Source organism: Neobacillus novalis NBRC 102450, from assembly GCF_001591805.1.
Taxonomy (GTDB): Bacteria; Bacillota; Bacilli; order Bacillales; family Cytobacillaceae; genus Neobacillus; species Neobacillus novalis.
On the sequence record NZ_BCVP01000021.1, the window covers coordinates 1 to 94,850 of the forward strand.

Annotated in this window: 82 protein-coding genes and 1 tRNA gene; 68 read left to right on the plus strand and 15 right to left on the minus strand. The window is 40.6% G+C overall.

Translation table 11 applies throughout. From position 1 onward, the window contains the following. Position 1: 1 nt before the first annotated feature. The 13 genes from BANVL01_RS15830 (at position 2) to BANVL01_RS15895 (ending at position 17,310) form a co-directional block, all read left to right on the plus strand. A tRNA-Trp gene (locus BANVL01_RS15830) sits at positions 2–75 on the plus strand. Between the two features lie 287 nt (positions 76–362). Next, on the plus strand, positions 363–995 hold the full coding sequence (gene ccpN, locus BANVL01_RS15835; protein WP_172800869.1) for a transcriptional regulator CcpN: 633 nt from the start codon (positions 363–365) through the stop codon (positions 993–995). A 23-nt stretch (positions 996–1,018) separates the two neighbouring features. After that, complete coding sequence (locus BANVL01_RS15840; protein ID WP_066088476.1) at positions 1,019–1,834, plus strand: pyruvate, water dikinase regulatory protein; 816 nt, start codon at positions 1,019–1,021, stop codon at positions 1,832–1,834. A 2-nt stretch (positions 1,835–1,836) separates the two neighbouring features. Then, positions 1,837–4,506 (plus strand): pyruvate, phosphate dikinase, encoded by a 2,670-nt coding sequence (ppdK, locus tag BANVL01_RS15845; RefSeq protein ID WP_066088473.1) that lies wholly within the window; start codon positions 1,837–1,839, stop codon positions 4,504–4,506. Positions 4,507–4,793: 287 nt separating this feature from the next. Next, positions 4,794–4,985 carry a YbxH family protein gene (locus tag BANVL01_RS15855; protein ID WP_066088470.1) on the plus strand — a complete coding sequence of 64 codons (192 nt, stop codon included), beginning with the start codon at positions 4,794–4,796 and terminating at the stop codon, positions 4,983–4,985. Between the two features lie 72 nt (positions 4,986–5,057). After that, a complete protein-coding gene (locus tag BANVL01_RS15860; RefSeq protein ID WP_066088467.1) occupies positions 5,058–7,637 on the plus strand; it encodes a DEAD/DEAH box helicase in 2,580 nt (859 codons plus the stop codon). Positions 7,638–7,733: 96 nt separating this feature from the next. Next, on the plus strand, positions 7,734–9,080 hold the full coding sequence (locus tag BANVL01_RS15865) for a 3' terminal RNA ribose 2'-O-methyltransferase Hen1 (protein WP_235845597.1): 1,347 nt from the start codon (positions 7,734–7,736) through the stop codon (positions 9,078–9,080). Beyond that, the gene (locus BANVL01_RS15870; protein WP_156482333.1) at positions 9,080–11,674 is read left to right on the plus strand and encodes a polynucleotide kinase-phosphatase; all 2,595 of its coding nucleotides are present in this window, start codon (positions 9,080–9,082) and stop codon (positions 11,672–11,674) included. Before BANVL01_RS15865 ends, BANVL01_RS15870 begins: the two co-directional genes overlap by 1 nt. A gap of 112 nt (positions 11,675–11,786) precedes the next feature. Next, complete coding sequence (locus BANVL01_RS15875; protein ID WP_066088463.1) at positions 11,787–13,049, plus strand: LysM peptidoglycan-binding domain-containing protein; 1,263 nt, start codon at positions 11,787–11,789, stop codon at positions 13,047–13,049. 111 nt (positions 13,050–13,160) lie between these two features. Then, positions 13,161–14,582 (plus strand): D-alanyl-D-alanine carboxypeptidase/D-alanyl-D-alanine endopeptidase, encoded by a 1,422-nt coding sequence (gene dacB / locus BANVL01_RS15880; RefSeq protein WP_066096643.1) that lies wholly within the window; start codon positions 13,161–13,163, stop codon positions 14,580–14,582. A 207-nt stretch (positions 14,583–14,789) separates the two neighbouring features. Continuing rightward, positions 14,790–15,821, plus strand: a complete 1,032-nt coding sequence (gene desA, locus BANVL01_RS15885) for a Delta(5) desaturase DesA (protein WP_066088460.1) — start codon at positions 14,790–14,792, stop codon at positions 15,819–15,821. An 80-nt stretch (positions 15,822–15,901) separates the two neighbouring features. Further along, positions 15,902–16,429 carry a response regulator gene (locus BANVL01_RS15890; protein WP_066088457.1) on the plus strand — a complete coding sequence of 176 codons (528 nt, stop codon included), beginning with the start codon at positions 15,902–15,904 and terminating at the stop codon, positions 16,427–16,429. Positions 16,430–16,581: 152 nt separating this feature from the next. After that, positions 16,582–17,310 carry a CBS domain-containing protein gene (locus tag BANVL01_RS15895; RefSeq protein WP_235845604.1) on the plus strand — a complete coding sequence of 243 codons (729 nt, stop codon included), beginning with the start codon at positions 16,582–16,584 and terminating at the stop codon, positions 17,308–17,310. A gap of 39 nt (positions 17,311–17,349) precedes the next feature. On the opposite strand, the gene BANVL01_RS15900 is transcribed toward BANVL01_RS15895, so the two are convergent. Then, a complete protein-coding gene (locus tag BANVL01_RS15900; RefSeq protein WP_066088455.1) occupies positions 17,350–18,075 on the minus strand; it encodes a hypothetical protein in 726 nt (241 codons plus the stop codon). A 157-nt stretch (positions 18,076–18,232) separates the two neighbouring features. On the opposite strand from BANVL01_RS15900, the gene BANVL01_RS15905 reads away from it, so the two are divergent. Together BANVL01_RS15905 and BANVL01_RS15910 are read left to right on the plus strand one after the other, a co-directional pair. After that, positions 18,233–21,199: a PD-(D/E)XK nuclease family protein gene (locus BANVL01_RS15905; RefSeq protein WP_066088452.1), complete on the plus strand. Its 2,967-nt coding sequence runs from the start codon at positions 18,233–18,235 to the stop codon at positions 21,197–21,199. Continuing rightward, the gene (locus BANVL01_RS15910; protein WP_066088448.1) at positions 21,192–24,398 is read left to right on the plus strand and encodes a UvrD-helicase domain-containing protein; all 3,207 of its coding nucleotides are present in this window, start codon (positions 21,192–21,194) and stop codon (positions 24,396–24,398) included. Before BANVL01_RS15905 ends, BANVL01_RS15910 begins: the two co-directional genes overlap by 8 nt. 161 nt (positions 24,399–24,559) lie before the next feature. Here the strand turns inward: BANVL01_RS15910 and BANVL01_RS15915 are convergent, their stop codons facing one another. Further along, a complete protein-coding gene (locus BANVL01_RS15915; protein WP_066147964.1) occupies positions 24,560–26,272 on the minus strand; it encodes a sigma-54 interaction domain-containing protein in 1,713 nt (570 codons plus the stop codon). A 364-nt stretch (positions 26,273–26,636) separates the two neighbouring features. Here BANVL01_RS15915 and BANVL01_RS15920 point away from each other — a divergent pair, with 364 nt between their 5' ends. The 19 genes from BANVL01_RS15920 (at position 26,637) to BANVL01_RS16005 (ending at position 48,603) form a co-directional block, all read left to right on the plus strand. Continuing rightward, complete coding sequence (locus BANVL01_RS15920) at positions 26,637–28,358, plus strand: N-tau-methylurocanate hydratase (protein ID WP_082805017.1); 1,722 nt, start codon at positions 26,637–26,639, stop codon at positions 28,356–28,358. An 83-nt stretch (positions 28,359–28,441) separates the two neighbouring features. After that, complete coding sequence (hisC, locus tag BANVL01_RS15925) at positions 28,442–29,551, plus strand: histidinol-phosphate transaminase (RefSeq protein WP_218010669.1); 1,110 nt, start codon at positions 28,442–28,444, stop codon at positions 29,549–29,551. A gap of 19 nt (positions 29,552–29,570) precedes the next feature. After that, positions 29,571–30,557, plus strand: coding sequence for a C-terminal binding protein (locus tag BANVL01_RS15930; RefSeq protein ID WP_066088439.1), 987 nt, complete (start codon positions 29,571–29,573; stop codon positions 30,555–30,557). A gap of 88 nt (positions 30,558–30,645) precedes the next feature. Then, positions 30,646–32,136, plus strand: a complete 1,491-nt coding sequence (locus BANVL01_RS15935; RefSeq protein WP_066088436.1) for a sodium:solute symporter family protein — start codon at positions 30,646–30,648, stop codon at positions 32,134–32,136. Between the two features lie 37 nt (positions 32,137–32,173). Next, positions 32,174–33,181, plus strand: coding sequence for an Ldh family oxidoreductase (locus BANVL01_RS15940; RefSeq protein WP_066088433.1), 1,008 nt, complete (start codon positions 32,174–32,176; stop codon positions 33,179–33,181). Between the two features lie 127 nt (positions 33,182–33,308). Beyond that, positions 33,309–34,562: an imidazolonepropionase gene (hutI, locus tag BANVL01_RS15945; protein ID WP_235845605.1), complete on the plus strand. Its 1,254-nt coding sequence runs from the start codon at positions 33,309–33,311 to the stop codon at positions 34,560–34,562. 22 nt (positions 34,563–34,584) lie between these two features. Next, positions 34,585–35,766 carry a M20/M25/M40 family metallo-hydrolase gene (locus BANVL01_RS15950; RefSeq protein WP_066088430.1) on the plus strand — a complete coding sequence of 394 codons (1,182 nt, stop codon included), beginning with the start codon at positions 34,585–34,587 and terminating at the stop codon, positions 35,764–35,766. Between the two features lie 108 nt (positions 35,767–35,874). Continuing rightward, positions 35,875–37,398 (plus strand): histidine ammonia-lyase, encoded by a 1,524-nt coding sequence (gene hutH, locus BANVL01_RS15955; RefSeq protein WP_066088427.1) that lies wholly within the window; start codon positions 35,875–35,877, stop codon positions 37,396–37,398. 89 nt (positions 37,399–37,487) lie between these two features. Next, a complete protein-coding gene (locus BANVL01_RS15960; protein ID WP_066088424.1) occupies positions 37,488–38,624 on the plus strand; it encodes an acyl-CoA dehydrogenase family protein in 1,137 nt (378 codons plus the stop codon). A gap of 38 nt (positions 38,625–38,662) precedes the next feature. Further along, a complete protein-coding gene (locus BANVL01_RS15965; RefSeq protein ID WP_066088421.1) occupies positions 38,663–40,234 on the plus strand; it encodes an acyl CoA:acetate/3-ketoacid CoA transferase in 1,572 nt (523 codons plus the stop codon). A 287-nt stretch (positions 40,235–40,521) separates the two neighbouring features. Then, positions 40,522–41,178 carry an ethanolamine utilization microcompartment protein EutL gene (eutL, locus tag BANVL01_RS15970; RefSeq protein ID WP_066088418.1) on the plus strand — a complete coding sequence of 219 codons (657 nt, stop codon included), beginning with the start codon at positions 40,522–40,524 and terminating at the stop codon, positions 41,176–41,178. Between the two features lie 23 nt (positions 41,179–41,201). Then, complete coding sequence (gene eutS / locus BANVL01_RS15975; RefSeq protein ID WP_066088416.1) at positions 41,202–41,543, plus strand: ethanolamine utilization microcompartment protein EutS; 342 nt, start codon at positions 41,202–41,204, stop codon at positions 41,541–41,543. Beyond that, positions 41,540–41,980: a EutP/PduV family microcompartment system protein gene (locus BANVL01_RS15980; protein WP_066088413.1), complete on the plus strand. Its 441-nt coding sequence runs from the start codon at positions 41,540–41,542 to the stop codon at positions 41,978–41,980. Before eutS ends, BANVL01_RS15980 begins: the two co-directional genes overlap by 4 nt. A 98-nt stretch (positions 41,981–42,078) precedes the next feature. Next, positions 42,079–43,503: an ethanolamine ammonia-lyase reactivating factor EutA gene (locus tag BANVL01_RS15985; RefSeq protein ID WP_235845607.1), complete on the plus strand. Its 1,425-nt coding sequence runs from the start codon at positions 42,079–42,081 to the stop codon at positions 43,501–43,503. Between the two features lie 162 nt (positions 43,504–43,665). Beyond that, complete coding sequence (locus BANVL01_RS15990) at positions 43,666–45,027, plus strand: ethanolamine ammonia-lyase subunit EutB (RefSeq protein WP_066088410.1); 1,362 nt, start codon at positions 43,666–43,668, stop codon at positions 45,025–45,027. Positions 45,028–45,177: 150 nt separating this feature from the next. Next, positions 45,178–46,023, plus strand: coding sequence for an ethanolamine ammonia-lyase subunit EutC (gene eutC, locus BANVL01_RS15995; RefSeq protein ID WP_066088407.1), 846 nt, complete (start codon positions 45,178–45,180; stop codon positions 46,021–46,023). Between the two features lie 28 nt (positions 46,024–46,051). Then, positions 46,052–46,192: a hypothetical protein gene (locus BANVL01_RS27325; RefSeq protein WP_156482326.1), complete on the plus strand. Its 141-nt coding sequence runs from the start codon at positions 46,052–46,054 to the stop codon at positions 46,190–46,192. Positions 46,193–46,212: 20 nt separating this feature from the next. Then, positions 46,213–47,748 (plus strand): amino acid permease, encoded by a 1,536-nt coding sequence (locus BANVL01_RS16000; RefSeq protein ID WP_066088403.1) that lies wholly within the window; start codon positions 46,213–46,215, stop codon positions 47,746–47,748. 132 nt (positions 47,749–47,880) lie between these two features. After that, positions 47,881–48,603: a DsbA family oxidoreductase gene (locus BANVL01_RS16005; RefSeq protein ID WP_066088400.1), complete on the plus strand. Its 723-nt coding sequence runs from the start codon at positions 47,881–47,883 to the stop codon at positions 48,601–48,603. 112 nt (positions 48,604–48,715) lie between these two features. On the opposite strand, the gene BANVL01_RS16010 is transcribed toward BANVL01_RS16005, so the two are convergent. Continuing rightward, on the minus strand, positions 48,716–49,093 hold the full coding sequence (locus BANVL01_RS16010; RefSeq protein ID WP_156482328.1) for a CotG/ExsB N-terminal domain-containing protein: 378 nt from the start codon (positions 49,091–49,093) through the stop codon (positions 48,716–48,718). A gap of 200 nt (positions 49,094–49,293) precedes the next feature. Between BANVL01_RS16010 and BANVL01_RS16015 the strand changes: the two genes are divergently transcribed. From BANVL01_RS16015 to BANVL01_RS16030, 4 genes are all read left to right on the plus strand, one after another. Continuing rightward, positions 49,294–50,385, plus strand: coding sequence for a CotH kinase family protein (locus BANVL01_RS16015; RefSeq protein WP_066088397.1), 1,092 nt, complete (start codon positions 49,294–49,296; stop codon positions 50,383–50,385). Between the two features lie 174 nt (positions 50,386–50,559). Further along, positions 50,560–51,402 (plus strand): RDD family protein, encoded by an 843-nt coding sequence (locus tag BANVL01_RS16020; protein ID WP_066088394.1) that lies wholly within the window; start codon positions 50,560–50,562, stop codon positions 51,400–51,402. Positions 51,403–51,504: 102 nt separating this feature from the next. Next, positions 51,505–52,569, plus strand: a complete 1,065-nt coding sequence (locus BANVL01_RS16025; protein ID WP_066088393.1) for a YARHG domain-containing protein — start codon at positions 51,505–51,507, stop codon at positions 52,567–52,569. After that, positions 52,566–53,507, plus strand: coding sequence for an N-acetylmuramoyl-L-alanine amidase family protein (locus tag BANVL01_RS16030; RefSeq protein ID WP_066147967.1), 942 nt, complete (start codon positions 52,566–52,568; stop codon positions 53,505–53,507). The genes BANVL01_RS16025 and BANVL01_RS16030 overlap by 4 nt, the downstream gene beginning before the upstream one ends. A 79-nt stretch (positions 53,508–53,586) precedes the next feature. Here the strand turns inward: BANVL01_RS16030 and BANVL01_RS28880 are convergent, their stop codons facing one another. After that, entirely contained in the window at positions 53,587–54,345 is a 759-nt protein-coding gene (locus BANVL01_RS28880; protein ID WP_425311821.1) for a CotG/ExsB N-terminal domain-containing protein, read from the minus strand. A 346-nt stretch (positions 54,346–54,691) separates the two neighbouring features. Then, positions 54,692–55,771 (minus strand): Gfo/Idh/MocA family protein, encoded by a 1,080-nt coding sequence (locus tag BANVL01_RS16040; RefSeq protein ID WP_066088384.1) that lies wholly within the window; start codon positions 55,769–55,771, stop codon positions 54,692–54,694. Positions 55,772–56,039: 268 nt separating this feature from the next. Here BANVL01_RS16040 and cyoE point away from each other — a divergent pair, with 268 nt between their 5' ends. Beyond that, a complete protein-coding gene (cyoE, locus tag BANVL01_RS16045; RefSeq protein WP_066088381.1) occupies positions 56,040–56,981 on the plus strand; it encodes a heme o synthase in 942 nt (313 codons plus the stop codon). 115 nt (positions 56,982–57,096) lie between these two features. On the opposite strand, the gene BANVL01_RS16050 is transcribed toward cyoE, so the two are convergent. Beyond that, entirely contained in the window at positions 57,097–57,405 is a 309-nt protein-coding gene (locus BANVL01_RS16050) for a hypothetical protein (protein ID WP_066088378.1), read from the minus strand. Positions 57,406–57,642: 237 nt separating this feature from the next. Here BANVL01_RS16050 and BANVL01_RS16055 point away from each other — a divergent pair, with 237 nt between their 5' ends. The 6 genes from BANVL01_RS16055 (at position 57,643) to BANVL01_RS16080 (ending at position 64,693) form a co-directional block, all read left to right on the plus strand. Beyond that, positions 57,643–58,875: a DUF438 domain-containing protein gene (locus BANVL01_RS16055; protein ID WP_066088375.1), complete on the plus strand. Its 1,233-nt coding sequence runs from the start codon at positions 57,643–57,645 to the stop codon at positions 58,873–58,875. Positions 58,876–59,170: 295 nt separating this feature from the next. Continuing rightward, complete coding sequence (locus tag BANVL01_RS16060; RefSeq protein ID WP_066088370.1) at positions 59,171–60,370, plus strand: glucose-1-phosphate adenylyltransferase; 1,200 nt, start codon at positions 59,171–59,173, stop codon at positions 60,368–60,370. A gap of 134 nt (positions 60,371–60,504) precedes the next feature. After that, positions 60,505–61,629: an XdhC family protein gene (locus BANVL01_RS16065; RefSeq protein WP_066088367.1), complete on the plus strand. Its 1,125-nt coding sequence runs from the start codon at positions 60,505–60,507 to the stop codon at positions 61,627–61,629. Beyond that, on the plus strand, positions 61,626–62,261 hold the full coding sequence (locus tag BANVL01_RS16070; protein WP_082805018.1) for a nucleotidyltransferase family protein: 636 nt from the start codon (positions 61,626–61,628) through the stop codon (positions 62,259–62,261). Before BANVL01_RS16065 ends, BANVL01_RS16070 begins: the two co-directional genes overlap by 4 nt. Positions 62,262–62,577: 316 nt before the next feature. Beyond that, positions 62,578–64,230, plus strand: a complete 1,653-nt coding sequence (locus BANVL01_RS16075; RefSeq protein WP_066088363.1) for a M4 family metallopeptidase — start codon at positions 62,578–62,580, stop codon at positions 64,228–64,230. 82 nt (positions 64,231–64,312) lie between these two features. Beyond that, the gene (locus BANVL01_RS16080) at positions 64,313–64,693 is read left to right on the plus strand and encodes a RidA family protein (RefSeq protein ID WP_066088360.1); all 381 of its coding nucleotides are present in this window, start codon (positions 64,313–64,315) and stop codon (positions 64,691–64,693) included. Positions 64,694–64,749: 56 nt separating this feature from the next. Here the strand turns inward: BANVL01_RS16080 and BANVL01_RS16085 are convergent, their stop codons facing one another. Continuing rightward, a complete protein-coding gene (locus BANVL01_RS16085; protein ID WP_066088357.1) occupies positions 64,750–64,902 on the minus strand; it encodes a YjcZ family sporulation protein in 153 nt (50 codons plus the stop codon). 31 nt (positions 64,903–64,933) lie between these two features. Beyond that, complete coding sequence (locus BANVL01_RS26825) at positions 64,934–65,041, minus strand: YjcZ family sporulation protein (RefSeq protein WP_082805019.1); 108 nt, start codon at positions 65,039–65,041, stop codon at positions 64,934–64,936. Between the two features lie 203 nt (positions 65,042–65,244). On the opposite strand from BANVL01_RS26825, the gene BANVL01_RS16090 reads away from it, so the two are divergent. Both BANVL01_RS16090 and BANVL01_RS16095 read left to right on the plus strand, forming a co-directional pair. Continuing rightward, positions 65,245–66,039, plus strand: coding sequence for an HAD family hydrolase (locus BANVL01_RS16090; RefSeq protein ID WP_066088354.1), 795 nt, complete (start codon positions 65,245–65,247; stop codon positions 66,037–66,039). A gap of 118 nt (positions 66,040–66,157) precedes the next feature. Then, positions 66,158–66,847 carry a LytA/YqiH family protein gene (locus tag BANVL01_RS16095; protein WP_066088351.1) on the plus strand — a complete coding sequence of 230 codons (690 nt, stop codon included), beginning with the start codon at positions 66,158–66,160 and terminating at the stop codon, positions 66,845–66,847. 41 nt (positions 66,848–66,888) lie between these two features. Here the strand turns inward: BANVL01_RS16095 and BANVL01_RS16100 are convergent, their stop codons facing one another. Together BANVL01_RS16100 and BANVL01_RS16105 are read right to left on the minus strand one after the other, a co-directional pair. After that, positions 66,889–67,575, minus strand: a complete 687-nt coding sequence (locus BANVL01_RS16100) for a response regulator (RefSeq protein WP_066088348.1) — start codon at positions 67,573–67,575, stop codon at positions 66,889–66,891. After that, positions 67,572–69,167: an ATP-binding protein gene (locus tag BANVL01_RS16105; protein WP_066147971.1), complete on the minus strand. Its 1,596-nt coding sequence runs from the start codon at positions 69,165–69,167 to the stop codon at positions 67,572–67,574. The genes BANVL01_RS16100 and BANVL01_RS16105 overlap by 4 nt, the downstream gene beginning before the upstream one ends. A 209-nt stretch (positions 69,168–69,376) precedes the next feature. Here BANVL01_RS16105 and BANVL01_RS16110 point away from each other — a divergent pair, with 209 nt between their 5' ends. From BANVL01_RS16110 to BANVL01_RS16125, 4 genes are all read left to right on the plus strand, one after another. Next, on the plus strand, positions 69,377–70,168 hold the full coding sequence (locus BANVL01_RS16110; protein WP_066088344.1) for an ABC transporter ATP-binding protein: 792 nt from the start codon (positions 69,377–69,379) through the stop codon (positions 70,166–70,168). Then, positions 70,146–70,997, plus strand: coding sequence for an ABC transporter permease (locus BANVL01_RS16115; RefSeq protein ID WP_218010670.1), 852 nt, complete (start codon positions 70,146–70,148; stop codon positions 70,995–70,997). The genes BANVL01_RS16110 and BANVL01_RS16115 overlap by 23 nt, the downstream gene beginning before the upstream one ends. Before the next feature lie 81 nt (positions 70,998–71,078). Further along, positions 71,079–72,134: an ABC transporter substrate-binding protein gene (locus BANVL01_RS16120; RefSeq protein ID WP_218010671.1), complete on the plus strand. Its 1,056-nt coding sequence runs from the start codon at positions 71,079–71,081 to the stop codon at positions 72,132–72,134. 224 nt (positions 72,135–72,358) lie between these two features. Then, positions 72,359–73,723: an Nramp family divalent metal transporter gene (locus BANVL01_RS16125; RefSeq protein WP_066088340.1), complete on the plus strand. Its 1,365-nt coding sequence runs from the start codon at positions 72,359–72,361 to the stop codon at positions 73,721–73,723. A gap of 84 nt (positions 73,724–73,807) precedes the next feature. Here BANVL01_RS16125 and BANVL01_RS16130 read toward each other — a convergent pair whose 3' ends face one another. Next, positions 73,808–74,257 carry a S1 domain-containing RNA-binding protein gene (locus tag BANVL01_RS16130; RefSeq protein ID WP_066088337.1) on the minus strand — a complete coding sequence of 150 codons (450 nt, stop codon included), beginning with the start codon at positions 74,255–74,257 and terminating at the stop codon, positions 73,808–73,810. A gap of 238 nt (positions 74,258–74,495) precedes the next feature. On the opposite strand from BANVL01_RS16130, the gene BANVL01_RS16135 reads away from it, so the two are divergent. Then, positions 74,496–74,696: a cold-shock protein gene (locus BANVL01_RS16135; protein ID WP_007083691.1), complete on the plus strand. Its 201-nt coding sequence runs from the start codon at positions 74,496–74,498 to the stop codon at positions 74,694–74,696. Positions 74,697–74,814: 118 nt separating this feature from the next. Here BANVL01_RS16135 and guaC read toward each other — a convergent pair whose 3' ends face one another. From guaC to BANVL01_RS16150, 3 genes are all read right to left on the minus strand, one after another. After that, entirely contained in the window at positions 74,815–75,798 is a 984-nt protein-coding gene (gene guaC / locus BANVL01_RS16140; RefSeq protein ID WP_066088334.1) for a GMP reductase, read from the minus strand. Positions 75,799–75,951: 153 nt separating this feature from the next. Next, a complete protein-coding gene (locus BANVL01_RS16145; RefSeq protein WP_066088329.1) occupies positions 75,952–76,935 on the minus strand; it encodes a ring-cleaving dioxygenase in 984 nt (327 codons plus the stop codon). A 220-nt stretch (positions 76,936–77,155) separates the two neighbouring features. Next, on the minus strand, positions 77,156–77,968 hold the full coding sequence (locus tag BANVL01_RS16150; protein WP_066088326.1) for a S1C family serine protease: 813 nt from the start codon (positions 77,966–77,968) through the stop codon (positions 77,156–77,158). Positions 77,969–78,136: 168 nt separating this feature from the next. On the opposite strand from BANVL01_RS16150, the gene BANVL01_RS16155 reads away from it, so the two are divergent. The 5 genes from BANVL01_RS16155 (at position 78,137) to qoxD (ending at position 83,282) form a co-directional block, all read left to right on the plus strand. Continuing rightward, positions 78,137–79,138 (plus strand): LLM class flavin-dependent oxidoreductase, encoded by a 1,002-nt coding sequence (locus BANVL01_RS16155; RefSeq protein ID WP_066088323.1) that lies wholly within the window; start codon positions 78,137–78,139, stop codon positions 79,136–79,138. Between the two features lie 342 nt (positions 79,139–79,480). Continuing rightward, the gene (qoxA, locus tag BANVL01_RS16160; RefSeq protein ID WP_066088320.1) at positions 79,481–80,398 is read left to right on the plus strand and encodes a cytochrome aa3 quinol oxidase subunit II; all 918 of its coding nucleotides are present in this window, start codon (positions 79,481–79,483) and stop codon (positions 80,396–80,398) included. Between the two features lie 53 nt (positions 80,399–80,451). Then, on the plus strand, positions 80,452–82,395 hold the full coding sequence (qoxB, locus tag BANVL01_RS16165) for a cytochrome aa3 quinol oxidase subunit I (RefSeq protein WP_066088317.1): 1,944 nt from the start codon (positions 80,452–80,454) through the stop codon (positions 82,393–82,395). A 3-nt stretch (positions 82,396–82,398) separates the two neighbouring features. After that, positions 82,399–82,995: a cytochrome aa3 quinol oxidase subunit III gene (gene qoxC, locus BANVL01_RS16170; protein ID WP_066088314.1), complete on the plus strand. Its 597-nt coding sequence runs from the start codon at positions 82,399–82,401 to the stop codon at positions 82,993–82,995. A gap of 2 nt (positions 82,996–82,997) precedes the next feature. Next, complete coding sequence (gene qoxD / locus BANVL01_RS16175; RefSeq protein WP_066088311.1) at positions 82,998–83,282, plus strand: cytochrome aa3 quinol oxidase subunit IV; 285 nt, start codon at positions 82,998–83,000, stop codon at positions 83,280–83,282. A 33-nt stretch (positions 83,283–83,315) separates the two neighbouring features. Here the strand turns inward: qoxD and BANVL01_RS16180 are convergent, their stop codons facing one another. Beyond that, positions 83,316–83,561 carry a hypothetical protein gene (locus BANVL01_RS16180; protein WP_066088308.1) on the minus strand — a complete coding sequence of 82 codons (246 nt, stop codon included), beginning with the start codon at positions 83,559–83,561 and terminating at the stop codon, positions 83,316–83,318. A gap of 361 nt (positions 83,562–83,922) precedes the next feature. Here BANVL01_RS16180 and BANVL01_RS16185 point away from each other — a divergent pair, with 361 nt between their 5' ends. The 11 genes from BANVL01_RS16185 to BANVL01_RS16235 all read left to right on the plus strand — a co-directional run bounded on the left by BANVL01_RS16185 (position 83,923) and on the right by BANVL01_RS16235 (position 94,345). Then, positions 83,923–85,275, plus strand: coding sequence for a S8 family peptidase (locus BANVL01_RS16185; protein ID WP_066088303.1), 1,353 nt, complete (start codon positions 83,923–83,925; stop codon positions 85,273–85,275). A 165-nt stretch (positions 85,276–85,440) separates the two neighbouring features. Then, entirely contained in the window at positions 85,441–86,409 is a 969-nt protein-coding gene (locus BANVL01_RS16190; protein ID WP_066088300.1) for an ABC transporter ATP-binding protein, read from the plus strand. Then, complete coding sequence (opuFB, locus tag BANVL01_RS16195) at positions 86,402–87,919, plus strand: osmoprotectant update ABC transporter permease/substrate-binding subunit OpuFB (protein WP_066088297.1); 1,518 nt, start codon at positions 86,402–86,404, stop codon at positions 87,917–87,919. The genes BANVL01_RS16190 and opuFB overlap by 8 nt, the downstream gene beginning before the upstream one ends. A 105-nt stretch (positions 87,920–88,024) precedes the next feature. Further along, entirely contained in the window at positions 88,025–88,339 is a 315-nt protein-coding gene (locus BANVL01_RS16200) for a thioredoxin family protein (RefSeq protein ID WP_066088293.1), read from the plus strand. Between the two features lie 57 nt (positions 88,340–88,396). Then, positions 88,397–88,576, plus strand: coding sequence for a DUF2187 family protein (locus BANVL01_RS16205; protein ID WP_066088291.1), 180 nt, complete (start codon positions 88,397–88,399; stop codon positions 88,574–88,576). 184 nt (positions 88,577–88,760) lie between these two features. Continuing rightward, entirely contained in the window at positions 88,761–89,786 is a 1,026-nt protein-coding gene (locus BANVL01_RS16210; protein WP_066088288.1) for a threonine aldolase family protein, read from the plus strand. 37 nt (positions 89,787–89,823) lie between these two features. Further along, a complete protein-coding gene (locus tag BANVL01_RS16215) occupies positions 89,824–90,555 on the plus strand; it encodes a gamma-glutamyl-gamma-aminobutyrate hydrolase family protein (protein WP_066088286.1) in 732 nt (243 codons plus the stop codon). Positions 90,556–90,636: 81 nt separating this feature from the next. Then, positions 90,637–91,800 (plus strand): iron-containing alcohol dehydrogenase, encoded by a 1,164-nt coding sequence (locus BANVL01_RS16220; protein ID WP_066088282.1) that lies wholly within the window; start codon positions 90,637–90,639, stop codon positions 91,798–91,800. Positions 91,801–91,950: 150 nt separating this feature from the next. Next, positions 91,951–93,198 (plus strand): aminopeptidase P family protein, encoded by a 1,248-nt coding sequence (locus BANVL01_RS16225; RefSeq protein ID WP_066088277.1) that lies wholly within the window; start codon positions 91,951–91,953, stop codon positions 93,196–93,198. A gap of 112 nt (positions 93,199–93,310) precedes the next feature. After that, entirely contained in the window at positions 93,311–93,871 is a 561-nt protein-coding gene (locus tag BANVL01_RS16230) for a class I SAM-dependent methyltransferase (protein ID WP_066088274.1), read from the plus strand. A 162-nt stretch (positions 93,872–94,033) separates the two neighbouring features. Further along, on the plus strand, positions 94,034–94,345 hold the full coding sequence (locus tag BANVL01_RS16235; RefSeq protein WP_235845609.1) for a hypothetical protein: 312 nt from the start codon (positions 94,034–94,036) through the stop codon (positions 94,343–94,345). Positions 94,346–94,850 lie beyond the last annotated feature (505 nt).

Here is a 94,850-nt window from a genome sequence, read left to right on the forward strand (position 1 = left end):
TAGGGGCATAGTTTAAAGGTAGAACTAAGGTCTCCAAAACCTTCAGTGTGGGTTCGATTCCTACTGCCCCTGCCAAATATACGCAACTTTGATTTCATAGTTCACGCTATGGAATTTTTTTGTTTTTAAGGACCATCTGCAGGAAAATTTCATTTACAAATTACTAAGGAAAATCCCGCCAATGCAGGCGGGATTTTTTTTGCATAGGAATTTTTAAAACAGTTTGCTAATTAGTCAAAAAAAAATAAAAGTAATTGTTTCGGATTCTGCTTAAATGTAATATACTATATAATAATAAGTATAGCACATTTATTTTAAACACGAATAAATATAGCACATTAAACCGAAACGAGGGGGTGATAATGATTAAACTTACAGAACGGCAGGATAAAATTCTCCAAATTGTCAAACAAAATGGACCAATAACTGGACAAGAAATTGCAGAAAAGCTTTCTTTAACAAGAGCTGCGCTGAGACCTGACCTCGCGATTTTAACCATGTCTGGCAAATTAGATGCGAGACCGCGAGTTGGTTATTTTTTCAATGAAAATTATGAAGTTAAGCGTCAAGCTGAAAAATTTCTCCATCAAAAAGTTATCGATTATAAGGCACATCCAATTGTCGTCGAAAAATCAACCGCCGTTTATGATGCGATTGTCCAGTTGTTTTTAGAGGATGTTGGCACGCTATATGCAGTTGATTCTAGGGGGCATTTAGCCGGGGTAATCTCACGTAAGGATTTGCTCAGGGCATCACTAGGAAATAAAAATCTCCATGAATTACCTGTTAGTGTCATTATGACGAGGATGCCTAATATTTTCACCATCCGGCCTGATGAAACCTTGCTCGAAGCAGCGAAGAAAATGATTGATAATCATATTGACTCCCTGCCTGTTGTGAAGGAAGTGGAGGAAGAAAAGAATACATATTTGCTGTTAGGACGGATCACGAAAACCACGATCACACGCGCCTATTTAGAAATTATGGAAAGATGAGACGAAGAGGAGTTGCTGCCATTTTGGTACAGAAAGAAGTTGTTTATGTTATATCTGATTCGGTTGGGGAAACTGCTGAGTTTGTCGTAAAAGCAGTGGCCACTCAGTTTAACGGCGGCCAGGTTGACATTCGCCGAAATTCATATGTGGAAGATATTGAAGATATTGAAGATGTCATTCTATTGGCAAAAAAGGAGCACTCCATCATTGCTTATACAATTGTTATTCCCGATTTAAAGGATTACCTAGATAGAAGAGCACTAGAGGAAGGAATATTAGCTGTCGACCTGCTAAGTCCGTTAATGAATGCTTTCGTCACTAGGTTTAACAAACCGCCCCATCATCGTCCGGGGTTAATGAGAAAACTAGATGAAGAATATTTTCGTAAAATTGAAGCAATCGAATTTGCTGTTAAGTATGATGATGGCCGCGATCCAAGAGGAATTACAAAGGCAGATATTGTTTTAGTTGGTGTTTCAAGGACGTCTAAAACACCGTTGTCAATGTACTTAGCACATAAGCGCTTTAAGGTCGCCAATGTCCCGTTGGTTCCAGAGGTGCCGCCGCCGGATGAATTGTTCGAAATACCAAGGAAAAATTGTATTGGCTTAATCATTTCACCTGATAAATTAAACGAAATTCGCAAGGAACGCTTAAAGGCATTAGGTTTAGCATCACAGGCAAATTATGCAAGCTTTGAGCGCATTCTAGAGGAACTTGACCATGCTGAAAAAATTATGAAGCGCGTTGGCTGTCCGGTCATTGATGTCTCAAATAAAGCAATAGAAGAGACGGCTGGTTTAATTTTAGACATATTGAAAAAAGAGAGGAGTTTTTGATAATGGATAAATTGGTCTATTTATTTCACGAAGGTCATGGCGATATGAAAGAACTACTAGGGGGAAAGGGTGCTAACTTAGCAGAAATGACACGAATCGGTCTCCCTGTCCCTTATGGATTTACGATTACTACACAGGCTTGCAATGCTTACTATGAAGCTAGCAAAACAATTCCTGCTCTAGTAGAGAAACAAACCTTAGAAGCGCTTACCAGTTTAGAAGAAAAAATGGGCAAGAAACTAGGCGACCCACAAAATCCATTGCTTGTCTCTGTCCGTTCCGGTTCCGTGTTCTCCATGCCTGGAATGATGGATACGATTTTAAACCTTGGGATGAATGATGAAACCGTAGTCGGCTTGGCTAATTTAACAAATAACCCGCGGTTTGCATATGATTCCTACCGCCGTTTTATTCAAATGTTCAGTAATGTCGTTCTTGAAATTGATACCTATTATTTTGAGCAATTTTTAGAAGAAACACGTGAACAAAAAGGTTATTCTTCTGACCCGGAAATGAGTGCGGCGGATTGGCAAGAGGTGATCATTGGCTACAAAGCAATTGTTAAAAAGCACACAAGAAAAGAGTTTCCACATGATCCAAATAAGCAGCTTTTCCTTGCGATTAATGCTGTCTTTAATTCTTGGAATAATCAGCGTGCGATTGTTTACCGCCGCCTAAATAAAATTCCGGATCACTTAGGTACTGCTGTTAACATTCAAAGCATGGTATTCGGAAACATGGGAAATGATTCTGGCACTGGCGTTGCCTTCACGCGAAATCCTTCGACGGGCGAGCACGTTCTTTACGGTGAATACTTAATCAATGCTCAAGGGGAAGATGTCGTTGCAGGGATTCGCACGCCGCAGCCAATCGCCTCCTTGAAGGATGAAATGCCGGATGTTTACCAGCAATTTGCCGATACGTGCAAACGGCTCGAGCAGCATTACCTAGAAATGCAGGACATTGAGTTTACGGTGGAACGCGGTCAGCTGTTTATCCTGCAAACTCGTAATGGCAAACGCACAGCGCAAGCGGCCATCCGCATTGCCGTTGAAATGGTCGAAGAAGGAATTATTGATAAAAAGACCGCCCTGTTACGTGTTGACCCGGATCAATTAAATCAATTGCTGCACCGCCGCATTGATGACACGTTTGAAAGAAGAATTTTGGCAAAAGGCTTGCCGGCATCCCCGGGGGCAGCGACAGGTGAGGTTGTCTTTGACGCTGATGAAGCGGAGCTTTTAGCCAATGAAGGCAAAAAAGTGATTCTTGTTAGACCGGAAACAACACCGGATGATATTCACGGCATCGTTGCTTCGCAAGCTATTTTGACTAGCCGCGGCGGTATGACCAGCCATGCAGCTGTTGTCGCGCGCGGGATGGGGAAAGCATGTATTTGCGGATGTGAAGCCGTTAAGATTGATTTGAAAGCAAAACAATTTGCTGTTGGTGACACTGTTGTTAACTATGGTGATATCATCACGCTTGATGGTTCTACTGGTGAAATCATGCTAGGGGAAATTCCGATGATTGATCCAGAGCTTTCGGATGAGTTCCAGCTGTTGCTTGCATGGGCAGACCAAGAACGGAAATTAGGTGTCCGTGCTAATGCCGATAATCCGGAAGATGCAAAGAAGGCGTTTGAATTTGGTGCCGGCGGTGTAGGGTTGTGCCGGACTGAACATATGTTTATGGATTTAAAACGGATTCCGATTGTCCAAAAAATGATTCTTGCGGAAAATTATCCGGAAAGAATGGAAGCCCTTGAAGAGCTTTTACCGATGCAGCAGAGTGATTTTGAAGGGATTTTTGAAGCCATGCAAGGGTTCCCGGTAACGATTCGGTTACTAGACCCGCCGCTTCATGAATTTATGCCAGATAAAGAAGAACTGTTAGTGGATGTGACGAAACTGCAAATCTTAGATCCGGGATCAGCCGAATTGAAGAAAAAAGAACAATTGCTGAAAAAGGTCCGCCAATTAGATGAGTATAATCCTATGCTTGGCCACCGCGGCTGCCGTCTGGGCATGATTTACCCTGAAATCTATGAAATGCAAGCGAAAGCGATATTCTATGCCGCTGCAAAATTAGCGGAAAAAGGAATGGAAGTGCAGCCAGAGATTATGATTCCGCTTGTCGGCCATGTGAATGAATTGAAACAAATGCGTCAGTTGGTTATTGATGCGGCTGTTCGTGTTCAGGAAGAAACCGGCAAGAGGATTGAGTACACAGTCGGAACCATGATTGAAATTCCTCGTGCCGCCTTAACTGCGGATCAGATTGCAGAGGAAGCCGATTTCTTCTCCTTTGGAACGAATGACTTAACACAAACAACGTTTGGCTACAGCCGTGATGATGCGGAGGGCAAATTCCTGCAAGCATATATCGAAAATAAAGTGCTTCCTGAAAATCCATTTGCGGTGCTTGATCAAGAGGGCGTTGGTAAGCTAGTAGAAACAGGCGTGAAACTTGGCCGCACGGCAAAGCCTTCCTTAAAAACAGGTATTTGCGGCGAACATGGCGGAGAAAAGAGCTCCATTGATTTTTGTTACAGAACGGGCTTAGATTATGTCAGCTGCTCACCATACCGCGTGCCGCTTGCTCGTTTGGCTGCCGCACAGGCAACAATTCGCCATGAGCAAAAGAAAGAAGAGGTTTATACAACAGCCTAATTTGTTGTGGGGGGCGGTGCCAAAAAGGTGCCGTCTTCTTTTTTTATGGTAAATTTGGATTCGCAAATAAAACAGGTCGATTCGCAAATAAAACTGGTATTTTCGCAAATAAAACTGGTATTTTCGCAAATAAAAAGGGTGAAATCGCAAATAAGACAGGTAAATTCGCAAATAAAACCATTTTTCCGCCGAATTTTTCGTGAAAAGGTTACACTCGTCTCGCTTTTCATCGGATTAGCTTCCAACTTTCTGCCTATACTATAAAAAAATGAAAAAGGGGATTCAAAATGGGGGCTATTGAACGCAGCGGTTATCGGTTTGTACCGGAATATAGTGTCATTCAACAAAACGGGGCTGTCCACGTCTACAACAAAGATCAATTTATCGAGGAAATAAAATTTCAGTTTTCAGGAAAATTTCCGGAACTAGACCAAATCGAAGACCTCGTTGACCAATATTGTAATCAACATGATATTTAAGACCGAATACTTGTTCGGTCTTTTGCTTTGTGATAGAATAAAATCAAGAAAATTTGAAAAGGAGGGACGTTCATGAGTAAATTAATAACCATTTACCCTCAAGCAATCGAACATACTAAAACGAAAATATATGAAGATATTGACCGGTATTTAGAATCGAAAGAATCGCTGCCAACCTTTGAACAATACTTAGCCGACCGGAGCCATTACATTGAACAAATTTGGGTGAATGTTTGGCTGAATAAAGCGACGAACGATGTTCCCAAAAATGAAAAAAAGCAATTTTTAAGCGAAAAAGGGTTTGAAGTGCAAGGGGTGGACCGAAAATTACTGAATAAGCTTTTCCGCGATGAAATGCGGACGTATCTGCCCTTCGATACAATGGGGTGGATAAAGGAAACTTTTGCTGGATATGAAGAAAATTGGGAAAACCGTTATGTGGATGCAAAGGATCATTTATTAAAGCGCGAAGAACAGAGGCAGCTTGAGGAACAGAAGCAAGCAATTAGGGGCGAAATTGAAGATACTGCCGTTAGTATTTTGGAAGAACAATATGACCTTTTCTATTTATATGTTCGTCACTTCGTTGCCCAACAACTAGCTGCAGACTTGCAAAATAATGTAAAGTTTCAAGCGGTCGATCCCATTGCCCTTGAGGAAAAATTAGTGGATCAAGGTGCGTTTAATCCGTCAGCTTATACAACGGTTGCTGCTTTTTTTGAAGAGCTGACAGGTGATATTCATAAAACACTAAACTGGGGCCGAAGCACCTTCGAATATCAAACCTATTTCTTTGTCTATGAAAGCTTAATTTCTGATTACCTGTCAGAACTAATACCAGAGAAAGTATTAGCGGAACTGCCACCAGTGCTTAAAGATGAGTTTGTAAAAACCTTTAATGAAAAATTATCGGCTTCTTTTGTAAAGGGGAGCATTGCCCAGCTTCTTTACGATGTTGAGGGATACATGATAGAGGATATTCAAGCGGAATATCTTTCTGATTTAGTTAGTTTAGCAGAAATTCCATTTGACCTAATGGTGCATAAAGATATTTTCGAAAGGGATTTAGAGGAGCGAGAAAGAAAACAAAGAGAAGAGCATGCTGAAATTAAGCGAAAACAAGAAGCAGAAGAACAGATGATGAAAGACATCTTTGGCACGGAGTACGATCCCTCCTTACAACGCCATGTTCGCTTTTGTCTTCACATTGGTGAGACGAATACAGGGAAAACGCACCATGCCCTCGAAAAAATGAAGGCGGCAGCTAGCGGTTTGTATTTGGCCCCGCTGAGGCTATTAGCCCTTGAGGTTTATGATAAGTTAAATGCAGAAGGCACACCCTGTTCGTTGAAAACGGGTGAAGAGGAAAAAATCGTCCCTAATGCTAGCCATATCTCCTGTACGGTAGAAATGTTCCATGAAAAAGAAGTTTATGATGTGGTCGTCATTGATGAAGCGCAAATGATCACCGATAAGGATCGGGGCTTTTCATGGTATAAGGCAATTACCAAGGCGAGTGCCGAAGAAGTACATATCATTGGCAGCAAAAATTCGAAAACGATGCTGCTCGAGCTTTTAGGAGATGCAACTATTGAAATTCACGAGTACAGCCGTGACACTCCGCTCGAGGTTGAAACCAAGGAATTTCATATTAAGCATGTTAAAAAAGGAGATGCATTGATTTGCTTTTCCAGAAGGCGTGTGCTTGAGACCGCCTCACGGCTGCAAAATGACGGCCATTCTGTCAGCATGATTTACGGCAGCATGCCCCCTGAAACGAGGAAAAAGCAGATCGAGCAATTTAATAAAGGAAAGACAAAGGTCATTGTCGCGACCGATGCGATTGGAATGGGCTTAAACCTGCCGATTCACCGGATTGTTTTTCTTGAAAATGAAAAATTCGATGGAACCCGCAGGCGTCTGTTAACCTCCCAAGAAGTAAAGCAAATTGCCGGCCGTGCCGGTCGTAAAGGGATTTATAATATCGGAAAAGTTGCTTTTACAAGTGATATCAAAAAAATGCGGAATTTGCTTGTGCAGGTGGATGAACCTGTTCATACATTTTCGATAGCTCCGACCAATTCTGTTTTTGAACGGTTTCAACGCTATTACCGCGATTTAGGAACCTTTTTTGAGTTATGGGGAAAATTTGAAAGTCCGAAGGGAACAAAAAAGGCCTCACTTTCAGAGGAGAAGTCTCTATATCAAATAATTGCCGGAACAGAAATTGAAGCACGGCTGCCGTTAATGGATTTATATGGCTTTTTACACCTGCCTTTTTCGAAAAATGAGCCAGTATTAACGAAGCAATGGGAAGAAACGATGTATAGCATCATTCAGGGGAAAGAACTGCCTGAACCAATTGTAAAAGACCGGAGCTTGGAAGAATTAGAACTCAGCTATAAAGCGGTTGGACTCCATCTCTTATTTTTGTATCGATTAGGAGAACGAACGGAAGCGATTTATTGGGAACGGCTCCGGGAGGAAATTAGCGACCAAGTACAGGAACGGTTAAAAACAGACATTAAAAAATTTGTTAAAAAATGCAAGACCTGCGGCAAAAAGCTGCCATGGGATCATTCATTTCCAACTTGTGAATCGTGCTATCGTGAAAAATATAGAAGGTATCGGTATGATGAGTATGATTTTTAAAGGACTTTATGAACTCGGGATTTTCTTGACATCCAAATTCATGTAATTATGGTAAAATAGGTGGTAAAATCTTTTCCCAATGAAAGTGAAGTGAAAATGATGCAGTTATCATTAACCGTTAGGGGACAAGGAGCCGAAGCAGTTTCCTATTTAGCAGCTAAAAACCCAAACAATTTATATGAACGCGGCGAAAAGGGATTAACAGTCCGTCTTGTCTATACCGCTTTTTCAAGTGAAGAAGTCCAGTTTCTACTTTATGTAAAGACTGACGCGATCAACTTAGTAAAAAATTCACCAGATTATTATGATATTACCCATTATATCAATGACCGTGAGTTTGCCGCCAGCAGCATCTTTGTTTCTGCCATACGAAAGGCATTGGGGACCGCATTAAATGGAAAACCGAATGAAGAATATGCAGCTTGGGTCGGGCACCCATTTGAAATGGAACTTATCTTTGGCCCGATTGCCTCTGATTTGCGCGACCCAGATCTGGAAGCATTATTCTCCCCAATGGGATACAGGGTGGAAATTGAGCGCGGGAAGAGCTTCATCAGGGAAAAGAGCACGGCTAGATTCATTACCATAAAGGGAAACCAAACAGTTCAGAACGCCTTAAAGCATGTTTCGATCTTGATTCCGGTTATTGATAACTATAAACATTATTTTATCGATGAAAGAGAAATCGAGAAGTTTGACCGTTACGGGGAAGGCTGGCTCGAGAATCACCCCTTAAAAGCCTTGATAGTAAAACGGTCTTTACGGTTCCAAAACATGATTTCGAAATCAAAATTCTTTGAAAAAGTGCCAAAACCCGATGATAAGGATGTGGCTCCAAGAGTTCGGTTAAATGACCTGCGCTATGAAGCAATCGTAAACTATGTTGAGGCATTACCAAAAAGAGAAACCATTGTCGACCTTGGTGCAGGTGAAGGGAAATTATCGGTTCAACTCGGGTTTATTGAAGGAGTTAAAGAGATTTTTTCAGTAGAGCCTGCCAATAAGTCGCGGTTGCGGGCTATGGAGAGATTCGAGCAAGCAAAGGGAAAACGTGGTTTCATCGAGCCCAAGTCGATTGCAGGTTCGTTATTTTATTATGATGAGCGGCTTAACAACAAGGATGTCATCGTTTTATGTGAAGTGATTGAACACATCGATGAAAACCGTTTAGCGCCAATATTCGAAACTATTTTTAAAGATTATCAGCCTAGGGTGTTGATTGTAACCACTCCGAACCAAGAATACAATGTTGTCTATGAAATGGATGATGCAATGCGCCACAGCGATCATCGTTTTGAGTGGACAAGGGATGAATTTCGTCAAAAGGTACAAGAATGGACAAAGAATTATCCCTATCAAGTGAGCTTTCAAGGTATTGGTGAGGAACATCAACCATACGGTCATCCTACGCAAATGGCCATTTTCAGAAGGGAGCAGGAATGATGGTGACCATAAATTTGCCACATGCGGGTATCGTATTACTCGCGGGCCCTTCCAATTCTGGTAAAACGACATTATTAAATCAATTAATTCAAGAAAAGCAAATTCTTGCATCTGAAGTGGTAAGCTCCGACCAACTTCGGATTCTCGTTAGTGATGTTGAATTTATTAACTGGAATCAGCGTCCAAAGGTGGAAGCAGATGCCCTTTTTGATGAATACCAACAAATATCGAAGGAAGCTTTTGAAGCGATGGATTATTTAATCGCTAAACGCTGTCGCCTCAATAAATTAACCTTCATTGATGCTACTCATTTGCGTGAGGATGAACGGGAGAAATATTTGCAAATGGCAAAAAAGTATCATATTCCGGCGATTGCGATTGTGCTGAATTTAGCAGAAACTGAATTACTTAGACGCGACCTAGCACGGGATTTCCCGCGGGGGAAGAACCGAATCAAGCAGCAATACCAACACTTCAAAAAGACACTGCGCTCCATCAAAAAGGAAGCTTTTCGCCGCTGCTACGTTTTTGGGGAAGAAGAATTACAAGTATTAAATGTGAACCGTCTTGAAAATCCATTAGTAATGGACGTTGGCAACGGCATCGATTTTATCGGAGATATTCACGGCTGCTATGAAGAGTTTATTGAACTATTGAGTAAACTTGGATACGAAGAAAACAAAGCGGGTTATTTTGTCCATCCTGAAGGGCGAAAAATTCTTTCACTAGGTGACGTTATGAGTCGGGGACCGCGGTCTTTGGAGACGCTGAAATTTTTTCAAAAGCATGTAGCAGCAGGAAACGCCTATATGATTGACAGCAATCATGGCTGGAAAATTGCCCGCTGGCTTGATGGCAAGAATGTTAAACTTGCACATGGTGATGAAAATGTCGCGGCTGAGTTTGATGAGTACGAAAGAACATTCGGTAAAGAGGAGTCACAGCGTTTCAAAGACCAGGTAAAAGACCTGTTGTTGGAGGCAAAATCACATTACATTATCCAGCAAAACGGTGTCAACGCAGCTGTTGCCGTTCATGCCGGAATAAAGGACTATTATATTGGCAAGCAATCACCGCGTATTTCCGACTTTTGCCGTTACGGGGATTCGGATGGACTCGACGAAAATGGAAAACCAATTCGAAAAGACTGGACGCTGGCACATAAATCTAATGCACTTATTCTTTGGGGGCATGATCCGAAACCGCAGCCATTATTGGTAAACAACACGCTTAATATTGATCAAGGAGTTGTGTTTGGAGGCAGTTTAACGGCATTTCGTTTCCCGGAAAGGCAATTTATTTCGGTCAAAGCGAAAGTGGATTATGCAAATGTGGAGGACAATCCTCTAAAGGAATGGGAACGGAAAAGGCTCTCGGCGCCTAATATTGCAAAATTCATCGAGGGTTATTCCGTGTTAACGGAACAGTATGGGGAGATTTCCATTTATGCTGATGGCGCTAAATCCGCTTTGGATGATCTTTCCCATTTCACGCTGCCGCTTGAGGAAATTGTTTATCTGCCGCCGACGATGAGTCCGACCCCGAAACCTTCAAGATTGGAGGGGTACCTGGAACATCCGTTAGAAGCGTTTGAATATTATCAGGCAAATGGCGTGGAGAGGATGGTTGTTGAGAAAAAGCATATGGGCAGCCGCGGGATTTTGTTTCTTTTTAAAAACAAGGAAGCAGCAAAACCGTATATTGGCAGGGAATCATTAGGTGCGATTTACACGAGGACTGGCCGCGCCTTTTTTCAAAAAGAATTGGAGGAACGAATATTACAAGTATTATCTGCAGACCTCAGTGGTTATTTTGAAAAATACAACACCGATTTTGTCCTGCTGGATGCAGAAATTCTTCCGTGGAATTTGAAAGCAAAAGAGTTAATCATGAATCAATATGCCCATGTCGGTGAAATGGCGCTGCTTGATCGGAGCAAATTGCGGAGTCAGCTGCAAAAAGCCCGCGAAAATGGAAAAGATGTGGGAAGCTGGATAGAGGAAACGGATGAAAAGATTACCAATGCCACGGTTTTTAATGAAGTGTACCAAAAATATTGTTGGGAAACGGAAGGGCTGGACGGAATACAAATTGCCCCTTTCCATACATTAGCCCACAGTACGGAAACATTTTTTACTCAACCGCATACTTGGCATATGGAGAAAAATAAAGAGTTTAGCGGGTTATCGGATTTGTTTGTCGAAACGGAATACCGGGTTGTTGATGATGAAGAATCGTTGAATGCCGCTATCCAGTGGTGGGAAGAAATGACCGAAGACGGCCATGAAGGCTTTGTTGTCAAACCTGAAATGTATGTTGCACGGCATAAAGGCAAGCTTCTTCAGCCGGCAATTAAAGTGAGAGGCCGGAAGTATTTGCATATTATCTATGGAATGGATTATTTGCAACCTGAGAATTTGACCCGGTTAAAGCAGCGAAATGCCGGCAAGAAACAGCGTAATGCCTTGAAGGAGTTTTCCTTTGGGGTTGAAGCGGTGAATCGCTTTGTTAGACGAGAGTCGTTGGAGCGGTACCATGAATGTGTGCTCGGGGTTTTGGCGTTAGAAGCCGAACCGATTGATCCACGACTATGAAAGTTTTAAAAACGAACTTGTCAGCCGGCAAGTTCGATTTTTTTTACTTCAAAGTCCAAGTATATTAACTTTGTTCGCCCATATGATGGATAGAAAGGAGTGTGAGAGGTTTATGGCAGTTCATGTGGTTAAGAAGGGCGAGACCTTGGGGACGATTTCCTCGATTTATAGAGTTTCAATTCAAACGATTGTAGAGATGAATGGATTATTATCAGCAAATACCCTCGTTCCAGGTCTTGCATTATACCTTCCTGACACCCTGCCGCCAATCCGTCTTTATCAAATAAAAGCCGGCGATCACATTTGGCAGCTGGCACAACAATACAATATTGACATTCCAACCATCTTAGCGGCAAATCCCGGAATTATCCCGAAGAACCTTTTTATCGGCCAATCTATCAATATTCCTTCACCATTAAAATTAGAAATAGCCACACTCGGGTTTTTAGTTCCCTCGTCTGAAAGTGCAAACCTCGCAACGATAGATAGTCTAGCGGGACAGCTGACGTTTTTAGCAGTTGTCGCTTATTCGTTTACTGAGGAAGGATTTGCGTTTAATGTGATAAAGGATGCATCCCTTGTTTCAAGAAGCAATCAACGGAACATCACTCCGTTATTAATGATACGAAATATTGCCGAAAATGATTTTAGTGCGGAATTGGCAGGGCGAGTACTCCAAAATCCAACCTATCGTGGAAATCTGGTCTCGAGTTTGGTGAATTTAACGAGACAAAGGGGTTTTGGAGGCGTCAGCATCGACCTTGAATTTATTCCGCCGGCACAACGGCATGATTTTATTTCCTTTCTAACAGATTTAAAAAATGCGTTAGGCGAGCTAATCCTGCATGTGAATGTTCATGCGAAAATAGCGGATATTCCGACTAATCGAATCATTGGTGCTTACGATTATGCCGCGATTGGCAGTGTGGTCGATCTCGTTGCCTTGATGACTATGGATTACGGTTACCCTGGCGGCCCGCCTGACCCGATTGCCCCGATATCGTGGATGGAACAAGTTATCCGGTACTCAATCACCCAAATCAATCCGAAAAAGCTGCAAATCGCAATGCCGCTTTATGGGTATGATAAGGTTGTTCCTACGAATGCCGCCCATGCCCTATCGGTGCTTGCTGCTCAAAATAAGGCTATTTCCACCGGTTCACCGATTGAATTCGACAACACCGCTAAATCGCCGTGGTATCGGTATTGGCATGGTGTAGAGGAGCACGTTGTCTGGTTTGAAGATATTCGTAGTTTAATAGAAAAATATCGGCTCATCGATCTCTACCAATTGACAGGCACAACCTTTTGGCAAATCAGCCTGCCAGCACCACAGAATTGGGCGTACCTTATGAAAAACATTCAGGTGGTCTAGAATAGAATTTAGAAATTACATTCAATTTATCAAATATGAAGTGGAAAAGTTTTAAGGAAGGCTGGATATAGATTGATTAAAAAGGTTAAATTTTTCGTACTAATTTTATTAATGGTAATTATCCCCTGCGGTCAAGTTACCGCAAAGAATGACCGAGAAAAAATGGTTCAGCAGCTCAATCAATTGATTAAAAATGAACCAGATTTACAAGGAGCGATCGCTGGTGTGAGTATTCGCTCTGATGCAAGCGGGGAAATCATTTATGATCATCAAGGTGATGTCCGTTTGCGGCCAGCTTCAAATCTGAAGCTGCTAACTGCGGCAGCAGCGCTCAATATTTTGGGAGAAGACTACAGCTTTCCGACGGAAATACTTACGGATGGAACGATGAAAAAGAAAATACTTCAGGGAAATCTTTTTATAAAAGGGAAAGGTGACCCCACTCTGTTAAAATCCGATTTTGATAAAATGGCAGCTGAGCTACAGGAGATTGGTATCAAAAAAATAACCGGAGATCTCGTTGGTGATGATTCCTGGTATGATGATGTCCGCTATTCGTTTGACTTACCGTGGAGCGATGAAACCACTCATTATGGGGCGCAAATTTCCGCACTTACAGCTTCACCGACAACAGACTACGATGCGGGCTCAGTCATGGTTATGGTGAAACCTGGAACAAAAATTGGGGACAAACCTGTGGTAGAAATCACCCCGAAAACGAACTATGTAAAAATAGTAAATCATGCAGCAACGGTTCCGGATGACGGTAAAAAGGAAATCAACATAGTACGCATTCATGCCACGAACACGATAACAATAGAAGGAACGATTCCACATAAGTCAATGGGAGAGAAAGACTGGATCAGTGTCTGGGACCCAACCCGATACGCCTTAACCCTAATGAAACAGTCATTATCAGAACAGGGGATTACCGTTACGGGAAAAATTAAATCAGGATTGGTGCCTGACAGCGCAAAAATTTTGGCGACTCACCGCTCGATGCCATTATCAGAGCTGCTGGTGCCATTTATGAAGTTGAGTAATAATGGCCATGCAGAAATGTTGATGAAGGAAATGGGCAAGGTGGTCAAAGGGGAGGGCAGCTGGGAAAAAGGAATCGAAGTGTTGGAAACCGAAATCGCAAAATGGGGCCTCAACCCTAAAACGATGGTTATCCGTGATGGATCAGGTGTTTCTCATGTAGATTTAATTCCAGCCAATCAAGTATCGCAACTGTTATTTGCAGTAAAGAAGGAAAAGTGGTTTTCAAGCTTCATTTATTCCTTACCTGTAGCCGGTGCACGGGAAAAGATGGTCGGCGGCACACTAAGAAATCGCTTGAAAGATCCAGAAGTCCAAGGAAAAGTCCAAGCGAAAACGGGAACCATATCCACTGTCAGTTCGTTATCAGGCTATCTGGAAACAAAAAGTGGGCAAAAATTAATTTTTTCGATTTTATTAAATAATTTGATGGACGACGAAAAAGGAAAAAAAATTGAGGACCGAATTGTTCAGCTGTTAGCAAATTCATGATTTTCCTCGTAGTGAAGGTATTTTTCATTGATAGTTAAGGTTTAAATGCAAAATAAATTGGAAGCGTTTTAATGCGTATGACCATTAAAATCGTCTTGTACATGACGTTTGTCATACCCAGCACATGACACCTGCTACTAACAAGTCCAACTCCCTTCCTTTATAATTCGAATTAACAACACAACTAAGGAAGGGAATTCGAATAAAATGACCTTACAAAACACGAAAACATTGAAAAAACAAATAGCTCCTTTTGAAAAATCAACAACGAAAGAAAGTGTATGGCAGCTCATCAATACGGTGGTGCCGTTTATTACCTTATGGTATCTTGCCTATTTAAGCCTCTCCGTTTCTTATTGGCTAGCATTAGTTCCCGTTGTGATTGCTGCAGGCTTTTTGACAAGAATATTCATTATTTTTCATGATTGCACACACCATTCCTTTTTCAAAAACCGCCGAGCCAATCGAATTGTTGGGACAGCCATGGGCGTTTTAACGATCTTCCCGTTTGATCAATGGGGACATGAGCATTCCGTTCATCATGCGACAAGCGGAAATTTGGATAAGCGGGGTACTGGTGATATCTGGACGCTTACAGTAGATGAATATTTGGCAGCACCACTCAAACTACGTCTAGCTTATCGTTTTTATCGCAATCCATTTGTGATGTTTGGATTAGGTCCAATTTATGTTTTCCTATTAAAAAATAGATTTAATCGCAAAGGTGCTAAAAAGAAAGAACGCAACAACACGTATTTGACAAATGTTCTCATTGTTGCTGCAATTGCCTTGCTTTGCTGGGCGGTCGGCTGGCAGTCGTTTCTTTTAGTCCAAGGCTCGATTTTCTTACTATCAGGTTCAGTCGGTATTTGGCTGTTTTATGTACAGCATACGTTTGAAGATTCTTATTTTGAAGAAGATAAAGAGTGGGAATATGTGAAAGCAGCGGTGGAAGGAAGTTCATTTTATAAGCTGCCAAAATTGATGCAATTCTTAACTGGAAATATTGGTTATCACCATGTGCATCATTTAAGTCCAAGGGTTCCTAACTATAAACTTGAAGAAGCGCACGCTAATACGCCACCATTACAAAATGTGCCGACAATTACTCTTGCTACAAGCTTGAAGTCACTCCGATTCCGCTTATGGGATGAGGAAAAAAAGAATTTTGTCACCTTTAAAGACGTTAAAGCTGTAGCTAAAAGAAGTATTTCTATTCAAGCTAAACCTGAACTATAAGCACACCATTTTGGCTGACTCTCCTTAATATACGGGGAGTCTCTGTTTATTAACAGCTGCCTGATAAGGAGAGAACTGGGATGATTCGAATTGTAATTGCTGAGGATCAGGAAATGCTGTTAGAGGCAATCGGTTCCCTCCTCAATTTGGAAGATGATATGGAAGTGGTGGGTCAGGCGAGAAATGGAGAAGAGGCCCTTGTTCTAGTGGATCGTTTCCAGCCAGATGTTTGTGTTATGGATATAGAGATGCCTGAAATGAGCGGACTTGAGGCAGCAGAAGCCATAAAGCAATTTGAGTGCAAAGTGATCATTTTAACCACCTTTGCTAGGACCGGTTATTTTGAACGGGTATTACAAGCGGATGTAAGAGGTTATTTATTGAAGGACAGCCCAAGTGAGGAGTTAGCCTTTTCGATTCGCAGCATTATGAAGGGTGAGCGAATTTACTCCCCCGAATTAATCGACAAAGAATCCAATCCTACCGAACGGGCACTGGGCGATGGGCAAGGCCAAATAGATTGCACAACTCAGCAAAGTACCATCAATGGAACCGTAAAAAGTTATTTATCAACCATTATCGATAAAATAAAGTTACCAACCGGATGAATTTTCATACCATACAAAGGACTGCCCTATATTAAAAGGGCGGTCCTTTCAATTTATTAGCATACTTTTTAAAATTTTCAAGTATTGATTTTTCTATCGAACTAATGATTAGATAGTATTAAGGAAGAAAAGCACTGTAATAGGAGCGCAAAATGAATATGAATAAAAAACAAGGGCCATTATTGTCAGAACGGTTTGAGGTAGCGTACAACCAGGTACACGATGCTTTGAGGGATATTGTGCAAATTAATGATGATAGATTTGTAGTTTTGGTCAAGCTTGGGGCAAAAAAATATCAAATCATTGAAACCTATAAAAAAGATCTTGAGCAATATGCTAGACTTCGAAATGCGATTGTCCATGAAAAAATGGAGGTAGGCTTTTATATAGCAGAGCCCAACGCAAAAGTGGTTTCCCATATTGAAAAAATCGCCAATGTGTTTAGCCGCCCTAATTACGCACTTTCCATCGCCACGAAACATGTGGTTTATTTTGATTATCATGACAGCATTTTGAAAGTGACGGCAGCGATAAAGGAGCATGGTTATTCCAAATTTCCAATCTATAAAAATAAAAAATGCGTTGGGCTTCTGACTGCAGGATCGATTGTTAAATGGATGGCGCAAAATATGGAGAGCGGTCTAGTAAATCTATCCGATATCCATGTTTGGGATATCATGAATTATCAAAAAGAACTTATGATTGAAATCGTTCCAAAAGAGATTAATATTTTTGAGGTTGAAAATATTTTCGAAAAAGCACATAAAAAGAAACGGAAATTAGAAGGCGTCATTATTACTGAAAACGGCAATACCGACGAGGCACCGCTAGGAATAATCACTGCTTGGGATCTGATAGAAATTGATTATACAGTTGATTAAGGAAAGGGAGCATCCAAATGGCATGCTCCCTTGTTTTCTTTATGGATTATCGGCAAAATCAAACTCGCTTAGTTGGTCCATGTGGCTGGCAATCATCGCAATAATTGTACTAGCTTCTTCTTTGCTAAAAATGAAATGTGATTCATCTCTAATCAACTCGTCTTCGGTTGTCCAGATTCGGTTGATACGTTTAAGGACGCCGTCTCCTGTTGCTTGAACGACCCCAAATTGATAGGTAACTTCTACTTCATCTGCATGCTTAAAGGCAGTAACCTCAGGAGTGGACCAGTCTACGTCAATTTCTTCAAAAATGTCGTTACTGTTGAGTTGTTCAGCCTGATAATAGTCCCCTTCTTCGTCAACGGCTTCAAAAACCTCCACATCGTCGAACCCTTCATTTGACTGGAGGTAGACGCCATCATCTGAATCGTCATCATCGCCGTTCATGTAATCATGTAGACTCCCATGGACTTCCTCGATAATGTCTTCAATGTCTGAAAGGATGATTTTCGCCGTAAGTCCGCTGTCAGCATCGAAGGTATCAATATAAAATTCCTCGTTTTGCGGGTCAAAGAACAGCGAGCAGAAATAATCACGGTCAAGTTCTTCGGTATCAATATCTGCCGTATCGACGAAAAACTCAATCCTCGGATGTTTAGCCGCTCTTTCAATTGTCATTTGGCCAACCTGATCATATTCGTCACAAATTGACTCCAGGTGTTCTTGCAATTCTCCACATACTCTGTCAAACCATTCTAACGACATTAAACATCCCATCCTTTCAATCTTAATCGAGGTTATTATTACCAACATTTAAAAATTTATGTTCATCCTGGGGTTTAAATAATGTAAATACTTGGATACATCTTGGGAAAAAATGATATACTCGAGACAAGATTATCGAGATGATAGGAGTTTTCCCATGACTTTTCTAGTAAATGAATTAAGTCAAATTTGCACTAACTTTCCCCTAAGAGAAAAAGTCGTTATCGTTGATTCCCATGCCATCGGGGAACAAATCAATGAGGCGTTTATCAAGGAAGGCCATCAGGCAATCAATTTGAAGTATAAAACCGTCTATGATCTTGCCAAGAACCTAGTAGAGCTGCATACAGACCAACCACTAAATAGTTTGGATCATACCGTCGGGGTCCATTTTACTTCAACATTGCTTACGGAACTGAAGGAACAAGGCAGGCTTCGTTACTTCCGCGAAATGGAGATTACGCCTTCCTTTAGCCATGCTATTTATACTACTATTCAAACATTGCTTCTTGCTGGATATACAAAAGACACGTTGAAAAAGGATGCTTTCATCACAGGAGATAAGGCGGAAGATCTATATGAAATCCTTTCTGAATATGAAAAGGCCTTAACCACCCATCAATTTACCGACAAAGCAGCTCTTATAGCTAAAGCGCTGGAATTCGCGCAAATCGATGAAAAGGCAGCATATATTTTACAATCCGGCCTAAATCTTTCACACCTAGAAGAACTTCTCCTTGGTGAAATTATACCTGAGTATGGATATAAACTGCCGCTTGCACCCGTTTATGGCATCAATCCACCTGAGGGGACAAGCATTGGTTCGATTCGAACAGGAGAACCGACACCGCTAAGCTTTCTCTACCAACAGGAAGAAGCAAGCGGCGAGCTGGACTTATGTATTATTACCGCAAAAACTGAGGAAATGGAAGTTAAACAAATCTTAGAAAAAATTAAAACAACAAAGGCACCACTTGATGAGTGCGTTGTTTATTATACAAACGCTGATTCCTACATAACGCTTTTTTATCACCTGTCACAAAAGCTGGACATCCCGATTACCTTTGGCGAGGGGCTTCCGGTTTCTTTCAGCCGGCCGGGACGGTTAGTTTCCGGGTTAATAGGCTGGATTCAGTCCAATTATAGTGTCCAAGCCTTTCTTGATTTGTTGAATGAGGGCTTGATTGTACTTGGACAAGACGCTCCTTCTAAATCAAAAATCGCTAGATTACTCCGGGATTTACAGATTGGCTGGGCGCAGGAACGCTACCTAACACATCTCGATATGGAAATCGACCGGCTGGGTGAAAAGCTGATTCAAGTGGAAGCAAATAATTCTTATGAAAACCGCTTGAAAGATATTTCATGGATAAAGGATTGGTTTGCGTCCCTTTTTAAAAAGCTTCCGCCCCTAGAAACAAGAATGAACTATAAAAAATGCTTAACTGGAATAGCCTATCTTCTAAAAAATAATAGTAAAATGAGCTCCGCTCTTGATGAAATTTCGAAAGTTTCCTTGTTGGAAGAAATCGATAAGATTATCTCGTATGCAGATGAATCGTTAGCAAGCTACGACGTGTTTGAAAAGGTAAAGGACTTACTGCTATCCGTCCGGATTAACAAATCGCGTCCAAAACCAGGTCATCTGCATGTTTCTTCCTATAGAGAGGGCATTTACAATAGCCGGACAACTGTCTTTATCGCGGGCTTAGATAATAAAAAGTTCCCTGGTAATTCCAGTGAAGACCCGTTACTGCTGGACATGGAGCGGATTCAGTTAGGAAACAAGCTGCCATTACTGCGGGAAAAAGGCCAGGTGAACTTATATACACTAGTACAGGTTTTGGCGCAATCAACAGGAACGGTAACAGTCAGCTACTGTAATTTTGATATCAATGCTAATCGTGTCGTTAACCCTGCCTTTGTTTTTTTGCAGTGTTACCGATTAATCGCTGGTAATAAAGACGCCGAATTTAAAGAGTTAGCATCCTTGCCTTCCACCATCATTGCGAATGATATTTTTGAAGATAAGGACTATTGGGATGAAAAATTAATCAGCTTCGTGAATGTTCAACTAACGGAAGGGATTTTAAACCATTTTCAAAATGTTAAAGATGGAATGGAAGCAGAAACGGCTCGCCATACTAACAATTTTTCGGAATTCGAGGGACTCGTACAAATTGATGAAACGCAGTATGACCCGCGCCTTAATCCCGAAAAAACCTTGACTGCCGGCAAACTTGAAACACTCGCGAAATGTCCGTATTCCTATTTTTTAAAGGAAGTGTTGAGAGTAAGACCAATTGAGGATGTTTCGTTTGATGCCAACAAATGGCTCGACCCCGCGACACGGGGAAGCCTGCTCCACAGCATCTTTGAAAATTTCTATAAGCAATTAAAGGGGAAAAAAGCCAAGCCTGTCTATGCCTTGCATGTGGACAAAATCTTAGCGATTGCAGCAAATCTAGTCGAACAGCAAAAAGAAAATCTGCCGCCGCCAAATGACAGAGTCTATCTTCGTGAGTTAAACGATATTTTGGCCTGCTGCAAAATTTTTCTGAAAGAAGAAGAGCGTCACTGCGAAAATTACAATCCGCTTCATTTTGAATATTCCTTCGGCATCGGCGAAACGAACCCAGCCATTATCACACTTCCATCAGGGGAAGTGAAAATCTCGGGAATTATTGACCGCGTCGATCAATCAAATGATGGCAGCTACCACATTATCGATTATAAAACGGGAAGCACCTACAGTTATAAGCAAAATGGCGCTTTTAATGGCGGACGTCAACTCCAGCATCTGATATACGCCTTAGCGATTGAACAGCACTTAAATCTTGGTGCCGGGGCAGTGGAAGAAAGCTCGTATTATTTTCCAACTGTGAAAGGGATGGCCGAGCGATTTATCCGAAAACAGAATAGCACCCTTAGAACAAATGGCTTAGATATTCTTGAAAAATTAGTTGATATCATCAAAAACGGTCATTTTGAAATGACCGATGATGAAAATGATTGTAAGTTCTGCGAGCTTAAGCTAGTCTGCCGCCGGCATTTTTATGATAAAGACATGCTGAAATTGAAACAATCCAATCAGAAGCTAAAGGGGGTTAGAGCCTATGACTAAGGTCATTCAAGACCAGGCCGCACGCGACAAGATTACATCCAAGCTCGGCGCCAATTTTTTAGTAGAAGCCGGTGCCGGTTCGGGAAAAACAACAAGTTTAGTCGAGCGAATGGTGAATCTCATCCAAACTGGAACCGCAGAAATTCAAGAAATTGTCGCCATCACCTTTACAAGAAAAGCGGCAGACGAATTAAAAGTTCGCTTCCAAGCAAAATTAGAGGAAGCCTGGAAAAAGGAAAAGAATCTTGACGCCGAATATCGTTTAGACGTGGCACTAAAAAATATTGAACGCTGTTTTATAGGAACGGTTCATGCCTTTTGCGCCAAGCTCCTGCGCGAGCGTCCAATCGAAGCGCATTTAGATTTGACCTTTAAGGAACTTGAAGAAGCCGATGATTTGGATATTTTAGCAGAAGCATGGCAGCTCTACTTGCAGGAATTAATGGATCAGGACTCACATCATTTTGGGGAAATCGCCGAATTAGGGATTAACGTGGATGATATTTTTCCATGGCTGAAGGATTTAAAGGAATATTCCGATGTTGAGTGGGTGACAGAAACAGTTTCGAAACCGGAGCTGCACGAGGACTACAAATATTTCATGATGTTGATCCAGGAAGCGAAAAAGTTCATTCCAGATACGGAGCCGCTAAAAGGCTATGATGCCCTCCAGAAAGCCATCGTAACCGCTTGTCAAAAGAAAAAATTCATCGACTCATTGCAGGATAAGGACATCATCGGCATTTTTAGTTTATTTGCTAAAAATCTCAAGCCTACCTATAACCGCTGGCCTTCAAAAGAAGACGCTCAATATTATCAAGAGAAAATCACCGCTGCCTTTGAGGTAAATATCAATCCGCTCATCCAGGCATGGAAAGAACATTGTCACCCGAAGATTGTCAGTTTCCTAAAAGGGGCGGTACAATCCTATGAGCAGCTGAAAAAGGAACGGTCGCTATTAAATTTTCAAGATTTAATGATGCATACATCAACATTGCTAAAAGAAATTCGTGAGGTCCGCAGGTACTTCCAAGGGAAATATCGCTTCTTACTTGTCGATGAATTTCAGGATACCGACCCGCTTCAAGCCGAAATCATGTTCTATTTAACCAGTGAAGATAGCGCGGAAAAAAACTGGACCAGCTGTAAACCGAAACCGGGTTCGCTATTTGTGGTTGGCGACCCAAAGCAGGCGATTTATCGTTTCCGCCGGGCCGATATTGATACATACAACCGAGTTAAGCAGTTAATGGAGGAGCATGGAGGAGAGGTATTGCAGTTGACAACGAATTTCCGCACCCTCGACACCGTAACGAAACCATTAAATACCGTTTTTGAACAGCATTTACCGATAGTAGAAACCGTTTATCAAGCAGCCTACCGTCCGCTGATTTCCTATCATGAGGATAAAGGAATTGGCTTTTCGGGGGTTAAATTACTGTCAGTGCCGGCAGATGTTAAAAAGAAGGAAGAGATTATGTTAAAGGATGCCGAAAACATTGCTTTGACGATTCACAATCTATTAAAGCAAGGATATCGCGCTAAGGATTTCATGGTGCTGACAAGATACAACGACGGAATTGCCACCTATGCGAAACGGATAGAAGATATTGGGATTCCGGTCAGTATCAGTGGTGAAGTCATTCTTGGGGAGACACGGGAGTTCCAGGATTTGTGGATCCTTTTAAAATCCTTCTTGGACCCAACGGATGAAGTCGGCTTTGTGGCTGTCTTACGGGGAATATTCTTCGGCATAAGTGACGAGGAATTGTATCAGTGGAAGCAAGCCAAGGGGAGATTTTCGGTATATGCAGACATACCGGACGGACTATCCGCAGAAGTAAAAGCTAAATTTGCATTAGCCTTAAGCAAATTACAGCACTGCCAAAAGCAGATTCTTACCTTTTCACCTACCGCTGCCATCGAAAAAATCAGCGAAGAGATAGGATTCTATCCATTACTGTTAACAAATGGCCGCGGTAAACGCATGTATAAAAGCTTGCTGCAAGTGATAGAAGCCCTAAGGAAGCAGGAGGCAGCAGGAAATACAACCTATAAACAGGTTTTAGAAACTCTTACAGAGATGATTTTTGAAAAAACAGTTGTGACAAACCTCGAGGAAGAGGCTGATGCGGTTCGAATCATGAATGTCCATAAAGCCAAGGGCCTTGAAGCCCCCATTGTCTTTTTGGCACACCCGGCAAAAGCGGTTAGCCCTGAATCGTTCTTATCAAAGCATATTAAACGGGAGGACTTGTCCTCGAAAGGATTCTTCACGTTTACTGTCGATACCGGTTACCAATCAAAAGAGATGGCGATACCGCTTAATTGGGCTGCCCATAAGGCGGAGGAATTAATGTACTTAAGCGAAGAAGAGCTGCGGATTATTTACGTAGCCTCCACCCGTGCCGAGAAGGCATTGATTATTAGCGCAAACGGCAGTAATAAGAAAAACCCTTGGAACACTCTTTTTGAAATGGAAACAATCGAAGAACTGGAAATTTCAGAGTTAGATGCTGTTGCAAGAAAGAACCCTCAAGCGGAAATTACCTTAAGAGATTTCCAGTCCAAAACCATCAGCAAACACGTCTGGATTGATTCAAGCAGTGAAAAGAGCTATGATCTTTGGACACCGACAAAGGACAAGGATTATAGTGTAATCACCATTGAACGGGAATCCGGCGGCGGAAAAGACTGGGGGACGCTCATTCATGATGTGCTCGAAAAAGCGGTTCAAGGCTACGACCTGACCCATTATCTGAAAACGGCTTTGAACAAATTTAAGCTTCCGCCAGCGAGAGAAGCGGAGGTTGAAACATATCTGCAAAATCTTAAGAAGTCAGAGCTTTGGGGAAATTTACAAACAGCAGAAGAAGTGCTGACAGAGGTACCATTTACGTTAAAGGTCGAAAAGGGTCACAAACTTTATCCGCTAATCACAAAGAATCCAATAGATAAGCATCCGTTCTTTGTCAAAGGAACAATTGACCTAATCTACAAAAGGCATGGTTCCTGGACCATCGTGGATTACAAAACAGACCGGGCTAAGCATGAGGAAGACTATGATACTCTTCAGTCATTTTATAGCAGCCAGCTAGCGTTCTATAAAGATGCCTGGGAGGCGTTGACGGGGGAGAAAGTTGAAGCTGAATGTCTTTATTTTCTTACACCCAATCGGATAGCCCTATTCAGTAAATAACATAAAAAACAACTATTTTTAAAGGACTGGTAAAAGTAACCAAAAAGGCTGCCTGTGAAGTATTAATTCACTGGGAGTCTTTTTGGTTTTGAAGTGATCTTGTGAAATTTTTACGAACAATTACAGAAGAATCCTTAAAACATGGATAGGTATGGCGTTGTTTAACTGATTGGTTTATTTATTCGATACTTTTTAATATGATATTGAAGACTTTGCCGGGTAATTCCCAGCTTTGCTGCTGCTTTTGAAATATTCCAATCTGTTTGTTCTAGGGTTATTCGGATATAGTGCTCTTGTGAGTTTGAAAAAATTGAATTAAAAGGTTTCTTTTCCATTCTCTTTATTTTGCTTGATTTTTGGCTTTCGTCGGGGGAAATTTTCCTTTTTATATTGGATGGAAGATGGTCTATTTCGAGAGCTTTATCTATTTCACTTACCCGAATGATCATGTTCTCGATTAAATGCTCAAGTTCTCGCGTGTTGCCAGGCCAATGATAGTGAAGAAGAGTGGTAATCAATGATTTGGAAATATTTGGTACAGACTTATTGAATTTCTTTTTGTATATGTTTAAGAAATAATTGATAAAAAAGTGAATATCCTCTGTTCGCTCCCTTAATGGAGGAATGTACAGACTCGTACGAGCTATTCTATAATATAAATCCAGCCTCATTTTTCCTTCTGAAATCAACTTTTCGGGATCTTCATTTGAGGCACTTATGACAATACAATTAACTGGGGTTACATCATTTGAACCAACCCTTCTAACAAAACGTTCCTGTAAAACACGCATGAGTTTTGATTGTAATGTAATTGGCATTGAATTTATTTCATCTAGAAAAAGAGTCCCGTTTTTAGCATATTCAAACAGTCCGACTTGATTTGTTGCACCGGTAAATGCGCCTTTAACGGTTCCAAATAAGGTGCTTTCCAAAAGATTTTCAGGAATCGCGGCGCAATTTATTGCGACAAAAGGACTTTTTGCTCTTGGACTGTGATTATGAATGCTTTGTGCAAACAATTCTTTTCCTGTACCAGTCTCTCCAACAATTAAAACATCTGTATTGTGAACCGCAATGTTTTGGGCCTCTTTTATTAAGTTTTTAAGAACGAGGCTATTTCCCTTAATATTTTCAAAGGTAAACTCAGTTCCATTCTTTGGTTTAAAGTCTATTTTTTCTACTTCAGTTATTTTTCGTTTTTGTTCGATGGTCTCGTGAAGCATGTCCTTCAGTTTGGATTCATTAGTACTTAAAGAAAATACTGCAATCGTTTCATTGTCCTTTTTAATAGGGAAGGTACTGTAATTCACATACTTTGGGATCCCATTAATGGTTGAATGTGCCCTATATCTTGAAAAAATGGGCTTACCGGTTTTAAATGTGTGCCTATGCTCGGAATTTTGTGGGTTATCATAATTATACGCAGACCATAGATGCTTACCGATAATCTCCTGCCTGTTTAATCCTTCCATTTTCTCCTGTGCAAGATTATATAAGATAATTTCCCCTTCTTGATTACTCATCATCACTCCTTCATCAAGAGATTCAATTATTTTCTCAAGACAATATAATCGCATTTTTGGATTGTTTTTTAAATTTGATATATCCTCTATGCAAAGAATTATGTAGTGCTTATCAGCGGAAAAAGTTTTCGCAGTAATTGCAAGCTTTCTCTGATTAATCATTATCGAAAAAGCTTGATTATCTGCAAATTCCTCATGCGCATATGGAAGAGATTTTGAAATGTGCGTGCCTTCTATAATGTTTACACCAACTCTGCTGGTATCATGGCATAGGACCTCGTGGTTAAGATTAAGCACGATAACCCCGTCAGTAAAACTCCTTATTAAAGAACAGATAGCTGCTTCAATCATCCCCTAACCTCCTGATTAACAATAATTTTCCCTTAACTCTAAATATACCATCTATTTTGAATAATCAAAGTATTTTGCGCAAATTGTATCTGCATAAATAATTTCTGTTACTACCATCTATTCCAAGGATATAAATAGATGTAATGCCTCAAAAGACGCCAAAACTATCTGCGGCAACCAAATCTTGTAGGACTCATAAATTAGACCTTAAAAATTCCTATCTAAGGTTTTTTATTAAAAACGATGTTTAAATCAGTCTATTTTTATTAAATAAGATAACATTAGCCCTAAACAAATTTTTGGCACAGTACTTGCAATAAATAATAGTGAAAAGTTCAAATAATAAGTCTAGGAGGAAATGTTCATGTCAAGACCAGAAATTTTATTTTCAGTTAAAGCTCAAAGGGGTCCTGAACTCCGTTGTAAAGGCTGGAGACAGGAAGCAATTTTGCGGATGCTTGAAAATAATATGGAAAATGCCGAGAAGCCGGAAGAGCTTATCATCTATGGTGGTATAGGGAAAGCTGCACGTAACTGGGAGTCCTACCATGCAATCGTAAAATCATTGAAAGAACTGGAGGACGATGAAACGCTTGTTGTCCAATCGGGTATGCCGGTTGCGGTATTTAGGACACACAAATACGCTCCGACAGTTGTTATGGCCAATACAAATATTATGAAAGCAGATTGGCCCACTTTCTATGACCTGCAGGATAAAAACTTAACGATGTATGCTAACTATACGGCAGCTCCCTGGGAATACATTGGAACACAAGGGGTAATTCAAGGCACATTTGAAACGCTATCGGCAATTGCCCGCCTTCATTATGATGATTCATTAGTTGGAAAAATTCTACTAACCGCTGGTGCCGGTGGAATGGGCGGCAACCAGACACGAGCGATGACCATGCATGGAGGTGTTGCCATACTATGTGACTCTAACGTTGAGATTATTAAGAGAAGAATTGAAAAAGGATTTATTGATTGTTTAGTAGAAACATTAGATGAAGCGATTGCCATGGCAAAACAACATGCTGCAGAAGGGAAACCGCTCGGAGTAGCTGTAGTTGGAAACGCGGCTGATATTTTTGAAGAAGTTATTCAAAAAGGGTTTTTACCGGATATTTCCACCTCAATGACGCCGGGGCATGATCCTATTTCCTATTTACCGGCAGGGTACACTGTTGAGGAAGCTGAACAGCTGCGTGAAACAGATCGGCAGCTTTACTTAGAAAAGGCGCGGGAAACCATGGTTCGTGAATTGAAAGCGCTGATTAAATTTATGGACCTAGGTGTTCATTCATTTGAATATGGAACAAGTCATCGTAAGGAGTGTATCGATGCCGGTATGGAGGAGAAAGAAGCGAAACGCCTGCCAGGTTTCGTCGCAGAATATATTCGTCCGCTTTTCTGTGAAGGCCGTGGACCTTTCCGCTGGGTGTGCCTATCAGGTGATTCTGCAGACCTAAGAAAAATTGATGATATGATTTTAGAGAAATTTAGCGATGACCTTCTTGTGACACGATGGATTAAGCTTGCGAAGAAACATATTCCAATTGAAGCCTTGCCAGCACGTATTTGTTACATGGGTTTTGGTCAGCGGAAAGCCTTTGCATTAGAAGTAAATGACATGATTCGCCGCGGTGAACTCTCAGGACCGGTAGCGTTTTCACGTGATAACTTAGATTCTGGTTCTATCGTAAACCCAACCTTTGAATCAGAAAACATGAAGGATGGCGGTGACTTGATTTCCGACTGGCCGATGTTGAATGGACTTTTAAACGCGATTGGGATGTGTGATCTTATTGCCTTACAAGCGAACTATTCCATGGGAGAAGCTGTTCATACAGGAGTAACGATGGTCGCAGATGGAACAGCTGAATCTGATATGAGACTTGAGGTTGCGATGACCGTTGACTCTGGAATCGGTGTCGTTCGCCATGCCCAGGCTGGTTATGAAACTGCTCGAGATGTTGCAAACGGAAAAGGAAAATTGACAAAAGAGAGTATCAAAATTCCACTTTGGTGGTCACCCAAAGCTACCTTTGGTCCGAAAGATGTACAAACAGAGGATGTGAAGGCGTAATCACTCCTGTATGGTTAGAGCTAATTAAAGAGAACCATTTTAACAGTATGCAATTTTAATAGGGAAAGGATGAAGAGAATATGATGAAAAAGTTGTGGAGAGATGGCGTGAGCCATTTAACCCCATATGTTCCAGGTAAGCCTATTGAAGAAGTTAAGCGGGAATTAGGTTTGGATGAAGTAATCCGCCTTGCTTCAAATGAGAATCCGATGGGGCCTTCCCCTAAAGCATTAGAATCAATGGCAGCAGCAGTAAAAGATTGCTGGTTATACCCCGAACCGAGTTGCCTAGAACTTCGAGAAAAATTGGCTGAAAGGTATGAACTTTCTGCAGAGAAAATAATTGTCGGAAACGGGGCAGACCATATTATCACATTAATTGGCAACGCTTACATTAATCCGGGTGATGAAGTGATCTATTGTCACCCGACTTTCTCTAGTTATAGGGAAATCACACTTCTCATGGGAGGGAAGCCCATTGAGATTCCAACAAGAAATGACTTCGTAACTGACCTTAAAGGAATACTTCATTCGATAACAAATAAAACGAAGTTGATTTTTATTTGTAATCCGAACAATCCTACCGGAACAATCGTTGATACTGAGGAATTAGTTTCGTTTCTAAATCAAGTACCTGAAAGTGTTTTAGTTGTACTTGACGAAGCATATGCAGAGTATATTTCAGTCGGCCACTATCGTACGGGAATTGAATTTGTTAAAGAGGGATATCCAGTCATTTCTATTCGAACCTTTTCTAAATATTTTGGATTAGCGGGGGTAAGAGTTGGTTATGCTGTAGCCGCGGAAAAGTATCTCAAACCTTTGCAGGCAGTTAAGCAAACCTTTTCAGTGAACCGAATAGCGATGGCGGGGGCTTTGGCTGCATTGGATGATATTAATTATGGAGAACGGATGCTTTTGGAGGTAAACAAAGAAAAGGAACGACTGACCGAGCAATTACTATCATTTGGGCTTGACGTGACAGACTCTCATGCTAATTTTCTATTTGTTAATATGAAACGAGATACATCGGAGCTTTTCACAAAACTAATGCATAAAGGTGTTTTAATTCGTCCATGTGGACCGTGGAAATTAGACACATATGCACGCATCACGATCGGAACAATCCAACAAAATGATACATTAATAAATGCCTTAAAAGAGATACAAGAAGCAACAATTTCAATCAAATAAGGAAAAAGGTTGAGATAAAATGAAAAATGGAAAACCGCTTGTTTGGATCTTGGATGACGAATGGACAAATCATCAAATGGAAAAGGAAATTTTTAATGAAAATGGTTTTTTATTAAAAGTTACCTCGTCAAAAACAGTGGAGCAGGATTTCCCTTTATTTGCTCCATATGCAGATGGGGTCATAGCGCAGGTAGGATTTAGTTGCGATCAGACTATCATCAATGAATTAAACTCCTGTAAAGTAATTGCTACCTATGGTGTTGGTTTTAATCACATTGACATAGCTGCCGCTACGAGGAAGGGTATTCCAGTATGCAATGTCCCTGATTATTGTGTAGAAGAAGTTTCGGACCACACAATTGCACTTATATTTTCAGTAACCAGACGGATTCAAAGCTATAGTGCGCAGGTAAAAAGAGGACATTGGGATGCACTTAATACACTGCCGATTAAACGATTTAAGGATAATACAGTCGGATTATTAGGATTTGGGCGCATTGCCCGGGCAGTCGCAGCCAAATTGAAACCTTTTGGTGCCCGCCTAATTGCTCATGATAACTATGTACCCAAGCAAGTATTTGAAGAGTATGCAGTCACCCCAGTAACATTTGAGGAATTAATACAACAGTCTAATCTGCTTAGTCTACATGTACCCTTATCTCCGGAAACGGCTAATATTCTTAACTATGATCGTATGAAAATGATGCCAAGAGGTGCGTTTATTATTAACACTAGCCGCGGGGGGATAGTAAATGAGGAAGACTTAACTAGATTACTTGACTCAGGCCATTTAGGTGGTGCAGGGCTTGATGTATTAAAGCAAGAGCCTCCCAGTGTAGACCATCCACTTTTAAATATGCCTGAAGTTCTAATTACACCCCATGCTTCTTATATTTCAGAGGAATCAGTCACTGAACTTAGGAAACGGACTTGTCAGCATATGATAGATGGGATCAACGGAGTTTCGCTTCCAAATGTGGTAAATCAAAATAAAGTTAGAACATAATGAATTCCACTCATAAATGCCAGGGATAACAGGTAAAGCAAAATTAAAGTTTGTTTTTGCACTACTAATTGAATGAGGGGGAAGGAATTTGGAAGCATATAAAATTTGGGCGATTGTTAGTTTATTAATATATTTTGCGGCTCTATTAGTAATAAGTTTAAGGAAAAATAAAAATGAGACGAAAGAAGATTTTTTCTTGGCAGGACGGAGATTTCCACATTGGGCTTTAGCTCTCACCTTTGTTGCCTCCTGGTTTGGAGGAAACTCAGCGCTTATTTCTGTCGATCAAGCATACGAACAAGGGATTAGTGCTTGGTGGATAATTGGGTCCCCATCAGTACTTGCCGTATTGGCGCTCATGATTTTTGCTAAGGCTATCCGCAGGGTGGGATCAATGTCTCAATCTGGAATAATGGAAAAGCGATATAATAAATTAAGTGGCACATTGCTTTCGATTCTTATTGTCTGGTACATGATAACATGGGGAGCATCGCAGATGGTTGCGATTAGTAATTTCTTTTCCAGCATCTTTGGAATTAGTTATCTTCTTACTTTATTCATTTGTGTTGCTATCTGTATTGTGTACGCAACCATTGGCGGATTCCGGGCCGTTGTCTTTACTGAAATGCTGCAGTTTGGTCTATTATTGGCGGGTCTCCTTATTACACTTGGTGCAGCTTTATATTATTCTAATGGATTTGAAGCGATCAAGGCTGCTGCCGTAGTGAAAGAAAAGACAGAATATTTCAACTTCATGGCTAATTTCAGCAAAAATTTCTTGTTCCTCTTCTCCTTTGGACTTGCATGGGTTATAGATGCTTCGGCATGGCAGCGCATATCAGCTACAAAAAGTCCAGCAGAGGCAAGAAAAACTTCATTTGCCACCTTAATTTACTTTATTCCAATCTACTTTTTTGTAGTATTTACAGGAGTGGCAGCAGGGGCAATCTTCACTGAGCTGCCAAAGGGAGGGGTTATTAGCTCATTAGTTAAAGATTATATGCACCCATTTTTAGGAGCAATTGTCTTAGTCGGAATTGGCGCAGCAATTATGTCAACCATCACTACTACTATGAACGGTGGCTCATTGTACATGACAGAGTTATATCGAAAACATTTTAACAAAAATGCAACAGAAAAGCAGCTGGTGCGATTTGGAATGCTTGCAACAGTTATTATTAGTGCCTTTGGAATGTTCATCGCTGTACGAATTCCTGATTCACTTTGGGTATTGTGGATGTCTAGTGATATTTTAGCTGCTGGATTATTTGTCCCTATGATTTTTGGATTCTTTTGGCGCAGGGGGACATCTGTAGGAGCTTTAAGTAGTACTATATTTGGATGTGGCTTTGTGTTATATAACTTTTTTATTGACCTCGGATTTAAACTGCCATCATTTTGGCCTGGAGATGCAAGAAGAATTTTAATAGGGGTTGCAATAGGATTTAGCGCCTATTTTATAGGAAGCTTCTTGTCAAAGCCAGAGTATGAAAAGGCCGATAAGTTCTTTGAGGAAACCCAGTTAATAAAAAAGTATAAAAATAAAGATAAATCAGATGATCATATGATAAATCTGTAATTCCCCCGGGAAGTAGCTCGAATTTAGGAGAGATTTTATGAATCATAATATATCGTATAAGACATTAAAGGAATTAGTTATAAAGAAACTAGATTGGGCAGACGTTCGTCAGAATGAGGCTGAAATAGTGGCAGATGTTCTCATCCATGCAAATTTACGCGGTGTTGATTCTCATGGTGTTTTACGTGTAGAACATTATGTGAACCGAATTCAAGAAGGGGGGCTTAATGTTCGTTCAAATCCCAAAATAGAAAAGACAAGTAATTCCACTGCTGTGTACGATGGTGACAATGGATTTGGACACGTCATTGCGAAACAATCGATGGAACATGCTATTGAAATAGCAAAGGATCATGGTGTCGGATTAGTCGTTGCCAAGCATAGCAGTCATTGCGGAGCGTTATCCTATTTTGTCAATCAAGCGATTGAAAAAAAGCTTATCGGAATTGCCATGACACATATAGAAGCTTGTGTTGTACCTTTTGGCGCAGCTGAACCATATTTCGGCACAAACCCAATTGCTTTTGGTTTTCCGACTCAATCAGAAAAGCCGATTATTCTTGATTTCGCAACGAGTAATGTTGCGTTTGGGAAGGTTTTAAATGCAATGGAATATGGTGAACAAATCCCCTCAGATTGGGGAATTGATGAAGAAGGAAATTCAACGACAGATCCAAGCAAGCTGGCTTATTTATCCCCATTTGGTGGAGCAAAAGGATATGGACTAGGGATGGTGGTCGAAATTTTTTCAGGGTTGTTAAGTGGATCCGCCTTCGGCCCTCATATCCCCAAAATGTTTGTCGATTATAAAAAGATGTTGGATATTGGGCACTTTATTATGGTGATAGACCCAGAAAGGTTCATAGCGGTTGAAGGCTTCCTGAAAAACATGGATCGGATGATACATGAAATTCATTCACTTACTCCTGCCAAAGGTTTTGCAAAAGTATTAGTTCCTGGAGAAATCGAGGCATTGCAAGAGGAGAAACGCAGGTTAGAAGGAATTCCACTTCCAGATTCTGTTTGTACCTATTTAAATAGCTAATAGAATGATTTAACTAGTAATATCAGTACAATCTGTGAAGCACCGGGGATTAATTTCGGTGCTTTGTCCACTTGTCCGCTCAATTTTCAATAGTAAACTATTTAAAATGGAGGAGGTATGGAAAAAGGTGTCAGAATTAAAGGTGAAGACAAAGGTAGATTTAGTAATTAGTAATGCAACGGAGGTAGTTACCTGTGTCGGTGATTGTATGGGGGATATAGGAGTTTTAGAAAATGCCTGGATTGCAGTAAAAGATGAAAAAATTGTTGGTATAGGTACTGAGGAGAATATAAGGAATCAATTTGATATAAATAGCAGCAACGAAATCAATGCAAAAGGCAAAGTAATTGTACCTGGTTTTGTTGATTCACATACCCATTTAGTCTTTTACGGAACGCGCGTGGAAGAATATGCAGTAAAACTAACGGGAGAGAATCCGGAAAAGCTAAAAAACCTCGGTGTTACGACGGGGCCAAACCGAACTGTAGAGCTTACTCGTAACGCACTGGCAGAGGAATTGTTTGTGCAGTCAAAGAAACGTTTAATGACGTTGCTTGAGCATGGCGTTACAACTGTGGAAAGCAAAAGTGGATATGGCCTTACAACAGAAAGTGAAATCAAAATTTTAGAAGTTAGCAAAAGGCTTGGGAATGAGACCCCTCTTGATGTGGTAAATACATTTTTAGGGGCACACGGCTTTCCTGAGAAATTGACGAAAAGCGAGTATCTTGACGTGATCATAAACGAAATGATCCCTAAGGTTGGGGAGCTGGGACTTGCTGAGTTTTGTGATGTTTGGTGTGATGAGGGCTATTTCACAGCAGAAGAATCGGAAATAATTCTAAAAACTGGCTTAGAGTATGGGATGAAGCCAAAAATACATGCCGATGCTTACTCCTATATAGGCGGTTCTGATTTAGCGGCGGAAATGAAAATGGTTTCAGTAGACCATTTGAACTACACTCCAGATGAGGTAATGGAAAAGCTGGCAGAAGCGAAAGTAACCTGTGTTTTAATGCCAGCCTTAGATTTTGCAGTCAATCATAAGCAGCCATTTAAAGCAAGGAAGATGCTGGATTTAGGGATGAATATTGCCCTTGCTACTGATCTTTGCCCAGCTTGTTATACAGAATCAATGCAGTTTGTCATAAACCTTGCTTGCCGTTTATATAAATTTTCTGTTGAAGAGGCAATTAAAGCCGCCACTTTTGGTGGTGCGAAGGCTCTAGATTTAGATGACCGCGGAGTTATTCAAGAAGGAAAATTAGCGGACCTGCAAATATGGGATGTTCCTACTTATAAGCATATTGCTTACAAATTTGGAACAAATATTGTTGAAACGGTTATTAAAAAGGGAAAAGTCGTTATTAGTCACGAGTAAATTAATTTTTGGAGGGATTGTAATGACCACAAAACATACATCAAGTGCTGTTGAATTTGTAAAAGAGGATCGTTTACAAGATTTATTTCTGGAATTGGCAAAGATTAATGCTCCAAGCACAAAAGAGCAGCCTGTAGCGGACTACTTGATTAAAGCTTTGCCAGAGCTTGGATTTACGTTTGAATTTGATGAGGCCCATAAAAGCTTCGATGGCGAGGTGGGGAATTTAATTGCTTGGAATGAAGGAACAGACCCGTCAATTCCACCATTATTCTTCTCTACACACATGGATACTGTCCTTCCAACAGAAGGATTAAAACCCGTTATTAAAGAAGGAATCATCCACTCCGACGGAACAACGATTTTAGGTGCGGACGATAGGGCTGCACTGGCAGCCTATTTGGAAGCAATGCTGGCAATTAAAGAAAGCAAAATTCCACATGGTCCAGTTGAATTCATCCTAACCGTCAATGAACAGCCTGGTTTAGTGGGTTCAAGATATTTGGATTACACAAAAGTAAGGAGTAAGGCCGGCTATATTTTCGACAGTAGTGGTGAAGTAGGACAAATCATTCTGAAAGGTCCTTTCAGCTCAAGAATTTGGATGGAAGTAGAAGGCAATGCTGCACATATTGCACTGAATGCCGAGGAAGGGAATAGTGCGGTTTTGATTGCAGCTGAGGGTTTGACGAAAATGAAATTAGGCACAATCGATGATGAGACTCTTGCAAATGTTGGAATTATAAAAGGTGGAGAAATGACATCGATTATTCCTGGCAACGTCACTGTGGCTGGGGAAGTTCGAAGCTACTCAAAAACTAAGTTGGACCTTCAGCTAGAGCATATGGCTGAAACAATGAGGCAAGCAGCTGAGAAGAACGCGGGAAAAGTAAAGATAAGAATTGAGAAAAAATACAGTGGCTTTAATATTTCGAAGGATGATATTTTAGTGAAAACAGCTGAATCTGCGGCAAACAATATTAGGGTGAAGCCATATTTTACTGAAACATTAGGCGGAGCCGACACAAATGTACTAAACGAAAACGGTTTATCATGTCCAACTCTGGGGCTGGGATTCCAAAATATTCATTCCTTCAGAGAGTGTATCAGCATCGAAAACCTAGTCAACACAGGAAGACTAACGGCTGCACTTATCGAACAATGGTATGTAAATCACAAAGATAATAGCAGTAAACCCTTTTAGGGAGTGAGGCAGGAAATGGCACAATAGATACGAACATGTCAAAAAAATAGTCAAAATTGCATTTAGATTAGGATACTTAGATAAAAAGGATGGGGAGTTGAACAGGGAATGCAAAGTGAAAAGATAGTCGATTTTGAAGACGTGAAACTAGATGGTTTTACACTAGATCGCTACAAGGTACAACGTGTTGTTGATGGGAAAGTAAAGGTTTTCCTGCCTGAAGAAAATCTTTTACGAGTTCGATTAAGCCGCAATCGAATTGAAAAACAAATTAATGATGGGAAAATTATCTATGGGGTAAATACGGGTTTCGGTAAACTAAGCGATATTGAAATCGAAAAAGATGAAATTGCAAAATTACAGTTGAATTTATTACGAGCAGATGCTGTTGGTGTTGGCGATCCTCTTCCAATTTCTATTGTAAGGGCAATGATGATACTCCGTGCAAACGCACTCGCAAAAGGATTTTCAGGAATAAAAGAGGAAACACTGCAATTGCTCATTGATATGATTAATAAAGAAGTTCATCCGGTAGTGCCTTGTAAAGGTTCCGTAGGGGCAAGCGGAGATTTAGCACCTCTTTCCCACATTGCCCTTGTGCTGGTAGGTGAAGGGAAGGCAGAATACAAAGGAGAAATTCTCCCAGGGGGAGAAGCACTAAAACGGGCAGAGTTGAAGGCGGTCTCCCTAGAAGCGAAAGAAGGGCTTGCCTTAATAAACGGAACGCAGGCAATGTCAGGGATTGGCACGATTGCAATTAACGAAGCTGAGCGTGTGGGTTTAGCTGCAGATATGGCTGCCTGCCTCACAATGGAGGCGCTTCAGGGGGTAATATCTGCATTTGAAAGTGAATTACTTGCTGTTCGTCCACATCCCGAATTTGAATTTGTTGCTTCTCGAATGAGAAAGTGGCTTGAAGGAAGTCGACGTATTACCCACCAAGGTGAAATTCGGATTCAGGATGCCTATTCCATTCGTTGTATCCCGCAAGTGCACGGCGCGTCTTGGCAAGCATTCAATTATGGTGATGAACGACTAAGAGTGGAGATGAACTCCGCCACAGATAATCCGATTGTCTTAGAAAGTGGAGAGATTGTATCCGGAGGGCATTTTCACGGTCAGCCGATGGCTCTTGCGATGGACTTTTTGAAAGTTGGGGCAGCAGAGTGGGCAAATATTTCTGAGAGAAGAATCGAAAGACTTGTTAATCCGCAACTAAGCGGTTTATCCCCTTTCTTAGCACCCAATCCAGGATTAGAATGCGGCTTAATGGTTGCCCAATATGCAGCAGCTGCACTTGTTTCGGAAAATAAAGTTCTTGCCCACCCGGCAAGTGTGGACTCTATTCCGACCTCGGCCAACCAGGAAGATCACGTTAGTATGGGAACGATTGCGTCACGACAAGCAAGAGAGATTATCCATAATACGGCAAGAGTGATTGCAATTGAAATGATTTGTGCATCACAAGCAATTTATCTAGAAAAAGCAGAAAATCTTATGGCAACGGAAACAAGAAACTATTTGGAGAAGGTTCGCCAAATTTGCCCGCAGCTGGAAAGTGACAGAGCAATCTCAGACCAAATAGAAGAGTTAGCCCAATTTATTTTAAGGGAAGATGTATTAAGGAAATAATAGAATAGAAGAAAGTCCCTTATCAACAAAACTACTTGCCTTTTGAACAATCTTTTCCATTAAGAAGGCAAAAAGGAGGAGAAGAGTGGATGGAATTTAAATTATCGGATGAACTGTTAGCAATTAAAGCATTAGCAAGAGATTTTACAAACGAGGAAATTATGCCGGTTGCCAGAAAATATGATGAGGAAGAAAAATTTCCGGAAGAAGTTTTTCAAAAATTAAGAGATATCGGGCTTTTTAATTTGGCTGTTCCAGAGAAGTATGGAGGGCCGGGAATTGATAAAATCTCTCAAGCATTAATTGTGGAGGAGATTTCAAGAGGATGTGCGGGTATTGCTACATCCTGTGAAGGGAATTCTTTAGTTTCATACCCGATTCTTATCAGTGGAACCGAAGAGCAAAAGAAGAAATATTTAGGCCGGTTAACATATGGAGGACAATTTGGTTCTTTTTCTCTAACAGAGCCAGAAGCAGGAAGTGACGTTGCATCCCTTTCAACAACAATTGAAAGGAAAGGTGATGAATACATCCTGAATGGAGAGAAAGTTTTTATTACAAATGCAAATCATTCAAATTTTTATGTAGTTTTAGCTAAACATAAAGGGTCGGAGAAACCGAAACGATTTACAGCGCTAATTGTTGACCGCGATTTTGGAGGAGTATCCGTTGGGGAAAAAGAGAAGAAAATGGGCTTACGAGCTTCTGCTACAGGATCGATTAGATTTGAAGATGTCCGTGTTCCTATTGCGAATCGTATTGGTAGTGAGGGGGAAGGTTTTCAACTATTTATGAAGGCGCTTGCTTATGGGCGGCCTATGGTTGGAGCTTTATCGGTTGGTATTGCGCAAGGTGCATATGAGGCAGCACTTAATTATGCCAAAGAGCGCAAACAGTTTGGAAAACCAATCTCACAGTTTCAATCGATACAATTTATGTTAGCAGATATGGCAATGAATATTGAGGCTGCGAGGTTGTTGGTTTACAAATCTGCGTATCTTTTACAGCAAGGTACTCCCTCACCTACTGTTGGTGCTTTTGCTAAGTGTTTTGCATCAGATACAGCAATGAAAGTTACCACGGATGCTGTCCAAATTTTTGGCGGGAATGGGTATATGCGTGAATACCCAGTAGAAAAATATATGCGCGACGCAAAAATCACGCAAATCTATGAAGGTACTAATCAAATACAAAGGGTTGTAATTGCGAAAGAGATACTCAAATAAAACAAGGAAATAGTAGGAATATAATTGGAGGGGAAAAGGTGGTGAAAATTATTTCAGCTGATGAAGCTGCTTTATTAATCCCAGATAATGCTACTGTCGGAGTAACCGGCCATTGGGTGGGTGGCTTTGCAGAGGAAGTTGCAATTGCTGTTGAAGAAAGGTTTTTGAAAACTGGGCATCCCCAAAATATTACTTTAGTACATGCCACTGGTATTGGAGATTTTAAAGGTAGAGGAACACACCATTTTGGGTACGAAGGTTTAATAAAAAGATTAATATGCGGCCATACAAGTGCAGCTCCCAATTTGGCTAGTTTAGTAGAACAAGATAAAATCGAATGTTACTTTTTACCGCAAGGTGTTATTTGCCAACTTTGGAAAGCCGTTGCTGCAAATAAACCAGGTGTTTTTTCCAAAGTTGGTTTGGAAACCTTCATTGATCCACGTATTGATGGGGGAAAGGTTACAACAAAAACTAAAGAGGAGTTAGTTGAATTAGCGGAGATTAATGGCGAGGAATGGCTGCATTATAACAGATTTCCAATAGATGTCGCTATTATAAGAGGAACTTATGCCGATGAAAATGGAAACCTGAGTATGGACAAGGAGGCCGTATTGCTTGAGCAACGCACTCTTTCAATGGCCGCAAGAAACAGCGGAGGAATTGTTATTGCGCAGGTTGAAAATATTGTTAAAGCAAATACATTACACCCGAAGCAGGTTAAAGTTCCAGCCAATCTAATTGACTATATTGTGGTCGCAAAACCGGAGAACCATTTACAGACAATTCCTGAAGCATTTAATCCATCTTTATCGGGTAATATACGTATACCACTAGATAAAATAAAACCAATGGGACTAAATGTACGAAAGATTATTGCTCGTCGCTGTTCTATGGAACTTACAAATAAATCGGTTGCTAATTTGGGAATAGGGATGCCAGAAGGAGTTGGTTATATAGCAGTTGAGGAAGGAGTGATTGACGATGTTATGTTAACTACCGAAATAGGGTCATTCGGTGGAGTTCTGGGTTCAGGTTTTTACTTTGGAACTTCTGTAAATGCAGAAGCCACAATTGAAATGGTAGACATGTTTGATTTTTATGACGGCGGCGGTTTAGATATCGCATTTCTAGGATTGGCCCAGGTTGATAAATACGGAAATGTAAATGTAAGTAAATTTGGTTCAAAAGTTGCAGGCCCGGGTGGTTTCATTAATATTTCTCAGAATACTAGAAGCGTTATTTTTTGTGGCACATTTACTCATGGGGCTGAAATAGGAATTGAGGACGGTAAATTAGTTATTTTTAAAGAGGGTGAGGGTAGGAAGTTTTGTAATCATGTTGAACAGATCACATTTAGTGGAAATTATGCACAAAAACTCAATCAAAAGGTATTATATGTGACAGAACGAGCAGTTTTTAAGCTAGAAGGCGGAGAAATGATATTAATAGAGATCGCTCCAGGAATTGCTCTTGAAAGGGATATTTTACCGTTAATGGGATTTACACCAAAAATATCAAAACATTTAAAAGAGATGGACCAAGGAATTTTCAAATCGGAATGGGGATATCTTAAAACGAATATCGAAAAAAATAAAAATTTAAAATAGTGCTTGAAAAGCATTGAAAATGGGTATTGTTCCAACATAATAAAGGCAGTTTCAGCAAGAGCTTCCGGCACGCAGCCGGTGCTCTTTTTTAGTATATCGACTATTTAGTAAAAGTATATCCATTAACATCAACGCTTATTTACGATTTCACGCTACGGAGTTTGAATTAAATAGAAGTCATAAATAGGCCATTAAATAATAGATTGAATAATATAAGTGAATAGAAAACGGCAATGCACCTTGGTTGCAGTCTAGTCATCAGGGCAACTTTTTAGGAGGTGAAGAAAATGGATGTCAAACGAGTTCCGGCTTTTGCCCTGGCAAGTCAAATCATTCCTAACATTGATGATGGTTTAAGAGAGGCCTTTCAGGTACCCGCCAATATTAAAAGCCTAGGTCTCGTAACAAGCACGAGCGATGATGTCGGCTATACCGCATTAGATGAGGCAACGAAGATGGCAGCGGTGGAGGTCGTTTATGCGAAGTCCTTTTATGCCGGAGCGGCCCATGCTTCGGGTCCATTATCGGGGGAGTTCTTAGGTATTTTAGGCGGGGCAACACCTTCAGAGGTAAAAAGCGGTCTCGAGGCGGCGGTTCAGCTGATCAATGAGGGACCGGCGTTTTATGCAGTGGACGAGGCATGGGATCATGCCTATTTTGCCCATACAATTTCACGGACGGGAACGTATTTGTCAAAAATGGCAGGCATTAATCCGGGCGAGCCGTTAGCCTACTTGATTGCTCCGCCGCTTGAAGCAATGGTTGGTTTGGATGCTGCTTTGAAGGCGGCGGATGTAAGGATTTGTGTCTTTTATGGACCGCCAACGGAAACAAACTTCGGCGGCGGGCTGTTAACCGGCAGTCAATCGTCCTGTGCGGCAGCAGCAGAAGCCTTTGCTGAAACCGTTAAGAAAATTGCCCTTTCCCCCCATAGTTCATTTTAGCTTTTTAAAAGGTGTTGAGAAAATTGACGGAGAAAAAGCAGCGCGTCATACAAGAGTATGTTCCCGGGAAACAGCTGACATTAGCACACATCATCGCCAATCCCGATGAAGCATTGTACACAAAACTTGGAATCGGGCAGGCCGGTGCGATTGGAATTTTAACGTTAACGCCGACGGAAACCGCGATAATCGCCGCCGATATTGCTACAAAAGCCGCCGATATCGAAATCGGCTACCTGGATCGATTTACCGGTTCCTTGGTCATTTGCGGAACGGTATCTGATGTCGACATGGCCATCCAAGCCATTAATCAATTTTTAAGCAGGCATTTAAAATTTGAACCAGCGGAGATTACCCGCTCATGAAAACAGGCAAAGTGATGATGATTGGTCCGATTGGGTCCGGGAAATCGACGTTAACGAAGCGTCTATTAGAGGATTCGTCGCCTGTGTTAAAAACGCAAGCACTCAGTTACAACGAGTGGATTATCGATACACCTGGTGAATATAGCGAAAATCCGCTGTTTTACCGCTCGTTGATGGCGACATCGTTGGAAGCGCGCGTATTGCTGGTGATTCAAGATGCCACAAGGCTTCATCAGATTCTGCCTCCGAATTTTGCCCAAGGCTTTCCGATTGTGCCATTAGGGGTGATTACAAAGATAGACCATCCGGATGCGAATTTGGTGATGGCGGAGAAATTTTTAAGACAGGTTCTACCGCAAAATGAGATTTTCCACGTATCCTCCGTCACTTTAAAGGGAATTTCAGAGCTGCGGACAGTCATCCAGAAATATCTGTAGAGGGATTGTTCAGCACCCCTTAATCCATCCTTGGTGAATATTATTTGAATAGTTCGAATAACATGTACAAACCTTTTAATATTGGGAGTGAGGTGCATTTGAGCACTGTAGTAATCAAAAGTGTTGGCATTGATATCGGTACAAGCACATCCAAATTTATGATGAGTGAATTGACGCTGGGCCGGGTATCAAGCCATTTTTCACTGCCGCAGTTCGATATCATTGAACGCAAGGTCACCTATGTAAGTGAGATTATTGCCACTCCTTTAAAAAATGAAGAGGAAATTGATCTGCCGTCGCTGGTTTCCTGGCTTGAGAAGGAGTATCAGCAAGTTGGTTTAACACTTTCAGACATTAAATCAGGAGCTGTCATCATAACCGGAGAAACGGCAATCAAAAAGAATGCCGATGCCCTAATTCATTATTTAGCTGAACGCTCAGGTGACTTTGTGGTCGCAATAGCCGGTGCTAGTTTGGAAGCTGTGTTAGCAGGAAAAGGTTCAGGGGCGGCCAGGCACTCGCAGTCATCTAGGGCGGCGATTGCGAACATTGATATTGGCGGCGGTACGGCAAATGTTGTCGTTTTTCAACAAGGGAAAGTGCTTGAGACTATCACTTTTCATGTTGGCGGACGATTGATTGAGATTAATTCACTTGGTGAGGTTTTAAGGGTATCACCGTCTTTGAAACCATGGCTATGTTTTAAAAAATTTCGAGTAGAAAAGGGCATGCGCTTGTCGTTAACGGAGCTAATCGAAATCACTTCAGGACTATGCGGCGATTTACTTGATGTGTTAGCAGGGGAAAAAACAATTTCCTCACTTGAAAACTTGGTCCACAGTACGTCCTGCCAGGGTTTACCAAGAATTCAGGAGGTAATGGTTTCTGGGGGAGTGGGGCGGCTTGCATTGGAAGCACCCCCTGCGACATTGGCAGATGTGGCAAAATTTAACGACATTGGTCCGCTTTTGGCTAGCGAGCTAATGAAGGCGGTAAAAAGGTATCATTTTAATGTGGTGGAGGCGGCACAGACATCGAGCGCAACCGTTATTGGGGCTGGAACGCAAACGACAAAGCTGAGCGGGGCGACCATTTCCATTCAACCGGAGCTCCTGCCATTACGGAATATTCCTGTAGTGAAGGCGGCCTTATCGGAAATGGATTTTGAACAACAGATGGAACAGGCATTTTTAAAGGGAAAGGAATGGTTTGTGGGGAATGACCGTTTACCATTTGCTATTGGTTTAGGCGGCACACTCTATTTATCGTACTTAATGCTTAAGGAAATCGCCGGTAGTATCGGCAATCTGTATGCGAAGTATTTCCCTAGTGCTGAGGTTCTCGCCGTCGTATGTGAAAATGACATGGCCAAGGCCCTAGGGCAGGCATTACGGCTGCAAACTAAGTTTCAAGTGATTTGCATTGATCAAATTGGGATTGAACATGGTGACTATATTGATATTGGAGCACCGTTGAAAGACGAATTGGTGCCGGTGGTTGTCAAAACATTGGCGTTTTCTTAGGGTTTTAGATATCAGAATATTTCGAATTATAGAGTATGCTTTTGAATTTGTAAAATAACGGTTAGTTTTGTAGAATCAACCGTAAATTTGTAGAATCAACCCAAAAATTTGCTAAGGCATTTGAAAAAGTTCTTAAACAACCTGAAATAGGAGGTGATAATTTTGAAATCATCGATAACGTTACTCCATAAAACCTATCAATTCCGCGATTTGAAAGAAATTCTTGCTAAAGCAAATGAGGAAAAGTCTGGGGACCAGCTTGCCGGTATTGCCGCGAATGATGCCCAGGAGCGGCTCGCCGCACGGCATCTGCTAGCTGATTTAACACTTAGCGAGATTCGCAACAACCCTGTGCTCGCACCCGAAGAGGACGAGGTTTCACGCTTGATTGAGGAATCCATCAATGAAAAAATCTATCAATCTATCGCGAACTGGACCGTAAGCGAGCTCCGCGAAACACTGCTATCTGATAACACGACAAACCATGAAATCAGCCGTATCCGCAGAGGGCTGACGAGTGAGATGGCCGCTGCCGCTGCCAAAATTATGTCCAACCTGGATTTAATCCAGGCTGCATCAAAAATAGAAATCATTACCCAGTGTAATTATCCAATTGGTCACAAAGGTACTCTTGCTGGCAGGGCACAACCGAACCATCCAACCGACAGCATCCAAGGAATCAAAGCCTCACTTTACGAGGCCTTAAGCTATGGAATCGGCGATGCTGTTATCGGCATTAATCCGGTTATTGATACGGCTGAAAGTGTGAAGCAAATTTTACAAATGACTAGAGATGAAATAGATAGATTCCAAATCCCGACGCAAAACTGTGTCTTAGCGCATGTGACGACGCAGATGCGGGCAATCAAAAATGGCGCTCCCTCCGATTTGCTTTTTCAAAGCTTAGCGGGCACGGAGGCTGGGAATAAGGCATTTGGAATTAGTATCGACCTCTTAAACGAGGCAAATGAGTTAATACAAAAAGAAGGCACTTCCCATGGACCGAATCTTTGGTATTTTGAAACTGGACAGGGCTCAGAGCTGTCTTCCGATGCCCATCACTGCATTGACCAAGTGACGCTCGAATCGAGATGCTATGGCCTCGCCAAAAAATATAAACCATTTATCGTGAACACGGTGGTGGGCTTCATTGGACCAGAGTACCTATTCAACAGCAAACAGGTTATTAGGGCAGGGCTAGAGGACCATTTTATGGGGAAGCTCCAGGGGATTCCGATGGGGGTAGATGTTTGTTATACGAACCATATGAAAGCCGATCAAAATGATATGGAAAACCTCGCTATCTTACTGGGTTCTGCGGGGGTAAATTTCCTCATTGGGGTACCGATGGCGGATGATTGCATGCTCAATTATCAATCTACGAGTTTTCATGATATCGCCTCAGTACGCAGCGTACTCGGGCTAAGACCGGCGCCTTATTTTGAAAAATGGCTTGAGAAAATGGGGATTATCGAGGACGGGAGATTAACTGGTCGGGCAGGGGACCCAACCATATTTATGTAGATTGATCAGAGGTATTGGTGGCGTTACTGTCGCCAAGAGTGCTCCAACTGTCGCGCAGGGCGCTTCAACTGTCGCCAAGAGTGCTCTAACTGTCGGATAAGACACCACTACTGTCGAACGAGCATAGTTATCGAAAGGAGGCGAGCATTTTTGAAGGAAAAACAAATTGAATTGATTGTTCAAAAGGTAATGGAGCAGCTGCAGGCAAAGTTTCCAACGGAGAATAGAGCAGATCCAATTGATAAAGGACTTATATTTACGGAAAAAGACTGGGAAACATCGATTCCGAAGCCTGCTTTTCAGGAAGGAGTTGCGGACTTGATTACTTCCACCCCGGCACGGATTGGCGTCTGGAGAACAGGAACCCGCCCGCTGACGAAAACAATGTTAAAGCTGCAATTCGACCATGCGGCTGCTATCGATGCAGTCGGCGGCGAGGTGCTCGAGAACTATCTTGAGGAATTCGCTTTATTCACGGTGGAAACATGCTATGAGAACAAGGAAGTTTATTTGAAAAGGCCTGATAAGGGAAGGGTGCTAACCGATGCGGCCGTCCAAACCATAACGGAGCGGTGTCACAACCGGCCGCAGGTGCAAATTGTCGTCTCAGATGGGCTGAGCGCCTGTGCCGTAGAAACCAATTTAAAGGATGTCTATCCCGCATTACTAGATTCATTGCAACTTAACAATCTGACCTGTGGAACGCCCTTTTTTGTTAAAGGAGGCAGGGTCGCCTGTATGGACCATATCGGCGAAATCCTTGAGCCGGAGGTACTTGTTCTCCTGATTGGCGAACGGCCGGGTCTTGTTTCGGCAAGCTCAATGAGTGCCTATATGTGTTATCGTCCCCGAAAAGGGATTGTCGAATCGGATCGCAATGTCATCTCGAATATTCATCCGCTGGGCACTCCGCCAGTTGAGGCCGGTGCCCATATCGGCACCGTTTTACAAAAAATGTTGGAGCAAAAAGCAAGCGGTGTGAAACTGGAATTATAGCAAAAACAATAGAAAGGGGGTTAGTTAAATGGAGGTATTTATCGGTTTTGCTTTAGTGATAATTACCCTTTGCGTTGGCACTGCCATTGGCATGCATGCCAATAAAAACGTGCGTGCCTTTAAAGAGGAGGAACATGAAATTTTTGTTGATAAAGACGTAAGAAATTAAACTAGAGAGGGGAGAAAGGGATGAAAAATAAAGACCAGCAAATGGTGGAGGATCGAAAACAGCTAAACAGGTATGGCTATGCCCAAGAGTTGTTGCGTGATATGGGCGGATTTTCAAACTTTGCGATCTCGTTTTCGATTATTTCTATTTTAACAGGCGCCGTTTCCTTATACGGTCATGGATTAACCTACGGCGGACCGGGGATGATGGGCTTTGGCTGGACGATTGTCGCCTTTTTCGTGCTATTAGTTGCCGCCTCACTAGCCGAATTAGCGTCGGCAATTCCAACCGCGGGAGCCCTATATCACTGGGCAGCCACTCTAAAAGGGAGAAGGATTGGCTGGTATACTGCTTGGATTAATCTTATCGGTCAAATCGGAATTGTAGCGGGAATTGATTACTCATGCGCCTTATTCGCTGACCCGCTCTTAGCAACAGTCTTTGGTTATACTTCCACCGATACTACCATTCTAATTGTCTTTGGCGTAATTCTTCTATTACACGGAATCCTCAACCACGTCGGAATTAAAATCGTTGCCAAATTAAATGACTTTTCAGCCTGGTATCATATGCTGGTCGTCGCTATTTTGGTTGTTAGCTTGGCTTTTTTTACAAAAAACGGTTTGCAGCCAATTGATTACTTATTCCAGGTTGGGCAGACTTTTTCCGATAAGCCCTATTTCTTAGCCTTCTTAATTGGTTTATTGCAGGCGCAATGGACCTTTACCGGCTATGATGCATCAGCCCATACGATTGAAGAGACCGTTCATCCGCGTGTCCGTGCCCCGTGGGGGATCTATAATTCTGTGGCCTTTTCCTTCGTCTTTGGGTTTATCATGCTTGCCTTCGTGACCCTTTCGATTCACGATGCGGCTGGTGCGGTGAACTCTGACAACGCCTTTATCTATGTCATCAGTCAGGCCTTGGGCGGTACGTTTGGATCGATCGTTCTCTGGCTCGTCACTTTTGCGATGTTCTTCTGCGGTCTCTCGTCGATTACCTCATTCTCACGGATGATGTATGCGTTTTCGCGAGACAAGGGTATGCCGTTCAGCCGTCATTGGGCAGAAATCAGCCGCAAATTCCGGACACCGGCAAAAGCAATTTGGCTGGCCGTTATCCTTTCATTAGCTTTAGCATTAATTGATTATCTCACAAAAATCATTAATCCTAACGCAGGTTATTCCACTATCGCCTTCTTGACCGGGGTCAGTGTCGTTGGCTTGTATGTTGCATATGGCATTCCAATCTATCTTAAATTGGAAGCCGAGGCGAAAGGAATCTTTTTACGAAAGCATTATGGTCCTTGGAGTCTTGGGAAATGGAGCAAGCCGATTAATATTCTCAGTATCATCTGGATTCTCTTCATTTCCATTATGATGGTGATTCCGCCAAACCAAATGGCCGCCTATGCCTTGGGCGGGATGTTTATTATCTTGATTATCATGGACTTAGGCTATTACAAAAAGCACTTCAAAGGTCCGCAAGCTGCCCTTGAAAAATCAATCGAAGAGATTCAAAAATTGGAAGATGAGTTTGAGCATGAGAAGGAATAGCAGGTAAAAATCACAAAAGTGCCCTATGAATCGTACAGGGCACTTTTTCGCGTTTCTTTAAGCAACTTTTCAAGTTTTTCAAGCACCTTGTGTTACTATAATAGCTAACCGAAAAAAATGAGGTGTATTGAGATGAAAATTGAAGTTTGGTCAGATTATGTTTGTCCATTTTGTTATATCGGGAAAAGAAGGTTAGAAGAGGCGTTAAGTCAATTTCCAGATAAGGATAAAGTTGAAGTTGAATTCAAGAGTTTTGAGCTCGATCCAAATTCACCAAAGAATAGTGGAGAAAATATTCACGAAGTATTAGCAAAAAAATATGGCATGAGTCTTGAAAAAGCTAAACAGGCGAACCAAGGTGTTGGTTCTCAAGCTGCATCTGTTGGCTTAAGATTCAATTTTGATGAAATGAAGCCTACCAATACCTTTGATGCTCATCGTTTGGCCAAGTTTGCGAAAACACAAGGAAAAGAAGCAGTGGTCTCTGAAAAGCTTTTACATGCTTATTTCACAGAATCGAAGGATATTGGCAATCTTGAAACCTTGGCAGACATTGCCGAAGATGCAGGTTTAACTCGGCAAGAGGTAATATCGATCCTGAATGATAAGAATGCTTTTGCCGCTGATGTCCGCCAGGATGAATCCCTTGCCCAGCAATACGGCGTTCGCGGTGTTCCCTATTTCGTGATTAATCAAAAATATGCGATTTCCGGTGCCCAGCCGACGGAAACCTTTTTCGGTGCCCTTCAAAAAGTATGGCAGGAAGAATCTGCTTCCCCCATGCTCCAGGACCTTTCCACTACCGAAGATGCCAGCTGTGCCGATGGGAACTGTGTGATTCCAGAGAAAGAATAGAATTCTCCGAAATCATAAATTTGAAGGATTTAATGGATGAATAAACCGAGATCAATAAAAATGGGAAAGGCTTCTCGAGTCCTTTCCCATTTTTGTTTGAATAATTAAGGTGTTATTTGCTTTTCATTCTAAAATAAGACTGGTTACTGTCATCCCAACATCTTTCAATTTGCCAATTTCCTTGAATCGTGGTTTGGCAGTTTCTGTGCCTGATTGTGTTCCTTCTTGTTGTCCTGCGTCTAGAAGTTTTACGTCTAGAAGTGTTCCTTCTTGATGTGTTGCGTTGTCCGGATGTATTGCGTCTAGAAGTATTCCTTCGTGAAGTCGTTCCACGGCTAGAAGTTCGTTGTCTGGTCGTTCTCCTCCGCGACGCACCACGGTCAAAGCCAGGGTCTCTAAACATGAAATCCCCAAAACCGCCGCGTCTAACCTCATCTGCTGCACTTTGAATCTTCTCCGGTGAAATCTCTTCCGGTGTAATTTCCTCCATTTTAGCACCTCCTTTAAATATAGAAAAGGGAGTACGAAAACTTAACTGACCATTTGTCTATAAAACTCACTCTTCTTTTACCAAGTTACGTATCCAGGTCTGTTTTTGTATGGGACATAAGCCTAATAGCAGAAAAAATGCTTTTTCAACGTGACATCCTTCTTTTTTCTTACATACGAATAAAGGAGGAGGGATTGAAAATGGACGAGGCTGAAAAAATATCACAATATAAGCTGTTTATAAAACCCAATGACGTAAGAGAGCTGAGACGAGATATTTGGATTGATGATCCGATTCCAGCGCAGTTAACGTTGGAGGGGAAAAGGCTTGAAATTGATTTAAGCTATCGCGGCTCCCATATCCGGGATTTTCCGAAAAAGTCATATCAAATTTCTTTTTATAAACCGACAAAATTCAAAGGAGCAAAACAAATTCATTTAAACGCCGAATTCAAGGACCCGTCGTTGATACGGAATAAATTATCATTTGATTTTTTTACGGAAATCGGCGTGTTAGCACCGCAATCACATCATATTTTTTTAACGCAAAACGGAAAAGCAGAAGGGGTCTATTTAGAAATCGAATCGGTGGATGAAAACTTTTTGAAAAGAAGAAGCCTCCCCGATGGAAGTATTTTTTATGCAGTCGATGGGGATGCCAATTTTTCACTAATGAGCGACTTGGATAAGGAAACAAAAAAATCACTGGAATTGGGCTATGAAAGAAAATGCGGCGCCGCAACAGAGGATCATTATTTACAGGAATTTATTTATAAAATCAATACGATCCGCCAAAGTGAATTTGAAAAGGAAATTTTGAATTTTGTCGATGTCGACAAATACCTTCGCTGGATAGCGGGAATTATTTTTACCTCAAACTACGATGGATTCGTCCATAACTATGCGCTTTACAGGAATGGAGATACTGGTCTATTTGAAGTCATCCCGTGGGATTATGATGCCACCTGGGGCCGGGATGTAAACGGAAAGGTGATGGAAGCGAATTATGTCCCGATAGACGGTTTTAATACCTTAACGGCACGGCTGCTGGATGTAAAGAGTTTTCGCAAGCAATATCGAACCCTCCTTGAAGACATCATGAACCACCAATTTACGGTTGATTTTATGATTCCTAAGGTTGAAAATCTGCTCCAATTGGTGCGTCCTTATGTATTACAGGATCCCTATAAAAAACATACGATTGGCGACTTTGACAGGGAGTCAGCGGTTATCGCGAAATATATTGAAGAAAGAAGAAGGTATCTGCAGCGGAAATTAGCAAAATTAGATTAGAATTTAATAGTTTGAAGGAATCTGAAAGGACAGCTAGTCCTTTTTTATTTTTCAATTAACAATGGAGAAGTTTTGCTATTTCTGGTATTTTTGTAATATAGAAAAAGATTTGCCGCAGCCAAAAAACTACGATAATTTACTAGTTTCATAAGGCAATAGCAAGGGGGATTATGATTGCAAGCGAATTTAGGACAAAAAGAAATAGGTCAATGGTATTATATAAAAAATGGTGAACAAATTGGTCCTGTGAACGAGTCAGAATTGCTTTATTTATTTCGAGAAGGGTTCTTAAACGGGGATGCACTCGTTTGGACTAAAAACATGGAGCGCTGGGAGAAGGCCAGAAAGTTTCAGCAATTTGCCGATGTTTTAATTGTACCGCCGCCCATTCCGGTTTCACCGCGAATTTCCGAATCGATTGACTTTCGGAAAGCACCGCCAAAAAAAGACGCTGTTGGGACTTCAAAGCAGATAACAAACCCCTCCGGATATTCTAAGGCAAGACCGTGGATTCGATATTGGGCTCGGACAATAGATATGATTATTTTCGGAATGGCGATGGCCATTGTTGTGAGTATCCTCTCTCCTTCTTTCATGGAGGATTCTATCGGTACCTTTTTTAGCTTTTTTGCGATGCTGATTTGGCTTTTTGTTGAGCCGCTTATGTTAACCCTTTTTGGTAATACACTAGGAAAAGCGGTATTAAATATAAAAATAAGTATGGCGGATGGCCGTAAAATCACGTATCAAACAGCATTAAAACGGACATTTTCGGTGTGGCTTAAAGGGCTGGGCTTAGGGATTCCGATTGCCAGTTTAATTTGTCTCGCGCTTTCGATTGACCATCTAAATAAAAATAATGTAACCAAATGGGACAAAGAATACGGTTTTGTCGTTACACATGGTAAGGTCGGGTTTTTCAGAGGGTTCTTGGCCATTGTTATTCCGATCGTAGTCATGTTTATTTGTCTCATCATAATCGGGATTATTTGGGCTATCACATTAGGCGCTATCTAATTGCTAAATGGTGCCTTTCTTTTTAAATTGGAATAAGTAGGGTTTTTAGTGATGATGTCGAAATTTTATTAAAAATTGGGGTATGAGGGAGAGCGTAGTAAAGTGGTGAAATTTTGTACGAATTGTGGAAAAGAATTAAAGATTGGACAAGTTTTTTGTAATGGCTGCGGAACTAAAGTAGGTGGTCAAAGAACTGAGTATCCCGGGAATGTTTCGGCAACGGAGAGGACATCATTCGTTAAACAAACAAAAAACAAACAGAATCGCAACCTATTAATAACAGTATTTTCAATTGTTGGAGTTTTAGCATTATTGGTTGGTGCCTATTTTATTGTAACTGGATTAAAAGAAACGAAGCCTCAAGCTGTTTCTTATGATGTAACATCAGGAGCAAAGGAGAGTGGAGGCGACTTAGTTAAGGCTGACACTAAAAAGAAAGAACAGGCAGCTGAAAATGATGAGAACTCGATTATTAATGACTATACGAGAAAATTAAACAGTTTAATAATCAATGCTTCAGGTTCGGATATTTCGCTAGGTAAGTGGGACATTACGAACCGGAATGGTACTTTATTTTTGGAAGCCAATAAGATCCCTTCGAGAAATTTAACCCGTATTTTTGATCTCTACGATAGCGGGGAGCTATCGCCCTTAAAAGATTGGGCAAAAGAAGTGTACTTCATTGCTGATGATTTATCGGGGAAATTAAAGTCAAAATGGGACATTGAAGTTGGTAATGGATGTGTGTCTGACTATCCGATTACCCTTTCTCAAGCGGATTTAATGGCGTACTCTGGATCATGCGGTTATTCTATACCAGTATTGTCGGGTTCGGATAAGAGAAGTTTATCATTATTGATTCATAGTAAGGTATTTGGCTCTTCCGAAAATACCACAGTTTCCGTAACTGATGATTTTATTCTTCCTAATAGTGACGTTAGAAGGTTAACCGAAAGTGAAATTACGTCGCTTTCACTTGAAGAGCTTGGTTTGGCGAGAAATGAAATCTTTGCACGCCATGGTCACGTGTTTACTAAGGAGGAGCTGCGTGTTTATTTCGAACAGAAATCGTGGTACTTCCCTGATGCAGCCTATACCGACACATTAAGTCCGATAGAAAAATATAACGTAGATTTGATTAAGAGTCGAGAGGAGTCCCTGAAGTGAACAGAAGCGCGGTCAAGATCGGAATTTCCCTTATCATCCTGTTAGCAATGATCCCTCTCTATTATTTTTTCAATCCTGCCGTGGCAAAAGAAAAGGCTTCCACAAGTAAGAATGAAAAATCTGAGCTGCATGCGAAAGCGAGTGCAGCTCCAAAAAAACAGGCTGAACAGAAAGATGCTGCAAACGAAAGCCAGAAAAAAGACCAGGAAGACATAACGGCAGCAAATAAGAACGAAGAAACAGTAAAAGAGGAATCAGTTACGACGGAAACTGCTTCTTCTGATGTAACAAAGGAGATTCAAAGGGACTTTTTGGTTGTCATCGACCCCGGTCACCAAAGGCATGCTAATGTAGGGAAAGAGCCTGTAGGACCAGGTGCAGCGGAGACGAAGATGAAGGTTACAGGCGGCACGTCCGGTGTTGCAACGGGGAAGCCGGAATATCAGTTAGCGTTGGAAGCCTCACTTATTTTAGGTGAATTATTGGAAAAACAAGGGGTAAAGGTCATTTATACACGGAAAACACACGATGTCAATTTAAGCAACAAGGAAAGGGCGGAATTTGCTAATCAAAATAGAGCCGATTTATTCATAAGGATTCATGCGGATGGGTCCACCGATAAAAGTGTTAGCGGTCTATCAGTGTTGACTCCTGCAAAAAACGACCCGTACACAAAAGCAATTTACGAGGAGAGTTTAAAAGCTTCTCAGCTGATTTTAGATGAAACGAAGAAAAATACTGCTGTAAAGGTGAATGGAATATCGTATCGAAGTGATTTATCAGGTTTTAACTGGTCACAGGTGCCAAGCACATTAGTTGAAATGGGTTTTATGAGCAATCCTGTGGAAGACAGAAACCTTTCAGACCCAACGTATCTTACCAATCTTCTCACCAACGTTGCCGATGGAATCCTACAGTATGCAAGCCTTAAAAAGTAAGAGGCTGTTAGTGTCTAGTGGAGATTATTGATTGAAAAAAAGATGCCGATTGGCATCTTTTTTTCAGCCGAGGATAGAATTAGCTTCTTTTTGGAAGCCACATGTTACGGCTTCTGTAATATTCCTCCATTTGAAAATTATCATTTGGTGTTGTACTCCAGCCCCAGTTTCCTTGTCCAACATTGCTCCTGCCTGGACGATTACAACATCTTGATCGTCTCTGTGATCTATTTCGCGAAGTGATCCTTCTAGATGTGTTTCTGCGTAAGGTATTCCGTCTTGAGGTATTTCGACGTGAAGTATTCCGCTGTCTGGACGTATTTCTCCGTGAGGTATTGCGTCTGGACGTATTTCTCCGTGAGGTATTGCGTCTAGTAGTGTTGCGTCTGGACGTGTTCCTACGTGAAGTATTCCGTCTAGATGTTACCACGACCGAAGTTTGGCGATTTCTGGAAGTAATCCTCCTTGAAGTCACCCTGAAGGAAACCGGCTGCTGTCTGGAAGTAATCCTTCTAGAAGTCACCATGACGGAAGTATACCGCTGTCTAGAAGTATTCCTTCGGGTAGTCACCATGATTGAAGTTTGGCGATTTCTGGAGGTATTCCGTCTAGTAGTTATGAGAATGGAAGTTTGCCGAGTTCTAGAAGTTTGCCGTCTCCTAGAAGTTTTCCGGCGCGAAGTTTTCCGGTGGTGTGGTGGGTGGGGTTTCCTTTTACTATGTTTTTTGTGATGTGATTTGTGCTTTAAACCCGGATCCCTAAACATGAATTTTCCATGCCCAGATTTTTTAACTTCTTCCGCTGCCTTTTGAATATCATCTGGAGAAAAGTTTCTCATTTTTTCACCTCTTTATTTCTTGAAAAGGAAGGCCGAACACATAATAACCATTATTGGCTCCGCTCTTCCTCCTCTCCTGTTAATCTACGTCGGTGCTTTTTTTTTTGTATGGGGGAATTGCTTATTAATGGAAAAAAGTTTGTCCTTACAGCGTGCACGGGCACCATCCCAAACTTACGAGGGGACAAAAAAGAACGATCCATGTTTAGTTTGGATCGTTCTTTTTGTCTCATATTGTTAGCGATTCAATACAAAAAATATTTCATTCACTGTGATCTCTTACCTAAGAATTATGAATTTTAATTCCTCAAGGGAAAGATATTCTATTTCTCAAAAGTGTTTTCACTTAATAGGTAATTTCGATTTTTTTGCCTTCATTTGCCGATAGACGAATGGCATCAAGCACCAACTGGGTGGCACGTCCATCTTCGAAATCAGCTAGGTAAGGCTGTTTAGTTCCTGTTACCAAGGTGTCATTAAGTGCATCCAGTGCCCGGTTGAACCCGTTATAATACCGTGCAGCGACCGCAGGCATTCCGGGAGGAGCAGTTATTTCTGATCCAAGCTCAACTTCCTCAAGCGGGGCATCCCCAGATGAGATATAGACTTGATTATCGTCAACCATAACGAGTGTTCCGGAGGTGCCGAATATTTCCAGACGCCAGTTGGTGGCGGTCTGACAAGCAGCCGAAATTAGGTCCATCGTCACCGTAGGGCCACTTTCTAATTTTCCAATCACTTGAAAGGCATCATCAGCAGTACGGGTTTCTACGATACCATCGGGAGCCGTCTGTGTTGGCACATGAATGGGAAGATTCGCAAACACTTCGCTATATCTGCTATTCAACCACCAATGTAGCGAATCAGTCATATGAGAACCAATCGCCCCAAGCATGCCTCCGCCGGTTTCAGTTTGACCAAGCCATCCACGAGGTTTTGAGACAAGAGCATTATATGTCGGGAACGAACACAGATAACGTACATGTAAAATCCTGCCGAGAGCTTCACTATCCAAAATCTCTTTCACCTTTGTTCTTGCAGGGAGGTAACGGAATTCGTGGTTGATGAGACCAAACTTACCGGCTTTGTTTCTGGCAGAAATCATTTCATTCGCTTCTTTTATATGTAATGCCATCGGCTTTTCACACATAACATGTAATCCTTTTTCATAAGCAGCCAGCACCATTTCCTTGTGCAATTGAACTGCAGAAGCGATTACGACAAGCTCCAACTGCTCTTGATCTAGCATTTGCCGCCAGTCAGTATAGACATTTTCAATCCTGCTCACTTTTCTAATTTCCTCGATATTTCCCCTAGAAACACTGGCAATAGCAACCACATCGAAGCCATCATGAAAATTCATCATTGGTGCATGCACTTTAGCTCCAAACCCCGTACCGATAATTCCAACCCTAATTTTCTCCAATTATATCAACACCTTTATTGTATTTACAGTTTAATATTAATTTGTACGAGAGAAAATTGCGAATTTTTGGCATTAACTTAAATTATTTAGACATTCATTTTTTAAGGGAAATGGGACCTAATCGAGTCAACTTGGAGCCTTTCCAATTAAGAAAGGCTCTTTTTGAGTTTTTCTATACGGTTTGTTCAATAATTATGTTAAAATATGAAGGGTGAAAAACATTATCATTGGGAATCATTTAGAACCTAGTTTCAGGAGAGGATCATAATTGAAAAAAGATTGGTTACCTTCCTCACAGAAGGATGGGACAGTTTTATTAGCGAATGAGCAAAATACGTCAACTCTTTTATCTGATTTAAAAGCACTTTTTAAAGCAAATGTTTTACTTGCTAATGTGCTTCCAGTATTTACGGGCTATTGGTTAGCGCTCTATTTTTCGGGTTCTGCTTTTAGCGCAAATTGGGACGTCTTTTTGCTAACGATGATTGGAAGTACACTGGTTATGGCCGGGGCACTGGTTATTAATAACTGGTATGATGTTGATATTGATACGGTGATGGACCGAACGAAAAACCGCCCAACCGTTACTGGTACTATTTCTTTAAAGGTCGTATTAACACTGGGAATCGCCTTTTCAGTTCTTGGCTTTATTCTGCTGCTGTTTACAACGATTGAAGCAGCCATTTGGGCATTCGTGGGCTGGTTTACTTATGTGATTATGTATACAATGTGGTCAAAACGCAGATATACACTTAATACTGTAATTGGCAGTGTTTCAGGTGCCGTATCGCCACTTATCGGCTGGACGGCAATTGAATCTGGTTTTCACATCGTCCCGATTATCCTATTTCTTATTTTGTTTGTTTTTCAAATGCCCCATACATTTGCGATTGCGATGCGGAAGTATCATGAATATAAAGCCGCAGGGGTAGCGATGCTTCCCGTTGTTCACGGCTTTGCCATGACGAAACGGCAAATTTTCGTCTATGTTGCCTGTTTATTGCCGCTGCCATTTTATTTGACATCACTTGGTATCACATTTATCGTGATTGCCACTGTTCTAAATATCGGCTGGTTAGCTGTAAGTATTTACGGATTTTTTACGAAAGATGATCAAGGATGGGCACGAGTGGTTTTTATTTATTCGGTCAATTATATAACTATCTTATTTGTTTTGATGGTTATTGTTACCTTGCCACTATTTGGTTAAGTTGTTTCAGTGAAAACTTCAAAGGGTCAGTCTTATTGCACAGATGTGCAATAAGACTGACCCTTTCTGCGTTCTTGAACAGTAAGAAAAATAAAGCCCTTGACACTAAACAGGGCTATCGTTTTAAGCGTTTAAGGACATGTTCTTCAAAATCTGAATGATTGATATCCAATCCTAAAATTTCATTTCTAAAGGGCTTGAACCGTCCATTTTCCACTTCCAGGGTGAAATATCCCCGCTCACTTAACAGGTTAATATCTCCGATGATTTTTTTCCTTTGGACCGGATCAAATAAATGAACTAAATTTGGGTTGCTTGGATGTGCTTTAAACATGCACCCTTGTTCAACGCATACTCTTACAATATTTCGTACCTTTGGATGTACGATACTCTCAATTTTCTTGCTCGTTTCAACACTGGCCATACGCATTATTCTCCTTTCCCATCATAAAACATTATGCCAAGACGAAAGAAAATATGAAAACCAGCAAATCATTCTCCTTTCAATCTTCCATTTACTGGGTGTCACAAATTAGCCTAATTTCTACACGATATGAATGATTTACATCACAAACACGAGCAGGAATGAGTGTTATTTTATGAATGAGAAATATTATCACTAGTTTATATTGTTACATATTCCCAGCGAAGGAGAATCACAATGAGTGAATTCATAAATAATCGTGAACACCAGATCATTAAAAATACGGAACGACTAGAAATGTTAAAACAACTCTTTACCGATCTTCATAACGGCCGAAATGTGGATGAGGTTAAAGCTCATTTTGATGCGTTTATCGGAAAAATAACTGTTGATGAAATTTCACAGCTCCAGCACGATTTTGTTGACGGTATATCTGCTACGGAACTGCAGCGCCTATATTCTCTGCACAGCGAACTTTTTAGAGGTTCCATAGCGGGAGAAAACCATCAGCCAGGCTGGCCAGAAGAACAGCCAGGTCATCCGGTTCACACATTTAAGCTGGAAAACCAAGAAATTGAAAAACTACTTAAAACGAAGCTTCAAATCCACTTATTGCAGTTCGAAAAAGAAGATTCAGCAGATCATGTCTATAAAATCCTCGATGATCTTAATCTGTTATTAGATATTGATAAGCACTACAGCCGTAAGGAAAATTTGATTTTTCCATACTTAGAAAAGTACGGAATTTACGGCCCAACTACCAATATGTGGAGAATCGATGACTTCATTCGCGATGCCATCAAAGATGCGAAACAAAAATTAACCAACTATCTTGGAGATAAGCTGGCTGTCATTGAAACTGTTAACTATGTGATCGAAGAAGTAGACGGGATGATCTATAAAGAGGAAAATATTCTCTTTCCAATGGCCTTAAAGAACTTCACAGAAGATGAATGGGTGAAAATTGCCCATGAAAGTGATGAAATTGGCTTTTGTTTAATCTGTCCAGCAGAAGATTGGAAGCCTGATAGAAGGGCTTTGGATGAGAAAGCAATCTCGGAAGGATATATCAAGATGGAAACTGGGATTCTTTCGTTAAAACAACTGGAGCTGCTGTTGAACCATCTGCCAGTAGACATTACATTCATTGACCAAGACGATGTTGTCCGCTATTTCTCTCACGGAAAAGAAAGAATCTTTGCCCGGACAAAAGCGGTTATTGGACGGACGGTCCAAAACTGCCATCCGCCAAGAAGCGTCCATGTTGTTGAGGAACTACTAGCAGACTTTAAAGCAGGGAAGAAGGATTGCGAGGATTTCTGGATTAAATTCAAAGATAAATATGTTTACATTCGCTATTTTGCCGTTCGCGATGAAAACGGAAACTACATCGGCACCCTGGAATTCACACAAAATATTAACCCAATCCTAGCAATAGACGGGGAAAAACGAATTTTAACATCAAAATAATAGAGGTGTAATTATATTGGTGTCAGGCACCATTTTCCAGAAAACGGAAGATGGTGCCTGACACCTTCTTTTGTGACACCTTCTTTTGACACCTTTTTTGCGAAAATCTGACAATATTAGCTTTTTCATGCGGTTGAGCGCTAATTTCTGTCGATAAAAAAACGGGCCATTTTCACAAAGGTGTAACAACTGAAAAAAAATAATGGTAAAAACAGGAGATAATAAAAGTATAAATAAATGCAAAAAACCTACGCAATGGAAAAGAAGAAAATTTTTATTTAAAGGAGGATGACACATGAAAAATCGAAAATGGGTCGCCATGCTGTTGGCTGGTGGAAAGGGGACAAGATTAAACCAGCTGACAAACACGATTGTGAAACCAGCCGTGCCGTTTGGCGGGAAATACCGGATCATTGATTTTGCTTTAAGCAACTGTAAAAATTCTGGAGTCGAGACCGTTGGGATTTTAACACAATATCGGCCGCAGGCATTGCATGCCCATCTTGGCCATATCAGCTATTGGAACTTTTACAATCGGTACGGCAGTTTAACAATCCTTCCGCCCTATCAACGGGATAACGAAGGTGTCGGATGGTATGAAGGCACTTCACATGCGGTGTTTCAAAATATTGACTTTATCGAGCAGCATAGTCCTGATTATGTTCTGATTCTTTCTGCAGATCAAATCTATAAAATGGATTATTCGTTGATGCTTAAGCAACATATTGAAACAAACTCGGATTGTACGATTGCGGTTGTCGAAGTCCCATGGGAAGATGCCCATCGATTTGGCATCTTAGAAATAGACGAGACCACCTATAAAATTAAGGATTTTGTTGAAAAACCGGTAAAACCGACATCGAATTTGGCTTCCATGGGCATTTATATTTTTAAATGGCCGGTTTTAAAAGAGTACTTAATTCAGGAGGAACAGAAAGAATTTACTCATCGAGATTTTGGCATGGATATTATTCCAGCTATGCTGCACGATGGATTGGGGCTGTATGCCTACTATTTTAATCGTTATTGGAAGGATGTCGGCACTGTCCATAGTTTTTGGGAAGCGAATCTGGACCTATTAGATAAGCAGAAAAATATTTTCCTGCAAAACACGGAATGGAGAATTCATACCGTGGAAAATAATGAGCCGCCGTTGTATTTAGATGAAAAGGCAAAGGTGCATCATAGTTTAGTAAGTGAAGGCTGCCAAATATCCGGCACAATTGAACAATCTGTTTTGTTTAAAGGAGTTAAGGTAGGTAAGGGGGCTCGGATTAAAAACGCCGTCATCTTGCCTGATACGATTGTGGAAGAGAACGTGTGGATTGAAAATGCCGTAATCGGAAGCCAATCATTAATAAAACAAGGAGTGATCATTGTCTCGAGGAATCCTGCTGAGCATATAATGGTCGTCGGAAATCGGGAAACCGTTGACATAATGATCGAAGAAGATAATCTACCGGTAAATAAATTGAAAACTGTAATATCTTATTGAAGCAAAGAAAGTGCCAGGTACCATCCAGGAGTGGAAGGTACCTGGCAGTTTTTCGTAGTATAAATGAATGATTTTGAGGCTGTTTGAATAGAGTTTTTAAGAAAAGGACCATAACGACGAGGAAGTGGTAGAAAATGCAATCAAAACAAAATATAACCGAACGATTATCAACCATGATAAAAACCAACCAAAAGGGAGTTTTGGCTTCTGTTGTTTCTGTCCAGGGATCGGCCTATAAACGGGAAGGGGCAAAAATGATTGTCGGAGCGGATGGGGATTACCATGGGATGGTTTCCGGAGGGTGCCTAGAGTCAGATGTCTCGGCAATAGCAGTGCAAGTTGAGGAAACAGGAATACCAATGATAAAAAAATATGAGTTAAATGAAGAGTTAGTCTGGGGGCTCGGCTTAGGCTGCCCCGGTACGGTTGAAATACTAATTGAGCCGGTTAGTTTTTCTGCTGAATGGAAACATTTAGCTGATGCCTATGTGAACGCTGAGGAAATGGTAGTCTGTAAAGTTCTTCAAACGAAAGAAACTTGCAGTCCATTGCTCCTCGTAACCAACTCAGATGTCTTCGGGGATTGGACGGATGAGATTTTACAAAAAAAGGCAGTGTCGATTGCTCACCAGAAATTAAGTCAACAAGCATCCGCCTCCGAAAGTATCTGTTTGAAAGCGAAAAATGGAGAAGAGGTTTTCGTTTTCTTTGATGTTCATTTTCCAGCGCCACAGCTTGTGATATTTGGGGCAGGTGATGATGCCATTCCGCTTGCTAATTTAGGTGCCATGCTTGGTTTTCAAACAACCGTGATTGACCCTAGACCGGCCTTTAACACAAAAGAGCGTTTTCCTTTTGCTGAAATTTTGATAGCAGGAACGGAGCAATACGAAAATCTATCGGTCTTTGATTCTCGCAGCTATATTGTGATCATGAACCATCAGTTTGAAAGGGATACAAATGCCTTAACCTTTGCATTACAATCAGCTGCCCTCTATGTTGGGGTGTTAGGACCAAGATCGAGACGCGAAAAAATGATCGCTCATTTGCAAAACCAAGGAATTGTTTTTTCAAAGGAGGAGATGAAAAAATTATTTAGCCCGATTGGCCTTGATATTGGTGCTGATACATCGGAAGAGATTGGCTTAAGTATTATGGCGGAAATCATCGCTTTTCGTAATCGTCATCAAGGGGGATTTTTAAAGGAGCAATCTTTTATTCACCAAAAATCTCGAATCCCCATAAACGGGCATAGATGAAAAAGACGTGTGCGATGATAGTAGCGGCAGGAAATTCATCGAGGATGAACTTTCCCAAACCATTGCTTCAATGGCAGGAACAACCCTTACTTGAATATCAAATCAATCAGCTGACAATGCTTCCATTTTCAGAAATTATCGTGGTCCTTGGCCACAAGGCAGATACAATTATTAATCAGGTTTCGATTGTGGATTCAAGGGTTAGTTTGCTCAATTGCCAGACTTATCAGGAGGGATTAAGTTCCTCCTTGAAATTTGGATTGGAGTATGCCACGGAAAAACATGATGCTGTGTTGTTGATGCCAGTCGACTTGCCGCTAATCCAGTTGAAGACAATTAAACAAGTTTTTGAAGCCGGAGCTATTCTTCTAAATCGTATCGGTGAGCCGTTTGCCATCCAGCCGCGGTACGAGTTTCAAAAGGGACATCCCGTGTTTATCGGCAATTTTCAGGGGTTAAACTGGAGCGATCTCCACGGAGATATTGGGGCAAAACCGCAAATTAGACAATTGAAAAATCGTGAATTCATAGATACAAATGATATTGGTGTTATTTTTGATATTGATACGCCACAGGATTATCAGAAAGCTCTGTCCATTTATACACGAAAGACAGGAAATGCAAAAAACTAGCTTCTTCAAAAGTAGCTAGTTTTTTATTTTGGTAGATTTGACCTAGTTAAATACTAGAGAAATTTGGCCATTTGTCCTATCTCTCTCCTTGTATCGTCCTCCGCCAATTTTCGACATTAATTAGTTCGATTTTATTATTTCGAGAATCGAAACAAATAAATATTGCTCTTGCTATCCTTCATTCCTCATAGGGAGAGACCATTTCATAGAAATTCAGTCCTAGTAAGTATCGTCGGTAAGATAATTCGAACTAATCATGCAATTGTGAATAATAAAAAATATACTAAGTGAGAATAAATCTAAAGGAGGAAATAATTTGAAGAAGAAACTAATTGCACCAGTTGTTTTATCTACTGCGCTTCTTGCTGGGAGCATTCCATTTAGTAATGTTCTAGCGAAACAACCTGAGGAAACCGCAACAATTTCTCTAACAAATAAGTGGAATGAAAAGATGAATGTTCCCATTTTTGTTCGCGAGAAACAGCTAGATAAACGGAACTCTAGTACTGCTAGTGATGCCTTAAACTATTTAGAAGAAAAAAAGAGTAAGGTAAAAATCAGGAATCCAAAAGCGGATTTAAAAGTTAAAAAAACGAATAAAGATGAACTTGGAATGACGCATGTCCGTTTTAACCAAACGAAAAATGGAATACCGGTAGAAGGTGCGGAAGTACTCGTCCACTACAACGAAAAGAATGAGATAGTTGCTGTCAATGGTACTGTTAACGTCGATGTAGACGAACAAAACTTCAATACTAAACCTGAAGTAAATAGTGTAGTGGCCTTGGCGTCGGCAAAATCATCTGTAGATGCTCCAGCTCAATTACAATACGATCCGACAACAGAACTTGTCGTCTATCCATTTGAGGGAGAAAGTAGTTTAGCCTATAAAGTTAATGTTAATTTTCATGGAGAAGAGCCTGGCAACTGGTTTGTTTTTGTCGATGCCCAATCAGGTAAAGTGATTGACAAATACAATGCTTTAATGGACGCAGATGAAATCAAAACACAAACCGGTACGGGTACAGGTGTACTTGGGGCGCATAGACTCCTACATATTTCTCAAAGTAAAAATCCGAATACGGGTACCGTCTTTCAATTAGCAGATTATGGACATAAAAACTTAGGCGGAATTTTTACCTATGATGCTCCGACAGGTTCTTTATTTACTAGTAATAGTGCTTCCTTTAAGAAGGATTACGACAGGGCTGCCGTTGATGCTCATTATAATTCAGAAAAAGTATATCACTACTACCTTGATGAACACGGCCGAAACTCACTGGATGATAAGGGCATGGCAATCAATTCTTATGTTCACTATGGAACAAACTATAACAACGCTTTTTGGGATGGCCAGCAAATGACCTATGGCGACGGGGATGGTTCATACATGATCTCTCTTTCCGCCGGACTTGATGTCGCAGCCCATGAAATGACCCATGGTGTTACGACAAATACAGCAAATTTACAATATCGGTTTCAGCCTGGAGCACTTAATGAAGCGTTTTCTGACATCTTCGGTGCTTTAATTGATGATGCCAATTGGGAAATTGGTGAGGATATTATGGGCCCTGGCGCGAAAGCAGATGGCCGTGAATCTTTGCGGAGCTTAAGTGACCCAAGTAAATACCCAGTAGGTGCAGCGTATGTTCCATATGGGAATGGAAAAGGTAAATATCCTGCCCACATGAATGAGTTCTATGACCTTCCACGAAATTTAGATAATGGCGGTGTTCATATTAATTCTTCCATCATCAATCATGCTGCCTATACCACAGCACAAGAAATTGGACGAGAAAAATTAGGGAAAATCTACTACCGTGCATTGTCTGTTTATTTAACGCCAACATCTGATTTTAGCGCGGCTCGGAAAGCCATTATTCAATCAGCTGTTGACCTTTATGGAGCAGGCAGTTCAGAAGCTGCGGCTGCTGCAAACGGATTTAATAAAGTAGGAATTTTGGAATAATTAAGCTTGCTTGATTGAAGAGCCTTGAATAATTGTGCTATTATCCTATTATTATCAATACTTTTAAAAATGGGGGATTATAATGGTGAGAAAGGCTTATAATGCAGAAGGTGCAGTGTCAGTGGGACCATACTCTCATGCTGTCGATGCGGGGAAATTGGTATATTTATCAGGTCAAACACCATTGGACTCATCCGCGGGAGAACTAGTGACAGGGGGCATAGGGGACCAAACAAAGCAGTGCTTTATCAATTTATTCGAAGTGTTAGCGGCAGCAAATCTGACACCGGATGATGTTGTAAAGGTAAATGTTTATTTAACTGATATGAATCATTTTTCTGCCATGAATGAGGTTTATCAAGCGTATTTTTCCAAACCCTATCCTGCGAGGACATGTGTGGCTGTTTTAGCTTTGCCGCTTGGCGCAGAAGTTGAAATTGAAATGATTGCAAAAAGACCATAAGTGAAAAACAGGGAACTTCCAAGTAGCGGAAATTCCCTGTTTTTAAAAAAAAGAAATCAATAGAAGCAAGATGCTCCAACGATGATCAAAAGGATAAACAAGACAACGATTAAGACAAATGTACCGGCGCCGCCGAAACCAACACCACCGCCGTAGCCATAACCGCCACAACCACCACAACCACCAAATCCACCATATCCACCGTACATAGTATCTCTCTCCTTTTATGAATTTATTTTATTAATAGTAACCGCCATAGCCTCCGCCCATAAAGGAAGCACCTACAATTATTAGCAGGATAAACAAGACTACAACCAAAGCAAAACCTCCACCTGCACCATCAGACATTCCACAAACCTCCCTTGCCATTATTTATTTATAAAATATGTGAAAAATTAAAAATGGGAAGGGCACAAACCTAGAAATTGAAGACATTAGACCAAATCATTGATCATCGATTTCAGGAAATGCCTTGTTTTTAAGTAAATAAATTAAAACCGTATCAAAAAATGGTAAACTATTTAATAAACATGATTAAAGAGGTGTACATAATGATAAAAGCCATTTTTTTCGATTTAGATGATACACTCCTTTGGGATCAAAAAAGTGTCAAGGAAGCGTTTGCGGCGACCTGCAAATTTGCCGAAGAACGGTGTGGGGCAGACGCTGTTCAACTCGAAGAAACAGTTCGCGAAGCTGCTAGAAACCTATATTCTTCCTATGAAACTTACGCTTTTACGCAAATGATTGGGATCAATCCGTTTGAAGGATTGTGGGGTAATTTCTTAGATGATCACGATGAATTTAAAAAAATGAAAGAAATTGTTCCCGGCTATCGAAAACAAGCCTGGACTACGGGACTAAAGGCGATCGGTGTGGATGATCTTGAATTGGGATGCGAATTAGCAGAACGGTTCCCGAATGAACGCAGAAACCAGCCGTTTGTGTATGAGGAAACTATCAAAACGCTGGACTCACTAAAATTAAATTATCAACTTCTCCTGTTAACTAATGGATCACCGGACTTGCAAAAAACGAAACTAGGCCTGTCACCTGAGCTTATCCCTTACTTTGACCAAATTGTCATTTCGGGTGATTTTGGCAAAGGGAAGCCAGATCCGGCTATTTTCGAATATGCATTGTCACTGATGAACCTGGAGAAAAATGAGGTGATCATGGTCGGGGACAATTTATTGACAGATATTCTCGGTGCTAATCGTGCCGGAATCAATTCAGTTTGGATTAACCGCGATCAGAAAGAGCGAAATGAAGTAATACCCGCTTATGAAATTCAGCATTTGGAAGAGCTGTGTAGCCTATTAGAGGAATTAAAGGTGGAGTGTTAAGCAAGATTGACCAGCGATTTATTTTTTTGAATTAGCACCGAGATTTTATAGTGTAACTTTATCCTCCTTTTCCACGACTATAAAAATGAAACCTAATGTTGATAAAGGGGGATTAATTATGTCACATAAAAAAATGATTTTGATCATGAGTTCAGCTTTAGTAATTGGGCTATTAACTGGTTGCGGAACGGGTGCTAAAACAAATGGGAGCTCTGAAGGAATCAAAACAGAAAACCCTAGAGAGAATGAAATTGCTGCTAATTTCCTTTCCAACATTGAAACAAAAGAAGATAAACATACCATTATCGTCAAGTACAAGGTTAAAAATATATCGGGAAAAGTACAAAAGCTAACATTTTCTAGCGGGTTAGAGGCAGATTTCATTGTATATGATCAAGCAGGGAAAAAAGTCAAACAATATTCCGATGATGTGATGTCCACGCAAGTCATGAAGGAGATACTGTTAGAAAATAATCAAGAAATATCGAAAGAGTTTACCATTTCCGATTTTACCAATGGGCACTATAAAATAGAAGTATTCTTAACAGCTAAGGAAGAGGAAGCAAAAGCAGTTACGGACTTAATCGTTAAAAATTCTTTTTCCAAAGGATCAGGTAAACTAGTCGGCCTAATAGATAACCATACAGTTGAGATTGATATCGATGGAATAAAAACAGCATTCCAGTTAACGGAAGAAGCGCAGCAACAATATAAATCACTTAAAGAAGGCGCGCATGTTTCATTTGTTTATAAAGAAAATGAACATGAGCAAAAAGTGATTGAGAAGTTTGAGGTAGAACCTAAATAGAATAGTGTCAGGCACCGTCCAATAGATTGTGCCTGACACTGCTATTTCAGACGGAAAAGTCTTTGTGGTCTGCCGACTGTTCCATATTGCAGGAATTCCTCAGCCATTTCCTGTTCGATTAGGTAATCCAAATAAGCGCGAGCAGTTGAGCGGCTAACTCCTGCTATTTGGGCAATTTGGGCTGCACTGCGCAGATGCTGATCATGTATTAAGGATTGTTTCACCCTTTCTAAAGTACGTAGGTCAAGACCCTTGGGCATCTGTTCCTCAGCATGAGGCTTTGGGGCTCGATATTTTTTCAGACCCTCCACAAAGTTTTGATCTAGCTGGCTGCTGGAAAGTAGGTGAAATTTATACTGACTGTATTTCTTTAGCGTCTCTTTCAATAAATCTAGTCTAAATGGTTTGATTAAATAATCAAATATGCCTAATCTAAATGCCTCTTCAATAATATTGATTTCAGTAGCGGCTGTAATCAAAATGACATCGCAAGGAAGGTTCCTTGAGCGAATGTCCCGTAATACTTCAAGACCTGAACAATCTGGCAAATAGACATCAAGCAAGAGTAAATCGGGGCTGAGCTCGCTTGTAAGGGACATGGTTTCTTCAAAGTTTTTGGCAACCCCGATAAGCGTATATCCTTCCTGTTGATTAATATATTTGCCATGAAGATTGGCAATCATGAAATCGTCATCAATGACTAACACACGTTGCTGTACTCCACTCATTTCAATTCCTCCCCTACAGGCAAAGTTACAATCATGTTTGTTCCTTCTAAACTACTCTCGCAGGTAATGAATCCATTAATATTAGATAGTAAGCGACTAATAAACGCTAAACCATATCCTCGTCCTTTACCTTTCGTAGTAATTCCATCTTTAAAAAGCGATTCTTTGACCGCTGAATCTATTCCTGGTCCGTTATCCTTAACATGTATTTCTAGTTTATTTATTTCTTCTTTAATAAAAATGGAAACAAAAGGATGTACATGCTGAAAACCGGATATCTGTATCGCTTCGAACGCGTTTTCGACAAGGTTTCCTAATATTGTAATGACAATCTCTCTAAATGGGCAGTTCTCAGACACAAAGGATTCGTTATTTATATTTAATTGAATTCCAAGCTCCTGTGCTCGATGTGCTTTACCAACTAAGATTCCAGCAATCGCTGGGTCGCGGACCTTCGTCAAATAATACTGGATTGTATGTTGATAGTCTTCATTTTCTTGTTTAATAACCGATTCAGCCAAATCGTATTCAGACATCTGGATCAGTCCTGAAATTAAATGTAATTTATTCATGTATTCATGTCTTTGACTCCGTAATGTATCAACGTATTTCCCAATATCGTCCAAATGCCGGTCGATTTTTTCTAGTTGGAGCTTGTCCCTAAAAGTGCTGACCGCTCCAATTACTTTGTCCGACATAATGACCGGTACCCAATTAGAAACGACTAGCGTATTGCCGACAATCATCGGCTGATCGTTTAGGGGAATGCCTTTTTGGAGAACATCAGGCAAACTGCTCATCGGTAAAATTGCTGAAAGTTGTATCCCGATTAGTTCCTTATCGTCCATACCAAGCATTTTTTTTGCTTCACGATTGCACGTAACGATTTTCCCATCACTATTGACGGCGATGACTCCTTCGCGAATGGCCTCGAAAATGGAAGATTGCTTTTCCATTTCAAAGGCAATTTCATAGGGTTCTAAATTAAAAATTTGTTTTTTGACATGGCCTGATAAGAAATAGGCGCCTGTCAAACCGAAAAGAAGGGTAATTAGACCAATGCCGATAAACTTTACTAAAAATAAGTGTAATTGATGCCAAATATTTTTATCAAGAAAACCGACGGAGACAATCCCTATTTGCTGATGATTTTGGTTATAAATAGGTGCTTTTCCCCGTATCGAGTATCCGAGCGTACCCTTGGCTTTTGTGATACTTTCCCCGCCTTTTAGGACAATGTCGTTGTCCTCGCCCACCATATATTCTCCTATTCTTTCTGGATTCGGATGGCTATAGCGAAGGGTATCCATATTCCCGACAACAATAAATTCTGCTCCGGTTTTCAAACGGATAGTCTCAACAATCGGTTGAATTTCAGCTGATGGGTTTTGTTCATCAAATGCCGTAATAATTTGCGGCAGACCGGCTACTGTTTTCGCTACAGTAAGGGCACGTTTGCCGGTTTCTGAAAATTCATTAGATACAAACATATAGGAAAAGGCTGAAATAACTAGGATAAGGACGAAAAGAATATTAAAAGAAACAAGCCAATTGATTTTACTTCTTAACTTCATTTTTTTTATAAGCTGCATTCCATTCCCCTTGGATTAATTATTAGAAAAAAAAGAATATACAAACAGTTTAACAATAATCCTTAAAAGCAAAAAGTATTTTTCGTTGCCAATATCGCCAAAATGGTAAAAATCGATTTTATTAAACTTTTAGCCATAATATATCAAGTTTCTGAAAATTCTTATAATATTTTTGTTAAGCTCTATCAAAAAGGGGGTAAGGGTAGAAAATGATTGAATTAATCGGGGCCAGCAAGGAATTTATCAAGCCTTCTGGCGAGATTCACACCGTCTTAAACAATATTAATCTCATAGTAGGGAAAGGCGAGTTTTGTTCCATTGTTGGACCAACTGGATGTGGGAAATCAACGACATTAAATTTAATTGCTGGTTTTGAACAACCTTCAAAAGGAAAGGTTCAAATTCAAGGAACACAACTGCAAGGAATCAACAAACATGCTGCATGCGTTTTCCAAACGGAGAATGCCTTTCCATGGAAAACGGTTATTGACAATGTTTCTCTCGGTTTAAGATTAGACGGTGTCAAAAAAGAAGAAGCCTATAGCGAGGCAAGGAAATGGATTGAGAAAGTCGGTCTAAAAGGTTTCGAAGGACATTATCCTCACCAGCTATCAGGAGGAATGAGGAAAAGGGTTGCCTTGGCGCAGTGCTTAATCACGCAGCCTGAGATCCTCCTGATGGACGAGTCCTTCTCCGCTCTAGATGTTCATACGAGGGCGCTAATGGAAAATGAACTGCTTTCAATCTGGGAAGAAACCTCAGCATCTGTCATCTTCATCACCCACGATTTGGAAGAAGCGATTGCGCTAAGCGATCGAGTAATTGTGTTGACAGCCGGCCCGGCAGCAACGATAAAAGGGGATTATAAAATCGATCTAGAGAGGCCGCGTAATGTATCTGAAATTCGGTTTGACCCACAGTTTATGAAACTGCATGAGCAAATTTGGAACGATCTACGAGATGAGGTGTTCATTAGTTATGCACACGCAAACAATGCTTGACAATAAACAAGATGAAGTTTTGCTTCGCAAAAAAGAACTACAAATGAAAGCGGCAAAAATCAAGATACGAAACCTAAGCTTGCAAATTGCAGTCGCTGTGATTATTTTCGGTTCTTGGGAATTATTAGCCTCAAATCGTTACATTGATCCCTTCTTTTTTTCCAGTCCGGGAGCGATTATAAATCAGATTAAGGAATGGATTTTCGAAGGAACAAGCCAAGGACCTCTATATATTCATTTCATTGTAACTTTTGAGGAGACAATTCTTTCCTTTATAATTGGCGTCGTTTTAGGGGTACTTGCAGGATATATGTTAGGAAGCAATGATATTCTTGCTGTCATCTTTGGACCTTATATTCAAATGCTAAATGCTTTGCCAAGGGTTGTTTTGGCACCGATCTTTATCATTTGGTTTGGTTTAGGAATGCCTTCGAAAATAGCACTAGGCGTAACACTTACATTTTTTATTGTCTTTTTCAATGCCTTTCAAGGAGTACGAGAAGTCGATCGCAACTTGCTAAATAATGCTCGTTTACTGGGGGCAAACAAAAAGCAGTTGGCCAAACATGTTATTATTCCTTCCGCATTGACATGGATATTATCAAGTCTCCATGCTAGTTTTGGCTTCGCCCTTGTGGGTGTAGTTGTAGGAGAATTTATCGGTTCGACTAAAGGGTTGGGATTTCTTATTGCTCAAGCTCAAGGTGCCTTTAATACTACCGGTGTTTTCGCTGGAATGGTAATTTTATCGATTACTTCCTTACTCGCGACATGGGGAGTCGGCAAACTAGAGAAACGGTTTGTTGCTTGGCGCTTTGTCCGCCAATAAGGAAAATTCCTAAAGCTATGAAGTTTGTAGTTCCGTAGATAAAACATGAAAACTACTTTTAATTAAATGGGGGATTGTTAAATGTTAATGAAAAAATTTACACTATTAGGCACTTGTATTGTCCTTCTCCTTAGTCTATTTTTGGCTGGCTGCAGTAATACTGATAAAACAGCCGGATCTAAAAATACCGATGCTTCTTCTGAAAAGCTTCCAAAAGTGAAAATAATGGTGGGGGGCATGGAAAAAATCATTTACAGCCCAGCTAAATTAACGGAGAATTTAGGTTATTTTAAAGAAGAAGGACTTGACGTGGAGCTATCGAGTACAGCCTCTGGAGTCAATTCAGAGCAGGCCTTAATCGCAGGTGAGGTTCAAGGTGTGGTAGGCTATTATGATCACACCATCGATATTCAATCACAAGGGAAATATATTCAGACCGTCGTCCAATTTGGACTGGTTCCTGGTCAAAGATTAATGGTATCGAATAAGGCAAAGGATAAAATTAAAACGTTAGCCGACCTAAAAGGAAAAAATATTGGAGTTACGGGTCTAGGGGCATCAACAAACTTTTTAGCCAGTTATTTGGTGACAAAGGGAGGAAATAGTCCACAAGACTACGTTCCAGTACCAGTAGGATCGGGGAGCCCATTGATTGCGGCAATGGAGCAGGGGACGATTCAACTAGCTGTTACATCTCAGCCAACAATTGCCTTGCTAGAAGCAAAAGGTCTTGCTACTTCATTCAAGGATTTAGAAAGTCTGGATGGAACAAAGGAAACTTTGGGTGGTACCTATCCAGCATCTAGTTTGTACATGAGCAGCGATTATGTAAAAGAGAATCCAGAAGTAGCCCAGCGGTTAGCGAACGCATTTGTAAAAACGTTGAAATATATCAACTCACATAGCGCCGAAGAAATTGCTGATCAACTGCCAAAGGAGTATTATGCAGGGGACAAGAATTTATATTTGAAGGCGTTAGAATCCAGTTTGTCGATGTTCTCTCCAGATGGAAAAATGCCTTCAGATGGACCGGATAAAGTGTACGAAATTTTAACAACGTTTAATCCAAAGCTAAAGGATGCCAATATCGATTTAAGCAAAACCTACACAAATAAATTCGTTGATAAAGTGAAATAAGAAAAAGTGTCAGGCATCGTCCAAAAACTTGGAGGGTGCCTGACACTTTTTGCATTTAATGTTTCATTTAAAACAAAAAGTTGCGTGTAGGCAAAAAATATTTACAAGTACAAGAAACCATGATACTATACTTGCATATATATAAATGAGCAAACTTCATTGCTCAAAAAGTTGCACTAAGGAAACTGATTTAGGTTAATGCAATTTTTAAGGGGGGATGATTAATGAGTACTCAAACACAAACAAAACCTGTGTCGGAAGAGCAGGGGTGGTTAAAACAAAGCTCTAATACAAGTTTAGAAGAAGTTAATAACACAGTGAGTGTTCCAAATAAAGGCGGATTTTGGCGTAAGCTATTGGCGTTTGCCGGGCCAGGGTCCTTAGTAGCGGTTGGCTACGTTGACCCAGGAAACTGGGCGACTTCGATTGCAGGTGGTGCCCGTTTTGGTTACACGCTATTGATTGTCATTCTCCTTTCTAATTTAGTTGCCATGCTCTTGCAGGCGTTGTCAGCAAAACTTGGTATTGTAACAGGAAGGGACTTGGCACAGGCAACAAGAGATGCAACGGGAAGGAAAACGGGCTTTTTCCTTTGGATACTAACGGAACTTGCGATAATCGCAACCGACTTAGCAGAGGTCATCGGTTCAGCAATTGCCTTAAATTTATTGTTCGGTATTCCTTTATTATTAGGGATTGCGATCACTACCTTGGATGTATTGCTCCTGCTGTACTTACAAAAGAAAAGCTTTCGCATAATTGAATCGATTGTCATCGTGTTAATGGTAACTATTTTTGTGGTATTTGCCTTTGAGGTGATTGCCTCTAAACCAGAAATTTCGGCATTATTTGGGGGATTTGTTCCGAAAATGGAAATTGTCACAAATCCCAGCATGCTCTTTATCTCTCTTGGGATTTTAGGAGCAACGGTCATGCCGCATAATTTATATTTGCATTCTTCCATTGTTCAATCAAGACAATACAAAAGAACAATTGAAGGAAAACGAGAGGCAATTAAATTTTCATTAATTGATTCCACATTTTCTTTAACAGGTGCTTTTTTCATCAATTCAGCTATCTTAATTCTTGGAGCAGCAGCTTTTTATGGAACAAATTTAGATGTATCAGAAATTGAAGCAGCCTATGCATTATTAAGTCCAACATTAGGTGTAGGGATAGCGAGTACGTTATTTGCGGTTGCCTTACTTGCTTCTGGGCAAAATGCGACGATTACTGGAACGATAAGTGGTCAAATCGTCATGGAAGGATTTATTCATTTACGTATATCACCATGGCTTCGCCGCTTGATTACCCGGTTATTAGCAGTCGTTCCTGCCTTCATTGTGACATGGGTGGCAGGATCTAAAGGAACTGGTGAACTACTGTTGTGGAGTCAAGTGGTTTTAAGCTTGGCGCTCCCATTTGCCGTTGTCCCTTTAGTCTTATTTACAAGTGATAAAAAGAAAATGGGTGAATTCGCCAATAAATTACCAGTAAAAATATTAGCATGGATATGTACCGTGGTGATTGTGGCATTGAATATATTTTTAATTGGTTATATTGTCGTTACGGGTCAAGAAATAGGATAGAAACGAAAAAAAGACCGCTTAGGGTCTTTTTTTCTTTGTCTTTATTAGGAATGAAAGAGTCGAAGCTCCAACTTCCTGAACGGGTTAACCGCGTCTTCCGCCTCTGCCGCCTCTTTTTGTTTCCGTGTTGCGTTTGAGGCTAGATAAATTCTCTTCACTTGACTTTAAAAATTTAGCCATCTTATCCTCGAAATTTTCCTTCGGTTTGAAACTTCCTTTTGAACGGAAGTCTTTTGAACGGCTATCAGCTCTTCCTTGCCGCGGTGGGCGTTGTGAATAAGATGAGGGTTGTCCCTCAGGTCGATCTATTGCTTTTTTTATCGATAAGGCAGTTTTTCCGTCCTTCTCACTAATCACCTTTACCTCAATCAGATCGCCAACCTTAAGATGGTCATTAACATCTTTTACGTAGCTATCTGCAACCTCACTGATATGGACAAGACCTGTGGAGCCTCCCGGTAATTCAACGAACGCTCCAAAATTAGTGATTCCTGTTACTTTTCCTTGTACTTTACTGCCGACTTCAACTGACATATTATTATTGTTCCCCCTCAATAAAGTTAACAACTTTAAATTATATCAAATTTTTTTAAAAAATCAATTCCTCATTTTTACATTAAACTTAATTTGCATTACTATTTAATCTCTGTTATAGTAAGGGAGAATTATTTTTGTTTGTCGGTAGGATTATTAAGTTATAAACTTTCTGTCTTGAAGAACTAAGCAAGGATAGTAACACAATGTGTGCCAAGCACACGAGGAGGAAACAACAATGGAACAAGGTAAAGTAAAATGGTTTAATGCAGAAAAAGGATTCGGATTCATCGAACGCGAAGCAGGAGACGATGTATTCGTACACTTCTCAGCTATCCAAAGCGAAGGTTTCAAATCTCTAGACGAAGGTCAAGCAGTTACATTTGAAGTAGAACAAGGTCAACGTGGACCCCAAGCTACTAACGTTCGTAAAGCATAATAATAACCAATAGATAAAAAGACTCTCTTGCAGAGTCTTTTTTTGATTTGTCTTCCATGTATAAAAAAAGATGAGCAGGTACCAAAGTACCGCTCATCGGAGCTAACATTCATTCCCATTAATAGATCTTATCCCCGTTAAAGATGGAATTCTTAACGACGACATAATCGACATTACGGATGGATTCTAATTTGTTTCCTCCCGCATATGAAATAGAGGACTGCAAATCTTGTTCCATTTCAATCAAAGTATCGGTTAAAGAACCCCTGTACTCGACAAACATTTTTTTGCCTTCAACATTTTTCTTTTCACCTTTTTGAAATTCCGAAGCGGAACCAAAGTATTCTTTATAAAGCTTACCATCTTTCTCAACTGTTTCTCCTGGTGACTCTTCATGTCCAGCAAATAAGGATCCAATCATGACCATTGTGGCACCAAATCTGACGGATTTTGCGATATCACCATGGGTCCGAATCCCACCGTCAGCAATAACAGGCTTACTTGCCGCCTTGGCACACCAGCGCAGTGCCGCCAATTGCCAGCCGCCCGTTCCGAAGCCAGTTTTAATCTTGGTGATACATACCTTCCCCGGTCCAATGCCTACTTTTGTTGCATCTGCACCTGCATGTTCTAATTCTCTTACAGCTTCTGGAGTTCCGACATTTCCAGCAATAACAAAGCTTTGCGGTAAATGTTTCTTAATATGCTTAATCATCTCAATCACAGCGTTGGAATGACCATGTGCAATATCAATGGTAATGAATTCAGGCGTGAGCTGTTCTTCTGCTAATTGTTGAATAAATGGATATTCTTCCTCTTTAACGCCAACGCTAATAGAGGCGATTAATCCGCGGGATTTCATATCTTTAATAAAAGCCAGGCGCTTTTCTGGTTCAAAACGATGCATCACATAGAAGTAGCCATTTTCCGCTAAGAAAACCGATATCTTTTCGTCGATGATTGTCTGCATATTTGCAGGCACAACAGGTAATTTAAATTTATGGCCGCCTAAAGTGACAGTTGTATCACACTCGGATCGGCTATTTACTATACATTTTGCTGGAATCAACTGAATATCTTCGTAATCAAATACATTTTCCATTAATCGCACCCCTAAACACGAATATTTAAGTTAATTATAATAAAAACGTTCGTACATTGGTAATGTACATTATTTTCTACAGGATGTCAAAGAGAAAAAAGGGGAGGAGCCAAAATAAAAAAGCCCAATGGGCTTTTTTATTTTTTAAATAGCTTAATTGTATTCTTTCACTATTTCTTTTGTACTTCTTACGGTATCAATCGGGCGAACCATTTTTTCGATTTGATTTCGTTTTGGTTCTAAGAATGGAGGGAGGGATAATTTTTCTCCAAGTGTTTCATACGGTTCATCTCCCATAAATCCGGGGCCGTCTGTCGCAAATTCAAATAAGATTTGCGGGGCAACTCTTACATATAATGATCCGAAGAAGAAACGGTCAATAAATCCAGAGGTACCAAATCCGAAGCCTTCAATCCGTTTAATCCATTCTTCCAAAACAGTACGGTCTTCAACACGGAAGGCTGCATGGTGAACGGTACCAAAACCTTGTTGGGAAGGAGGAAGAACCGTATTATATTCGACAACCACTTGGGCTCCATTACCGCCTTCACCCACTTCAAATAAATGAAAAGAACCTTCTTTTCCAATTTCTTTAAATAATAGAACTTTTTCCATCATTTCTTTAAAGTAATCAAAGTTTGCCACGCGAACAAAGATGGGTCCTAATCCAGTTATTGCAAATTCTATTGGAATCGGTCCATTTTGCCATGGCGTACCGCTCACAACCCCTTGATTGTTTTCATCTGAAATCAATTGGTATTGCTGGTCATCAAAATCGACAAAAGACAGCGTCTTTTTACCAAAAAGTTCTTTGATGCCTGTATGCTTAATTTCTAAACGGTCAAAGCGTTTTAGCCAATATTCGATGGCAGCATCACTTGGAACACGGAAAGAAGTTTTTGAAATCTCGTTGGTCCCATGGATTCCTTTTGGAATGCCAGGGAAATCAAAGAAAGTCATATCGGTGCCAGGGCTCCCAGCATCATCGGCAAAAAATAAATGATAGGTCTGAATGTCATCTTGATTGACCGTTTTCTTTACTAAACGCATCCCTAAAACATACGTGAAAAATTGATAATTCTTTTCTGCGCTGCTGGTAATCGCTGTAACATGGTGAATTCCTTTTAATCCGTTCATTTTATCTCCTCCAATAATTCTCAATTTGTGTGTATCAATATGTTTCCATTTAAGCTGTTTTCCTACTCAGGAAAAAAGGCATCCATAGAGGACTCAAACAGTTACATAATGAAAAATGGCATGGTAACTGTCTTTAATTAAAATATCTCAAATTCAAGATAAATAATATCACGCTTTATTTTTGCTGTCAATGGATAGGTTAGGGACAAGGTGCGCGTCCCTATTCTTCGAGGATGGTTTGTATGTAAAAAGAAGGTATTGCAGCCCCAATAATTTCTTTTGTTTCAACAGCAGGATCCTGTATTGTGGCGAAGATTACACCAATTACTTCTCCATGTTGATTTATAACTGGACTTCCACTATTTCCTTTATAGATGGGCGCATTTATCATCATAACCGGAGCTTCGATGTCTTTTAACATGACTTTACCGACAATCGTGCCTTCATTTGCTATTTGGGTAAAGGCTAACGGGTTCCCAATAAAGGTAATTTTCTCGCCTACCCGCTGCTCCCACTCTTTTTCAACAGCAAGCGGCAGAACTGGCAGGTTATTGGCCTCTATATCAACAATAGCAAGATCAAGTTCCGGATGCTTCGTGATGACCTTTCCCACATAGGATTCTCCTGTATTTAAATGGACATTCACCCTATTTGTGTTTTCGACAACGTGTGCATTTGTTACGATTAATCCTTCGGAAGCGACATTAAAGCCTGTTCCTTTTACTCCATTCCATTCAATGGTCACGACAGATTTCTTGTATTCGCTCACTTCCGGTTTTTTTGAAAGTCTGTTTGACACCTCAATAAAACGGAAAGCGGGGAGATTGAAGACATCAAACCACATCCCTAATCCGCTTATTAACAGGGCAATCACGAGCAGTGAACTAACTATTTTACCGATAACTATTTTCCGCTTTTTTCTTTGTGCTTTTTCTTTTTCCCATTTCTGGGGCTCTTCTCCTGCAAAAAAATCTTCCCAATCCATTTCTTCATCCGTCTGTTCTTGTTTATACTCTTTATTTTCCTTCTCCATTGATTACTCCTCTTTAGATGGTTGTATATTCCTATTATAACAATTTTTACAGATGGATTTAAAGAAAGTGATTTGAACTGATTTTTGTTCAGTAAGCATTTAAGTTTGTTTCCTGTATTTCAATTGGTACTATAGTAGTAATCTTTTTTAATGAAAGGACAAATTCACATGGCAAACATTCATATACCTGTCTCTGTCTTAAATCTCGCCCCGGTCCGAGAGGGACAGCCTTCTAGGCAAGCCATTGAGGCAATGGTGGATCTTGCGCAAGCAGCAGAAAAAATGGGGTATCAACGTTATTGGATTGCGGAACATCATAATTCTCCGACGCTCGTCAGTTCAGCAACGTCCATCTTAATTAAACATACATTAGAGCATACCAATCACATCCGTGTTGGATCGGGCGGGATTATGCTTCCTAACCATTCCCCGTTAGTGGTAGCTGAACAATTCGGAACGATGGCGACCATTTATCCTAATCGTGTCGATCTGGGTCTAGGCCGCGCTCCTGGTACCGATATGATGACTGCAAATGCCCTAAGACGCTCGAAAAATGATTCTGTTTATACATTTCCAGATGATGTTAAGGCATTGCTTACCTATTTTGGCCCGGAAGAACAGCAAGATTTTGTGCGAGCCTATCCTGGTGTTGGCACGAATATCCCGGTCTATATCCTTGGCTCTTCCACGGATTCCGCTTATTTGGCAGCAAGAATGGGTCTTCCGTATGTATTCGCCTCCCATTTTGCACCGAGATTCATGGAAGAAGCGATTTCGATTTATCGTGACCGTTTCCAACCGTCAGAGTATTTGGACAAACCGTATATGATTGTCTGTTTAAATGTCATTGCAGCAGAGACCGATGAAGAGGCGAAGTTTTTATCGACAACGATGCAGCAATTTATCCTGAATGTGGTTCGTAGTTCGCGAAATCCGTTACAGCCTCCCGTTGAAAACATGGAAGAGCTTTGGAATCCAATGGAAAAAGAAATGGCCGCATCGATGTCTAGTGTGACGTTATTGGGAAGCAAAGAGACAGTCAGACAACAGTTGATCCGTTTTCAAGAAAAATATAACGTAGATGAAGTCATGGCTGTGTCCTATATTTACGATCCAAATAAACAAAAACGTTCGTATGAAATATTGAAAGAAGTGGTAGATGGGGAATGATGAAATAGAAAAATACCACTGATGAAGGGGAAAAAGGTGTCAGGCACCATCCAAAAAATTGGATGGTGCCTTTATTCTTGTTATCGCTGATTTGAAAACTCACTTCTCATTGTGAATCTATTGACCGAACCTATTATAATAATATAACTTTATTCTAAAAGCTAATGATTTGCTCGATAATTTTTTATTGGAAAAGTGATTATGAACATTCAGTGACACATTCCATTTGCAGGTGTTCTTTCTGATGATTTGGTATTAAGATATAGTCAAAGTGTGATTTATATCACATACTAATCTTTAAAATTAGTTTTCTAGAATAATAGAAAGGGGAATTACTACAAAATGAAATGGGCTTTATTGACACTTCTTTTTACTATAGCCGCTGTGCTAACAGGTTGTGAACCATTAATGGTTTTGGATCCTAAAGGACCACAAGCTGCCACACAAGCAAAGGACATTATGCTATCAATCGGAATCATGTCGGTTATCGTCCTTGCTGTTTTTTCGATCCTGGTTATTATGTTAATAAAATATCGTGCTTCTAAACAAAGCAAGGATTATGAACCTCCCCACATTGAAGGAAGTACGTTGGTGGAAACGATTTGTGTGGGAATTCCAGTACTAATTGTCATTTTCCTCTCAATTGTGTCTGTTCAAAGTAACTATAAAGTTGAGGCCAAACCGACGGGGTATGGTGATAAAGAACCATTAATAATATACGCATCCTCCTCAAATTGGAAATGGCATTTTAGTTACCCGGAAGAAAACATTGAAACAGTTAATTATTTGTATATACCTACAGACCGGCCAATTGAATTTAAACTTTATTCTTATGGGCCAATCACCAGTTTCTGGATTCCACAGCTTGGCGGACAAAAATACGCGATGTCAGACATGGTCAACACCCTGCACTTAGCAGCAGATGTTCCAGGTGAATTCATGGGACGAAATGCAAACTTTAGCGGGAAGGGTTTCGCTGAAAATACGTTCAATGTAAAGGCTATGTCTGAGACTGAATTTGATAAATGGGTTAAAGAGGTTAAGAAAACCGCAAAACCATTGACAGAAGACAAATTTGCCGAATTACTTAAACCGGGTCACCTGGGGCAGTCCACATATACTGGAACGCATTTAGAATTTTTGCCGCCGCCGGAAGGTGAAAATGGTGGACATAACCATGGATCTAGTCATTCTACGAAAATGGAAAAAGATGGAAATGAAAGTGAAAATAGTTCGGAATCACAACAACATCATCATTAATAGTTTTCAAGTTTATCATAAGTAATCTCTCTCTTGAAAGGAGTCACAATAGTATGGATTTCTTTGATCGCTTTGCTATCCCGAATCCAAGTCCCGCGATATATGCCTCGATGGTCGCCATTGGATTAACAATGATTGCGATACTCGCCGGTTTAACCTATTTTAAAAAATGGGGTTATCTTTGGCGCGAATGGTTAACGACAGTTGACCATAAACGGATTGGAATTATGTATTTATTGTCTGCTTTGTTAATGTTATTCCGCGGCGGAGTAGACGCGATAATGATGCGGGCGCAGCTAGCCGTACCGGAAAACAAACTGCTCGATGCCCAGCATTATAATGAAATTTTCACGACACACGGAATCGTGATGATTATCTTTATGGCGATGCCATTCATTATGGCGTTAATGAACTTTGTGGTGCCATTACAAATCGGGGCGCGTGACGTAGCGTTCCCACGCTTGAATGCCCTAAGTTTCTGGTTATTCTTCATGGGCGCCATGCTTTTTAATATTTCTTTCGTCATCGGCGGTTCACCAGATGCAGGCTGGACCTCGTATTTCCCGCTGGCAGGAACCGAATTTAGTGAATCGGTTGGATCGAATTATTATATGATTGCGATTCAAATTGCCGGTATTGGGTCATTAATGACAGGGATCAATTTCATCACTACTATTTTAAAAATGAGAGCTCCTGGCATGACATTAATGAAAATGCCAATGTTTACATGGGCTTCCTTAGTAACGAACGCGATTATCGTTTTTGCGTTTCCAGTATTAACAGTATTACTAGCGATGGGAACAATGGATCGCCTATTTGGAACCCATTTCTTTACCACGACAAATGGCGGGATGGATATGCTTTGGGCGAACTTCTTCTGGGTATGGGGACATCCAGAGGTATATATCTTAATTTTACCGGCATTTGGGATTTATAGTGAGGTCATTTCAACCTTTGCTCGAAGAAACCTTTATGGGTATAAATCGATGGTCGGCTCCATGGTGATTATTTCACTGCTTTCTTTCTTAGTCTGGACACATCATTTCTTTACCATGGGTCAAGGCGCACTGACAAACAGTATCTTCTCGATTACGACCATGGCGATTGCTGTACCGACAGGTGTGAAACTGTTTAACTGGCTATTTACACTTTGGAAAGGAAAAATTGAGGTAACGACACCAATGCTTTATGCATTGCTGTTTATTCCAACCTTCACCATCGGCGGGGTCACAGGAGTAATGCTTGGGATGTCTGCTGCCGACTATCAGTACCATAACACGATGTTCTTAGTCGCGCACTTCCATATGGTTATTATTCCGGGTGTCGTATTTGCGATGCTGGCTGGTCTTACTTTCTATTGGCCAAAAATGTTCGGATTCATGTTGAATGAAAGAATCGGGAAGTGGGCGGCATGGATTATTTCCATGAGCACACTAATGGCATTCATCCCAATGTTTTTCTCTGGCTTAGATGGGCAGGCGCGCCGGATGTACACCTACTCTGAATCTACTGGATTCGGACCATGGAATATGGTTTCGTTTATTGGTGCAGCCGGACTTGCGGTAGGTTTTGCGTTAATCGTATACAACATCTACTACAGTACTCGCTATGCCTCAAGGAATATCGCCGCAGATCCTTGGGATGCACGTTCTTTAGAATGGGCTACGCATACCCCGGTACCGGCATATAATTTCGCGATTCTACCGCAGGTGAAATCATCTGAAGCTTTATGGGATGCGAAGAAACATGGTCATGAGTTATTCCCAGGTGAATATGAAAAAATTCATATGCCAAATAACAGCGGTGTACCGTTTATCATGAGCTGTATCTTCTTTGGATGGGGATTTTCCTTTGTATTCAGCTTATGGATACCACTTATTTTGACAACCATCGGAATATTCGTATGTATGGGACTTCGTTCTTTTGAAAAAGACCATGGTCATTACATTTCCGTTGATGAAATCGAAGAGACTGAAAATAATTTGCGAGGTGCTTAACAAATGAAAATAGATAACTCGCTGCCGCTTGAATATAGTACGGAAGAAAATAGTAATAAAATTTTAGGCTTTTGGATATTTCTTGGTGCGGAAATTATGCTGTTTGCTACGCTTTTTTCAGCCTATTTCACATTAGTGGACCGCACGGGAAACGGGCCATCAGGGGCAGAGATTTTTGAAATTACTCCCGTCCTAATTGAAACATTTCTACTGTTAACGAGTAGTTTTACGATTGGCCTTGGGATTCATGCGATGCGGCTAGGCAATAAGAAAGCGATGATGGCATTCTTTTCTGTCACACTGCTCCTTGGTCTTGGGTTCTTGGGAGTTGAAATTTATGAGTTCGTCCATTATGTTCATATTGGCGCAGGACTGCAAACAAGTGCCTTTACCGCGATTCTATTAACGACATTAGGAACGCATGGTGCGCACGTAACATTTGGCTTATTCTGGGGATTATTTATCATTCTGCAAGTGAAAAAGCGTGGTTTGAACCCCGAAACCGCCAATAAATCATTTATCTTCTCATTGTACTGGCATTTCTTAGACGTCGTCTGGATCTTTATTTTCAGCTTTGTCTATCTGAAAGGAATGATGTAGTCATGAGAGAGTTATTCCCGATGAAGCAGGTAATGGGGTTTGTCTTTTCCCTGCTCCTTACTATCGTTGCACTTGCTGTTTACTTTTTAGACATGTCGATCACAATTGGAATGACGCTCCTTCTTGTAACAGCCTTCATTCAAGCTGCCGTACAGCTGGTAGTATTTATGCATGCGGGTGAAACGAAGGATAGGGGAGCCATCTATACGAACATCTATTATGGAATCTTTATTGCTTTAGTTACCGTATTCGGTACATTATTATGTATGATTTGGGGTTATCTTTAAATAAAAAAAGGAGCGTCTTTAGCCGAGACGCTCCTATTTGTATTTATTCGGTGTCATTTTCTGACCTTTATCTGTTTTCTTCAGCACTTCCTCTGTTGCTACAAAAAACACACCCATTAGAAAGATGAACACAGCACCCATGATGATCCCAATGGAAATGCCAATTAAATTGCTGTAACCGTTTACAAGGAAACTATAGAAAAAAGTTAAAATTCCAATTGTTAGTAAAATACCGCCGGAAACCTTTACAGTATTCAAGATTTTTAAATTTGATACCATTTTTCTTCAACCTCCTTTTCTATATTATTCACTTTGTTCACAAAATTGTCAAAATTAATTTTCATGAATTATCAGAAAGATGATATATTTAAATGTTTGAGGATGCTTATGCTCATTTTATGTACCTATAAACATGGGGGAATAAGCTAAGAAATTAGTTTGATATTTTCGACAAAATATGCAAGCAATCCCTCCTAAAGTATATTTCCTTTATCCTAAATATCCGTAGATTAGTGGAAAAAAATACATTTTATACAATCCTTAAGTAGGTTATGTGGTTTTTCGCTGCCGAAAAAAGAAGATTGTTGAAATAATATTTTGCAATATAATGAAAATTGGAATATAAAAAGGAGGTTTCTTTATGTCAATTAAAAAAGGATTTTTTGCAAGTGCACTTAGCTTATCGTTATGTGCATCTACGGTTTTTGCTAGTGGTGCAGGTGTTGGATATGCCCAATCAGTTGAAAAGAAATACATAGTGGTTTTTAAAGATGAGGCTAAGCTGCCATCAGGTTATGAGGATTTACTAAAAAAAGCTGGCGGCCAGGTTCAAAACAGGCTGGAAAAACTAGGTGCTGTTGAGGTTTCCTCCAGTAATCCCAATTTTCTAAAGGAAGTTAATAACTCTTCAATCGTGTCCGAAGCTGGAGCAGAGCACAAAATTTATGCCGATGCACCCGCTGTTGAAGCAACGTTCTCCTATGAGGAAGCCATTTCTGTTAAGCCAGATCTATATGAACAGAATCAATGGGATATTAAACAAGTAACCAATAATGGGGAATCATGGACCCTTCCTGGGGGGACTGGCAAGCCAGTTTCGGGGGAAGATATTGTCGTTGCGGTTATTGATACAGGCATTGACTATACCCACCCAGATTTAAAAGCAAATTATGCTTACGGAAAATCCTTTGTTCCGGGCTATTCGGACCCTAAGGACGAAAATGGTCATGGCACACATGTAGCAGGTTCAATTGCAGCAAAAGGAAGAACAATGGGAGTTGGTCCCGATCTTAAAGTTGCTTCTTATCGTGTATTTGGCCCAACCGGAGAAGCTTCTACAGCCAATATCGCGGAGGCATTAATGACTGCTGCCGATGATAATGTCGATGTAGTCAATATGTCATTAGGCGGCTATGATTGGTTCCAGGATCCAGAGTATGCAACTAAAGATGTTGTAGCAGATGTACAAATGTTCAATCGCGCTATTAATTATGCCATCAAAAAAGGCGTTACAGTGGTTGGATCTGCGGGAAATAACGGTGTTGATATTAGCAGCCCTGGAAAACTTTCAGGTGATAATAAAGGTGCTACACACAGAAGCCCAAGCAATCAAAACATGATTAGGGTTTCTGCTGGAGGACAATTGAAGAATTTGGCTTACTACTCAAACTATGGAGTAGGGAAAATTGATGTAATGGCTCCGGGTGGCGATTTAGGACCAAACTATAATCCACAAACTGGTGTAGGTAGAGATAATTCATACCTTTGCTTTGCTACTGTCTCTGGCGGTTACGGTTATAAAGCTGGGACTTCAATGGCGGCTCCAAAAGTAGCTGCACTTGCGGGCGTTATTATTGCCCAACACGGGAAGGATAAACTGAATCCAGCTCAAGTAAAACACATCATTTTGAAATCGGCTGAAGATGTATTCAAACCAGGAAACGATGAAAAATCTGGCAAGGGATTAATTAGCGCAGTTAGTGCATTGAAATAAATAGTAATAAACAAAGCTATCGGCGGTTTCGGTAGCTTTGTTTTTTCCTCTGCATAAGGATTGAATTTTACTATTCAAATGCGTTTTCTTTTGCCCCCCACCCAATTCCCTGTTATCTTAGTAGAAAGAGTAAATACCCCCTGAATCAATACGAGGAGTGAGAGAATGATCCACTTTGAAAACGTAACAAAGCGATATCAAGACGGTAACGCTGCGATTAAGTCCCTTGATCTGAAAATTAATGATGGGGAGTTTTTTGTGATTATTGGTCCTAGCGGCTGCGGAAAAACCACGCTGCTCAAAATGATGAACCGACTAATTGAATTAACGGACGGTACTATTTTTGTAGATGATAAAAAAATAAGTGACTATAACATTCACGAGCTTCGTTGGAACATGGGCTATGTCCTCCAGCAAATCGCGCTGTTTCCCCATATGACGATTGAGGAAAATATTGCGGTAGTCCCAGAATTAAAAAAATGGAACAATGAGAAGATTCGGCAGCGAACCGATGAATTGTTGGAAATGGTGGGAATGACGCCGGAAAAATATCGGGGCCGGAAACCGAAAGAACTTTCTGGCGGCGAGCAGCAGCGAATTGGCGTGATACGTGCACTAGCTTCGGATCCTGGAATTTTGTTAATGGACGAACCATTCAGTGCACTTGACCCGATTAGCAGGGAGAAATTACAGGATGACATCCTTGAACTGCAGCGAAAAATTAATAAAACGATTGTTTTCGTTACCCATGATATGCAGGAAGCGATTAAGCTTGGGGACAGAATTTGCCTTATGAAGGATGGAGAAATCGTTCAGGTTGGGACACCTAAAGAAATTATCGAGAACCCGGTCAATGATTTTGTCCGAGATTTCGTCGGGACGCACTCAGCTGCAGTCAAGGAGAATATCTGCTTAGAAGACATCATCGAGCAACTCTTGACTAGCCATAGCGTGGCACCTTCCACCGTAATAATTCCAGTCACGGCATCATTAAGAGAGGCACTTATGTTGCTAACTGAGTATGAACAATTGTCAGTAGAAAAAGAAGGTCAAATCATCGGTATAATCACAAGGCAAACAGCTTTACAATATCTGGCGGAAGGTTTGCAGGAAGTAGGTCACGGCAATGGATAAATTTGCAGATGTTTTCAAAGAAAGACAATCACAATTGTGGAGTGCCTTGCTCGAGCATATTGAACTTTCCCTGATAGCCTTATTTTTTGCCATCCTTATTGCAATTCCCCTCGGGATTTATTTGACAAAAAAGCAAAAGATTGCCGAAGGGATGATTGGCATTACAGCCATCCTGCAAACAATCCCATCATTAGCCCTATTAGGTCTATTAATTCCTTTGTTTGGCATCGGAAAAGTGCCCGCTATCATTGCCTTAGTGATCTATGCACTGCTTCCCATTCTTAGAAATACATATACCGGTATCAAAGAGGTAGATTCCTCGCTTATCGAAGCAGCAAGAGCGATGGGGATGAACAGAAGACAAAGACTAGTAAAGGTCGAACTTCCCCTTGCCACTCCGGTGATAATGGCGGGGATACGAACGGCTATGGTGTTAATTGTTGGAACAGCAACATTGGCGGCACTGATTGGCGCTGGAGGATTAGGGGACATTATCCTTCTTGGGATTGACAGAAACAATTCAGCACTGATTATTCTTGGTGCCATCCCAGCAGCAGCCCTCGCCATTTTGATTGATATTTGCTTGCGGCAATTTGAACGAATATCTTTCAAAAAGTCCTTGATTACTTTTGTCGTAATCGGAGCGGCAGCGCTCCTGACTATCGCGATTCCATCGATTACAAACCATGACCAGAAACAAATTGTCATCGGCGGAAAACTGGGTTCAGAGCCAGAAATTTTGATCAATATGTATAAACTGTTAATCGAGGAAGATACAAACTTAAAGGTGGAACTTAAGCCTGGCCTCGGCAAAACTTCGTTTGTTTTCAATGCTTTAAAGTCAGGCAGTATTGATGTGTACCCTGAATTTACCGGAACAGCCATTTCGGAATTTTTAAAAGAAACGGCTATAAGTACGGACAGAAGCCAGGTGTATGACCAAGCACGGACTGGCATGTTAAAAAAGTATGATATGGAATTGTTGGAACCAATGAGTTACAACAACACGTATGCATTGGCGGTTCCACAGACTTTGGCTGATAGGGAAGCTTTAAAGACGATTTCTGATTTGCAAATTAGGAGCGGGAACATCAAGGCCGGTTTTACTTTGGAGTTTGCCGATCGTGAGGATGGGTATCGCGGAATTCAAAAACTCTATGGCATCGCATTTGCAAACGTCATTACGATGGAGCCAAAACTTCGTTACAACGCGATTAAATCAGGGGATATTGAGCTAGTGGATGCCTATTCAACAGATAGTGAATTAAGGCAATATAACCTTTTTGTTTTAGAGGATGATAAGAATCTTTTTCCTCCCTACCAAGGTGCGCCATTATTAAGAAAGGAAACCGTGCAAAAATATCCCGAAATCAAAGCTGCTTTAAATAAGCTTTCGGGAAAAATAACGGACGATCAAATGCGCGAGATGAATTATCAAGTAAATGTCAACAGTAAAAGCGCAAAAGAGGTTGCGAAGCAATTTTTACAAGAAGAGGGATTAATTAAATAACTATACTTATTCAAATTAAAGGTTAATTCCTTGCTTTCTACGTTAAATGATTTTAATCTAAGACAGAGAGTAAAAAACACTTCAATGAAGCAGGAGCGATAGAATATGAAACAAGTCACAACAGAGCAAGAATATCGTGAGCAAATTACAAAGGATGAACTGACAGTAGGCATCTTTACCACCACATGGTGTCCGGACTGTAAACGGTTAGCGATATTCATTGATGAAGTTATCGAAGAGAATCAAGACAAACAGTGGATAAAAGTTGACCGTGATGAGTTTCCGGAAATTTCCGAGGAACAAAATGTCATGGGGATTCCTTCATTATTAGTATTTAAAAATGGAGAAAAATTAGCTCATTTACATAGTGCCAACGCTAAAACACAAGACCAAGTCAGAGAATTCTTAAACAATTTTTGATCACAATTAAAAGTATTTCTTCAGATTTTTTGGAGATTATAATGGCGAGGTGATGGGATGTCCACGGCAAAAATTGGCGATATGATTTCGTTTAAACGTGATGGAAAAACCCTCGAAGGTGTCGTTTCTGGCATTAGGGAAAATTCCGTTATAGTCCAATACGGTTATTCAAAAGCGAAAGATGAACCACTTACAACGATTGTTAACCATAAAAATTACAAAATCACCAAAAAATAATTTTGAACAGTGATGGTATCTTTATTACATAATTGTTCAACTTAAAAGGTTACCCAGTCAGGCACTATCCATAAAATTGGATAGTGTCTTTCTTTTCAGCACTAAAATTCGCCGAGTCGTTGATATCTATGTTTAAATGAAAATAATGGTACAATGTAAAAAAATAAGACGGGGGTTATTTCTCATGTACAGCTTTAAGAACGATTATAGCGAAGGCGCACATCCTAGAATCTTGAATGCTTTAGTGGAATCCAACTTCGAGCAGGAGGAGGGCTACGGGGAAGATCGATTTACCCTAAAAGCGGTAGAACTATTAAAGGAAAGAATCGGGCGTACGGATGTTGATATTCACCTATTATCAGGCGGGACCCAAACGAATCTTACCGCTATTTCAGCTTTCTTAAGACCTCATGAAGCGGCGATGGCTGCCAGTACTGGCCATATCCTTGGCCATGAAACAGGTGCAATCGAAGCAACAGGGCATAAAATCCTTTCGATAGAAACCGAAGATGGGAAATTGACTCCTGCCCATTTGCGGACTGTCCTTGATACACATTCAGATGAACACATGGTGAAGCCGAAGCTCGTTTACATATCGAATTCAACAGAAATAGGATCGATTTATCTGAAGAATGAACTGGTGCAATTAAGGGAATTCTGTGACGAAAACCAGCTTATTTTATATATGGATGGTGCGAGATTAGGCTCAGCCCTTTGCTCGTCAGAAAATGACCTTATGCTGAGCGATATCCCACGGCTTGTCGATGCTTTTTATATTGGCGGAACCAAGAATGGAGCACTCATTGGAGAAGCTTTAGTGATTTGTCGTGATTCACTTAAAGAAGATTTTCGTTATCATTTAAAACAAAAGGGTGCGCTGCTTGCAAAAGGGAGACTGTTGGGGATTCAATTTCTTGAACTTTTCCGCGACAATCTGTTCTTTGACTTGGCTGCACATGCCAACAGGATGGCAGAAATGCTTAGGACTGAATTAGGCAAAGCAAAAATACCATTTCTGACCGAGTCACCATCAAATCAAATCTTTCCAATCCTGCCGAATGCACTGATTACCGAACTTCAAGGCAAGTATTCCTTTCATGTTTGGGAACAAGTTGATGCCGACCACTCGGCGATTCGCCTTGTAACCTCTTGGGCAACAAAAGAGGACAAGGTAGCAGCTTTTATTGAGGATTTGAAAAAGCTAATATGATATTGATCATATTATTGATTTCATAGGGGGAAGCAAGATGAACAAGAAACCAATTATTGGCATAAGCGGTGCGTATATTAACCATAACAAAAATAGCGAAGGGGTATATGTGCACCATGATTATCATCGAAGCGTTGCCGCTAATGGCGGTATACCGATTATACTTCCTTTTATTAACCCTGATATGTCTTTGGAAACACTGCCAATGTGCGATGGAATTATCCTCAGTGGCGGAGAGGACGTCGATCCGGAATTTTTCAAGCAGGATCCACATCCCCATTTAGGTCAAGTCATTTTAGAGCGAGATTTGGTAGAGTTAGCCATTGTGGAATACGCTATAAAGAACAATATTCCACTGTTTGCGATTTGCAGAGGTATTCAAATTTTGAATGTAGCCCTTGGTGGAACATTAATTCAGGACATCCCGAGTCAAGTCAAAGACTCCATCCAACACACACAGAAAATCGATAGATACAGGGATTCCCATTGGGTAAACATCTCCAAAGATAGCCAACTTTTGAAAATAATAGGTTCTGAACGAATAAGAGTGAATAGTCTTCATCATCAAGCAATCGATACTGTAGCATCCGATTTACGAATCGTTGCAAAGTCATCCGACGGAATCATTGAAGCTGTTGAGTATATCAAACCGGCCACATTTATGATTGGAGTTCAGTGGCATCCTGAATCCATGGCAAGTACAAGCCAGGCCATGAATAATTTGTTTGCAGAATTTATTAAAAGCAGCACAAAGGGATCTGATTCGTAAAATTAATTGTGCCTGTGCTATCAAAAGAAAGCGATTTATTGTTTTTGCAAAATGGTTTAAAATATGATTGGGAGTGATAGAATGCATGATTTTATTTTTCAAAACAGTACGAAGATAATATTTGGCAAGGAAAAAGAGAAATTAGTTGGGCAAGAAGCCGTTGTTTACGGAAAAAAGCTTCTTCTGCATTATGGCAGTGGCCGCATTAAACAAAATGGCTTATATGACACGGTTGTGAAGTCATTGCAGGACCAGGGGATTGAAATAATTGAGTTAGCCGGAGTTCAGCCCAATCCCCGAGTAAGCCTAGTTCGAGAAGGTGTTGCCCTTTGTAAGGAGCATGATATCAACTTTATTCTCGCTATAGGCGGCGGGAGTGTGATTGATTCTGCCAAGGCTATTGCAGCCGGAACAAAGTATGACGGGGATGTATGGGATTTCTTTACCGGGAAAGCTGCTGTTACAGAGTGTTTGCCAATTGGTGTTGTGCTAACGATCCCTGCGGCCGGCAGTGAATCGAGTTCAGGTACTGTTATTACGAACGAGGACGGCTGGTATAAGAAATCTTCAGGACATAATACAATGAGGCCTCAGTTCGCGATCCTAAATCCGGAACTTTCATACACCTTGCCTGCCTATCAAACTGCATGTGGGATTACCGATATGATGGCACATATTTTAGAAAGATACTTTACAAATGAAAAGAATGTGGATCTAACTGACCGTTTATGTGAAGCTGCTTTAAGAGCGATCATCCATAATGCCCATACGGTTTTAGACGAGCCAACCAATTATGATGCAAGAGCTGAGATTATGTGGTCTGGGACAATTGCACATAATGATTTGTTAGGGACTGGAAGAATTGGTGATTGGGGAAGCCACGATATCGAGCATGAAATAAGCGGTATTTATGATATTGCACATGGGGCTGGTTTAGCCATTATTTTTCCGGCGTGGATGAAGTACGTTTATAAACATGACGTCAATCGTTTCGTACAATTTGCTAACAGAGTATGGAATATCGAAATTGATATGAACAATTTGGAAAAAACTGCTTTAGCCGGTATTAAGAAAACAGAACAATTCTTTACGTCCATTGGCATGCCAATTACCCTTAAAGAGGCTGAAATTGGTGAAGAACACCTTGAGGAAATGGCTAAAAAGGCAACAGAAAACGGCCCGCTAGGCAACTTTATCAAGTTATATGAGGCTGATGTTTATCAAATTTATCAATTAGCTAAATAATGCGCAAAAAGCCTCGTGTACATGAATTTGAATGTAGCGAGGTTTTTTGTTAATCAATCGCTTGATAAAAAATATTTATAATATTTTGATGATTAGTAGTATAGTATAGTTAAACTAGTAACTTAAAATATTTAGAAGTGAGGGAATGAAATGCGTAAGGATTTTTACTTAAATAATCGTAATCGTTTATATGAGAAGCTTGAAGATAGTTCAATACTTGTCTTGTTTGCCGGAAAGGCTCCGCAAAAATCGGCAGATGAGGCTTACGGATTCGTGCCAAATCGAAATTTTTATTACATAACCGGAATTGACGAACCAAATCTTATCTTTTTAGCCCTTAAAACAAATAATAAAGTAGAAGAATATCTTTTTATCGAAAAATCAGACCCTGTATTAGAAAAATGGATTGGTAAATCGATCTCAAAGGAAGAGGCTTTAGAAGTTTCGGGAATCGGGAATATCCAATATATTGAACAATTTGAATCCTTGTTGTCACGCATTCTTTTTACAAACTCGCTTTCGAATATCTATTTAGATCTGGAGAGAAGAGAACTAGATCAGACCACGACGAAAGCACAACAATTTGCAAGTAAAATCCAGGCGAATTATCCATACCTGCAAATGAAAAATGTTTATCCGGAAATTTGTGAACTGCGCGTTTATAAAACACCTGAAGAAATCGAAAAGATCAGAAGGGCAATTGATATTACCTATAAAGGTATAAAAAACCTTATGAGTCATGCGAAAGCAGCAACGAAAGAATATCAACTTGAGGCTTATTTTGATTTTACACTTAAGTCAGAAGGTGTAAAACACTATGCTTTCCCAACAATTGCCGCAAGCGGTAAAAATGGAACGATTCTTCATTATGACAAAAATGATGCGACAATTGAGGAAGAGAGTCTTGTCCTGCTTGATTTAGGTGCCCAATACCACTATTACAATGCGGATATAAGCTATACCTTTCCAGCAAATGGTACCTTTACTGAAAAACAAAAAACATTCTACAATATTGTTTTAAAAGCACTAAGAGAAACGACAGCACTGATTAAACCGGGTGTCCCATTTGCAAAACTAAATGAGCAAACAAAAAAAGTTTTAGCCGAAGAGTGCATCAAAGTTGGATTGATTAAGGAAGAAAGTGAAATCGGAAATTATTACTATCATGGTGTCAGCCACTTTCTTGGTCTAGATACCCACGATGTTGGCAATTATAAGGATTTAATCTTACAACCTGGAATGGTGTTAACGGTTGAGCCAGGTTTATATATTGAGGAAGAAGGAATCGGAATCCGAATTGAAGATGATGTATTAGTCACCGAAGACGGCCACGATGTTCTTTCCAAGGATATTATCCGTTCTGTTGAGGAAATTGAAGCATTTATGAACCAACAATAAGAATTTAGCCAATCTTTCTATCCTTAAACAGTAAGAGTTCCATAATATTAATAAGGGGAGTCTCTATTCAGAGAGGAGATTCCCTTTATTCATTTAAAGGAGCGGTGCCCAAATGAACCTGAGAATTAAATGGAATAATAAATACAAAGAACGAATAAATCAACGGGAAGAACCTGTACCGAATGTCAGATTAAAGAACCTTTCTTCTTATTTGACGGGTGGGCCAGCTCTTGATCTTGCTTGTGGTCTTGGTGGAAACAGCCTATTTCTGGCACGATTAAACTTTCAAGTGCAGGCAATCGATATATCTGACGTGGCTATCAACTATCTCCAGGAATTAGCAGCAAAGAAAAAGCTTGCCATTTACGCTCAGCTTTCTGATCTTACGGAAATTACCAGCCTTAATTTACCAAAGAATTCTTTTAATTTGGTTGTCATCACGAATTACCTGGATCGGTCACTATTTCCATTAGTTAAGTCGATTATTAAAGAGGATGGGTATTTCTTCATGGAAACCTTTTATATGTCACCAAAGCACGAAAATCAAGGGGTATCCAATCAATATAAACTACAACCAGGAGAGCTGCTGGCCGAATTTGGAGATTGGAAGATTCTTTTTTATGAGGAAAATGAACAGGAGGGGCGGCAAACTATATTTTGCCAGAAATGTTAGTGTTACTAAAAAAGTGTTAGGCACCATCCATATCCGACATCGTTTTTCTCTTTCGACATAATTCTAATATATTGAGCAGAAACTTATATTAAATGATATAATATTGACGATGAAATGGAGGTGATATAAATCGAGAAGCAGATTTTTCCCCTACTACAAGAAATGAATAACAAGCTGGATCATTTAGAAGGTACATTGAAAGAGCATAGTGAAATTTTGAAAGAGTATCGCGGTATCTTAGATAGCCATAGTGAAACCTTTAAAGAACACGGTAGAATTTTAAGCGCATTAAGGACAGAACAAGAATTTCTAAAGGCTGAAATAAGTGAAATGAAACTTCAAAACGCTAAAGATTTTGGCGAAATGAAGGAGAAATTAAAAGACCATGAAGACAGTATCGAAATATTAAAAGAAGAGACATGGAATAATAAGAAAAGTATCTTAAGAGTTCAAAAAACGATGGGGCTTTCCTAGTATCTAATTAACTCTGCAAAAGCAAGTGAAAGATGTGGGGAAAACACTAGGAACAGTATCTATGTTAAATGAAGAGAAACTCCTCATATGTATTGCATCCATTACAGCTTCAATTGAAATCTCCATTCAAGCAGCCAGACAAGCGCTGCAGTGAAAATTAGCCACTCCACGTGAGTTACCAATGACCAAAACGCTAATAACATCATTATTGACGATTTAAAAGAGCCCAATCTTTTTCTGGATGGGGCTCTTTTCTATAGTTCAAAGTTTTATATAAAAAAATGAGTATACCTTTTACTCAGAAAGGCGGTCTCATGGCCCGGAAATGGCAAAAAGCTACTCACATGGGTCATGAAAATCGGTTTCATGGCCCGGAAATGGCAAAAAGCTGCTCACCCGGGCCATGAAAGTTGGTTTCATGACCCGAAATTGACAAAATGTTGCTCGCTCGAGCCATGAAAGTCGGTTTCATGGCCAGAAAATGACAATAAGCTGCTCGCTCGGG

Coding starts and splice junctions, on each gene's coding strand:
- ccpN (WP_172800869.1), top strand. CDS start 363: ATGATTAAACTTACAGAACGGCAGGATAAAATTCTCCAAATTGTCAAA.
- ppdK (WP_066088473.1), top strand. CDS start 1,837: ATGGATAAATTGGTCTATTTATTTCACGAAGGTCATGGCGATATGAAA.
- BANVL01_RS15855 (WP_066088470.1), top strand. CDS start 4,794: ATGGGGGCTATTGAACGCAGCGGTTATCGGTTTGTACCGGAATATAGT.
- BANVL01_RS15860 (WP_066088467.1), top strand. CDS start 5,058: ATGAGTAAATTAATAACCATTTACCCTCAAGCAATCGAACATACTAAA.
- BANVL01_RS15865 (WP_235845597.1), top strand. CDS start 7,734: ATGATGCAGTTATCATTAACCGTTAGGGGACAAGGAGCCGAAGCAGTT.
- BANVL01_RS15870 (WP_156482333.1), top strand. CDS start 9,080: ATGGTGACCATAAATTTGCCACATGCGGGTATCGTATTACTCGCGGGC.
- BANVL01_RS15875 (WP_066088463.1), top strand. CDS start 11,787: ATGGCAGTTCATGTGGTTAAGAAGGGCGAGACCTTGGGGACGATTTCC.
- dacB (WP_066096643.1), top strand. CDS start 13,161: ATGGTAATTATCCCCTGCGGTCAAGTTACCGCAAAGAATGACCGAGAA.
- desA (WP_066088460.1), top strand. CDS start 14,790: ATGACCTTACAAAACACGAAAACATTGAAAAAACAAATAGCTCCTTTT.
- BANVL01_RS15890 (WP_066088457.1), top strand. CDS start 15,902: ATGATTCGAATTGTAATTGCTGAGGATCAGGAAATGCTGTTAGAGGCA.
- BANVL01_RS15895 (WP_235845604.1), top strand. CDS start 16,582: ATGAATATGAATAAAAAACAAGGGCCATTATTGTCAGAACGGTTTGAG.
- BANVL01_RS15900 (WP_066088455.1), bottom strand. CDS start 18,075: ATGTCGTTAGAATGGTTTGACAGAGTATGTGGAGAATTGCAAGAACAC.
- BANVL01_RS15905 (WP_066088452.1), top strand. CDS start 18,233: ATGACTTTTCTAGTAAATGAATTAAGTCAAATTTGCACTAACTTTCCC.
- BANVL01_RS15910 (WP_066088448.1), top strand. CDS start 21,192: ATGACTAAGGTCATTCAAGACCAGGCCGCACGCGACAAGATTACATCC.
- BANVL01_RS15915 (WP_066147964.1), bottom strand. CDS start 26,272: ATGATTGAAGCAGCTATCTGTTCTTTAATAAGGAGTTTTACTGACGGG.
- BANVL01_RS15920 (WP_082805017.1), top strand. CDS start 26,637: ATGTCAAGACCAGAAATTTTATTTTCAGTTAAAGCTCAAAGGGGTCCT.
- hisC (WP_218010669.1), top strand. CDS start 28,442: ATGAAAAAGTTGTGGAGAGATGGCGTGAGCCATTTAACCCCATATGTT.
- BANVL01_RS15930 (WP_066088439.1), top strand. CDS start 29,571: ATGAAAAATGGAAAACCGCTTGTTTGGATCTTGGATGACGAATGGACA.
- BANVL01_RS15940 (WP_066088433.1), top strand. CDS start 32,174: ATGAATCATAATATATCGTATAAGACATTAAAGGAATTAGTTATAAAG.
- BANVL01_RS15950 (WP_066088430.1), top strand. CDS start 34,585: ATGACCACAAAACATACATCAAGTGCTGTTGAATTTGTAAAAGAGGAT.
- hutH (WP_066088427.1), top strand. CDS start 35,875: ATGCAAAGTGAAAAGATAGTCGATTTTGAAGACGTGAAACTAGATGGT.
- BANVL01_RS15960 (WP_066088424.1), top strand. CDS start 37,488: ATGGAATTTAAATTATCGGATGAACTGTTAGCAATTAAAGCATTAGCA.
- eutL (WP_066088418.1), top strand. CDS start 40,522: ATGGATGTCAAACGAGTTCCGGCTTTTGCCCTGGCAAGTCAAATCATT.
- BANVL01_RS15980 (WP_066088413.1), top strand. CDS start 41,540: ATGAAAACAGGCAAAGTGATGATGATTGGTCCGATTGGGTCCGGGAAA.
- BANVL01_RS27325 (WP_156482326.1), top strand. CDS start 46,052: ATGGAGGTATTTATCGGTTTTGCTTTAGTGATAATTACCCTTTGCGTT.
- BANVL01_RS16000 (WP_066088403.1), top strand. CDS start 46,213: ATGAAAAATAAAGACCAGCAAATGGTGGAGGATCGAAAACAGCTAAAC.
- BANVL01_RS16005 (WP_066088400.1), top strand. CDS start 47,881: ATGAAAATTGAAGTTTGGTCAGATTATGTTTGTCCATTTTGTTATATC.
- BANVL01_RS16010 (WP_156482328.1), bottom strand. CDS start 49,093: ATGGAGGAAATTACACCGGAAGAGATTTCACCGGAGAAGATTCAAAGT.
- BANVL01_RS16015 (WP_066088397.1), top strand. CDS start 49,294: ATGGACGAGGCTGAAAAAATATCACAATATAAGCTGTTTATAAAACCC.
- BANVL01_RS28880 (WP_425311821.1), bottom strand. CDS start 54,345: ATGAGAAACTTTTCTCCAGATGATATTCAAAAGGCAGCGGAAGAAGTT.
- BANVL01_RS16050 (WP_066088378.1), bottom strand. CDS start 57,405: ATGGCCAGTGTTGAAACGAGCAAGAAAATTGAGAGTATCGTACATCCA.
- BANVL01_RS16055 (WP_066088375.1), top strand. CDS start 57,643: ATGAGTGAATTCATAAATAATCGTGAACACCAGATCATTAAAAATACG.
- BANVL01_RS16060 (WP_066088370.1), top strand. CDS start 59,171: ATGAAAAATCGAAAATGGGTCGCCATGCTGTTGGCTGGTGGAAAGGGG.
- BANVL01_RS16065 (WP_066088367.1), top strand. CDS start 60,505: ATGCAATCAAAACAAAATATAACCGAACGATTATCAACCATGATAAAA.
- BANVL01_RS16070 (WP_082805018.1), top strand. CDS start 61,626: ATGAAAAAGACGTGTGCGATGATAGTAGCGGCAGGAAATTCATCGAGG.
- BANVL01_RS16080 (WP_066088360.1), top strand. CDS start 64,313: ATGGTGAGAAAGGCTTATAATGCAGAAGGTGCAGTGTCAGTGGGACCA.
- BANVL01_RS16085 (WP_066088357.1), bottom strand. CDS start 64,902: ATGTACGGTGGATATGGTGGATTTGGTGGTTGTGGTGGTTGTGGCGGT.
- BANVL01_RS26825 (WP_082805019.1), bottom strand. CDS start 65,041: ATGTCTGATGGTGCAGGTGGAGGTTTTGCTTTGGTTGTAGTCTTGTTT.
- BANVL01_RS16090 (WP_066088354.1), top strand. CDS start 65,245: ATGATAAAAGCCATTTTTTTCGATTTAGATGATACACTCCTTTGGGAT.
- BANVL01_RS16095 (WP_066088351.1), top strand. CDS start 66,158: ATGTCACATAAAAAAATGATTTTGATCATGAGTTCAGCTTTAGTAATT.
- BANVL01_RS16100 (WP_066088348.1), bottom strand. CDS start 67,575: ATGAGTGGAGTACAGCAACGTGTGTTAGTCATTGATGACGATTTCATG.
- BANVL01_RS16105 (WP_066147971.1), bottom strand. CDS start 69,167: ATGCAGCTTATAAAAAAAATGAAGTTAAGAAGTAAAATCAATTGGCTT.
- BANVL01_RS16110 (WP_066088344.1), top strand. CDS start 69,377: ATGATTGAATTAATCGGGGCCAGCAAGGAATTTATCAAGCCTTCTGGC.
- BANVL01_RS16115 (WP_218010670.1), top strand. CDS start 70,146: ATGCACACGCAAACAATGCTTGACAATAAACAAGATGAAGTTTTGCTT.
- BANVL01_RS16120 (WP_218010671.1), top strand. CDS start 71,079: ATGTTAATGAAAAAATTTACACTATTAGGCACTTGTATTGTCCTTCTC.
- BANVL01_RS16125 (WP_066088340.1), top strand. CDS start 72,359: ATGAGTACTCAAACACAAACAAAACCTGTGTCGGAAGAGCAGGGGTGG.
- BANVL01_RS16130 (WP_066088337.1), bottom strand. CDS start 74,257: ATGTCAGTTGAAGTCGGCAGTAAAGTACAAGGAAAAGTAACAGGAATC.
- BANVL01_RS16135 (WP_007083691.1), top strand. CDS start 74,496: ATGGAACAAGGTAAAGTAAAATGGTTTAATGCAGAAAAAGGATTCGGA.
- guaC (WP_066088334.1), bottom strand. CDS start 75,798: ATGGAAAATGTATTTGATTACGAAGATATTCAGTTGATTCCAGCAAAA.
- BANVL01_RS16145 (WP_066088329.1), bottom strand. CDS start 76,935: ATGAACGGATTAAAAGGAATTCACCATGTTACAGCGATTACCAGCAGC.
- BANVL01_RS16150 (WP_066088326.1), bottom strand. CDS start 77,968: ATGGAGAAGGAAAATAAAGAGTATAAACAAGAACAGACGGATGAAGAA.
- BANVL01_RS16155 (WP_066088323.1), top strand. CDS start 78,137: ATGGCAAACATTCATATACCTGTCTCTGTCTTAAATCTCGCCCCGGTC.
- qoxA (WP_066088320.1), top strand. CDS start 79,481: ATGAAATGGGCTTTATTGACACTTCTTTTTACTATAGCCGCTGTGCTA.
- qoxB (WP_066088317.1), top strand. CDS start 80,452: ATGGATTTCTTTGATCGCTTTGCTATCCCGAATCCAAGTCCCGCGATA.
- qoxC (WP_066088314.1), top strand. CDS start 82,399: ATGAAAATAGATAACTCGCTGCCGCTTGAATATAGTACGGAAGAAAAT.
- qoxD (WP_066088311.1), top strand. CDS start 82,998: ATGAGAGAGTTATTCCCGATGAAGCAGGTAATGGGGTTTGTCTTTTCC.
- BANVL01_RS16180 (WP_066088308.1), bottom strand. CDS start 83,561: ATGGTATCAAATTTAAAAATCTTGAATACTGTAAAGGTTTCCGGCGGT.
- BANVL01_RS16185 (WP_066088303.1), top strand. CDS start 83,923: ATGTCAATTAAAAAAGGATTTTTTGCAAGTGCACTTAGCTTATCGTTA.
- BANVL01_RS16190 (WP_066088300.1), top strand. CDS start 85,441: ATGATCCACTTTGAAAACGTAACAAAGCGATATCAAGACGGTAACGCT.
- opuFB (WP_066088297.1), top strand. CDS start 86,402: ATGGATAAATTTGCAGATGTTTTCAAAGAAAGACAATCACAATTGTGG.
- BANVL01_RS16200 (WP_066088293.1), top strand. CDS start 88,025: ATGAAACAAGTCACAACAGAGCAAGAATATCGTGAGCAAATTACAAAG.
- BANVL01_RS16205 (WP_066088291.1), top strand. CDS start 88,397: ATGTCCACGGCAAAAATTGGCGATATGATTTCGTTTAAACGTGATGGA.
- BANVL01_RS16210 (WP_066088288.1), top strand. CDS start 88,761: ATGTACAGCTTTAAGAACGATTATAGCGAAGGCGCACATCCTAGAATC.
- BANVL01_RS16215 (WP_066088286.1), top strand. CDS start 89,824: ATGAACAAGAAACCAATTATTGGCATAAGCGGTGCGTATATTAACCAT.
- BANVL01_RS16220 (WP_066088282.1), top strand. CDS start 90,637: ATGCATGATTTTATTTTTCAAAACAGTACGAAGATAATATTTGGCAAG.
- BANVL01_RS16225 (WP_066088277.1), top strand. CDS start 91,951: ATGCGTAAGGATTTTTACTTAAATAATCGTAATCGTTTATATGAGAAG.
- BANVL01_RS16230 (WP_066088274.1), top strand. CDS start 93,311: ATGAACCTGAGAATTAAATGGAATAATAAATACAAAGAACGAATAAAT.
- BANVL01_RS16235 (WP_235845609.1), top strand. CDS start 94,034: ATGAATAACAAGCTGGATCATTTAGAAGGTACATTGAAAGAGCATAGT.